Annotated in this window: 102 protein-coding genes and 3 pseudogenes (2 of these 105 cut by a window edge); 33 read left to right on the forward strand and 72 right to left on the reverse strand. The window is 62.7% G+C overall.

The window, feature by feature from the left end:
- The 3 genes in view from SS05631_RS25055 to SS05631_RS25065 are tightly spaced (each overlapping or abutting the next) and all read left to right on the forward strand, a layout consistent with a single transcriptional unit that may run on beyond the window.
- On the forward strand, positions 1-810 hold the 3' portion of the coding sequence (locus tag SS05631_RS25055; protein WP_037416319.1) for an ABC transporter permease. It extends 141 nt beyond the left edge of the window; 810 of the gene's 951 nt are visible here — the last part of the coding sequence; the start codon falls outside the window, past its left edge; its stop codon occupies positions 808-810.
- Complete coding sequence (locus tag SS05631_RS25060; RefSeq protein WP_037416316.1) at positions 807-1,676, forward strand: ABC transporter permease; 870 nt, start codon at positions 807-809, stop codon at positions 1,674-1,676. Before SS05631_RS25055 ends, SS05631_RS25060 begins: the two co-directional genes overlap by 4 nt.
- Positions 1,676-3,337 carry an ABC transporter ATP-binding protein gene (locus tag SS05631_RS25065; protein WP_037416313.1) on the forward strand — a complete coding sequence of 554 codons (1,662 nt, stop codon included), beginning with the start codon at positions 1,676-1,678 and terminating at the stop codon, positions 3,335-3,337. Before SS05631_RS25060 ends, SS05631_RS25065 begins: the two co-directional genes overlap by 1 nt.
- A gap of 200 nt (positions 3,338-3,537) precedes the next feature.
- On the opposite strand, the gene SS05631_RS25070 is transcribed toward SS05631_RS25065, so the two are convergent.
- Entirely contained in the window at positions 3,538-4,014 is a 477-nt protein-coding gene (locus tag SS05631_RS25070) for an Lrp/AsnC family transcriptional regulator (RefSeq protein ID WP_037416311.1), read from the reverse strand.
- 244 nt (positions 4,015-4,258) lie between these two features.
- On the opposite strand from SS05631_RS25070, the gene SS05631_RS25075 reads away from it, so the two are divergent.
- On the forward strand, positions 4,259-5,584 hold the full coding sequence (locus tag SS05631_RS25075; protein WP_037416308.1) for an FAD-binding oxidoreductase: 1,326 nt from the start codon (positions 4,259-4,261) through the stop codon (positions 5,582-5,584).
- 297 nt (positions 5,585-5,881) lie between these two features.
- Here SS05631_RS25075 and SS05631_RS25080 read toward each other — a convergent pair whose 3' ends face one another.
- The 3 genes from SS05631_RS25080 to SS05631_RS25090 all read right to left on the reverse strand — a co-directional run bounded on the left by SS05631_RS25080 (position 5,882) and on the right by SS05631_RS25090 (position 9,607).
- The gene (locus tag SS05631_RS25080) at positions 5,882-6,319 is read right to left on the reverse strand and encodes a hypothetical protein (protein WP_037416305.1); all 438 of its coding nucleotides are present in this window, start codon (positions 6,317-6,319) and stop codon (positions 5,882-5,884) included.
- A gap of 226 nt (positions 6,320-6,545) precedes the next feature.
- Positions 6,546-7,862: an HlyD family type I secretion periplasmic adaptor subunit gene (locus SS05631_RS25085; protein ID WP_037416302.1), complete on the reverse strand. Its 1,317-nt coding sequence runs from the start codon at positions 7,860-7,862 to the stop codon at positions 6,546-6,548.
- Positions 7,859-9,607: a type I secretion system permease/ATPase gene (locus SS05631_RS25090; RefSeq protein WP_162109088.1), complete on the reverse strand. Its 1,749-nt coding sequence runs from the start codon at positions 9,605-9,607 to the stop codon at positions 7,859-7,861. The genes SS05631_RS25085 and SS05631_RS25090 overlap by 4 nt, the downstream gene beginning before the upstream one ends.
- Positions 9,608-9,994: 387 nt before the next feature.
- Between SS05631_RS25090 and SS05631_RS25095 the strand changes: the two genes are divergently transcribed.
- Genes SS05631_RS25095 through SS05631_RS25110 form a run of 4 tightly spaced genes read left to right on the forward strand, consistent with a single transcriptional unit; the run spans position 9,995 to position 14,041 of the window.
- The gene (locus SS05631_RS25095; RefSeq protein WP_037416297.1) at positions 9,995-11,278 is read left to right on the forward strand and encodes a capsular polysaccharide biosynthesis protein; all 1,284 of its coding nucleotides are present in this window, start codon (positions 9,995-9,997) and stop codon (positions 11,276-11,278) included.
- A 4-nt stretch (positions 11,279-11,282) separates the two neighbouring features.
- Complete coding sequence (locus SS05631_RS25100) at positions 11,283-12,053, forward strand: ABC transporter permease (protein WP_037416294.1); 771 nt, start codon at positions 11,283-11,285, stop codon at positions 12,051-12,053.
- Positions 12,050-12,709: an ABC transporter ATP-binding protein gene (locus SS05631_RS25105; protein WP_037416292.1), complete on the forward strand. Its 660-nt coding sequence runs from the start codon at positions 12,050-12,052 to the stop codon at positions 12,707-12,709. Before SS05631_RS25100 ends, SS05631_RS25105 begins: the two co-directional genes overlap by 4 nt.
- The gene (locus tag SS05631_RS25110; protein WP_037416290.1) at positions 12,710-14,041 is read left to right on the forward strand and encodes an RkpR, polysaccharide export protein; all 1,332 of its coding nucleotides are present in this window, start codon (positions 12,710-12,712) and stop codon (positions 14,039-14,041) included.
- Positions 14,042-14,620: 579 nt separating this feature from the next.
- Here SS05631_RS25110 and pseI read toward each other — a convergent pair.
- The 11 genes from pseI to SS05631_RS25170 all read right to left on the reverse strand — a co-directional run bounded on the left by pseI (position 14,621) and on the right by SS05631_RS25170 (position 27,576).
- Positions 14,621-15,673, reverse strand: coding sequence for a pseudaminic acid synthase (pseI, locus tag SS05631_RS25120; RefSeq protein WP_095678089.1), 1,053 nt, complete (start codon positions 15,671-15,673; stop codon positions 14,621-14,623).
- A 1-nt stretch (position 15,674) separates the two neighbouring features.
- On the reverse strand, positions 15,675-16,232 hold the full coding sequence (pseH, locus tag SS05631_RS25125; RefSeq protein ID WP_037416281.1) for a UDP-4-amino-4,6-dideoxy-N-acetyl-beta-L-altrosamine N-acetyltransferase: 558 nt from the start codon (positions 16,230-16,232) through the stop codon (positions 15,675-15,677).
- 15 nt (positions 16,233-16,247) lie between these two features.
- Positions 16,248-17,381, reverse strand: coding sequence for a UDP-2,4-diacetamido-2,4,6-trideoxy-beta-L-altropyranose hydrolase (gene pseG, locus SS05631_RS25130; RefSeq protein ID WP_037416278.1), 1,134 nt, complete (start codon positions 17,379-17,381; stop codon positions 16,248-16,250).
- Positions 17,350-18,060, reverse strand: a complete 711-nt coding sequence (gene pseF / locus SS05631_RS25135) for a pseudaminic acid cytidylyltransferase (protein WP_037416275.1) — start codon at positions 18,058-18,060, stop codon at positions 17,350-17,352. Before pseF ends, pseG begins: the two co-directional genes overlap by 32 nt.
- A complete protein-coding gene (gene pseC, locus SS05631_RS25140) occupies positions 18,057-19,217 on the reverse strand; it encodes a UDP-4-amino-4,6-dideoxy-N-acetyl-beta-L-altrosamine transaminase (protein ID WP_037416272.1) in 1,161 nt (386 codons plus the stop codon). The genes pseF and pseC overlap by 4 nt, the downstream gene beginning before the upstream one ends.
- Before the next feature lie 3 nt (positions 19,218-19,220).
- On the reverse strand, positions 19,221-20,219 hold the full coding sequence (pseB, locus tag SS05631_RS25145; RefSeq protein WP_037416269.1) for a UDP-N-acetylglucosamine 4,6-dehydratase (inverting): 999 nt from the start codon (positions 20,217-20,219) through the stop codon (positions 19,221-19,223).
- A 406-nt stretch (positions 20,220-20,625) separates the two neighbouring features.
- Positions 20,626-24,750, reverse strand: a complete 4,125-nt coding sequence (locus SS05631_RS25150; RefSeq protein ID WP_245369172.1) for a lipopolysaccharide-processing protein — start codon at positions 24,748-24,750, stop codon at positions 20,626-20,628.
- A gap of 93 nt (positions 24,751-24,843) precedes the next feature.
- Positions 24,844-25,620 carry an ABC transporter permease gene (locus SS05631_RS25155; protein WP_037416337.1) on the reverse strand — a complete coding sequence of 259 codons (777 nt, stop codon included), beginning with the start codon at positions 25,618-25,620 and terminating at the stop codon, positions 24,844-24,846.
- Between the two features lie 308 nt (positions 25,621-25,928).
- Positions 25,929-26,459, reverse strand: a complete 531-nt coding sequence (locus SS05631_RS25160; protein ID WP_037416267.1) for a dihydrofolate reductase family protein — start codon at positions 26,457-26,459, stop codon at positions 25,929-25,931.
- 273 nt (positions 26,460-26,732) lie between these two features.
- Entirely contained in the window at positions 26,733-27,236 is a 504-nt protein-coding gene (locus SS05631_RS25165; protein WP_037416265.1) for an SRPBCC family protein, read from the reverse strand.
- Positions 27,220-27,576: a metalloregulator ArsR/SmtB family transcription factor gene (locus SS05631_RS25170; protein WP_037416262.1), complete on the reverse strand. Its 357-nt coding sequence runs from the start codon at positions 27,574-27,576 to the stop codon at positions 27,220-27,222. Before SS05631_RS25170 ends, SS05631_RS25165 begins: the two co-directional genes overlap by 17 nt.
- An 829-nt stretch (positions 27,577-28,405) precedes the next feature.
- Between SS05631_RS25170 and SS05631_RS25175 the strand changes: the two genes are divergently transcribed.
- From SS05631_RS25175 to SS05631_RS25195, 4 genes and pseudogenes are all read left to right on the forward strand, one after another.
- Positions 28,406-28,807 carry a cupin domain-containing protein gene (locus SS05631_RS25175; RefSeq protein ID WP_037416334.1) on the forward strand — a complete coding sequence of 134 codons (402 nt, stop codon included), beginning with the start codon at positions 28,406-28,408 and terminating at the stop codon, positions 28,805-28,807.
- Positions 28,808-28,852: 45 nt separating this feature from the next.
- Positions 28,853-30,171, forward strand: a pseudogene (locus SS05631_RS25180) (alpha/beta fold hydrolase).
- 95 nt (positions 30,172-30,266) lie between these two features.
- Entirely contained in the window at positions 30,267-31,004 is a 738-nt protein-coding gene (locus SS05631_RS25190; protein ID WP_037416258.1) for a response regulator, read from the forward strand.
- Positions 31,001-32,323, forward strand: a complete 1,323-nt coding sequence (locus SS05631_RS25195) for an ATP-binding protein (RefSeq protein ID WP_037416331.1) — start codon at positions 31,001-31,003, stop codon at positions 32,321-32,323. Before SS05631_RS25190 ends, SS05631_RS25195 begins: the two co-directional genes overlap by 4 nt.
- Before the next feature lie 75 nt (positions 32,324-32,398).
- Here the strand turns inward: SS05631_RS25195 and SS05631_RS25200 are convergent, their stop codons facing one another.
- The 9 genes from SS05631_RS25200 to SS05631_RS25235 all read right to left on the reverse strand — a co-directional run bounded on the left by SS05631_RS25200 (position 32,399) and on the right by SS05631_RS25235 (position 41,519).
- Complete coding sequence (locus SS05631_RS25200; RefSeq protein WP_037416255.1) at positions 32,399-33,064, reverse strand: VOC family protein; 666 nt, start codon at positions 33,062-33,064, stop codon at positions 32,399-32,401.
- 143 nt (positions 33,065-33,207) lie between these two features.
- Positions 33,208-33,624, reverse strand: a complete 417-nt coding sequence (locus SS05631_RS25205; protein WP_037416252.1) for an organic hydroperoxide resistance protein — start codon at positions 33,622-33,624, stop codon at positions 33,208-33,210.
- A gap of 359 nt (positions 33,625-33,983) precedes the next feature.
- Positions 33,984-35,030, reverse strand: a complete 1,047-nt coding sequence (locus SS05631_RS25210) for an alpha/beta hydrolase (RefSeq protein ID WP_037416248.1) — start codon at positions 35,028-35,030, stop codon at positions 33,984-33,986.
- A gap of 143 nt (positions 35,031-35,173) precedes the next feature.
- Entirely contained in the window at positions 35,174-36,118 is a 945-nt protein-coding gene (locus SS05631_RS25215) for a GlxA family transcriptional regulator (RefSeq protein WP_037416245.1), read from the reverse strand.
- 62 nt (positions 36,119-36,180) lie between these two features.
- The gene (locus SS05631_RS25220; RefSeq protein WP_037416242.1) at positions 36,181-37,725 is read right to left on the reverse strand and encodes an MFS transporter; all 1,545 of its coding nucleotides are present in this window, start codon (positions 37,723-37,725) and stop codon (positions 36,181-36,183) included.
- Between the two features lie 48 nt (positions 37,726-37,773).
- Complete coding sequence (locus tag SS05631_RS25225; RefSeq protein WP_037416239.1) at positions 37,774-38,577, reverse strand: SDR family oxidoreductase; 804 nt, start codon at positions 38,575-38,577, stop codon at positions 37,774-37,776.
- A 113-nt stretch (positions 38,578-38,690) separates the two neighbouring features.
- Positions 38,691-38,879, reverse strand: a complete 189-nt coding sequence (locus SS05631_RS31165) for a hypothetical protein (protein ID WP_157213157.1) — start codon at positions 38,877-38,879, stop codon at positions 38,691-38,693.
- Positions 38,880-38,912: 33 nt separating this feature from the next.
- A complete protein-coding gene (locus SS05631_RS25230; protein ID WP_037416236.1) occupies positions 38,913-40,673 on the reverse strand; it encodes a cytochrome c biogenesis protein DipZ in 1,761 nt (586 codons plus the stop codon).
- Positions 40,674-40,844: 171 nt separating this feature from the next.
- The gene (locus SS05631_RS25235) at positions 40,845-41,519 is read right to left on the reverse strand and encodes a type 1 glutamine amidotransferase domain-containing protein (RefSeq protein ID WP_037416233.1); all 675 of its coding nucleotides are present in this window, start codon (positions 41,517-41,519) and stop codon (positions 40,845-40,847) included.
- A 168-nt stretch (positions 41,520-41,687) separates the two neighbouring features.
- Between SS05631_RS25235 and SS05631_RS25240 the strand changes: the two are divergent.
- From SS05631_RS25240 to SS05631_RS25265, 6 genes and pseudogenes are all read left to right on the forward strand, one after another.
- A pseudogene (locus tag SS05631_RS25240) lies at positions 41,688-42,619 on the forward strand (LysR family transcriptional regulator).
- A 141-nt stretch (positions 42,620-42,760) separates the two neighbouring features.
- Positions 42,761-43,474, forward strand: a complete 714-nt coding sequence (locus SS05631_RS25245; protein ID WP_037416230.1) for an SDR family oxidoreductase — start codon at positions 42,761-42,763, stop codon at positions 43,472-43,474.
- Positions 43,475-43,549: 75 nt separating this feature from the next.
- Complete coding sequence (locus tag SS05631_RS25250) at positions 43,550-43,786, forward strand: 4-oxalocrotonate tautomerase family protein (RefSeq protein ID WP_037416227.1); 237 nt, start codon at positions 43,550-43,552, stop codon at positions 43,784-43,786.
- Positions 43,787-43,911: 125 nt separating this feature from the next.
- Positions 43,912-44,913 (forward strand): DMT family transporter, encoded by a 1,002-nt coding sequence (locus SS05631_RS25255; protein ID WP_037416223.1) that lies wholly within the window; start codon positions 43,912-43,914, stop codon positions 44,911-44,913.
- Between the two features lie 368 nt (positions 44,914-45,281).
- Positions 45,282-45,698, forward strand: a complete 417-nt coding sequence (locus tag SS05631_RS25260; RefSeq protein ID WP_037416220.1) for a cupin domain-containing protein — start codon at positions 45,282-45,284, stop codon at positions 45,696-45,698.
- Positions 45,699-45,725: 27 nt separating this feature from the next.
- A complete protein-coding gene (locus SS05631_RS25265) occupies positions 45,726-46,181 on the forward strand; it encodes a carboxymuconolactone decarboxylase family protein (protein ID WP_037416218.1) in 456 nt (151 codons plus the stop codon).
- 118 nt (positions 46,182-46,299) lie between these two features.
- Here SS05631_RS25265 and greA read toward each other — a convergent pair whose 3' ends face one another.
- Complete coding sequence (gene greA, locus SS05631_RS25270; protein WP_037416216.1) at positions 46,300-46,782, reverse strand: transcription elongation factor GreA; 483 nt, start codon at positions 46,780-46,782, stop codon at positions 46,300-46,302.
- A 240-nt stretch (positions 46,783-47,022) separates the two neighbouring features.
- Here greA and SS05631_RS25275 point away from each other — a divergent pair, with 240 nt between their 5' ends.
- Positions 47,023-47,751, forward strand: coding sequence for a hypothetical protein (locus SS05631_RS25275; protein ID WP_162109084.1), 729 nt, complete (start codon positions 47,023-47,025; stop codon positions 47,749-47,751).
- A gap of 325 nt (positions 47,752-48,076) precedes the next feature.
- Here SS05631_RS25275 and SS05631_RS25285 read toward each other — a convergent pair whose 3' ends face one another.
- From SS05631_RS25285 to SS05631_RS25345, 13 genes are all read right to left on the reverse strand, one after another.
- Entirely contained in the window at positions 48,077-48,607 is a 531-nt protein-coding gene (locus tag SS05631_RS25285) for an Rrf2 family transcriptional regulator (protein WP_037416213.1), read from the reverse strand.
- 197 nt (positions 48,608-48,804) lie between these two features.
- The gene (locus tag SS05631_RS25290) at positions 48,805-49,206 is read right to left on the reverse strand and encodes a hypothetical protein (protein WP_037416210.1); all 402 of its coding nucleotides are present in this window, start codon (positions 49,204-49,206) and stop codon (positions 48,805-48,807) included.
- A gap of 107 nt (positions 49,207-49,313) precedes the next feature.
- Positions 49,314-52,655 carry a M10 family metallopeptidase C-terminal domain-containing protein gene (locus tag SS05631_RS25295; protein WP_095678090.1) on the reverse strand — a complete coding sequence of 1,114 codons (3,342 nt, stop codon included), beginning with the start codon at positions 52,653-52,655 and terminating at the stop codon, positions 49,314-49,316.
- Positions 52,656-53,090: 435 nt separating this feature from the next.
- Positions 53,091-54,095 carry a N(2)-acetyl-L-2,4-diaminobutanoate deacetylase DoeB gene (gene doeB, locus SS05631_RS25300; RefSeq protein WP_037416194.1) on the reverse strand — a complete coding sequence of 335 codons (1,005 nt, stop codon included), beginning with the start codon at positions 54,093-54,095 and terminating at the stop codon, positions 53,091-53,093.
- 4 nt (positions 54,096-54,099) lie between these two features.
- Complete coding sequence (gene doeA / locus SS05631_RS25305) at positions 54,100-55,281, reverse strand: ectoine hydrolase DoeA (protein ID WP_037416191.1); 1,182 nt, start codon at positions 55,279-55,281, stop codon at positions 54,100-54,102.
- A gap of 33 nt (positions 55,282-55,314) precedes the next feature.
- Positions 55,315-56,304 (reverse strand): ectoine utilization protein EutC, encoded by a 990-nt coding sequence (eutC, locus tag SS05631_RS25310; protein ID WP_037416188.1) that lies wholly within the window; start codon positions 56,302-56,304, stop codon positions 55,315-55,317.
- Positions 56,301-57,308, reverse strand: coding sequence for a hydroxyectoine utilization dehydratase EutB (gene eutB, locus SS05631_RS25315; RefSeq protein WP_037416200.1), 1,008 nt, complete (start codon positions 57,306-57,308; stop codon positions 56,301-56,303). Before eutB ends, eutC begins: the two co-directional genes overlap by 4 nt.
- A complete protein-coding gene (gene eutA / locus SS05631_RS25320; RefSeq protein WP_037416185.1) occupies positions 57,305-58,090 on the reverse strand; it encodes an ectoine utilization protein EutA in 786 nt (261 codons plus the stop codon). Before eutA ends, eutB begins: the two co-directional genes overlap by 4 nt.
- Entirely contained in the window at positions 58,090-58,752 is a 663-nt protein-coding gene (ehuD, locus tag SS05631_RS25325; protein WP_037416182.1) for an ectoine/hydroxyectoine ABC transporter permease subunit EhuD, read from the reverse strand. Before ehuD ends, eutA begins: the two co-directional genes overlap by 1 nt.
- A gap of 2 nt (positions 58,753-58,754) precedes the next feature.
- Positions 58,755-59,414, reverse strand: a complete 660-nt coding sequence (gene ehuC, locus SS05631_RS25330) for an ectoine/hydroxyectoine ABC transporter permease subunit EhuC (RefSeq protein ID WP_037416179.1) — start codon at positions 59,412-59,414, stop codon at positions 58,755-58,757.
- A gap of 107 nt (positions 59,415-59,521) precedes the next feature.
- Positions 59,522-60,373, reverse strand: coding sequence for an ectoine/hydroxyectoine ABC transporter substrate-binding protein EhuB (gene ehuB, locus SS05631_RS25335; protein ID WP_037416176.1), 852 nt, complete (start codon positions 60,371-60,373; stop codon positions 59,522-59,524).
- Positions 60,374-60,434: 61 nt separating this feature from the next.
- The gene (gene ehuA, locus SS05631_RS25340) at positions 60,435-61,220 is read right to left on the reverse strand and encodes an ectoine/hydroxyectoine ABC transporter ATP-binding protein EhuA (RefSeq protein ID WP_037416173.1); all 786 of its coding nucleotides are present in this window, start codon (positions 61,218-61,220) and stop codon (positions 60,435-60,437) included.
- Between the two features lie 118 nt (positions 61,221-61,338).
- Positions 61,339-62,760: a PLP-dependent aminotransferase family protein gene (locus SS05631_RS25345; RefSeq protein ID WP_037416170.1), complete on the reverse strand. Its 1,422-nt coding sequence runs from the start codon at positions 62,758-62,760 to the stop codon at positions 61,339-61,341.
- 59 nt (positions 62,761-62,819) lie between these two features.
- Between SS05631_RS25345 and SS05631_RS25350 the strand changes: the two genes are divergently transcribed.
- Positions 62,820-63,314, forward strand: a complete 495-nt coding sequence (locus SS05631_RS25350; protein ID WP_037416167.1) for an Lrp/AsnC family transcriptional regulator — start codon at positions 62,820-62,822, stop codon at positions 63,312-63,314.
- Between the two features lie 63 nt (positions 63,315-63,377).
- Here the strand turns inward: SS05631_RS25350 and SS05631_RS25355 are convergent, their stop codons facing one another.
- The 3 genes from SS05631_RS25355 to SS05631_RS25365 all read right to left on the reverse strand — a co-directional run bounded on the left by SS05631_RS25355 (position 63,378) and on the right by SS05631_RS25365 (position 66,705).
- Positions 63,378-64,541: a Gfo/Idh/MocA family oxidoreductase gene (locus SS05631_RS25355; protein WP_037416164.1), complete on the reverse strand. Its 1,164-nt coding sequence runs from the start codon at positions 64,539-64,541 to the stop codon at positions 63,378-63,380.
- A gap of 295 nt (positions 64,542-64,836) precedes the next feature.
- Positions 64,837-65,760 carry a TIM barrel protein gene (locus SS05631_RS25360; protein WP_037416161.1) on the reverse strand — a complete coding sequence of 308 codons (924 nt, stop codon included), beginning with the start codon at positions 65,758-65,760 and terminating at the stop codon, positions 64,837-64,839.
- 30 nt (positions 65,761-65,790) lie between these two features.
- The gene (locus SS05631_RS25365; RefSeq protein WP_037416159.1) at positions 65,791-66,705 is read right to left on the reverse strand and encodes a sugar phosphate isomerase/epimerase; all 915 of its coding nucleotides are present in this window, start codon (positions 66,703-66,705) and stop codon (positions 65,791-65,793) included.
- A 120-nt stretch (positions 66,706-66,825) separates the two neighbouring features.
- Here SS05631_RS25365 and SS05631_RS25370 point away from each other — a divergent pair, with 120 nt between their 5' ends.
- Entirely contained in the window at positions 66,826-67,827 is a 1,002-nt protein-coding gene (locus SS05631_RS25370; RefSeq protein ID WP_037416156.1) for a LacI family DNA-binding transcriptional regulator, read from the forward strand.
- Between the two features lie 53 nt (positions 67,828-67,880).
- On the opposite strand, the gene SS05631_RS25375 is transcribed toward SS05631_RS25370, so the two are convergent.
- Together SS05631_RS25375 and SS05631_RS25380 are read right to left on the reverse strand one after the other, a co-directional pair.
- Positions 67,881-69,035, reverse strand: coding sequence for an acyltransferase (locus tag SS05631_RS25375; protein WP_037416154.1), 1,155 nt, complete (start codon positions 69,033-69,035; stop codon positions 67,881-67,883).
- A 158-nt stretch (positions 69,036-69,193) separates the two neighbouring features.
- Entirely contained in the window at positions 69,194-69,598 is a 405-nt protein-coding gene (locus tag SS05631_RS25380; RefSeq protein ID WP_095678091.1) for a DoxX family protein, read from the reverse strand.
- A gap of 151 nt (positions 69,599-69,749) precedes the next feature.
- Here SS05631_RS25380 and SS05631_RS25385 point away from each other — a divergent pair, with 151 nt between their 5' ends.
- Together SS05631_RS25385 and SS05631_RS25390 are read left to right on the forward strand one after the other, a co-directional pair.
- Positions 69,750-70,622, forward strand: coding sequence for a ferritin-like domain-containing protein (locus SS05631_RS25385; RefSeq protein ID WP_037416146.1), 873 nt, complete (start codon positions 69,750-69,752; stop codon positions 70,620-70,622).
- 306 nt (positions 70,623-70,928) lie between these two features.
- The gene (locus SS05631_RS25390) at positions 70,929-73,715 is read left to right on the forward strand and encodes a DNA translocase FtsK (protein ID WP_095678092.1); all 2,787 of its coding nucleotides are present in this window, start codon (positions 70,929-70,931) and stop codon (positions 73,713-73,715) included.
- 322 nt (positions 73,716-74,037) lie between these two features.
- Here SS05631_RS25390 and repB read toward each other — a convergent pair whose 3' ends face one another.
- The 16 genes and pseudogenes from repB to SS05631_RS25470 all read right to left on the reverse strand — a co-directional run bounded on the left by repB (position 74,038) and on the right by SS05631_RS25470 (position 90,627).
- Complete coding sequence (repB, locus tag SS05631_RS25395) at positions 74,038-75,096, reverse strand: plasmid partitioning protein RepB (protein ID WP_037416137.1); 1,059 nt, start codon at positions 75,094-75,096, stop codon at positions 74,038-74,040.
- Between the two features lie 3 nt (positions 75,097-75,099).
- Positions 75,100-76,380 (reverse strand): plasmid partitioning protein RepA, encoded by a 1,281-nt coding sequence (gene repA, locus SS05631_RS25400; RefSeq protein WP_095678093.1) that lies wholly within the window; start codon positions 76,378-76,380, stop codon positions 75,100-75,102.
- Positions 76,381-76,582: 202 nt separating this feature from the next.
- Positions 76,583-77,575, reverse strand: coding sequence for an ABC transporter permease (locus SS05631_RS25405; RefSeq protein ID WP_037416118.1), 993 nt, complete (start codon positions 77,573-77,575; stop codon positions 76,583-76,585).
- A complete protein-coding gene (locus tag SS05631_RS25410) occupies positions 77,572-78,552 on the reverse strand; it encodes an ABC transporter permease (protein WP_037416115.1) in 981 nt (326 codons plus the stop codon). The genes SS05631_RS25405 and SS05631_RS25410 overlap by 4 nt, the downstream gene beginning before the upstream one ends.
- Positions 78,549-80,093 (reverse strand): sugar ABC transporter ATP-binding protein, encoded by a 1,545-nt coding sequence (locus SS05631_RS25415; RefSeq protein WP_037416127.1) that lies wholly within the window; start codon positions 80,091-80,093, stop codon positions 78,549-78,551. Before SS05631_RS25415 ends, SS05631_RS25410 begins: the two co-directional genes overlap by 4 nt.
- Before the next feature lie 79 nt (positions 80,094-80,172).
- The gene (locus tag SS05631_RS25420) at positions 80,173-81,297 is read right to left on the reverse strand and encodes a sugar ABC transporter substrate-binding protein (RefSeq protein ID WP_037416124.1); all 1,125 of its coding nucleotides are present in this window, start codon (positions 81,295-81,297) and stop codon (positions 80,173-80,175) included.
- A gap of 359 nt (positions 81,298-81,656) precedes the next feature.
- The gene (locus SS05631_RS25425; RefSeq protein ID WP_037416112.1) at positions 81,657-82,049 is read right to left on the reverse strand and encodes a hypothetical protein; all 393 of its coding nucleotides are present in this window, start codon (positions 82,047-82,049) and stop codon (positions 81,657-81,659) included.
- A 236-nt stretch (positions 82,050-82,285) separates the two neighbouring features.
- A complete protein-coding gene (gene urtE / locus SS05631_RS25430) occupies positions 82,286-82,981 on the reverse strand; it encodes an urea ABC transporter ATP-binding subunit UrtE (RefSeq protein ID WP_037416108.1) in 696 nt (231 codons plus the stop codon).
- 17 nt (positions 82,982-82,998) lie between these two features.
- On the reverse strand, positions 82,999-83,751 hold the full coding sequence (gene urtD, locus SS05631_RS25435; protein WP_037416121.1) for an urea ABC transporter ATP-binding protein UrtD: 753 nt from the start codon (positions 83,749-83,751) through the stop codon (positions 82,999-83,001).
- A gap of 5 nt (positions 83,752-83,756) precedes the next feature.
- Complete coding sequence (gene urtC / locus SS05631_RS25440) at positions 83,757-84,920, reverse strand: urea ABC transporter permease subunit UrtC (protein WP_037416105.1); 1,164 nt, start codon at positions 84,918-84,920, stop codon at positions 83,757-83,759.
- Complete coding sequence (gene urtB, locus SS05631_RS25445; RefSeq protein ID WP_172900197.1) at positions 84,917-86,533, reverse strand: urea ABC transporter permease subunit UrtB; 1,617 nt, start codon at positions 86,531-86,533, stop codon at positions 84,917-84,919. The genes urtC and urtB overlap by 4 nt, the downstream gene beginning before the upstream one ends.
- 85 nt (positions 86,534-86,618) lie before the next feature.
- The gene (urtA, locus tag SS05631_RS25450; protein WP_037416090.1) at positions 86,619-87,911 is read right to left on the reverse strand and encodes an urea ABC transporter substrate-binding protein; all 1,293 of its coding nucleotides are present in this window, start codon (positions 87,909-87,911) and stop codon (positions 86,619-86,621) included.
- A gap of 147 nt (positions 87,912-88,058) precedes the next feature.
- Positions 88,059-88,595 (reverse strand): DoxX family membrane protein, encoded by a 537-nt coding sequence (locus SS05631_RS25455; RefSeq protein ID WP_244412117.1) that lies wholly within the window; start codon positions 88,593-88,595, stop codon positions 88,059-88,061.
- Positions 88,570-89,361, reverse strand: coding sequence for a DNA-binding domain-containing protein (locus tag SS05631_RS25460; RefSeq protein ID WP_037416087.1), 792 nt, complete (start codon positions 89,359-89,361; stop codon positions 88,570-88,572). The genes SS05631_RS25455 and SS05631_RS25460 overlap by 26 nt, the downstream gene beginning before the upstream one ends.
- Positions 89,348-90,271, reverse strand: a pseudogene (locus SS05631_RS25465) (DUF692 domain-containing protein). Before SS05631_RS25465 ends, SS05631_RS25460 begins: the two are co-directional and overlap by 14 nt.
- 32 nt (positions 90,272-90,303) lie before the next feature.
- Positions 90,304-90,627: a DUF2282 domain-containing protein gene (locus SS05631_RS25470; RefSeq protein WP_037416075.1), complete on the reverse strand. Its 324-nt coding sequence runs from the start codon at positions 90,625-90,627 to the stop codon at positions 90,304-90,306.
- Between the two features lie 248 nt (positions 90,628-90,875).
- Between SS05631_RS25470 and SS05631_RS25475 the strand changes: the two genes are divergently transcribed.
- Together SS05631_RS25475 and SS05631_RS25480 are read left to right on the forward strand one after the other, a co-directional pair.
- Positions 90,876-91,412 (forward strand): sigma-70 family RNA polymerase sigma factor, encoded by a 537-nt coding sequence (locus SS05631_RS25475; protein WP_037416072.1) that lies wholly within the window; start codon positions 90,876-90,878, stop codon positions 91,410-91,412.
- A 1-nt stretch (position 91,413) separates the two neighbouring features.
- On the forward strand, positions 91,414-92,046 hold the full coding sequence (locus SS05631_RS25480; RefSeq protein WP_037416069.1) for an NrsF family protein: 633 nt from the start codon (positions 91,414-91,416) through the stop codon (positions 92,044-92,046).
- A gap of 104 nt (positions 92,047-92,150) precedes the next feature.
- Here SS05631_RS25480 and SS05631_RS25485 read toward each other — a convergent pair whose 3' ends face one another.
- From SS05631_RS25485 to SS05631_RS25495, 3 genes are read right to left on the reverse strand one after another with little or no spacing between them, the layout of a single operon-like run.
- Complete coding sequence (locus SS05631_RS25485) at positions 92,151-92,840, reverse strand: MIP/aquaporin family protein (RefSeq protein WP_037416066.1); 690 nt, start codon at positions 92,838-92,840, stop codon at positions 92,151-92,153.
- Complete coding sequence (locus SS05631_RS25490) at positions 92,840-93,367, reverse strand: arsenate reductase ArsC (protein ID WP_037416063.1); 528 nt, start codon at positions 93,365-93,367, stop codon at positions 92,840-92,842. The genes SS05631_RS25485 and SS05631_RS25490 overlap by 1 nt, the downstream gene beginning before the upstream one ends.
- On the reverse strand, positions 93,364-93,720 hold the full coding sequence (locus tag SS05631_RS25495) for a metalloregulator ArsR/SmtB family transcription factor (RefSeq protein WP_037416059.1): 357 nt from the start codon (positions 93,718-93,720) through the stop codon (positions 93,364-93,366). The genes SS05631_RS25490 and SS05631_RS25495 overlap by 4 nt, the downstream gene beginning before the upstream one ends.
- A gap of 41 nt (positions 93,721-93,761) precedes the next feature.
- Here SS05631_RS25495 and SS05631_RS25500 point away from each other — a divergent pair, with 41 nt between their 5' ends.
- Complete coding sequence (locus SS05631_RS25500; RefSeq protein ID WP_037416056.1) at positions 93,762-94,286, forward strand: DUF6428 family protein; 525 nt, start codon at positions 93,762-93,764, stop codon at positions 94,284-94,286.
- 8 nt (positions 94,287-94,294) lie between these two features.
- On the opposite strand, the gene SS05631_RS25505 is transcribed toward SS05631_RS25500, so the two are convergent.
- Genes SS05631_RS25505 through SS05631_RS25515 form a run of 3 tightly spaced genes read right to left on the reverse strand, consistent with a single transcriptional unit; the run spans position 94,295 to position 95,573 of the window.
- On the reverse strand, positions 94,295-94,744 hold the full coding sequence (locus SS05631_RS25505; protein WP_037416053.1) for a GFA family protein: 450 nt from the start codon (positions 94,742-94,744) through the stop codon (positions 94,295-94,297).
- Positions 94,744-95,205, reverse strand: coding sequence for an SRPBCC domain-containing protein (locus tag SS05631_RS25510; RefSeq protein ID WP_037416050.1), 462 nt, complete (start codon positions 95,203-95,205; stop codon positions 94,744-94,746). The genes SS05631_RS25505 and SS05631_RS25510 overlap by 1 nt, the downstream gene beginning before the upstream one ends.
- A 29-nt stretch (positions 95,206-95,234) precedes the next feature.
- Positions 95,235-95,573, reverse strand: a complete 339-nt coding sequence (locus SS05631_RS25515) for a metalloregulator ArsR/SmtB family transcription factor (protein WP_037416049.1) — start codon at positions 95,571-95,573, stop codon at positions 95,235-95,237.
- A gap of 215 nt (positions 95,574-95,788) precedes the next feature.
- Between SS05631_RS25515 and SS05631_RS25520 the strand changes: the two genes are divergently transcribed.
- Together SS05631_RS25520 and SS05631_RS25525 are read left to right on the forward strand one after the other, a co-directional pair.
- Positions 95,789-99,166: an ATP-binding protein gene (locus SS05631_RS25520; protein ID WP_037416047.1), complete on the forward strand. Its 3,378-nt coding sequence runs from the start codon at positions 95,789-95,791 to the stop codon at positions 99,164-99,166.
- Complete coding sequence (locus SS05631_RS25525) at positions 99,159-100,082, forward strand: response regulator (protein WP_037416045.1); 924 nt, start codon at positions 99,159-99,161, stop codon at positions 100,080-100,082. Before SS05631_RS25520 ends, SS05631_RS25525 begins: the two co-directional genes overlap by 8 nt.
- 196 nt (positions 100,083-100,278) lie before the next feature.
- Here the strand turns inward: SS05631_RS25525 and SS05631_RS25530 are convergent, their stop codons facing one another.
- On the reverse strand, positions 100,279-101,607 hold the full coding sequence (locus SS05631_RS25530; RefSeq protein ID WP_095678095.1) for a dicarboxylate/amino acid:cation symporter: 1,329 nt from the start codon (positions 101,605-101,607) through the stop codon (positions 100,279-100,281).
- Positions 101,608-101,842: 235 nt separating this feature from the next.
- Here SS05631_RS25530 and SS05631_RS25535 point away from each other — a divergent pair, with 235 nt between their 5' ends.
- The 3 genes from SS05631_RS25535 to SS05631_RS25545 all read left to right on the forward strand — a co-directional run bounded on the left by SS05631_RS25535 (position 101,843) and on the right by SS05631_RS25545 (position 105,939).
- Positions 101,843-103,717: a sensor histidine kinase gene (locus SS05631_RS25535; protein WP_037416080.1), complete on the forward strand. Its 1,875-nt coding sequence runs from the start codon at positions 101,843-101,845 to the stop codon at positions 103,715-103,717.
- Positions 103,714-105,072, forward strand: coding sequence for a sigma-54 dependent transcriptional regulator (locus SS05631_RS25540; RefSeq protein WP_037416043.1), 1,359 nt, complete (start codon positions 103,714-103,716; stop codon positions 105,070-105,072). Before SS05631_RS25535 ends, SS05631_RS25540 begins: the two co-directional genes overlap by 4 nt.
- A 66-nt stretch (positions 105,073-105,138) precedes the next feature.
- Positions 105,139-105,939, forward strand: coding sequence for a potassium channel family protein (locus SS05631_RS25545; RefSeq protein WP_037416041.1), 801 nt, complete (start codon positions 105,139-105,141; stop codon positions 105,937-105,939).
- 4 nt (positions 105,940-105,943) lie between these two features.
- On the opposite strand, the gene SS05631_RS25550 is transcribed toward SS05631_RS25545, so the two are convergent.
- Positions 105,944-106,675: a GntR family transcriptional regulator gene (locus SS05631_RS25550; RefSeq protein ID WP_037416039.1), complete on the reverse strand. Its 732-nt coding sequence runs from the start codon at positions 106,673-106,675 to the stop codon at positions 105,944-105,946.
- A 210-nt stretch (positions 106,676-106,885) separates the two neighbouring features.
- Here SS05631_RS25550 and SS05631_RS25555 point away from each other — a divergent pair, with 210 nt between their 5' ends.
- Together SS05631_RS25555 and SS05631_RS25560 are read left to right on the forward strand one after the other, a co-directional pair.
- Entirely contained in the window at positions 106,886-107,899 is a 1,014-nt protein-coding gene (locus SS05631_RS25555; RefSeq protein ID WP_037416037.1) for an SIS domain-containing protein, read from the forward strand.
- 73 nt (positions 107,900-107,972) lie between these two features.
- Positions 107,973-108,785, forward strand: coding sequence for a PfkB family carbohydrate kinase (locus tag SS05631_RS25560; protein WP_037416035.1), 813 nt, complete (start codon positions 107,973-107,975; stop codon positions 108,783-108,785).
- Between the two features lie 45 nt (positions 108,786-108,830).
- Here the strand turns inward: SS05631_RS25560 and SS05631_RS25565 are convergent, their stop codons facing one another.
- From SS05631_RS25565 to oiaX, 5 genes are all read right to left on the reverse strand, one after another.
- On the reverse strand, positions 108,831-109,802 hold the full coding sequence (locus tag SS05631_RS25565; RefSeq protein ID WP_050988199.1) for an amino acid ABC transporter permease: 972 nt from the start codon (positions 109,800-109,802) through the stop codon (positions 108,831-108,833).
- Positions 109,803-109,819: 17 nt separating this feature from the next.
- Positions 109,820-111,100: an FAD-binding oxidoreductase gene (locus tag SS05631_RS25570; RefSeq protein ID WP_037416032.1), complete on the reverse strand. Its 1,281-nt coding sequence runs from the start codon at positions 111,098-111,100 to the stop codon at positions 109,820-109,822.
- Positions 111,101-111,166: 66 nt separating this feature from the next.
- Positions 111,167-111,994, reverse strand: coding sequence for a transporter substrate-binding domain-containing protein (locus tag SS05631_RS25575; RefSeq protein ID WP_037416031.1), 828 nt, complete (start codon positions 111,992-111,994; stop codon positions 111,167-111,169).
- A gap of 197 nt (positions 111,995-112,191) precedes the next feature.
- Positions 112,192-113,529: a four-carbon acid sugar kinase family protein gene (locus SS05631_RS25580; protein WP_095678096.1), complete on the reverse strand. Its 1,338-nt coding sequence runs from the start codon at positions 113,527-113,529 to the stop codon at positions 112,192-112,194.
- Positions 113,530-113,557: 28 nt separating this feature from the next.
- A protein-coding gene (oiaX, locus tag SS05631_RS25585; protein ID WP_037415972.1) for a 3-oxo-isoapionate-4-phosphate decarboxylase OiaX crosses the window boundary here: on the reverse strand, positions 113,558-114,444 show its 3' portion. The gene runs 370 nt beyond the window's last position; only the last 887 of its 1,257 coding nucleotides appear in the window; the start codon falls outside the window, past its right edge — the gene reads right to left on this strand; it ends in the stop codon at positions 113,558-113,560.

Below are 114,444 nucleotides of genomic sequence, written 5' to 3' on the forward strand. Positions count from 1 at the left end.
ACGCCGGAAGCCGTCGAGGGTCTGCGTAAGGCCATGCATCTCGACGAGCCGGCAATCCTCCGTTTCCTGCGCTGGATCGTCGGTCTCGTGCAGGGCGACCTTGGTACCTCCTATGCAAACGAGATGCCTGTCGCCGATTTGATCGGCGGGCGCTTCGTCAACACACTGAAGCTCGCGGGCGTCACCGCGCTCTTCTCCGTGCCGATCGCGCTGACGCTCGGCATAACAGCGGCGATGCTGCGCGGCTCGCTCTATGACCGCGCCGTTACCGTGCTAACCATCGGCGTGATCTCGGTGCCGGAATTCATGATAGCGACCTCCGCAGTGCTGGTCTTCGCCGTCTATCTGAAGTGGCTGCCGGCGCTCTCGGTTGCCAATGAAGTCACCTCATTCGCCGATCTCCTGCGCATCTATGCAATGCCGGTCATAACGCTGACCTTCGGTGTCTCGGCTCAGATGATCCGCATGACACGGGCAGCAGTGATCGAGACGCTCAACACGCCCTATGTCGAGATGGCGTTGCTCAAGGGCGCCTCGCGGCCGCGCATGGTTTTTCGCCACGCGCTGCCCAACGCTCTGGGCCCGATTGTCAATGCGGTTGCGCTTTCGCTCTCATACCTGCTCGGCGGCGTTATTATTGTCGAGACGATCTTCAACTATCCCGGTGTTGCCAAGCTGATGGTTGATGCCGTAGCCACCCGCGACCTGCCGCTCATCCAAAGCTGCGCGATGATCTTCTGTCTCGGCTACCTGCTGCTGACCACCACGGCCGACCTCATCGCCATCCTTTCCAATCCGAGGCTTCGATGACAATGACCACTTCGAGCACATCGACCAGCGCTATCCGGAAGTCCGGAAGCCGGCTTGGCTATCGTTTCAACCTCGTCGGCGTTATCGGCTTTTCGATCATCATCGCCTGGGCGCTCGTCGCGGTCTTCGCGCCGATGATCATCCCCTATCCTGTCGGCGAGATCGTCGATCTCGACTACTTCGGCCCGATGAGCCATGACTTCTGGCTCGGCTCCGACTATCTCGGTCGCGACATGCTCTCGCGAATCCTGATGGGCGCCCGCTACACGGTCGGCATCTCGCTTGCCGCGGTCACGATCGCCTGCTTCTCCGGCGTGGTGCTCGGCATGATCGCCGCGGTCGCCGGCGGCTGGCTCGACACAGTCTTGAGCCGCTTTCTCGACGCGCTCAACTCGATCCCGAGCAAGCTCTTCGGCCTCGTCGTCGTCGCCGCCGTCGGTTCCTCCATTCCGGTGCTGATCCTGACGTTGTCTGTAATCTACATCCCCGGCGCCTATCGCTTCGCCCGGGCCCTCGCCGTCAACATCAATGCGATGGATTTCATCACCGTCGCCCGGATCCGCGGCGAAAGCACCTGGTATCTGATCCGCTCCGAGATCCTGCCTAACATTGTCGGGCCGGTGCTTGCCGATCTCGGCCTCCGCTTCGTCTTCATCGTCCTGCTGCTCTCTGGTCTCTCCTTCCTCGGCCTTGGCGTCCAGCCGCCCTATGCCGACTGGGGCGCTCTCGTCCGGGAGAACATCGGGGGCCTTCCCTTCGGCGCGCCGGCGGTCATGTTCCCGTCGCTCGCCATCGCCACCCTGACGATCAGCGTCAACCTCCTCATCGACAACCTGCCGCAGAAGATCCGTGATCGGAGTGAATGATGGCTAATCTCGTGGAAATCCGTGACCTGAAGGTCGAAGCGACCACCGATTCCGGGCGCAAGGTCGAGATCATCAAGGGCGTCAGCATCGACATCGCCGACGGTGAGATCGTCGCGCTGATCGGCGAAAGCGGCTCGGGCAAGACGACGATCGCGCTGACGCTGATGGGCTACGCCCGTCCCGGCTGCCGCATTTCCGGCGGCAGCGTTTCCGTCGCCGGCAAGGACATGGTCCGGCTCAGCGAAACGGAGCGCGCCCGCATCCGCGGTACCGAGGTTGCCTATGTGCCGCAATCGGCCGCCGCCGCCTTCAACCCGGCCGCTACGATCATGGACCAGGTAATCGAGATCACCCGCATCCATCAGTTGATGTCGCCCGACGAGGCGCGTGCCAAGGCCGTCGCGCTCTTCCGTTCCCTGTCGCTGCCGGAGCCGGAGACGATCGGGAGCCGCTATCCGCATCAAGTTTCCGGCGGACAGTTGCAACGCCTTTCCGCCGCGATGGCGCTGATCGGCGACCCGAAGCTGGTGATCTTCGACGAGCCGACCACTGCGCTCGACGTAACGACCCAGATCGAAGTGCTGCGCGCCTTCAAGTCGGTCATGAAGGCCGGCGGCATTGCCGGCGTCTATGTCTCGCACGACCTTGCCGTCGTCGCCCAGATAGCCGATCGCATCGTCGTCTTAAAGGGCGGCGAAGTGCAGGAGGTCGGCACCACGCAAGAGATCCTCAGCGACGCCAAGCACCCCTATACGCGCGAGTTGCTCGACGCCTTCGAACCTCAGCCGCGCGCCGCCCCCGGTCCCGCCGCATCTGCCCCGGCCCCGCTTTTGCAGATCGACACGCTGGTCGCGGGCTACGGGCCGCGACAGGCGGACGGATTGCCGCTTGTGCGCGCCGTCAAGCAGGTCTCGCTGAAGGTCGAGAAGGGCCGCAATCTCGGCATCATCGGCGAATCCGGCTGCGGCAAGTCGACCCTTGCCCGTGCGATTGCCGGCATCCTGCCCGCGGTCTCGGGCAGCATCCAGTTCGAGGGGCGCGAACTTGGCCGCAGCGCCCGCGAGCGCTCACGCGAACAGCTGCGCGAGATGCAGATCGTCTTCCAATATGCCGACACCGCACTCAACCCAGCAAAGTCAGTCGAGGATATCCTCGACCGGCCGCTCGCCTTCTACCACGGCATGGGTCGCAGCGCCCGCAGCGCCCGCATCGATGAACTGCTCGACATGGTGCGTCTGCCGCGCAACCTGCGCCATCGCCGCCCCTCCGAGCTTTCCGGCGGCCAGAAGCAGCGCGTCAATTTCGCCCGGGCGCTCGCCGCCGAGCCGAAGCTGATCCTTTGCGACGAAATCACCTCCGCCCTCGATACGGTCGTCGCCGCCGCGGTCATCGACCTGCTCAAGGAACTGCAGCGCGAGCTCGGCCTCTCCTACGTCTTCATCAGCCACGACCTTTCGACGGTGCAGGCGATCTGCGACGAGGTGGTCGTCATGTATGCGGGCGAGAAGGTCGAGCAGCTCGCCTCGGCCGAGCTCGCGACCGGCGCGAAGCACCCCTATTCCAAGCTGCTCTTCGCCTCCGTGCCGAAACTCGACACCGGCTGGCTCGACGGTCTCGATCGGCGGCCGGAGCTGGCGCGGGCGCTCAGCAAGGCGGGGTAAAAAAATATCTGGTGGCAATGCGATTGGCCTGATCCGCCTGCGCGCACGGCGGGGAGAACGGACGAGCCGCGGGCTGCCAGTCCCGGCCTTGACGAGGGCTGCCGCTGCCATGCCTGGTAAGCCGCGGGTTCCGGTCTCCTCTCCCCGTCAAAGGGAGAGGGTTAGAGTCAGGGGCGAACACATGGATCGAGAGGCGCCACCTATACCTGAAACAGGCTGGTCAGCGGCATGTGCGATTTGACGATCGGCGACTTCAAGACGACATAGCTGAAATACTTGTCGATGCCGACATCCATGTCGATCAGCCGTTCCATGATCGTCTGGTATTCGACGATCCCGCCGGTGACGAACTTCAGGAGGTAGTCGTAACCGCCGGACACCAGGTGACACTCCACGACGGAGTCGACCTTCTCGACGGCGGCGAGAAAGCGGGCGAAGTCGATCTGGCGATGATTCTTCAGCGTCACCTCGGTGAAGACCGTCAGGGTCTGGCCGAGCTTGGCGATATTGATTTGCGCCGAATAGCCGACGATATAGCCTTCCGCCTGCAGCTTCTTCACCCGCATCAGGCAGGGGCTGGGCGAGAGATTGACGAGTTCGGCGAGCTCGACATTGGTGATGCGGCCGTTCTTCTGCAGTTCGTAGAGGATCTTGATGTCGATCCGGTCGAGTTTCATCGGCGCTCTCCAATTGGCCCGGGGGCCGCAATACGACTCGGACTGTCCAGCATCTTATGCGGCGTGTACTGACTGACAAGCTGAAAAGGCCTACCCTGCCCTGATAAGTTTAGGCAATCTCCACCAGAATAAGCATTGGCCCTGGGTCGAGCGAACGGAAGAATATGCTGTGAAGCGCCGATGTGCGGCAGTCTTGCAATCGCCGAAGCGCTAGAATGCCGTTCGGTTAGACCGGAGACCGCTGATGCCTGCCCCGCTTCTTCATATCGAAACCACGCCAGCGCTGCCGGCGAGCGCCGACGCCGTCGTCATTGGCGGCGGCATCGTCGGGGTTTTTGCCGCCTATCATCTGGCACGGCGCGGCCTCAAGGTCGCGCTCCTGGAAAAAGGCCTGGTCGGCGCCGAGCAATCCAGCCGCAATTGGGGCTGGTGCCGACAGCAGAACCGGGACGCGCGCGAGTTGCCGATGGCGACCAAGAGCCTGTCGCTCTGGGAGAGCTTCGCCGCGGAAACCGGCGAAGACACCGGCTTTCGCCGCTGCGGCCTGCTCTATCTCAGCAATGACGAAAGCGAGCTTGCCGGCTGGGCACGCTGGGGCGACTTTGCCCGCGGCGTCGGAGTGACGACCCACATGCTCGATCAAACGCAGGCGAGTGAAAAGGGTGCGGCGACCGGCCGCCGCTGGAAGGGAGGCGTCTTTTCGCCGAGCGACGGCACCGCCGATCCCTCGCGCGCCGCGCCGGTTGTCGCCCGCGCGGTCATGAAGCTCGGCGGAACCGTGCACCAGATGTGCGCGGCCCGCGGCATCGAGCTCGAGGGCGGACGGGTCAGCGGCGTCGTCACCGAAGCCGGCACGATCCGCACCCCAATCGCCGTGCTTTCCGGCGGCGCCTGGGCCTCCTCCTTCTGCCGGCAGCTCGGCATTCGCTTTCCGCAGGCCTCGATCCGCGCCTCGATCCTGTCCGTGGCGCCCGGTGCCGAGGACCTGCCGCCAGCGCTGCACACCGCCGCAGTCTCGGCGACGCGCCGTAGCGACGGCGGCTATACGCTGGCGATCAGCGGCCGCGCCCGGGTCGATCCGACCCCGCAGCAGATGCGCTTTGCCCGGCATTTCGTACCGATGTTCGCGCGACGCTGGCGCAGCCTCGCGCCCGGCGGCATCGAAGGCTGGAAATCCGGTCATGAGACGCTGTCGCGCTGGCGGCTCGACCGGCCGACGCCGATGGAGTTCAACCGCATCCTCGATCCTCGCCCGAATCAGGCGCAGATCCGGTTGACTTTGAAGCGGGCCCGGGCGCTCCTGCCGGCGCTCGAGAAGCGGCCGGTCAGCGCCGCCTGGGCCGGCTATATCGACAGCACCCCGGACGGGGTCCCGGCAATCGGCGAGATCGGCTCGCTCCCCGGCCTGGTGCTCGCCGCCGGCTTCAGCGGCCACGGCTTCGGCATCGGACCCGGCGCGGGCCACCTTGTCGCGGATATCGTCACGGGTGAGCCGCCGATCGTCGACCCGAAACCTTATCGACCCGACCGGCTGAACGGCTCGGCCTGGGGCAAGGTCGCCGATTTTTGACACGATTCTTGATGCGGGCAATGTGGCAACGCGGCTGTACAGGCCAGCGGCCCGCGAACGGGCGCGGGTGAAAGTGGAGTTTGCGGCCGGGTCGCGCACACTCCGCCGCTCCCGCGTCCCTTGCTCGAAGATGCAAGAGGCGGCGTAGCGGCGAAGTGCCTCCCCCGCTTTGGATCGCCAGTACCTTTGAGACGTTCACCAGGCGACGTTGCAGCGGACAAGCCGCAACACAACACACCCTCTCCGGCCGGCGTCGTCGGCCGCCATTCAAAGCCGTCGTGGCAAACGTCGCCTGCCTTAGCCGAAGAAAATCTGGCGCAAGCGGGCAAACAGGCCTGGCTGGTTTTCGACAAGCATCGCGCGAATGTGACGTGCCGCCGTCGACGCACTGACCGTGGCGCCGAAATGGCAATAGCAGATGACCTTGTGCAATTGCTCGTCACTCAATTCGAAGAACCGCTTCGCCTCGCCGTAGCTGTCATTGTCCAGGCCGGCGGTCCGCAGGACCGGGTCCTCGAATGCAACGGAGATCGGCGTGCCGTCGCCGCGCATCGTGGCGCGTACATGCGCCGGCTGATACTCGGTCTCGTGCAACGTCGAAAGCCGTCTGTGCGGGCTGCGTTCCAGGAGTTCCGCCCAGCGCTCCAGACGCTCGCTACGCGACAGGGTCCGGCGCGGAAGGTCCTGTTTGACCTCGGCGACACTTTGCAGGTCTTCGATTGCATGGTGCTTCATTGTGACCTCCTAATCAGACTTAGTTGGTCCCCCATTCCACCTCATACGCCTAATAAACGTGACTCCAACCGGCCGCGAAGTCCAATCACGAAAATGCCCCGCGAACACTTAACCAGCAAAAATTGAGGGATTTCGCACGCACCCGCGCCCCGACGCCGCCCTCTCACGGTGACGAGCCGGCGATGCGCGCATGCTCGGGCCCGCCGGCGCGTTTCTCCTAACCGTCTCAATCCTCGCGGAATGCGTGCCTCATCTGGTCGGTGAGCGGCTTCGCCAGATAGGAAATCACCGTGCGATCGGCGATCTTGATGAACACCTCGGCCGGCATGCCGGGATAGAGGGAGAGGCCCTTGAGCTTGGCAAGGCTCTCCGGCTTCGGGCGAATGCGCAGCGGATAGTAGGTGGCGCCGGTCCTCTCGTCGCTGACCATATCCGGGGCGACGGTCACCACCTCGGCCTCGACCTCCGGCGTCGTGCGCTGGTTGAAGGCGCTGAAGCGGATCTCGACCGGCTGGCCGACACGGATCTGGTCGATGTCGTGGGTCGCCACCCGCGCCTCGACGGTGAGTTCGTCGGCCTCCGGTACCACGAGCATCAGCGTCTCGCCGGGATTGACGACGCCGTTCACCGTATGGACGGCCAGCTGATAGACGCGGCCCGGCAGCGGCGCGGTGATGTCGAGCCGCCGCAACTGGTCCGTCGCGGCCGTGCGCCGCTCCTCATATTCGGCGATCTTCGCCTCGACATCGGTCAGCTCCTTGGAGATTTCCGTGCGCCGGTCCTCGTCCAGTTGCAGGACCTGCAGGTCGATCTCGCTGGATTTGCCGCGTGCCTGGGCACGCGAGGCGATATACCGGCCGCGGTCGCCCTCGAGCTCCGCCCGCTGGCGTTTCAGCGTCGTCACCCGTTGCATCGGCACCAGGCCCCGGCCATAGAGCGAATCGACGCCGGTCAGTTCCTCCGCGATCAGCGTCAAGGCGTCCTCGATCGCCTTCAGCTGCACGGTCAGGCCGTCGATCTCGTCGGCCAGCTGCGCCTTGCGCGACTGCAGCTGCCCCTTCATGCCGAGCAGCGCCGTGCGGCGGCTGGCGAAGAGCTTCTGCTCGCCATCGACGAGTTTTGCCGCCGCCGCGCTGGAGACGAAGTTCGCGAGGTCCTTGTCGATCTCGAACGACTCGGCGCCGATCCGCTCGGCCAGCAGCCGGGCGCGGCGCGCGTAAAGCTGCGCCAGCGTGCTTTCGACGATCGCAAGGTTCGCACGCACCGTGGTGCCGTCGAGCCGGATCAGCACCTGGCCGGCCTCGACGCGGTCGCCCTCCTTGACCTTGAGTTCGCCGACGATGCCACCGGTCAGATGCTGGACCTTCTTGACATTGTCGTCCACGACCACGACGCCGCCGGCGACGATCGCGCTCGACAGCTCCGTCGTCGCCGCCCAGCCGCCGACGCCGGCGACGAGGGCAAGCGCGAGGACCGAGACCCCGATCATGTGGCGAGAAAGCGAGCGGCGCGCATTGGGCGCCCGTTGCGTGCTTCCGCTCATTGCTTTGCCTCCTGGCCTTCCGCGACGATCTTCAGCGGGGACGGGCGTTCCGTCTGCTGCCCCCTCAACACTTTGCCGAGCACTTCCTCCTTCGGGCCGAATGCCTGCTGCCGCCCCTCGTTCATCATCAGTACGAGGTCGGTGCTCGCAAGCGCGCTCGGGCGGTGGGCAATCACCACGACGATGCCGCCGCGCCGCCGCACATTCATGATCGCCTCGCTCAGCGCCTGCTCGCCATCCGCATCTAGGTTCGAATTCGGCTCGTCGAGGACCACCAGGAAGGGATCGCCATAGAGCGCCCGGGCGAGCGCGATGCGCTGGCGCTGGCCGGCCGAGAGCGCCGTGCCGCTCTCGCCGATCTCGGTGTCGAAGCCGTTCGGAAGGCGAAGGATCAGCTCATGGACGCGCGCCGCCTTGGCAGCCGCGACGATCGCCTCGGAGGTCGCATCCGCGGCGAAGCGGCAGATGTTCTGCGCCACGGTTCCGGCGAAAAGCTCCACGTCCTGCGGCAGGTAGCCGATATGCCGTCCGAGCGCGTCGCCGTCCCATTGGTCGAGGGCCGCCCCATCCAGCCGCACCGAGCCGCGATAGGCCGGCCAGACGCCGATAAGGGCGCGCGCCAAGGACGACTTTCCCGATCCGCTCGGGCCGATGACGCCGAGAGCGCTGCCGGCCCGCACGGTGAAATTGATATCGGTGAAGATCAGCCGCTGCGCCGCCGGCGGCCCGCTCGCCAGCGCCTCGACACTCAGACGCTCGTGCGGCTTCGGCAGCGCCAGCGGGGTTTCGGCCTCCGGCAAGGCCTTCAACAGGTCCTTCAGGCGCTGCCAGCTCTGCCGCGCCTGAACGAGGCCGCGCCAGTTGCCGATGGCGAGCTCGACCGGGGCGAGCGCCCGGGCGGTGAGGATCGAGCCGGCGATGATGATGCCGGGCGAAGCCTGGCCCTCGATCACCAGCACGGCGCCCGCAGCCAGCACGCCCGACTGCAGCGCCATGCGGAAGACCTTGGAGAGCGCCCCATAGCCGTTGCCGATATCGGATGTGCGGCGGTTTTCCTCCCGGTATTCGGCGTTGCGGCGTTCCCAGAGCTCGGCAAGCCGGCCGGTCATGCCCATCGCCTGGACGACCTCGGCATTGCGCTGCGAGGCCTGGGCAAAGGCGCTGCGAAGGCCGCCCGCCTCGGATGCCTTCCTGGCAGGCGCTTGCGTGCCGCGATTGGTGAGATAGGTGAGAAGCGTCAGGATCAGCCCGCCGCCGATCGCCACGAAGCCGATGACCGGATGGAACAGGAAGCAGATGGCGACATAGAAGGGCAGCCAGGGAAGATCGAACAGCGCCGCCGGCCCGGCGCCCGAGAGGAACGAGCGAACCTGATCGAAGTCGCGCAGCGCCTGCAGCCCGTCTCCCTGCATCTTCAGCTTCAAGGGTGCCTTCACCACCGCCCGATAGATGCGGCCGCTCAAGCTCTCGTCGAGCGCGCCGGCGATGCGCACCAGCATCCGCCCGCGGATCAGCTCGAAGGCGCCCTGGAAGGCATAGAGCAAGAGGGCGAGCAGACAGAGCGCAATCAGCGAGGGAATGCTGCGACTGGGCAGAACCCGGTCATAGACCTCGAGCATGAAGAACGAGCCGGTGAGATAGAGGATATTGACGAGCGCACTGGCAATGCCGACGCCGACAAAGGCGGATCGGCACTCTCGCAGGGCGGAGGCGGGATCGACATTCCTGCCGCTCGATACTGTCAAAGGTTCAGGCACCGGCGAATTTCTCCAGGTCGGCATGGTCCGGCCGCAAGGGCGGCCTTTTGTTGAGGTCCCGGCACGGACGCGCCGAGAACGATTGTGTTCGTTCAGCTTGTTGCTCCGCACCTTAAATCACGTTGGCCTAATTTTTCAAAGTCCGCATGCAGAAGTTGTTACCGGGGTGACAGGGATTATACGGTCGGTTGTCGGTTGCCGATGGCGCGAGCGGACCTGCCCATTGGGATGCGGCGGCAGGCCGCGCCATTGCCGGCCCTCGGCGATGCGAACACGCCTCCGCTACCTGTCTCGCAAATTCGGCAGGATAGTGTTGCGAACCAGGAAGGAGAGCTTTATGTGCAGGGCGACGCGACTTGATCTCGGTGGAGAGTGGTGAGCAGAAAAGCTGCCCCTGAAATTTCTGGTGGCGCTTCTGTGAAGCGGCTGGCGACTTTTGCCGTCCATGTGACCGAATGGAAGAGGCCCTTTCTGGAGCGCTCGTTTCCCGACCGGCGATTTCACTTTCTGCCAAAAAACCTGAGTGACTCCGATTTCGACAGGACTTGGAAGCCTGGCATTCTCCTCGAGGCGCCATGCGAGTTCTTCGTCTGGGGCGCCGCCTTGCCACCGGCGCTGGCCGAAATCGCGACAAAGCAGAACATCCCTGTTTGCTTCGTAGAGGACGGCTTCCTTAGGTCAGTGCGGCCCAGCGCCAGCCGTACGCCTCCCCTGTCGCTAGCGCTCGACAGCAGGACGCCCTATTTCGATTGCGACCGGCCGTCCGATCTCGAAGTGCTGCTCTCAACCTATGACTTCGAGGCGGATGCGGCGCTGATGGAGCGGGCGCGCGCCGGCGCCGCGCTGCTCCTGGAGAGCGGCATCAGCAAATACAATGGCGGGCTGCAGCGGACGGCGGAAGAGATTTATGGACCAAAGACGCGCAAGCGCGTGCTGGTCGTCGGCCAGGTTGAGGACGATGCTTCGATCCGCTACGGCTGCCCAAGCCCGATGACCAACAACGATCTCGTGCGTCTTGCCGCGTCGGAGCAGCCGGAGGCTCAGGTCCTCTATAAGCCGCACCCGGACGTGTTGAGCCGGGTTCGTCCGGCCCGCTCCGACCCCGCCGAAGTCGCGCATCTCTGCGACGTGGTCACCGAGAGCTTGCCGCTGGCCGAGGCGCTGCGCACGGTCGATCATGTCTATACGATCACCTCGTTGGCCGGCTTCGAGGCACTCATGCGCGGCATCAAAGTGACGACGGCCGGCTCGCCCTTCTATGCCGGCTGGGGGCTGACGGACGACAGGCAGTCCAATCCGCGCCGCGGCAGGAGGCTTTCGCTGGAGGCGCTTTTCGCCGGCGCCTATCTCCTCTATCCTCGCTACTTCGATCCCGTCACCGGAGATGAGACATCATTCGAAGCGACCGTCGCCGCGATCAAGCGGCAACTCGACGAACCCGATCTCAGACACCCTTCCCGCCCGGCCTGGCGGCCGTGGGGCCCCTACGGCGTGCTCGGCTGGCGCCATCTGCTCACCGCGATCATGGCGCCGGCGATCCGCCATGCCGGCAACGACCGCGACGCCGAAGATTTCCAGGCCGACCCCATCCGCTTCTTCCGCAGCCTCTCCGACCGGCGGCTGCGGCTGATCGGCCGCATTCTCTATCCGTTCGGGTGAAGCCGTGAGCTATCTCTCCACCCATATCCGCGTCGTCGGTGCACTCCTCGTGCGGGAGATGGCGACGCGCTTCGGCTCGAAGCCCGGCGGCTATGTCTGGGCGCTGCTCGACCCGGCGGCCCATATCCTGCTGATGACCTTCATCTTTCGGGCGATCGCCCGGGCGCCGGCGCTCGGCACCAGCTTCGTGCTGTTCTTCGCCACCGGCTATATTGCTTTTCAGTTTTACCAGGCGATGACGAGCTACTTGAACAGCGCGGTCCGAGCCAACAAGGCGCTGCTCAGCTACCCCAATGTCGCTCCGATCGATACGATCGTGGCGCGCTTTATCCTTCAGGTCTGCACGACGACGCTGGTCGCCGTCATCGTCCTCGGAACCATCGTCGCGACCATGCGCGTTGACACGAATCTACACTGGCCGGCAATCTTGGAGGCAATCGCCATGGCCTGCCTTTTCGGCCTCGGCGTGGCGATGATCAATGCCGTGCTGTTTCTCAAATACCCCCTCTATGAGCAGGTCTTCAGCATCGTCAATCGGCCGCTCTTCCTGATTTCCGGCGTGTTCTTCCTGCCGGATTCAATCCCCGCGCCCTATCGTGATCTCGTGCTTATCAATCCGCTCGTCCACGTCATCATGGGGTTTCGAAAAGGCTTCTACCCCGAATACCGGGCCATAGGCCTTGACATGACTTATCTTTATGGAATCGCATTTCTGACATTGTTTGCCGGAATGCTGGTCTTCACCCTCTCCCGAAAAACGCTGAGAAACGAATGATCCGGTTCGAGCAGGCGACAAAATATGCCCGCACCAAGGGCATCAAGAAGCCGATCATCGAGGACGCCTCGCTTACCCTCAACCGGGGAAAAAGCGTCGGGCTGCTCGGCCGCAACGGCGCCGGCAAGTCGACACTGCTTCGGCTGATCGCCGGCGCGCTCAAACTCGACAAGGGCCGAATCATCCGCCGCGGCCAGATCTCCTGGCCGCTCGGCTTTTCCGGCAGCTTCCAGGGGACAATGACCGGCGAGCAGAATGTGCGTTTCGTGGCCCGCATCTATGGAGTCGATACGGAGGAGTTGATCGCCTATGTTGAGGACTTTGCCGAGCTCGGCCCCTTCTTCAAGGCGCCGGTCGGCACCTATTCCTCCGGCATGAAGGCGCGACTTGCCTTCGGCTTGAGCATGGGCGTCAATTTCGACTATTATCTTGTCGACGAAGTCACCGCGGTTGGTGACGCAAACTTTAAGAAAAAGTGTCAGACTGTGTTCGAGACCAAGCTTCAAGAATCCGATTTGATTATGGTCTCTCATAGCACCTCTACGATCCGCACCTATTGCGATTGCGGCGTGGTACTGGAAAAAGGCAAGCTGACTTATTATGACGATGTCGAGGACGCGCTGCGCGCGCACGACGAGAATATGAAGGGAAATTGAATGGCGGCTAGTAAAGACGCGGCAGCAAACAAGCCGGACCCCGCGCAGCCCGCCGATAAACCAGCCGCCCCCACACCAGCCGCCAAAGGCAAGGGCAAGGGCATCACCGTGTTGGAGGGGCTCCTCGGCAAGGAGAGTGCGCCCGTCATTCCGCTCCCAGGACGCAACAAACTGGACCCCGCCAAGAAGGCTGGCAAGAAATTCTGGTTGAAGAAACTTCGCTGGCGCCACGCCATCGTCGGCGCCTCCTTCCTTGGGCTCGTTGCCCTGCCGGCGACGCTTGCCTCTCTTTATATGGCCTTCATCGCCGCGGACCAGTATCACAGCACGACCTCCTTCGCCGTGCGCAGCATCGAGGGCGGAGGAGCGACCGATATCCTCGGCATGTTCACTCAGGCTTCCGGAAGCAGCACGGTCTCGGACAGCTATATCCTCATGGATTACATCCTCAGCGAGCGCATGACCGTGGATGTGGACCGCAAGTTCAAGCTGGAGGATGTCTACGCCACCCGCGGGCTCGATTATTTCTACGGCATCGGCTCCGGCCTGTCGATCGAGGACAAGCTCGCCTATTGGCGGGACATGGTGAACGTCAATTTCGACCACGCCTCCGGCATCATGCAGGTGGACGTCAAGGCTTTCGAGCCGAAGCAGGCGCGGGAGATCGCGCAATTCATCGTTGATCGGAGCGACAACCTCGTGAACAGCCTGTCGCTTTCGGCGCGCAACGACGTGCTGCGAGCTGCGCAGGACGAGGTGCTGGCGGGTGAAGCCCGGCTCTCAAAGGCACGCGCGGCGCTCCGCGTTTACCGCGACAAATCGCAGGAAATCAGCCCGGAAGAAGGGGCAAAGCTTGCCGTGCAACTGATCGGCGGTCTCGAGGCGGAACTGACAAAGGTCAATGCCGACCTCGCCGCAGCTAAGAGCCAGATGAGCGAGGATACACCCCGGATTCGTGTTCTGAAGACGCGCATCGAAAGTTTGGAACAGCAACTCGCGATAGAGCGTCAGCGGCTTGGGACCGGCGAGAAGGCCGCCGCAGATGACCCCACTGTACCGGATGTCGCCGGGCGCATCGCCGAGTTCGAGGAGTTGGAAACCGAACGCGAATTTGCAGAACGCGCCTATACGGCTGCCCTCGGCTCCCTTGAAAGGGCACGCATCGAGGCGAATAATCGCCAGCGTTATCTGGCGCTTTTCATTGAGCCAACTCTTTCTGAGCTGGCTCAATACCCGGCCCGATTGCTGAACTCGCTCCTCGTCCTTCTCGGGCTGCTCTTTGCCTGGGGGATCGGCGTGATGAGCTATTACAATATCCGCGATCGGGCCTAGCGCTCCCGAGAGCTATAGATATCGGACGGCGTTTTCGACCCTGACAACCTTTGCGAGCGCACCAGACCTCACTTCTTCAAAGGGAGTCTCTAGTCTTTGTGTGCATGCGCGTATTGCTCCCTTGCCGCCCAAATATCTCGACGCACGGCGTAGACTTCGTGATTGTCGTCAATAGGAAATACAACGCTCTTCCTAAACAGCCCTTGGATGTCTTCAGACCACATGTTGAAGTGCGGAACGCCCCGACGCATGAGCGAGAGGAGTGCTCTGCGCTCGGAATTCGTAAGATCCAAGTGTTGGACGGCTTCGATATCCTGCTGATCCACACTCTCTTGTCGTCGCCGCTCGGTATTCTGCTTCACGCCTGCCTTCGCCTTCACTGAGTGTCTCTGGTGTCGGTATTAGGCCGATCTAGCCCAAAAATTAGCTTTCGCCCGCTTTACCGACGCCCAATGGCAACCACAATACACGCCGCCCATACCCCGAAGCGGCAATTTCAGCAACGTGAGAACATTGGGAGCTGTGCGTCCCAGGCTGCCTTTGCGGGTATTTCAACCGAGGTCCGGCGTGTCACAAGACCTATAGGGTAACGGAATCCTTTGTCACTGGTGTATTGACTTCCACGTCTTTTCGCAACGCCTTGCCTAGAATCTGATCGAGGTACTTTGGTGCCAGTCCGAAGCCAGGCCTTACACTTCTAACGGAATCCGCCGTTACGATGTCACCAGCCTTAAGAGACTTAACGAAGTAGAGCGAACGCCGGAATTTCACGTTTCCTGTCTCGCTCGATTTGTGGCCGTAATCGACATTGCCAAGCGCTTCCCAAGCGGTCTTTGCATCGCGGCAAAGCGCTGCAAACTCGTGGGGCTCAAGGGAAAAGCTATCATCGGGCCCGCCCCCGCTTCTGTCGAGGGTAAAGTGCTTCTCGATCAACGAGCCACCCAGGGCAACGCTGGCAATGGCCGTTGTATTGTCAAGCGTGTGATCTGAAAGGCCGGTTGCCAATCCGAAGCGTTCTATCATGTCCGGGATCGTCCGCAGATTATAGTCGCTGGCTGGCGCAGGGTAGCCGCTCACGCAGTGAAGTATAGCCAGGTCCTTACATCCACCCTCGCGTGCAGCCTCGATCGCTTCCGCAATTTCCTCATCGTCTGCCATACCAGTTGAAATAATCATTGGCTTGCCGGTGCCAGCAGCATAACGGATCAGCGGAAGGTCCACTGCCTCGAAAGAAGCGATCTTGTAAGCTGGAGCATTCAGATCCTCCAGGAGATCGATCGCGGTGGCATCGAAGGGAGAACTGAAAATCGTGATACCAACCTTGCGGGCGTGGTCGAACAGGGGCGCGTGCCATTCCCATGGCATATAAGCCTCACTGTATAGTTGGTAGAGAGTCTTTCCGCCCCAAAGGCCACCCTCAATGCGAAAGTCTTGCGCATCACTGTCCAAAGTTATCGTGTCCGGCCGATATGTCTGAAGCTTTACGGCGTTTGCGCCCGCACGCTTCGCTTCATCGATCAGCGACAACGCGGTCGCGATCCGACCATTATGGTTGGCGGACATTTCGGCAATGACGTACGGGGGGGAATCTGGCCCAATCTGCCTTCCCGCAATGGTGAGATTTCTGCCCAATTTACTCTCCTCTAGATATCGGGATGCTAGCAAGCATGTCGTTGCGCTTATCTATCCACTCGCTCGCTAAGACGCCAAGTCTATGGATGTCGTAGAATGTCCCGTCGCGCTGATACTGCTGGCGAAGGATGCCCTCTTCCACGAAGCCAAATTTCTTATGAAGCCTGATGACAGTCGTGTTGAAGTCCAGAACTTCACAGGAAAGCTTATGCAGCTTTAGCTCAAAAAAGGCGTAGTCCAACGCGAGAAATTCCATTCGTGAACCGGTACCCCGCTCGGCATCCGGAGATGCATAAAACGCCCAACTTGCGTTCTCGTTTCCCTCATCTATGTTATTGAACGAAACCACGCCCATCGGCACGTTTTGATATTCGTAGATGAAGTATCTTTGGTTGTCCGCAGACTTAATTCTCGCCCACCAACGCTGGTGCTCTTCCTCCGAAATCTCATGGCATGTGTACATTTTGTCACGTACTGACGGAATATTGCGCCAGTTTCTCATCATGGGGAGATCATCATTAGTGGCCGCACGAAGACGGCCATATATACTGTTCGACATTACATGAACCTCGCACTAGACACGAAAATGAAGACGATCGGCGATCTGCCGCGCCACCAATGACCCTCCCTCCCCATTGCATATGGTCGCCGCTCGCTCCGACATAGTTCCAAGCGCCGTTTTGTTCCGCATAATGCTTTCAACAACGCCAACGAATGCCGAATCGAAATCAGTTCCGAGTTCTATTATCCTCGCCGCACCCTCGACAGCCAGTTTTTGCGCTACTTCGCGTTGATTTTCGGCGAGAACCATTAAGATCGTTGGTAGACCAACAGCACACCGCTCCCATGATGTGCTGCCCGCTGCACCAATGGCGAGATCGGCTTCTGACATCAAGCTCGCCATGTCGTCTACATTCGACATTACGCGTGTCTTCCACGGCAGTTGAGCAGCTTTTTCACGAACCGCGTCGGCCCAAGGAGCGTGCTGTCCCATCACAACGGTTATTTCAGTGTCGTTCGGTAGTGCACATCGTTCGAGGGCGTTTAGAACCCGTTCGGTAACATTTTCCTTGTCCACTCCCCCAAGAGTCACCATCAGCCGACGCGGAGCGGCTTCCTGGCGCCGAGCGAGGCTATAGGCACGCCTGCCCGCAAACTGGGGGCGGAGGAGTGCGAATTGTGGGCCTACGAGTATCTGGCAGTGCGACGGTACAAGTGTTTGATAATCGGTCGCAACTCGGCCGAGGCTCTGATCCAGCAGGAGATCACACTCATGCTCACGATCTGCTAGGTCGTCGAGGACCATGAGATATCTGCAAGACGAACGTACAAACCTCTCCCAGCGAATATCGAGCGCATAATGATCGACGATGAGGCAATCCACCGGAGCGTCATCTATAGCTGCGATAGTCTGTCTCGCATCCATCGGCCAATCGACGCCGAGCCAATGGGCATGCGTGAGATCTCGGTCGCCTTCTGTGGTCGCCTCCGCCTCCTGCGGAAGTTCCGTGACCGCATAGCCCCTCTGCCGAATGAGATCAATCAAATTGCCTTGATGAACACGACAAACAAAATGGCATTCACACCCGGCCTCAGCCAGCATGTCTGCGAGCGTAAGGCAACGCATGACGTGGCCGGTCCCGATGTCAATCGACGCATCGGTGCGAAAAAGGATCCTATGCCTGTGGGGAGGTGACATCAGATTCATGCAATGCCTTAAACATCAGTTCTGCTCGCAACCAGTCGTCCGGCGTGTCGATGTCCTGCACGCGATAACGGGGCAGGATCAAAGCGGTCGCGATGGAGGAGAATACTGGCTTGCCCAAAAGCCAGGCTTCCGATCGCCCCCAGTAAAACTGCCCAGCATCATGATAAACCTCATCGAGATCCTGCGAACGAGTGCTGAATTGCTGGGGCATGAGCATTTCAACGCGCCCCTCGGGCGTGAGCCTGATGGCGCGCTGTACCGGAAAAGCGTAACTGGTCGCCGAGAACACAAAATCCGCTCCGCGTTCCTCAAGCAGACCAAGTCCCCGAGCTATATCGCCCGCGCGCAGAAAGGGCGCAGTTGCATAAATGCAGCATACTCTTTCCGGCATCGCGCCATTTTCGGCCAACCAACGGATCGCATGGCGAATCACATCACCCGTCGTTGCGTAGTCATCAGACAATTCGGCGGGCCGGAGGAATGGAACGTCAGCCCCTGATTGCCGCGCAATCTCGGCGATTTCCTGGTCATCTGTGGACACGACGAGGCGATCAAAGCAACCGCTCCCGATTGCCGCATCGATCGACCAGGCGATCATCGGCTTTCCAGCGAACTGTTGGATGTTCTTACGAGGTATTCGTTTGCTTCCTCCTCGGGCCGGAATGACAGCCAAGTTCATCTCGTTAGTTCCACCGTCAGGGCAGCTATGACCTCGTCCTGCTGTGTTTCAGTCATTGTCGGGTATATCGGCAAGGTGATCGCCTCCTGATAATAACGCTCGGCTTCAGGAAAGTCGCCATCGCGGAACCCCATTCGCGAATAGTAAGGCTGCGTGTGAACCGGAATATAGTGCAGGTTCACTCCGATACCCCGCGCGCGTAGTCCCTCGAAAACTGCGCGGCGAGATTTTGACATCTTGGCGAGTTCGAGGCGGATGACGTAGAGATGCAATCCTGAATAGCTGTCGGGGTGCTGCCAGGGAGTGACCAGCGGGAGATCCGCCAACATCTCGTCGTACCGCCTTGCCAGTACGTGGCGCCTGGCGACATATTCGTCGAGCCGAGCCATCTGGCTTAGCCCCAAGGCGGCTTGGATGTCGGTCATGCGGTAGTTGTATCCAAGGTCCACCTGCTGGTAGTACCAAGGGCCGTCCGGTTCGCGCGTCATGACCGCTGGATCTCGTGTGATCCCGTGACTACGAAACAGTGCCATCTTATCCGCAAGCTCTTTGTTATTCGTCAGCGCAGCGCCCCCCTCTGCCGTCGTTACGATCTTCACCGGATGAAAGCTGAAAACGGTGACATCGCTGTAACGGCAGTTGCCGATCGGTTCACCCTGATATTTGCCGCCAATAGCGTGAGACGCATCCTCGATGATCCGGAATCCATATCGCTTTGCGAGATCATGGAACTCCGCCATGGCGCAAGGTTGACCAGTGAGGTGTACGAGAACGACGATCTTCGGAAGCACGCCATCTTCTGCCGCCGTCAACAGCTTGCGTTCCAGTTCCGCCGGGGAGAGATTATAGGTGCGCGGATCCACGTCCACGAAGTCTACCCTCGCTCCGCAATAAAGTGCGCAGTTGGCAGATGCGACAAAGGTAAGAGGGGTTGTCCACAACCAGTCGCCGGCGCCTAAACCCATCGCAAGACAGGCGATGTGAAGCGCCGACGTTGCACTGTTTGCCGCCAAGGCAAATTTAGCGCCGGTGTACTCTACAAGAGCCTCCTCGAAGCGAGGCACCATTGGCCCTTGCGTGAGAAAATCGGAGCGGAGCACTTCTGCAACCGCATCGATATCTGCCTGCGTAATGTCCTGGCGGCCGTAGGGGATCATTGCTTAGACGCTCCCAATCTTTTCGGCATTTGCGGCTATCCAGGACTGCAACTCTTCCGACGTCATCCATGCGGAATTGTTATCGCTCGTATAGCTGAACCCGGGAGGAACCTTCTTGCCATCCTTGATGCGCGCTTCCGATGATGTCCAGTTGTGGATTGCGGGAAGTATCTTGAAATGCTCTTCATACTCGTAGGTATGGAAGGCATCCTCTTCACCAATCATTTGTTCGTGAAGCTTTTCGCCGGGCCTGATCCCAACGAGTTCGAGCTTCGCTTCCGGGGAAATCGTACGAGCGAGGTCCGTAACCTTCATCGAGGGGATCTTTTTGACGTATATCTCCCCTCCCTCCATGTCATCAAAGGCATGCCACACAAGCTCAACACCCTGCTCGAGCGAGATCATGAAGCGTGTCATGCGCTCGTCTGTGATTGGCAAGACGCCCTTATCTTTGATCGACAGGAAGAACGGGATTACCGATCCGCGAGATCCCATAACGTTGCCGTATCGGACGACGGCGAACCGAGTATTATGTCCGCCAGCATAGGAGTTTCCGGCAACAAACAGCTTATCTGAGGCCAGCTTCGTCGCTCCATAGAGATTGATTGGACTGCTCGCCTTGTCAGTGGACAGGGCAACTACCCGTTTCACGTTCTTGTCGATGCAGGCATCGATGAGGTTCATCGCGCCATTGATGTTCGTCTTCACGCACTCAAATGGATTATATTCGGCAGTTGGCACAATCTTGGTCGCAGCCGCATGAACGACATAGTCCACTCCGTCCAAGGCTCGGTACAGGCGCTCACGGTCCCGAACATCACCTATGAAGAAGCGGACGCGCGGATCGCCTCCGTATTTCTTCGCCATTTCCCACTGCTTCATCTCGTCTCGAGAGTATATGATGATCTTTGCAGGGTTATACTTGGCGAGCGTCATTGGGACGAACGCATTTCCAAACGACCCTGTGCCGCCCGTAACAAGTATGGTGCTGCCAGAAATCATTTCCATCTCCTTTTATGATTTCACGAAGAATTTATTAGGAGACCTTCAAGACACAAGAATTACATCTCGCAAGCACCTAACAGCTTCTCACGTTTTAGTACGACAATAGTGAACCTGCCGAAAAGCCACTCGAGTTCACCGTCGAGCACCTCTGACTAGAGTCAGCGGCTCTGACGATCAAACTGATTTCTGTCATCTGTGGTCTGAGCTTCATTCGGCTGGCCACTGGCTTGGATATTTCATCTATCCCACGGCGTTCAAAGAACCCTGGCGGAATCTCGGGGCCCTAGTTACTAAGAGTGTCCACTTGTGACAAGCAAACAGGTCAAAAAAGATGCAATGCCGCCTCGGAAACTAGGGTGGTCACCGCACGGGATTTTCCGCAGATAGACTCTCCTGGCAGAACTTAGGCGAAGAACTTGTCAGCCAGTCGGCTGATATGCGGATCGCCGTCCCTCAGGAACTTTTCGACCTCATCCATGTGCCAGAACGGTACCCCGACCGGGTCGTTTGTGACGGGACGATGGGAATAAGTGAAAGGCACACAGACTTCTTCCGTCCCCATGTACTTCAGCAGCAGCGCTGCGCGCTCCATCTTCTGTCGGTCGGGCCGCTCCCATTCATCCGCGCAAATGATCCTTTCGTAGTCGCTTCTCGACTCCGGATAGATCAGCTCGATCGGGTAATCATGCTTGCCGAAGTGGCTGGCCATGACCACGGGAACACCCTGCGCGCATAGCTCCAGTGAAGAGGTGCCATTCCACAAGACCGCCAAGTCGAGATATTTGATGAGATCCTGGTTGTTAAAGCCGGTGTGCGGAAGGATCAGGACATTTTCGGGAATGTCCATGTCCCCGATGAGATCCAGCCAGTATTCATTCAAGTCGCGCGCGATCTCGGGTCGCAGCTCGTGAGGGTGCGGCTTCAGGACAATCAGGTTTGACGTCGATCCGGCAGTTGCCACCGTATGACGAAGCCAATCGGCAATGTTCTCGTGCCCTGGCCCACCATCGAACGGAACAGCCATGTCGCAAAGGATCTTGCCGTAGACGCCGATGACCTTGCGGCCCGCCTGCTTTGCCCGGATCAATGTCTCCTCGTACTGGGTGTGAGACGTGTTGCCTTCGAGCCGACCGACGCGGTTGTGGTTGAGGACTCGATCGATGTCTTCCTTGTACCGCTCGTAAAGCCCGTCCCGCTTCAACCATTCCTCGAAGCGATCGGGCCGTGCCAGGAAGGGAAGCCGGTACAGAGGATGCTTCGTCAGGTTGTCAAGGCTAACCGTTGTCGCAACCTTGCTCTTGAGATTGCTGTAATAGTTCTCGTAGGCCGGTCCCATGTGAATGAAACCGACGTCATACTTCGACGCCTTCTCGAGGGCGAAAGACCGATATACGGAAAACGGAGCGGAATGCGATCCAGCATTTATGAACCGCACCGGCATGCCGCGCTTCATCACTTCTCTCTCGATCGATTTGCAAGCTGTCAGGGCCTTGTCGCACCGCACCAAATAGTAACGGAACCATCGGAAAATCCACGGATCATTTATGTTGAAGTTGAACGCACGAAATTTCTGCGTCATTATTTCGAATATAGCTTGATAGTAATTGATACCATCCGCAATTACCTCACGTCCGGCCCAATTAATTGTCCACTCGTTGGTAAGGCTTCCGAATAAACTGCGATCCGTGTGAATAACCCTATCGATCATTCCGGCGTGCTTGTCGATCCATGCGATGCCTGTCGGCTCATTCCTGAGCATCCCTTCATCCAGCTGAACTACAGCGTACCCCTGACGCTTGAGCTCCAGAAGAACGGGAACCACCATGGATATTGTGTTCAGGCAGCCAAATGACCCGAGAAAGACCACTCCTCTCGGCAGCTTAGGCTGAGCTACAGCATCCAAAATTTTGGATGCTTGAGACAGAAAATCCACACGAGCAAGCTCTTCCCGGATTGCCGCCGACTCCCTCCTTGCAGGGCCATCCCCCGCAGCAGCTGCAGCTGCAGCGGCGTGGTTCAGCCAGGCTGAAGCCTTATCCAACTCCCCACTGTTCGCATAGATGGTAGCGAGCTTTCGCCGGTAACTGTTCTTCTTGTATTTCGTCAAAAGAGACCGAGCAACAGTAGCCGCGGACGAGTATCGCCGTTCATAGGTACAACAATTCGAAAGTAGATGAAGAAAAAACTCTTCTGGAATCTTATCTTTTTGACTGGCGAGAAAGGATCTAGCGCCCTTATAATTGCGAGCCCTGACTAACATGTTGAAATAATCGCTTACCGTCTTTTTGTAGTGCGACATTTCTCCCTTCGCAACAGCCGAAGTATCATCAAGGGTGATCCTTTTATAGGCGCCTATACCTCGTTTGTCATCAACAGTCATAGCCATTTGGAAGAGCTGCATCCCGACAGTCTTCGGGACACTCTCGCTACGACTTTGATAGAACGATGTGACTTTAGCCTCGGCGCTCCTATAGATTTCGACAGCGAGTTGCCGCTTGGGCTGAACAATTAGCTCGGGCCGCTTTGAAGGCTTGAAAAGCGACGCAACGATGACCTGAGACAATTTGGCTAGCCCAAGGACATCATCGGCATTGAGGCTACCGAGGAGGTCGTATGAGAGCTGGTGCATCTCTTCAAGCATTCGATGATGTGAGAGGTGATCAAAAATCTTCGACAATACGGCGAAAAACTGAGGGTCGTGGCGCAACCAGTGAAGATTGTCGTCGAAGAAATGCCACAGAGGTTTGCCGTCGACCGGCTTTCGTCCGAATCTCCCTTGCTCAGACCGAACCATCTCGCAGGCTTCGAGGAGAAGCAGGAAATCGCTGCTAGAGACAGTCTCCGACAAAATCTCCGCTTTTCGGTTCAGCACCTGCTCGGCATCGTCGAACTTGCCGATCCGCGTCAGGCATGACACCAGATCAGCGGCGTCTTCCAATGCGAAATTCTGCGGAGCGATATCTTTCAATCGCTCGATCGCTTCCGAAGGCTCGTCCGATTGAGCGATGTTCCTGAGCGTCCAGAAGACGCCGCGGTTGTCTCCCCCTTCAAGAGCACGCTGTACGAGGTAATCCGCGACCTTCCCGCTATCGACGTCCGGTCCGGCCAGCAGGTCGAGCAAACCACTTTGACCCTCGGAGAAAAACGCGGTCTCGTTCTGGAGATAGGGATTCTTCTGGAGCGCATCGACGAGCCGGGTGCAGAGATCGGCGTCGATCGCGTGATGTTCGAAATGACTGGCTATCTGCTCGGCAAGTGCGCGGGGGGTGCCGTACTTCTCCAGCACCAGCGCCAGGATTGCATGCTCAAGCTCGGCAGCCGCTCCGCGACTTCCCACGCAATAGGCTGGATAAAGAATGTACGCGGCTGCGAACACTTCCTGCAGCGTCCGCTTCGCCGTGCGCCGCTCGCTCTTATGCCGGTCGTCGGTGAGCCCCCATCCGGCATAGAACGGCTCCCCAAAAACGCTGACCTTCTTGCCTCGTAGTACGCTCTCGAAGCCCATCAAGGACGTGAGCGTGTAGACATGATCGACAGCGTTCAACAGTTCTTGGAAATCATAGTCGCCAGATATGATCGTAGCGATATCGGCAATTTCCCTAGGATCAGAGATTGCATCCCTGTGCCCCCCCAGGACATCCCGGTGGGGTTTGTAGATAACCTCCGCATCCTCATTTTCCGAATGCGCGATGCGGACCAAATCATTGTTCGAATACTTTACCTTGGCCCCATATTTGATCGATGCATCGGACTCCACCTGACCAATGACCAATACCCTGCGCCTTCGCGACGGATGCAACTCCTTCAACTTGACGTTCTGGCTGACATTGTACTTCGTCAGGTTATAGTGGCGGATCAAGCTCATGCACTTGTCGGCGCGCCTCAGGAGGTCTCCTTGCTTCGAGGCGTCGAAGCCCTCGATCAGGCGCTCAAGGTCGGACGGACGGGATCTGTCGAAATAAATTCCAGTCTTGTCGATCGCGCAGGAAAGCGGATCGATGTGCGCCGCTCCCAGCCCAACCGAGCGAAGGAACCCGTCCTCGATCCTCCATATCGGAATGGAATGGCGTTCGGCATAGGCGACCGCGCCCTTTTTGCCCTGCATGCCCCAGAAAGCGATCAGGCTGGGCGGGTGCTTCTTGAACCCGGCGTGCTGAATGCGCCACGGGGTATTCTTACGCGCGAATGCGACCCGGTAATCTGCGAAGAATTTTGCCGCCACCTCCCTCTTCCACGGGGAGAAGCCAAACAACACCGCTATAGGCTTGTCAGCCCCTGCTTCGAGCCATGCTTCGCCAACTACGTCAAACGCTTCTAAGCCTGCAACTTTTATTTCTGAAACGACCGCTTTTGACTTAGTCCGCTTGCCGGCACTGGCTACAGGCAAGCCCAACCTCTTCATCACATAATTGACGTGTTTAGCTCCCACGCGGCGATATGCCTGTTGGATAGCTTGTCCGAGTTTGTTGCGTTGCAGTAAGTCGCGCACTTCTTCACCACTTTTGGGTACAAGCATGAACTTGTACAACCTATACTCGTTAAACCGCAGCCTCTGTACCGCCTCAGATCGCTCAAAAAGTCAAGACAAAATGAGTAACACTGGACCACAATACCGGGCCCATCAAGGGCGCTCCTCCCGGATCTCCCGCGCCGAAACCATTAGCAACGCTAGGCCAAGAAAGACGCATGCGAGCGCGATGTCGAGGACGTAGCCCCTGTCGAGTCCGTCGGCTCGATATTCGGGATAGATAGCACCCCGAAACCACATAATGATGTGCGCGAGCGGATTGTAGAGAACGAAATCGCGGATCGGGCCAGGCATATTTTCTGGCAAGAAGAAGACGCCCGAGATGAGGAAGAGGGGCCGATTGATGATGCCGAAGATCTTATCGTAGAGCGAGAAGCGGGCGAACATCACGATATTGACCGTGCCGATGCCCAACCCCAGGACCGCGGCAGCACCGGCGGCCTCGACCATGCCGGCTAGATTCATATGCTGGCTGACGCCGCCGAGTTCGACGATCAGGAAGAGGATGAGCACCGACACGAGTGCGTCCGTCATCAGTTGCAGGATGAAACGCGAGACGATCGCGTCGAAGGGCGAGACGACCGGATAGGAGAGCAGCGCCTTGTTCGCCTTCATCGTGCCGGCCATGAAGGAGGACATGCGCTGGTAGAAGGTGAAGGGCAGGTAGCCGCTTGCGAAGAACAGCGGAAAGCTCAGGCCCAGAGCCGGCATGCGGGCGAAGGCCTGGAAGATCAAGGTCATCATCGCGACATGGGCGACCGGATCGAAGACGGCCCAGAGATAGCCGCCCGGCTTCGAGCCGTAGCGTGTCGACATTTCGCGCACGATGAGGGCGGCCGTCACTCTGATGTGCTGTTCGATAAGCTTCACGTCTGGTCCCGGCGGATTGTCGTTCATGCGATGCGATGAGGCGAGCGGTGATTTTTCCCGCTGCCGCCGGCATATTCCACAATCCGCGCTTGCTGGCAAATTTTGGGCAAGTGTCGCGCGCAGACGCGGCGCCGCTGAAACCCTGTGACAAGCACGGGGATAATGCCGGCCGATCCTTGGCCCGGCCCCGGCAGCTTGTCTCCAGAGGAATTCAACGTCGCCAACCGGCGCTCGACGTCTGCTCATTACAGCTTCAACCCAAAGCGCACCTGACGCGTCGGTGCGGTCCGCGGCGCGAACTGCGTGAATCAGGCAGGAACGTATGTCAGCCTGATCACGTCCTCGCCAACCGGATCATTGGCCACAAGGCGGAGCGGCGGCCGGGGGCCGGCGAAGAATGGCGTGCCGCGGCCAAGAACGACAGGGTGGATGTAGAGGCGATATTCGTCAACAAGACCCAGGTCGGTCAGGCTTCGCGCCAGGCCCGGTCCGGCAACGGCAATCTCCCCCGGAAGCCGCGCCTTCAGCCCACGGATCACCGTCTCGATGTCATCCGCGACCAGCGTGGTGTTGGGGCCGACCGACTTCAGCGAGCGCGAAACGACCCACTTCGGTTGGCGCCGCCACGCCGCGGCGAACGCGTGCTCCTCCGCATTCCACTCAGGACGATCTTCGTCCCAATAGCGCATGATCTCGTACATCCGGCGACCGTACACACTGCCGGTCAGGTCGCGCACGTGGTCTATCCAGTGACGAAAGAGCGCGGGGCCAGGTGCAAATTCCTGGTGGTCGACGTAGCCGTCCAGCGATTGGTTCATTCCAAAGACAAGCTTCGCCATGCTCCAAAATCTCCAACCCGAGTTCTTCAGAATAGCTTGAGCCGGCGTTCCTTGTAAGTGCGGTTGCGGCACGGGCTGCGTGCGGCTTGAACGCGATGAACCTCTAAAGTGAACCCAAAGCCTGAGTTCATCGGGCAACTCTCCGGTTTTCGAAGCCTCGGCGCGGCTCGACGAAAGCAATCCTACTTCCTCTTCCCCGAGCGCCTGGATAACCACGGATATCCAAGTGCCGAGCCGCTCCCGTTCCCTCCAGGCGAGTTTCCCCGACCCGCGCTACTCGCCTGTGCTGGAAAGCAACTCGTCGAGCTGCTCCAACTGCTCCGGCAATGCGGCCGCCGAACCCTGTAGTGCTTCCTCAAGCGCCTCCTTGGACGGATAGACTTCGTGGAAATTCAGTAGTGTCCTCCCGCCTTGGGCCTCGAAGGTCACGGTCGTGATCGCGCCCTCTTCGTCCTCGTCGTTGGTCCAGACGATGCGCTCGTTCGGCACCACCAAGAGATACGTGCCATAGAAGACCATGGTGTCCGAACCGCCGGCGCCGAATTCCAGGCGATATTTGCCGCCGGTACGGACGTCCATATCGCACGATACGAGCGAAACGCCGGATAGCGATTTTGGCACCCACCAGCGCTGGAACAGCTCGGGCTGGCTCCACGCCCTGTAAACCGTGCTCGGCGGCGCGTTGAACGTCCGGGTTACGACGAGTTCGCGATCCCCTCTGCGCTCGACTGACGTGCGGTTCTGCGCACCACCTGCACTGTCAACTTGCTCCGTCATCGCTTCCCTCCTGTTTCATTTCGCTGATGATTTCATCCAAAACTTCGAAGCGGGCCTCGAAGAGCTTGCGATGCGCCTCGATCCACTCGGCCTCCGCCTTGAGGCCTCGTTTCCCAAGCTTGCAGGTTCTCACCCGTCCGACCTTCTGCGTGACGACGAGCCCCGCCCGCTCGAGAACCTGGACGTGCTTCTTCATGCCGGTCAGCGTCATCTGGAACTTATCCGCGAGACTGGTGATCGACGCGTCCCCTCGCCCAAGCTGATCGATGATTCCGCGGCGGGTCGCATCGGAAAGCGCCGCAAATGAGAGATCGAGGGGAGGACTTGAATACTGAACCATCTAGTTCAGTGTATAACCTGGTCGCAGGAAGCGCAAGCGTCCCGAACTTTCCATGCCGTAGACCGGTCATCCGAGGTCATGCACCGCGGCGGCGGCAGCAAAAAATCGTCTGCTGCGGGGTCAAAAGCGGCCCTTATGGCCGCTGGTGAACGAACGTAGTCCGCCGGGTGCCGGCGCAAAATCGGTCGCTCACTCAATTTCGCCGAATGACCGCAATTGACGCTAAGCCGACGTACCTTGGTGGGGTGTTCGCGCATCTTTCCACACCCCATGTCTAGCTCGATTGATTGGCTTTAGCCCGCGTCGCCCATCGTGAGAGGATCGCCGTGGCAAAGATGGGCTGACTGCGATGACGACTTGCAGCGTTTGTTCAGGTTACTGAAACCGATGGCTCAGGCTGGGGATCGTCGTCAAAACCCGCACGAGCCCGCAAAGCGGCAGGCACGACGACTAGATCGCCGGCCAGCAAGGCCGTGACGAGGAATGAATTGCTGGCTCTCGTTCCGGCAATGTGTGTCAGCGCCTGGGGGCTCAACGCCTATTTCGCGATCACCGGGTGGTGCTGTTGGGCGCGGCGATCATTTCGGCGATCATCATCGTAAGGGCATGAAAAGCCATCGTCGCCATCGCGGGGTTCTCGAGCTCCGGCAGGAACGCGGTGTCCCGCACTCGCCAGCCCCACCCCGCGCGAATTCGCCCCCGCTGCTTCCGCGACACATGTCGTTACAAAAGTCCTGCCCAGCAGACACATGGTCAATACACCCGGACGTTCAAATGGCGACCTGGCTTCGAAAACGAGCCTCGACCCAATATGCGAAAGGACGACCATATGAAAACGTCTCGGATCATCGCGGCTGCGCTGCTGATCGTTGGAAGCGGATTGGCGCTGCAGGCGGCCAAGGCGCAGCAAGCGGGAATTCAGCGTACCGATCTCGTGCAGCACGACCTCGATACGCCTGGCCGGGAGGCCGTCCAGGTGCGGGTCGATTTCGAACAGGATGCCGTCTCCGTCAAGCACTCCCATCCGGGCGAAGAGATAGCCTATGTCCTCGAGGGCTCGTTGGAATATCAGCTCGAGGGGAGAGCACCGGTCATCCTTCATGCCGGGGAAGCATTGTTCATCCCGGCCGGAGTGGCGCATGTGGCGAAGAATGTCGGCAGCGGCAAGGCATCGGAACTTGCGACATATGTTGTCAAGAAAGGCACGCCGCTGGTCGTTCCGGTCAAGTGAGCGTTCGACATGGATATTGAGAACCACCTGGAAGGAAGTGCGAAGATGACCGCACAGGAATCGACCGGAGCGTCCGCGCTGTCCCGCCGGGCTCTGCTCTTGAACGGAGCTGTGGCGGCAGCCTTTGCGACGTTTCGCCCTGCGCCTGCCCTCGCCCAAGCGGTTGCGCCGGCGACCGTAGAGGCCGATGCCATTCGCCCTTTCCATGCCGATGTGCCGGCGGCAGCGCTCGTCGACCTCCGCCAGCGCCTTGCCGCCACACGCTGGCCCGACCCGGGACGGTCGACGACCGCTCCCAGGGCGTTCAGCTTGCGAAGCTTCAGTCACTTGTCCGCTACTGGGAGACTCACTACGACTGGCGTAAAGCCGAAGCGAAGCTGAATGGCTTGCCACAATTTCTGACGAGTATCGACCGTCTCGACATCCACTTCATCCATGTCCGCTCCCGTCATGCAGACGCATTGCCGCTCATCATGACCCACGGCTGGCCCGGTTCGGTCTTCGAATTGCTGAAAGTCATCGGTCCGCTGACCGATCCGACGGCGCATGGAGGGACCGCGCAGGACGCCTTTCATCTCGTGCTTCCGTCCGTTCCCGGCTTCGGCTTTTCCGAAAAACCGGAAGGCACCGGCTGGAACCCGGACCGCATCGGCCGCGCCTGGGACGTTCTCATGAGACGCCTTGGGTACCAGGACTACGTGGCACAGGGCGGCGATTGGGGTGCCATCATTTCTGATGCGATGGGCCGCCAGGCTCCTCCGGGTTTGCGCGGCATCCACGTCAACAGGATCGAGCGCTCTACCACCCTCCCGCAGGAAGTCGCCAAGGCATTGAAAAGCGGTGATCCTGCACCGGCGGATTTGAGCGCCGAGGAGCGGGCGGTGTTTGACGAGGCCAGGGAGTTCCTCGGCAAAGGCTTTGGCTATGCGGCCATTATGGGGACGCGTCCGCAAACCGTCGGTTACGGCCTTGCCGACTCACCTGTCGGATTGGCAGCGTGGATCTATGACAAGCTCGCCGATTGGGTGTTCACCCGGGGCGAACCGGAACGCGCGTTGAGTCGCGACGAAATTCTCGACAACATCACGCTCTACTGGCTGACGAACACCGGGACCTCGAGCGGCCGGATATATTGGGAGAACAGCGCGGGCACTGCCAAGTTGGTCCCTATCGCGATCCCGGCGGCGGTGACGATTTTCCCCGGAGAGGTGTACAGGCCGCCGAAGAGCTGGGCGGAACGCGCCTACGGCAACCTGATTTACTACAATCGCGTGGACAGGGGCGGCCATTTCGCCGCCTGGGAGGAGCCGGACTTGTTCAGCGCCGAGCTGCGCGCCGCATTCCGGCCGCTGCGTCGACTCTAGCCTTCAGTCGACACAGGCGCACGAGCCGGTGAATACTGCTACCACGGCGTTTTCATTTTGATAAGTAATGGCAGTCGAACGGTGGAGATCGCGCCATGGAGCACATCGATCATATCTTGGTCGTTGATGACGATCGGGAAATCCGGGAGCTTGTGTCGAGCTACCTGAAGAAGAACGGTCTGCGCGTAACCGCCGTCGCCGACGGGCGGCAGATGCGCACGTTCCTCGAGGCCAACACGGTCGATCTTATCATTCTCGACCTGATGATGCCTGGCGACGATGGCCTCGTTCTGAGCCGCGAGCTGCGCGTCGGCAGACACAAGGCGACACCGATTGTCATGTTGACTGCGCGCTCCGACGAGATGGACCGTATCATCGGCCTGGAAATGGGCGCCGACGACTATCTCGCCAAGCCGTTTTCTGCGCGCGAGTTGCTCGCCCGCATCAAGGCGGTCCTGAGGCGCGCACGCATGTTGCCGCCCAATCTGCAGATCTCGGAAGCCGGCCAACTGCTGCGTTTCGGTCGATGGAAGCTCGACACGACGGCAAGGCATCTCGTCGATGCGGAGGGTACGGTGATTGCGCTCAGTGGAGCCGAGTATCGGCTGCTGCGCGTCTTCGTCGACCATCCGCAGCGCGTCCTCAACCGCGATCAGCTCCTCAATCTGACGCAAGGACGCGATGCCGAACTCTTCGACCGTTCCATCGATCTCCTGGTCAGCCGGGTCCGCCAACGCCTTGGCGACGATGCCCGCGAGCCGACCTATATCAAGACGGTCCGCAGCGAAGGCTATGTGTTCTCGATGCCGGTCGAAATCGTGGAACCGCGCTGATGGCGACGGCCGCCTTAAAAGGAATTCGCCTATGGCCGCGCACACTCAGGGCGCGACTGTTCATTATCCTTCTTGCCGGTCTGGCGATCGCTCACGCCATGTCATTTGCGGTGCTGTTTTCCGAGCGCTATGTCGCCGCGAGGTCGGTGATGTTCAATACGCTCGAGAACGACGTCGCGACAGCGATCGCCATTCTAGACCGGCTGCCTGCGGCCGAACGCGGCGCCTGGCTCGATCAACTTGCTCGCGGCTCCTACCGGTTCCTTCTGGGGCCAGGCATGCCCGGCAATCCAGTGCTTGAGCCGAACGACGCCGAAGTCGCCTCCAAGATCCAGGCTGCAATCGGCACGAAATACCCGATCGAAGTTCAGTCGATTCCCGGCGCAGCCCGCCGTCTCCAGGCGCATCTTCGCTTGAGCGACGGCGAACCCCTGACGATCGACGTCACGCCAAGGGGCGTCATGCCCGTAGCCGACTGGCTGCCTTACGTGCTCGTTGCGCAGCTTTCCCTTTTGGTGTTGTGCAGCTGGATCGCGATGCGCCAGGCCATCCGGCCTCTGGCCAATCTGGCGAAGGCCGCCGACACGCTGGACCCGAACAGCAAAACGCCGCGTCTCAGCGAGACCGGACCAACGGAAGTGGCCTACGCGGCGACCGCCTTCAATTCGATGCGGGATCGCATCGCGCAGTATCTGGAAGAGCGCGTGCAGATCCTTGCTGCGATCTCGCACGATCTACAGACCCCGATCACCCGCATGAAGCTGCGCGCCGAAATGGCCGATGAATCCGCCGAGCGGGACAAGCTGCTCCAGGACCTTGGCGAAGTCGAGCGCCTCGTCAAGGAAGGGGTTGCCTATGCACGCAGCGCCCACGGCACGGAGGAAAGAGCCTCACGCATCGATCTCGCCTCGTTCATCGAGAGCCTCGCATATGATTACCAGGATACCGGCAAGGCCGTTACCATCGGCGAATTGAGCCACGGCGCGATTGCGACCCGGTCGCACGCGCTAAGGCGAATTCTCACCAACCTGATCGACAATGCGCTCAAATTCGCCGGCAGTGCGGAAATCGAGGCTCAGCGCCAGGACGGCACCGTCTTTATAAGAGTGCTCGATCGCGGTCCCGGCATTCCGGAGGACCAGTTGGAAGCCGTCCTGAACCCTTTCTTCCGTCTGGAGCAGTCGCGCAACCGCGACACGGGGGGGACTGGCCTCGGTCTTGCGATCGCCGATCAGCTCGCGACCGCGATTGGTGCTGCGCTCACCTTGCGCAACCGCGACGGCGGAGGACTGGTGGCGGAAATCAGTCTCCGACAGTAGAATCCTCGGCCCCCGTGGCAACACACCAGGGCGGCCTCAGCGCCCTGATGTGGCCCATTCCATGCAGCAGCCCATTCACGCGGGCTGCGGTTCGCCCGTCTGCTCCCGAACGATGTACTCGGCGTACCAGATCGGCCAATCCTCGTCGCGGTGACCGAGCTGCTTCTCGTATTCGCCGTGGGCGGCCTCTGCGCGCCGGAAAGCGCTTGCCAGATCCGCGGCGGAGGCGAATGTCGTGGTGCTCGCGTCGATCCGCCCGGGCAACCGTGTGGTGACCTCCTGGAACAGCCAGCCGTTGCCGTCCGGATCGCGGAACGAGGCATAAGAGCGGTAGCTGCGGCGCTCGGGATCCGCGCCTGCTACCCTGTGCCGCCCAAACAGATACGGCTCGTCGTTGCCCGTCTGCACGTCGCCGGCATGAAACACTTCGCTGATATCGACGCCGCGGCGACGCAAGTCCTCGCGGGCGGCCTTAATGTCGGAAACGATGAGGTACAGCCCCTGGGCGGAGCCCGGTCGCGCGTCAGTGACATTCTTTCCGAAGATGACCGAGGCGCCGGATCCGGGCGGTGTGAACTGGATCACCCGGTAGCCGTCATCCCCGGCAAAATCAGCATCGAGGCGCCAGCCGAGGCCCGCGTAGAATGCCTTTGCGCGATCGACGTCCGACACGGGGACGACGATGACCTCGAGCTTCATGTCGATCGACTGCGTTGTTTGACTGTTGATTGCAGTGCTCATGGTTTTCTCCTTGTGTTTGGGTGTGGCGCAGTGCGCCGGTGCAAATGCGCACGCGGCGACCTGAGCGCGGTCTGACCGAGCGCGGGAATACCGGGCGATGCCCCCGACCGAAACTCGTCCGGTCGGGAGCATCTCCTTCAAGATCAGACGATGTTGATCGCGACGTCGATGTTGCCACGCGTCGCCTTGGAGTAAGGGCAGGTCTGATGCGCCCTTTCCACCAGCGCCTGTGCCGTGTCACGGTCGATGCCCGGCAGGCTGACATTGAGCCGGGCCTGCAGCGAATAGGCGCCTGCGCCGTGGCGAAGATCCACTTCCGCATCGACCGCCAGATCGGCCGGAAGCGTTACCTTCTGCTCGCTGGCCGCCTTGCCGATCGCTCCGATGAAGCAGGCCGACCAGCCGGCCGCAAAAAGCTGCTCCGGATTGGTCCCCGGCCGCGAACTCCCGGGTGAGGAAAGCTTGATGTCGAGGCGCCCGTCAGAGCTGCGGGATGCGCCGTCGCGGCCACCGGTGGTGCGCGTCTCGCCCGTGTAGAGTACCTTCTCGATCTCGGTCATGGTGTCCTTCCTTCGACAGAGTTGATGACGCCGAGCCAAATTGGCTTGTCCGACTGTCGAGGCACACATGCCGCTCCGCACGTGTATGGAATGTTTCGTCACCGGGCGAAAAAGTAAGCGAATGCCGGCAAAATGCGGAACAGAAACACTGCGATACGAAAGCGCTGTCAGAGGCAACGCGTAAAAGGGTGAAGCCATTCGACCTTGTCGCCCGAAGGTGCGCCACGGTTGAACGCGAGATGGATGAAGACAATACCCAAAGCGCGTCGCGCATTCGTGAATGCGGACGCGCTTTAAAAAGTCTACAGCGATCTCGGAGCGTCCAAAAGGATGCGACCGTGCTGCGGCGTTAAAAGTGATCAGAAACGATTGACGTCGAAGACGGCCTGTGCAAAGGCCTGAGGAGCTTCCTGCGGCAGGTTGTGACCGATGCCGCCTGTGATCAGCCTATGTTCATATTTGCCGGAGAATTTTTTCGCGTAGGCCGCCGGCTCGGGATGCGGAGCGCCGTTGGCATCTCCCTCCAGCGTGATCGTCGGCACACCGATCGTGGGGAATTTGGCGAGTTTTTCTTCCAGGTCGTCATATTTCGGCTCGCCGTCGGCCAGGCTGATCCGCCAGCGGTAGTTATGGATCGTGATATCGACATGATCCGGGTTCTCGAAAGCCGCCGCGCTGCGGTTGAAGGTGGCGTCGTCGAGATTCCATTTCGGCGAGGCCAGTTGCCAGATAAGTCTCGCAAATTCGTTTCGGTTCCGCTCGTAGCCGGCGCGCCCGCGGTCGGTGGCAAAGTAGAACTGGTACCACCAGGCATGCTCGGCGCCGGGCGGCAGCGGCATCTTGTTGGCTTCACGGCTGCCGATCAGGTAGCCGCTCACGGACACAAGGGCCTTGCACCGCTCCGGCCAGAGAGCGGCGATGATGTTGGCGCTCCGCGCGCCCCAGTCGCATCCGCCGATGACCGCCCTTTCGATCCCAAGCGCGTCCATCAAGGCGACGATGTCGGCGGCGATTGCCGCCTGCTGACCGTTGCGCGGCGTCTCCGGTGAAAGAAAGCGCGTCGTTCCATAGCCGCGCAGATAGGGAACGATCACCCGGTAGCCGGACTCCGCCAGCAAGGGCGCCACATCAACATAGGTGTGGATGTCATAGGGCCAGCCATGCAGAAGGATAACCACAGGCGCGTCGCTCGCGCCGAGTTCGGCGTAACCAACATTAAGAACGCCCGCATCGATCTGCTTCAGCGAGGCAAAGGACGTGTTCGTCCCTGGCGTGATCGCCCGAATGCCGGCCTCAGCCGTAGATTTTGCGGCGGCCACGCCGGTGATGTTCAATTGCGCGGCGGCAAGTGTCAACGCCGCCGCTCCGATGAACCGCCGTCTCTGCAGATTGATTTCCCCTGTCATCGATCTTCTCCGAACTGTGTGAACTACAGTTGCGGAATGCGATTTCCATGTATCTGCGTTGTGACTTCGCGAGACCGCGATTGAAAGCTCATGTACGCACCCGCGCCTGGACACAGTGCGTTACAATTCCACTAGTGGCGGCACTATGCGGATGCGCTATCGCGCGCATTTCGCCGGATCGTCTGCGGTGGCTGCCCGAGCGTTCGAAGAAAGGCGCGGCGCATGCGATCGGGATCGGCAAAACCTGTCTCGACTGCGATCACGTCCATGGAGTGGCGGCCCTGCTCCATCAACAGCCGGGCCGCTTCGACGCGGAGGTTCTCCACTGCCTTGGCGGGCGACTGTCCCGTCTCTGCCCGAAATGCCCGGCTGAACTGGCGCGGGCTCAGCCCCGCCGCATCCGCTAGCTCTTCTACCGACAACACGCCGCGCAGATTCGCCTTGGCGTAGTCGATCGACTTCTGGATCCGGTCGGACTTCGGCTCGAGCTCAAGCAAGGCCGAAAACTGCGATTGCCCGCCGGCGCGCCGGTGATAGACGACAAGCTTGCGGGCGACGTTGCGCGCAATCTCCTGGCCATGGTCCTTCTCGATCATCGCAAGCGCAAGATCGATGCTCGCCGTCATCCCTGCCGACGTCCACACGCTTCCGTCGACGATGAAGATGCGATCGTCCTCGACCTTGACGTCCGGAAAACGCTCCTGGAGCTGGCGCGCGAAGGCCCAATGCGTGGTCGCGCGGCGTCCATCGAGCAGACCGGCTTCAGCAAGCACGAAGGCGCCGGTGCAGGGCGCCGCCACCCGGCGCGACGTTTCAAGCGCTTGACGCGCAAATGCGATCAGCTCCGGAGTCATGGGCTCGATCGTCACGCCGGCGCCGAACATCACGGTGTCAAAAGGTCTGTCGTCGAAGGCCCTCGTGAGGACACCGAAGCCGGCGGACGACTTGACCTCGCCGCCCGCCTCTGAGAGCAGCTCTATCTCATATGCCGGCTCCCCAAGCGCCGAGTTCGCCATCTCGAAGGCGGTTACCGCCGCGAAACCCATGAGCTGGAATCTTGGAAAAACGACAAAGCCGATCCTATGCATGGGCAAGTTCCTTACTGGAATTTTCCGCGATTACGATATTTCCGCTGGAGACAAACTGCCACTCAGTCTCGAGCGGCTTCCCGCTGAGAAATCCTGACCGGACGCAGCAATGGCGGCGAACGGCCGATAGCCACAACTGCGACTAGGCCGAGCACCAACATGAGCCCGATAACGACAAAGCCGTCGCCGAATGCGAGCGCCCAGGCCTGCCGCCGAACCGCCGAGCCAATCTCCACTACAGCCCTCACCGTGGCGCCGGCGTCACCCGCAACCTGCCCCGCAACAGCGCCGGCGAGGCCGTAAATCCGCTCGGCCTCGGCGAGTGCGTCCGAATGGTACTTCTGACGCTCAGCAACGAAGCTGGAGAGAACCCCGACGCCGAGCGTCGTTCCCGCCAGATTGCTGATATTGAATGTCAGCGACGCTGTCGGAAGGTCCGCGGGCTTCAAACTGCCGGTGCCGACGATCATGGCGGGCGTCAACAGCAACAATTGACCGGCCGAATACAGGGCAAGCCCATAGCGGAAATGTTCTCCCGCGGGCGTCGTGGTTTCGCTGCCCATGAGCATGGTTCCCAACACCAGGAGGACAACGCCGGTTCCCATCGCGATGCGCAGATCACAGAGATGCAGGAACCACCATACCAGCGGGAGAGCGAGCAATTGGGCAGCCGCGGCCCAAAGCATGAGCTCCGAGATATCGAGCGGCGCGTGGCCTTCTACGGTCGCGAGCAATTGCGGCACTAGATACGAGCTTACGGCGAAACCGGCGCGTAGCAGGAAATTCAACCCAATCGGAAGGCCAAACCTCCGTGTGAGGAGGATCCGGGGCGCCACGAGCGGCAGCGCTGACAAGCGTGACACGATAATGAAGCCCGCCCACGCGGCAGCGGACAAGCCGGCGCCCCAGACGATCATCTCGCTCGCAAACCAGAAGCGGCGCGCTCCTTGGTTGAGGACGAGCATCAGGCTCGCAAGGGCGAGCGACAACAGGACGATGGACGTCCAATCGCCCTTGAGCGCCGACCAGTTCAGGGCCTTGTGCGGAACCCAAAAGCGGGCGGCAAGAGCCAGAGCCGCGCCGATCGCTGCCTGAACGGCGAAAAGCGCGCGCCAGCCGAAACTGTCGGAGACATAACCGGCAATGGCGGCCCCTGCGGTCCCGGAAAAGAGGAGGGCAAATGCGAGTATGACCACCGTATAGGCGAGACGCGGTCCGCCGGCCACCATGAAGACGGCGACGAACGCCGCCGGGCCGAACCCGCCGGCGGCAAAGCCTTGCAGTGAACGGGATGCAATCATGACGCCAAGGTCGCTCGTCATGGCACCGGCGAGCGCCGCGGCCGCAAACAAGATGGAGCTTGCGACCAAGTAGCGCCCTATGCTCAGGACTCCGATTAACAGGCCCGAGGTGACTATGCCGACGCAACTTCCCATCGTATAGGCGGTCAGTATCCAGGAGCCCTCGCCCGCGCTGGACAAGAGCCCGTTCTGGATGTCGGCGATGTTTGCCGAGGCAAATTGGGCCGACAGGTTCACCAGGAAGGCGCCGGCAAGCCCGGTCGCGAGGAACAGCAGATTTTCACGTGTCAGAGTGGGCGTGCTCATTTGAACCATCCTCGGCGGTAAAATTGTTGCCGGTGTTGGCGATTTGCTTCAGCCGGCCGCATTGAGGTAGCGAGCCGCCGGCGCCCGGAGGGAAAGGTTCGGCATGAGTTTCTGCCGCGCCGCCTCATAGAGTTCCCAATCGGCAACGTTCGGTAGCGCCGGAATGGTGACCTGTTCGCCGAGATCGAAGCCGGCGAGAGCGGCATCCACCATCTCTTCGGCGGGCATGACGATCTCGCTCGGGACATGTTCCAGAGGAGTCCCCGCAGTGCCCCAGAAGTCGGTGGCCGTCGCACCCGGGAGGACCGCTTGAACGCGGATGTTCTTCTCGGAAAGTTCCTTTTGAAGCGATTGGGTAAAGGCGAGCACAAAGGCCTTGCTGCCTCCGTAGACGCCGTTCAGCAGCTCCGGCGCGATGCCGACGATCGAAGCGATGTTGATGATCGCACCCGTACCACGGGCGACAAAGCGGGGAACCGCCGCATAGGTCAGCCGCGTCAGAGCGTTGACGTTCAGCATGATCATCTCCTCCATCTTGTCGATATCGGAATCGAGCAGTGGGGCAGTCGCACCGACGCCTGCATTATTGACCAGCAAGGTAATGCTGGCATCCGTCTGAAGTACCTGCTCGAGGCGGCCGAGATCGTGCTTGTTGCCTAGATCTGCCGCAACGACCTCGATGGCACGGCCGGTCTCATCGGTCAGGCGCTTCGCGAGATCGTTGAGCCGGGACTGGTTGCGGGCGACGAGGATCAGGTCATATCCCCTGCGCGCCAAGCGATCGGCATAGATCGCTCCGATGCCGGAGGACGCGCCGGTAATCAAAGCGGTACCTTTCGAGTGCTGGGTCATGCGAGGCTCCATTGATTTAAGATTGGAGCCTCGATGGTAGGGCGAAAGCGCCATGTCTCAAATGTCTTATTTCCGTCGATTTAGGACATGCTCGTTGGGATCGGCGGGTACCCTCATTTAAACGCGCCATTCAGCGCAACCGGAGTGTCGCGGCTTGACTTCGCCTGCATCGGGCCTTGCTCAGACGACGTTGCCCCGCCGACGAGCGCCGCGATCGCCGATGCCTCTCGTCGATCGGTATCCCATGCACAGGGCGCAGCCGCGAGTGCCATGATGCCAACGACCAGGACAAAAACACGCACTTGAACTCTCCTCTCTGACGACGAGTCGAACGCTCATCCGAATGTGAAAACAAAGACTTCGACGCCGGGATCAAGGAAGCGGATCTCGAATGTCCGCTCACGCACTTCTCCTGACTGGCGCACGAGCTGATAGAGGCGCGTCTCACGCACCGTTCCGTTGCCCTCCGGGTCGATGTCCGAACCGTGATCCGCCCCCGGTGCAGTTCCGTCAACGAGCACCTGGAAGCGCACCTTCCTGCCGTTCACCCCTGGGCCGAGGACGAGGTGCAGGTCGCGCGCGCTGAACCTATAGGTGACCGCTCCTCCGGCGCGATTGAGGCTCGCCTGCTCGGCGCCGACGGTCCAGTTGCCGGCAAGGCCCCACTGATTGAGGCGCGGCTTTCCGATCGTATAGTCGCGTGGCTCATCGGCCGCGACGCCCTCGTACGACGCGAAGTTCGCAGCACGGCGATAGCCGACATAGTCTTCGCCGGACTGGAGATTGGCGAAATCGGGGGCGGCTTCGGCGCCCTTTCCCTCGGGCTTCACAAGAGTTCCTTCACCAGCGCGGCTACCCGCCGCCTCCGCCAGCAGGTCCTGGATGACGCGTTCCGACTGTGCGTAGTCACCCTCGCCGAAGTGGTGGTGCCTGACCCTTCCCTCGGCATCGATGAAGTAATGCGCGGGCCAGTAGCTGTTGGCGAAGGCGCGCCAGATCGCGAAGTCGTTGTCGACCGCGACAGGATAACCGATGTTAAAATCGCTGACTGCCCGCTTGACGTTGTCGATGCGCCGCTCGAAGGCGAATTCGGGCGCATGCACGCCGATGACCACCAGGCCCTGATCCAGGTACTTCTCCGCCCAGGCGCGAACATAGGGGATTGTCCGAATGCAGTTGATGCAGGAGTAGGTCCAGAAATCGACGAGCACCACCTTGCCGCGAAGCTCCTCCACCGTCAGCGGCTTGGAATTCAACCACTCCACGGCGCCGTCCAGGGGTGGAAAAATGCCCTCCACCGGCAGATTGCTTCGATAGTGCCGGACCTGACCGTTCGCGGCCGGTGCGGCACGATAGCTGGCCGCCGTTTTAGGAAGTTCGCGGTGCAGGCGATCGAGGAGCGATTGCTCGATGCTCGTGGTGCCCGCAAAGGAGAGGCGCGCCAAGAGCCCCGTATCCAGGCCGAGCGCAATTGCCGCGACGCCCGCCAGCACGGCGATGCCGAGGCCGTGCCGGAGACGCTCGCCGAAACCGAGCGACCGCTTCATGGCCGCAAACACCCTTCCACCGGCGAGCAGGGCCAGCGCCAGCGAGGTGGCCGCGCCGGCGGCATAGGCCGCCAGCAAAAGCGTCGTGCCCACATTGGCGCCATGGAGGGCAGCGCCGGTCAGCACCAGCCCGAGGACCGGACCGGCGCAGGGCGCCCAGAGAAGTCCGGTCGCGACACCAAGGAGCAACGATGCTCCGACACTCGCCTTCTGTCCGGCTGCCCGATGTGAGAGGCGGTTGCCGATGGCGACCAGTGGGCGGGTGACTACGGCCCCAACCTGCGGCGAGAGCAGCATGACGCCGAAAACCGCAAGCACTGCAATTGCCGCATATCGGCCGGCCTCATTCGCCTGGACCACCCAGTCACCGCCGATGGCGGCCAGCGTCGCGACCCCCGCAAATGTCACGACCTTGCCGATGAGCATCGGGAGAATGCTCGTCGCGAATGGCCGACCGGCTCGTGAAAACACGAAAGGCAACACCGGAAGAATGCAGGGGCTGACAATGGTCAGCACACCTGCGAGATAGGAAATCGTGAAAAGGATCATCGTCGTCCCTCTGCGAGAAGACCAACGCCTTTTTGGGCGCGGGCCGCGTTGTCACGCGCTGCAGAGGATCAGCGTGAAGTATCCGGCTTGTGTCTTCTCGCTAACGGATCTGTATCAAAGTGCATGAGGCCCTTGGAGCCCTTATGGAAAGCCGGCGAGCGAGCCGCTCCGTTATTGAAGTAGCTTCAGCAGTTCCTTCGCCGCCGAGGTGGACGAAGACGGGTTCTGTCCGGTTATCAACCGACCGTCGACGACCGTGAAATCGGCCCAATCGGCAGCCTTTTCAAAGCGGCCGCCGAGACGCTTCAGTTCGTCTTCGACGAGGAACGGCACGACCTCGGTCAGTTGCACCGCCTCCTCCTCGGAATTGGTGAAGCCGGTGACGCGCTTTCCCTTGACGATGGGCTCTCCCTGATAGGTGACCTGTCGCAGGACTGCCGGGCCGTGGCAGACGGCCGCGACCGGCTTGCCGGCATGGTAGAAATTCTCGATCAGGGCAATCGAGTTCCTGTCGTCGGCAAGGTCCCACAACGGGCCGTGACCTCCCGGATAGAAGATCGCGTCGAAGCCGTCCGCACTCATGTCGGAAAGCTTGGAGGTATGCGCCAGTGCCCTCTGGCCCGCGAGGTCCGTCTTAAAGCGCTTCATCGCTTCGGTCTGGTTGCCCGGCTCGTCGCTCTTCGGGTCGATCGGCGGTTGACCACCCTTCGGTGACGCAAGCGTGACCTCCGCTCCGGCATCCGTGAATGCGTAATAGGGCGCTGCGAACTCCTCGAGCCAGAAGCCCGTCGGCTTGCCGGTGTCCCCGAGTTGGTCATGCGAGGTCAGAACCATCAGAATTTTCATCGCCATGCTCCTTCTGTTGAGGCGTGTCCAAACGCGGGTGCGCCGAGGCATGTGGGGCCTGCGCCCGATCATCCGCCGCTTCGGCTCGGCGCGATTATTTACCTGGTGCCGTTTTCGGGTGAATACTCGCTTTCTGGCAGTCACTATCCCGAAGGACGGCAGAAAAACATGGACCGTATCGATGCAATGAAAGTGTTCGTAACGGCGATAGACGAAGGCAGTCTCGCCGGTGCCGCCCGGCGGCTGAAGCGCTCGCCGACTGCGGTCAGTCGGGCGCTGAGTTTACTTGAGGCGCATGTCGGCGTCGAGCTATTGCACCGGACCACCCGTACGCTGAAACTCAGCGAAGCCGGCCAGCGCTATGCCGTGGCCTGTCGGCGGGTGCTGGTCGACCTCGAGGAGGCCGACATGCTTGCCGGCGGTGAGCGCGCGGCTCCACGCGGGAAATTGACGATTTCAGCGCCGCCGATTCTCGGGGAAGAACTGCTTCGGCCCGTACTCGACGATTTCCTCGATCTCTATCCGGCCGTTTCGGCCCAACTCCTCCTGCTCGATCGCTTCGCCAACCTGGTCGATGAAGGCATCGACCTTGCTCTGCGCATCGGGCAATTGGCGGACTCATCCCTCATCTCCACCCGGCTTGGTGGCGACGTGAGACGTGTCGTCGTCGCCTCCCCTCGCTATCTTGCCAATCACCCGCGTATCGACGAACCAGCCGATCTCGCAAAGCATCAGATCGTCGCCTTCACCAATTTTGGTCTGGACTCCTGGAGCTTTACCCCGGCGCAGGGGTCGTCTATCCCAAGACGGTTCAATTCTCGCCGCGATGCACCGTCAACAGCGTACGCGCTGCGACGGCTTCTGCAGTTGCGGGCCACGGCGTCACCAGGCTCTATTCCTATCATGTCGCCGAATATGTGCGGGACGGTCGCCTGAAGATCGTACTGCCCGATGCCGAGCACCCGCCCCTGCCGGCGCATCTGCTCTCACCGCCTGGGCGCATGTCGGTCCCGAAGGTCCGCGCCTTCGTCGACTTCGCCGCGCCACGCCTGCGCGCCGAATTTCTGCGCCTGGCGACGGAGGCCGGTATACTCGGTTGATCATGCCGATCTTCGGTTGAGTGTCTGCCAATCTCCGGCAATTCTCCCGCAGAGTGAATGGCTCTACTTTCGACTGCACCAACGCCAAGGGCGGAGGCGGACGCAGCAAGCGGCCGCTGCAATCGAAAAGGGACCACTGCCATGAGCACTGAACAGAAGGTCGTCATCGTCACCGGCGCGTCGCAGGGAATCGGCGCCGGATTGGTTCGCGCCTATCGCGACCGGAATTACCGCATCGTCGCCACGTCCCGGTCGGTCAAGCCGAGCGCGGACCTGAACATGCACACGGTGCCCGGCGATATCAGCGAGCCGGAGACCGCAGAGCGGGTCGTGCGGGAAGCGCTCGAGCGCTTTGGCCGCATCGATTCGCTCGTCAACAATGCCGGTGTTTTCCTTGCCAAGCCTTTCGTCGAAATGACACAGGAAGACTACGAGCACAATATCGGCGTTAATGTCGCTGGCTTCTTCCACATCACCCAGCGCGCCGCCGCGCAGATGCTGAAGCAGGGCTCGGGCCATATAGTCAGCATCACCACGAGCCTCGTTGATCAACCGATCGTCGGCGTCCCCTCTGCACTCGCCTCGCTGACCAAGGGCGGTCTGAACGCAGTGACCCGGTCGCTCGCGATGGAGTTCTCGAAAAGCGGCATTCGTGTCAACGCGGTCTCCCCGGGGATCATCAAAACACCGATGCATCCGGTCGAGACGCACTCGGCTTTTGCCGGACTGCACCCAGTCGGTCGAATGGGTGACATTCGCGACATCGTCGATGCCGTCCTCTACCTGGAGACCGCCAGCTTCGTCACCGGCGAGATCCTACACGTCGACGGCGGCCAGAACGCCGGACGCTGGTAGCCAAACGAGTGCGCCGCGCCGCAGCGGCGCGGGCGCCTGAGACCCCCAGGCAATTTCTCGCAAAAGGAGGCTGCAATGCCCATCGTCACCGTACAGGTCACCCGAGAAGGGACCACACCCGACCGCAACTCGGTCACTTCTGAGGAAAAGGCCGCGATCATCAAAGGTGTCAGCGAGGTGCTCCTCAACGTCCTGAACAAGCCGCTTGAATCGACCTACGTCGTGATCGAGGAGGTCGATCTCGACAACTGGGGCTGGGGCGGCCTCCCGACGGAGCAGTACCGTCGAATACGCGCCACGGCACGATCCTGAAGCGATCAACTGTCAGGTCCCCGCCCGCAACGATCGTCGCTGAAACCATCTCCGCAACGGAGCGAACGAACAGCCGGCCGGACCTCGTCCTGCCGACAACGAAGCCATGGCTGGAAGGAAAAGAAATGGACAAGAGATTCTACATCGGCGTTTTCGCCGCACTCTTCGCGGCCTTTGCTTTTTCGCTCAATTTCGTCGTGCCATTCATCATCGGTGACTACTCCACCTTTGATTTTGCCCTTGTCCGCCACGTCGTTTCGGCCCTGGTCGGCCTTTGCATCCTGTTTTCGGCAAGAGGGGCGTTGCGGCATCTTACGCTTCGCAACTGGCTTTCGACGACCTGGCTCGCCTTCATCGGCTATGTCGGCTATTTCCTGACGGTGACCGGATCCGCCATCTTTGCCGGTCCGGTGATTGCTCCCGCCTTTCTCGGACTGGTCCCGATCGTTCTGGCAGTCATCGGCAACCAGCGGCAGAGATCCCTGCCCTGGCGATTCCTGATGATGCCGCTCATGCTGGTGCTGATCGGCCTTGTTCTCGTCAATGGCACGGTATTTACGGCCGAAGGATTGAGCTCCGTCCGCTCGCTGTGGATCGGCATTCCGCTGGCACTCGCGGCCGTGGCCCTGTGGGTCTGGTTCGCGATTGCCAACGAAGCTGCAATCGCCGCCCGACCCGACATGCCCGCAGCCGCGTGGTCGGCGCTCACACTGGTCGGCGGAGGCGTGTTGATGCTGGTCCTTTACCCGATCGGTGCAGCGATGGACCTCTTCCAGCTTCCCAAGCTCGGTTTCGGGTGGAACGCTGCCGGCTCGCTCTATCTTTGGGGCACATCCCTCGCGCTGCTGGCCACGGTCGGCGGAGTGTGGGCGTGGAATGTCGCCTCACGGAACTTGCCCGTCGCACTGACCGCGCAATTGATCGTGGCGGAAACCGCCTTCGGCGTCATTGGCGGACTCATCGTTCATGCGCGGTGGCCAACTGCAATGGAATGCGCCGGGGTCGCCATCCTGATCGCCGGGGTTGTCCTGTCGATCCGGGCTTTCCATGTAAAGGAGCGTCGATCGGGCAAACCTCCATCGCATGACTCCTGCGTTTCACCGCGGGGCCTGCCCGCAGCGTCCTAATTAGAAACGGCTTGCCCTACGCTCGGGAACTATTGCGCCCGAGCGCGGCGGCCACGTCGCGGCCTTCGTGCCGCCAGCCATTGCCCTCAGCAATGTCTGTCGCCGGGCGTTCCCGTACAAAGCCGCCCGCCGATTTCCCCGCGCGCCGCAGCGATGCACGCATTCTGCAGCGAATCATACGCGGGGACGTTCTGCAGCTCCCGTCTCCTGGGTGTTGACAATGCGTCTCCCAAAACCGGCCGCAATTTCCGTTGCCGATAAACTACGATCATATTAATCGTAGTTAACGCGACACACAAACGATCGTCGCGGAACTGGTCTTCCTTTTGGAGACAACGAGCTGAAACGCCATAAGGAGAAATGCCGACATGAATGCACGATCCATCATCGGCGCAGCCGGCGCCGCCCTCGCCATCGTCACTGCCATGCCCGTCGCAGCGCACGATCCCGGCGATGTGGTTACCCCCCATTTCGAGCGGGCCATACCCAACATTCCCGGCAAGACGCTGACGGCGCTGATTGTCGACTATCCGCCGGGCGGTGTCTCGGCCGCGCACAGGCACGCAAAATCGTCTTTCATCTTCGCCTACGTCCTCTCGGGAGAAATCGAGTCGAAGGTGAATGACGGTCCGACGCAGACCTATCGGGCCGGCGAGAGCTGGCACGAGCCACCAGCGTCCGACCATTTCGTCAGCCGCAATGCGAGCAAGACCAAGCCCGCAAAACTACTCGCCGTATTCGTCGCCGATAGCGACGAAAGGGCCCTGACCACACCCATCGAGTAGTGGAGCGACCTTTCAAGGAGCAAGCAAATGAGCAAGCGTCTCGACTACAACCAGATCGCACCGGCCGGCGTCAAAGCCTTGGGCAACGTCTACGGCTACGTCATGCAGAGCAGCCTTCCTGCGGTGCTGGTCGATCTCGTCTATCTGCGTATCTCGCAGATCAACAACTGCGCCTACTGTCTCGACATGCACACCCGCGACCTTATGAAGAAGGGGCAGACGATCGAGAAGATCGCACTGGTGCAGGCATGGCCGGAGGCCGGCAATCTCTTCGACGAGCGTGAGCGGGCCGCCCTCGCCTGGGCCGAAACCGTGACGCGCGTCGCCGAGACCGGCGTGCCGGACAAGGCCTACGAGGCCGCGCGTGCTTTCTTCGACGAGCGCGAACTCGTCGACCTGACGATCGCGATCGGCCTGATGAACAGCTACAACCGCATGGCGATCAGTTTCCGCAACACGCCACTGGCTGCGCTCGATAAATAAGGTGGCAGTGCGATAGCGGGCGCGTGGGTCTCGCGCGTCCGCAAATTTTCCCGCGTTGGGTACGATCAGAATTCTCTGGAGCTGTTCTGAACCTGGAGCGCTACGCGAGGCCAACAGCCTAGGAGATGGCGATAATCTCGAGCTCCTGATCGCCCACACTCACGACATCTCCGACGGCCCTGCCCATCAGCATCCTTGCGACCGGCGATACGTAGGAAATCGATCCGGCCTTGGGGTCCGCTTCGTCCTCTCCCACGATGCGATATTTCTGCACCCGTCCATCGTCGCGGCTGAAAGTGACCGTGCTCCCGAAGGCGACGGTATCGGTTGAGGTCGGATCCGGGACAAGCTGAGCCGTGCGAAGTCTCTCGGCAAAGTAGCGCAGGTCCCGCAAGGGGCTTGCCGCGTGCCGGCGCCTTTCATTCACGTCTTCGATCGTGCTCGTGGCATCATGGGCCTCGCGAGCGAGCTGGAGCGACACCTCCAGCGCCTTCAGACCCGCTTCCGTGACAAGGTTCGGGTGAGGTGAAACTGGACGGTCGGGCAGCAATGTTTCCGACGCAGTTTCGGCACTTTCTTCCTTGGTGAAGGCAACACTCAATCTCAGTCTCCGTTTAGACGCGGGGCGCTGATGGCCCGTCCGCCCCGACGCCGCGCGAGCCGATACTGCGCCGACCTGAAGTCAAACTCGGAACCTGCGTTCGGGGCGCCCGCGATCGTCGCTCCCTCGCCTGACAGAGCGACAGCCGAAGCGTGGCGCCTTCAATGATGGTATATAGAACATAGGGCCGGGGCTGAAGCGTCAAGTAATCATCATCACTCCCAATCGAGGAGGAGGTCGATGCGTGGCAAATTGCACCCGCTGCTTGAAGAGGCTCTGGAAGCGCATGGTGGGCACGCCCGTTGGCGCGCGTTCAGGGGGATCGCCTCGACCATACGGACCGGTGGAAAGCTATGGGAGCTGAAAGGCGCTCCTTTGCTTCCCGTGCCGCGGCGGGCAACAAGCGAGTTCCGTCGCCAGTGGACTCGCGTTACGCCCTTCGGCGAACCCGATTGGACGATGACCTGGACTCCCGAGCATGTGGAGATCACCGCCGGAGACGGCTCGGTTATCGCCCATCGGGAGAACGGACGTGAGGCGTTCGATCGCAGCTTCAAGGGACAGTGGGACCCGCTGAACCTCGCCTACTTCAACGGCTACGCCATGTGGACGTATCACGCGGCGCCGTTCGTTTTCGGCGAGCCCGGCTACGAAGCGCGCGACGTTGCCCCGATCGACAATGAAGGCGTGAAACTTCGCGGCGTCGCCGTGCGGTTCCCCGAGGGCGTTCACAGCCATACGCGGGAACAGCGCTTCTACTTCGATCCCCAAGGGCTGCTCCGCCGTCACGACTATACGGTCGATGTCTGGGCGGACACGCCGGCGGCGCATTTCATATCTGATTACGTTGACGTTGACGGGCTGAAATACCCGACCCGCCGCAGCGTGTTCACAATCAAGCCGGATGGCGCTCTCGACCGCGATTTCACCGCCGTCACGATCGAGCTGTCGGACTACGCGCTGTTCTGAGCTGCCGCGGTTACGGCTATGCGCGTCCGTGCGGACGCGACACTTGGAGGAAGATCGAGAGCGCGCGATGCGGGCGCCGTTCGCGATGCCTCCATCGATCACGCGATCCAGGATCACGAGCCTGACTTGGAAACTGTCGACCCGGTTCGCCCGAGACTCGTGAACCGGAGACGGTCGGCGTAACGGGCTAAGGATGCGCGGAACACTGCGAAGAGCGAGCTTCATGCGGTGGTGCGCGCTTCGGGCGGCCCGGGAGCACGAGCATTGGGACGGCTTGATGCGCAAAAGCTGTACCGCGGGTTCGCTCCCTTGCCGCTAAAATCCATCAGGATGCCCGCGCACGGCGCCCACGCCTCGGAGTACGTGCGGCCAGCCATTCCTTTACGTGGCCGGCGTGTTCCTGGGGTGCCTTCGCCTCTACCCGGCCCTTGATGCTCGCCAGCGTATGCGCCGCCAGCGCCTCTCTTGTCCGCTTCTCGGCCTCGATCATGACCGCGTGGATGGCGCAGACGCCATCCACCGCCCAAGCGGGGGTGCGGTCGCCGAAAAGCGCGCATTGAGCGCGTATCTCCCTGCATTCGAAGAGTGCCTTGCGTCCATCGACAGCTTCGACGACATCAAGCGCGGTGATTTCCGTCGCGGGGCGCGCCAGCGCAAAACCGCCGCCAATCCCCTCGCGTGCGACGACGATGCCGGCCTTTTGAAGCTTGGTGAAAAGCTTCGCCACGAAATCAGCAGGAACCTTCTGCAGCTCGGCAAGATCGCGCGCGCTTGCGGGCTGCCCCAACTCCTCCGCATCGGCGAGGAAAAGAAGACAGTGAAGAGCGTATTCAACGCCTGCGCTGACATGAGCCATGGAATACTCAAAACCCAGACTAATATTGTCGGAGATACCACCGAAGGCGCGCCTTCGCAATCCCTGTTCCGTCTTCAGATTGACGAGACGTTTCCGAAAGCGGCCGGAACTATCGTTGCCCGACTACTCTCCGTGGCAGCAAATAGATCGCGCCCTGGCCGTTGAAAATGCCCAGTTCGCCTCTAACGTTAGGCCACTCAATACATAACCGTATTGAGCATGACGCTGATAGGCGCCCCCTTATTGAACTGTGCGCTGCCGCGCGCCAGCAGCCAGCCGTCCGCACGTTCCAGGCGCGCAACGATCCGCAGCGTTGATGAAGCCGTCGAGCCTGCGGGCGGGGACAAGGAAAAGGTGATCGTCTTCGTCCCGCCGTCGCTTCTGATGCGCGTCTGCGCGGCGCGGCGTCGCGCAGTGTCCTGAATGGCAGGGTCCTCGAGATAAATCTCAAGATGACCTTCCGGGATAGCAGCGCCGCTCTCGAAGGTGACTGTGCCGCGAATATCCGTCGGTTGCGCGGCGACGGGCACGGCGACCGCGGCGAAAGCCGCAGCTCCGACGGTCATCAACACTGTGCGGCGGCCGGTCGGGCGCTTCATCACACACTCTCTCCATGGTCGCCCCGCTTAGATCCGTGCGATAGCAACATTGCAGCGACGCTGGTCTTTTGGAAGGGGCGCCTGAAAGCGCCCCTCCCGCGGTCGAGTTAGACGATAACGAAGTCGTTCGCCGAAAGATTCAGATTTCTGCTCAATTGCGCATATTGAATGGCTGCGACCTCTCCGGCGCCATCGGCGTCATAGGACAGGATGCCGCTGTCGGTATCGTAGATGATGCGGTCGTCGGCGTCATGAGCGACGCCCGCCGCACTCCCGTGGAATGCGCCGAGCGCGAGAGCGCCGTCGCCACCCACGCTCTCGAAGACGAGGTTGTCCAGCAGGATCGTATCGTCGATCACCCTGAAGTCCCTGATCCAGTCGACATTGCCGTTCCCAAGCTCGGTTGAGAAGCGGAATGTATCCTCTCCCTCGCCGCCGGTGAGCGTGTCGGCCGCCAGACCTCCATCCAGCAGATCGCTGCCAGCGCCACCATCGAGCCTGTCGGATCCCGCAACGCCCGGCTGGGGCGGCGCAGGGGGGAATTCGACCGAAACGTTCAGTTCATAGGTCGAGCCTGCAGGCACGGCTTCCGCCCAGCCATCGCCCGGCGCCGTCGGCGACCAGCTGCCCTCCAGTATGTAATAGGTCCCCGTCTCCTGAGCGACGAATACCAGGCTTGAATCCCGGTTGCTTGCAGAGCCGGGGTCGCCGCCGCCATCATCGTTCTGAGCGACGATGTTGCCGGAGCTGTCGAGCAGCCTGACCCAGCTGTCATGGACATTCGGGTCGGCAATGCCGTCGATGTCGATCGTGATGACCGTACCGGCAGCCAGTTCGATCTTGTAGTATCCGCCCTGGCCGTTTCCGGTGGCGTTGACGGTCGTGTGAAGGACCGTCGTCGAATCGAAGATGTCGGGGTCGGCGGTCAGCGAGAAATTGTTGGAGATGTCGAAGGAGGCTGCGATCGAGTTGTTCGTCGCGTCCGGTCCGAGCGTCGCATAGCCGGTTCCGATGCCCGGGCGTGGCGGCGCGTCGCCCTGATAGGCGAAATCGCCGAGCAGCGTGTCATCGCCGTGGCCGCCGTCGATCCCGTCGTTGCCGCCCTGGCCGGTCAACACATTGGCTGCGTTGTCGCCGGCGAGGCGGTCGTTGAAGCCCGACCCCGCGAGATTTTCGATGGAGACATAGATATCTCCGCCGGACCTGCCACCCGTGAGGCTAAGCCGGACACCGCTCATTGCCTCGGCATAGTCTGCGGTGTCGCTGCCGGCACCGCCGTTCAACCGGTCGGCGCCGCCGCCGCCGGTCAGCGTGTCGTCGCCTGTGCCGCCGGAGAGCTCGTTGGCGAACGCATTGCCGATCAGATGGTCATCGAAGGATGAACCGACGGCGTTCTCGAACCCCTCGAGGATATCGTGCCGGATCGCTGCGCCCCGGCCGACGATCTGCACCGGACCGTCACCGTCGCCGCCATTGGCCGTGCCGTTCTTGAGATCGATCGTCACACCGTCGGAGCTGCCGGCGTAGACCACCGTGTCGATACCCGAACCGCCGTCCAGATAGTCCTGTCCGGCGCCGCCGATGAGCGTGTCGTTGCCGCCTTCTCCATAGAGGATGTCGCCATCATCGCCGCCATCCAGGATGTCATTGCCGTCGCCACCGTTGAAATAGTCACCGCCGCCCTGACCCCAGAAGTGGTTTGCGGCGGCCGTGCCGATGAAGCGGTCGATGCGGTCGTCGGAACCGATCAGGTTTTCGATGCTGTAGAAAGTGTCACCCGAGGCGGTGCCGCCGCTGGCGACATTGGTGGCAAGGTTGACGAGCAGCTGGAAAGGGCTCTCCTTGCTGAAATCGACCGTGTCGACCCCCGCGCCGCCCCTGAATATATCGATGCCGTCCTGGCCGCTCAGCGTATCGTCGCCCTCGCCGCCGTCGAGAATGTCGTTGCCCTGGCCTCCAAGAATGGTGTCGTTGCCGCCGCCGCCGTAGAGCGTGTCGTTGCCGTCGTCGCTTTCGGTCTGGTCTTCGAGGTCCTCCACATCGATCGTGTTGTTGATGTCGCGGCTGGCAAGCGAGTCGCGGCCGCCGATGATCAGGTCGTCACCGCCCTGGCCGAAGATCGTGTCGTCGCCGGCGCCGCCGTCAAGAGTATCGTTTGCATTGGTGCCGAAGATGATGCTCGCCATCGTGCTGTCGCCGATGCTGGGCGGGGTCTCGCCGCCGCCCCCGCCGGGTTGGATCGTCGACTCGTCGGCATAGATGATGTTTTCGACGTGGGCGATTTTCCTGATCTTCAAGTGCCTGGACAGGAGAATGACCGTGTCGTTGCCGCCGTTCGCCTCCTCGCGAACGATGTCCTGCCATGAATCGATGAAATAGATGTCGTCGCCGCCATTGCCAGCCATGCGGTCGCCGCCGGCGCGGCCGTCGAGCGTGTTGGCGCCGTCATTGCCGATCAGGATGTCCTTAAACCTGCTGCCGATGCCATTCTCGACGTAATAGTCGGTTTGATCGGCGTTGTGTCCGGCGAAGATCGACACATTGTTGCTATGACCGTTGACGCTGGAGAACTGTCCGGCGCGCAGGTCGAGGATCGTGCCCGCCGTCGAGCCGGAGAAATCGATCGTGTCGGTCCCGCCGGTATCATGGATCGCAAAGCCGATGTCATGCTGCATGCCCGACGAGGTCAGCTGGTAGCCATATTGCGTGCTGCCGAAGCCGTAGACATTGTCCCCGGTGTTGAGCTCGATCTGCTGATAGGTGCGCACGCCATTTTGGTCGACGGTCGAGAAAAAGCGACGAATGACGGCCTCGATGTCGGCGATCAGCGGCGTCGACGCCGACCAGCGGCTGGTTTCGCCGACATCGATCCCATCGAAATAGGACATGACGCTGTATTGCTGGCGGTCATAGGTCCAGGTCGCATTGTTCAGATAGTTGATCTGCACGCCGCCGGGACCGCTGTAATTGTAGAGCCCCGGATGGTTCAGGCCGAATTCATGGCCGAATTCATGAATGAAGGAATCGAAGACATAACCGCCGATGTCGGTCTTGTTGGGTTCCGTGTCATGGAAGCGCTGGCCGATGCTGACATAGCGATCGCTCGAATAGGCGCTGCCATCGTCCTCCTCGCCGAGTTCCGGGCTGACGACCTCCATCCAGTCCGTGGTGCTGTCGAACGGCGCGTCGTCGACGATCTCGAATTTCAAAGGGGTGACAGCCGCCCACATCTCCAAGGCGCCGATCGCGGCGGCCTTGTATTCCGGATGGTCGTTGAGCTCGAAAACGTTGATCCTCAGCGTTCCCGCCGCAATCTCCGGCGTCAGGCTGCGGGGCAATGCCCCAAGATAATCGAGAAAAGACTCGTAATCCTCGCTCTTGCCATAAGGGTTGTCAGGCGTCTGATCGTTGACCCACCATTCGTCGCTCGTCTCACTTGGATTGGGCATCGTGAGGTTCCCTCTCTGACGATTATGCGCAGTTACGGCTGTACCGTTCTGCAGCTAGCCAATTTTCCATCACACGCGTGGCGTGCGCCTGCCTGCCAGCCCCGTCACCCGGCGCGAATAATGTTATTGCAGCCTTTGATTTGTCACCCCCATAAAGACGGGGGTAATGTCACATTAGAAGTTGCAGCCACAGCAAGCGTCCCGGAGCGGCAAACGAGCTGCGAAACCATTGCTCCGACCGACCAGCTCTGAGTCGCCGCCGGTTGCTTTCAGTGTCGAGGAGGCGGGGAACCTCACCGGTGTAACGCTTCATCCTGGAATTTTGGGCTGTTCGGCTGGCTTGCCGAAATTCTCCCGGTAAGCGCGCGGCGTCAGGCCGAACCGGGTCGGTAGAAAGCGCAGGCTGGCTGACGCGGCGGTCAGCGACGATCTCGTCTAAATCGCCACGGCCAACACCGCGCAGCAGTCGCCGGCCTTGATCAGTCCGGGAAAGTGGCGGGCGACCAGCATCCCGGCCATCTTGGCCCGAACATCGATCGGCTCGGCGCCGGTGCGCCCAGTCGGATGAATCCGCGCGATGACGGAGCCGGATTCGACGGCCTCACCGAGATCGACAAGGAACTCGACGAGCCCGCAATCTTCGGCAAAGGCGAAGCAATCGTCGCTCGGCATGTCCAGCCACTGCGTCGGTTGGGCATCGATCTCGCCCTTGATGATGCCGGCGTGGCGCAGCACATTCATCGCGCCACGTTTAGCGATAGCAGCACTTTTCGCCGTCGCCGAGCCGCCGCCACCGAGTTCCGTAGTGATGAAGATCTTGCCCATCTCCTCGGCCGCCGTGTCGTACATGCCGACCGCGTCGATCTCGAGCATCTTCATGGAAAACGGCGCGCCGAAGGCTTTGACGAAGTCGAAGGCGCTCGCTTCCTGCTCCTTGTCGGGAAGGATGTGAGCGGCGCAGAAGGGCAAAAAGTCGAGCGTCTTGCCCCCGGAATGGAAGTCGAGCACGATGTCTGCCAGCGGCAGAAGAGCGCGCTGGAAATAGTCGGCGATCTTCTCGGTCACCGTCCCGTCCGGCCGGCCCGGGAAACTGCGGTTCATATTGCCCCTGTCGATCGGCGAGGTCCGCGTCGCAGCCTGAAACGCGGGATAATTCATCGCCGGGACGATGATCACCCGGCCCTGAACTTCGGCGGCATCGAGCCTCCGCGCCAGATCCAAGAGCGCGATCGGGCCTTCATATTCGTCGCCGTGATTGCCGCCGGTGAAGAGGGCCGTCGGCCCTATCCCGTTCTTGATGACGGTGATCGGGATCATCACCGAGCCCCAGGCCGAATCGTCGCGGCTATAGGGCAGGCGCAGGAATCCGTGCTGGACGCCGTCGGCGTCGAAGTCGACCGTGGCGCTGATCGGCGACGGCCGCAAATGCTGCTCCCTCATGTCCTCAGTCCTTGACCATCAGCTTGCGCGGCACGGAGGCGAGGCATTCGACGCCGCTTTCGGTGATCAGAATGCTCTCTGTGGTCTCGAAGCCCATGTCCTCGAGCCAGAGACCGGTCATGAAGTGGAAGGTCATGCCCGGCTTCAGCTCCGTCTTGTCGCCCGGACGCAGGCTCATGGTGCGCTCGCCCCAGTCCGGCGGATAGGAAAGACCGATCGGATAGCCGGTGCGGTTGTCCTTCACGATCCCGTATTTCTTGAGCACGGCGAAGAAGGCGTTGGCGATGTCCTCGCAGGTGTTGCCCGGCTTGGCGACCGCGAGCCCCGCCTCCATGCCCTCGAGCGTCGCCTTCTCGGCGTCGAGGAAGGCCTGGGTCGGCTTGCCGAGAAACACCGTGCGCGACAGCGGCAGGTGATAGCGGTGGTAGCAGCCGGCGATCTCGAAAAAGGTCCCCTCGCCCCGCTTCATCGGCCGGTCGTCCCAGGTGAGATGCGGCGCGGAGGCTTCGACGCCCGAGGGAAGCAGCGGCACGATCGCCGGATAGTCGCCGCCGATGCCGTCGACGCCGCGGGTGCCGGCGTCGTAAATTTCCGCGACCAGATCGCATTTGCGCATGCCGACCTCGATCTTGTCGAAGATGCGCGCGTGCATCGCTTCGACGATCCGGGCGGCGTTGCGCATGTACTTGATTTCCGTCTCGCTCTTGACGGCGCGCTGCCAGTTGACGAGCGCCGTCGCGTCGACGTAGCGGGCATTCGGCAGATGCTTCTGCAGCGAAGCGAAGGCTGCCGCCGAGAACCAGTAATTGTCCATCTCGACGCCGATCCGGAGCGACCCCCAGCCGCGATCGGCGAGGATGCCGGAGAGGTAATCCATCGGGTGGCGCTCGGTCGACTGCACGTAGTGGTCGGGATAGCCGATGATGTTCTCGTGGTTGAGATAGGCGGTCAGCTTGGCGCCGTTGGCGTCCTGGCCGCGGCCGAACCAGATCGGCTCTCCTAAAGGCGGCACGATCACCGCCTGATGCACATAGAAGGACCAGCCGTCATAGCCTGTGAGCCATGCCATGTTGGACGGGTCGCTGACGATCAGGAGCTCGATGCCCTTGGCTTCCATCGCCTGGCGGGTCTTTCTGAGCCGCGCTTCATATTCCCCAAGGGAGAATTTGAGGTTGGGTTGGGTCATGTCTCTTCCCTCGTTTTGCCGGAAATGCCGGCGTCAACTCTCGAACGTCGTTCCTGCGTTCGCGGCATTCGCCCGCGCGAAGGCGAGCGTGGCGATGGCGGTGTCCTGGATGCCGGTACCGGTCAGGTCGGCGATGGTGATCTCGTTCGCGCTCGTGCGTCCCGCCCTCAGACCGGCGATCACCTGGCCGAGCTCGGCGAACTCGGCATCCGGTGCCACGACGCCAGCAGCAACCGCGTGGTGCAGTTCACCGAGACGGCGCGTCTGCTTCAGGCTGTCGGCGACATAGGTGGCGCGGGCGATCGCCCGCGGATCAAGCTCGTTCTTGTGCTCGGCATCGGAGCCCATGACGGTGACATGCTGACCCGGCTCAAGCCAGCCGGCCATGAAGATCGGCTTCTCCGACGGGGTGGTGGTGACGACGATATCGGCGCCCGCGACGGCTGCCTCCGGCTCGATTGAGGCCTTGATTGGAAAGCCGAGCTTTCCGGCCAGTACGATCGCAACCGCTTCGGCCTTCGCCGCATCGCGGGCCCAGAGCCGCGCCTCGCGGATCGGGCGGACGAGGGTCAGCGCTTCAAGCTGCAGCCTGGCCTGCATGCCCGCACCGAAGATCGCGGCAACGGATGCACCTTCCCGCGACAAGTGCTTAGCCGCGATGGCACCAGCGGCAGCCGTGCGGACGTCCGTCAAGTATCCATTGTCGAGCAACAAGGCCTGCACCAGCCCGGTGCGGCTCGAAAGCAGCACCATCATGCCGTTGGTGCTCGGCAGGCCGATCTTCGGATTGTCGAAGAAGCCGGGGCTGATCTTGATGGCGAAACCGTCGAGGCCGGACACATAGGCCGTCTTGACGTCGACCTCGCCGCGATGCTCAGGAATGTCGAGCCTCAGGATCGGCGGCATCGCCACCGCCCTGGTGGCGAGCGCATGGAAGGCATTCTCGACGCAGGCGACCGCTTCGCGATCGAGCGGCACGATGCGACGCAGCTCCGCCTCGGTGAGAATCGTCATCCTCGTCATGCCGCTGCCTCCTTGCGAAACGGATCCGTTTCGCCGTTCATCACGCTGAGATGCAGGCCCATATCGACATTGCGGCCGGAGAGAATGACTGCGATCGGACCGACGATCGTCTTGATCTTGCCGGCGAGAAGCGCCGCGATCCCGACCGCCCCGGCTCCCTCGACGATCTCGCGCTCCTCGGCATAGGCGTGGCGCATGCCGGCGGCGATTTCCGCCTCTGTCACAAGGATGATGTCGTCGAGGAGCTCCCGGCACATGCTAAATGTCACGCGATTGTCGAGCCCGATGCCGCCGCCAAGCGAATCGGCAAGGCTCGGCTGTTCCTCGACGAGCACGGGGGTGCCGGCGGCGAGGCTCGTCTTCATCGCGGCGCCGCGCTCCATGGTCAGCCCGATCACCCGCGTCGCCGGCCTGCGCGCCTTGACGGCTGCGGCCAACCCGGCCGCCAGCCCGCCACCCGAAACCGGCACCAGCACAACGGCGACCTCTGGCATCTGGTCGACGATTTCGAGCCCGAGCGTCCCCTGCCCTGCGACGACTGCCGGATGGTCGAAGGGCGGCACCATCACGAGACCTTTTTCCGCGATCAGCCGCTCGACCTCTTGCTGCGCCTCGTCCTGCGACCTGCCGACAATCCGGACATCCGCGCCAAGACGCCTGATTTCGGAGACCTTGTTTTCCGGCACGAGGTGCGACATGCAGATCGTCGCGAGCGAACCTTCCGCCTTTGCCGCATAGGCGAGTGCTCGGCCATGATTACCGGTCGAGGCCGCGACGACGCCGCGCGCACGCTCCGCGGCGGTGAGTGAAAGCACCGCATTGGTCGCGCCGCGCAGCTTGAAGCTGCCGGTCGTCTGATGATGCTCGAGCTTGAGGCCGACAGACACGCCGCAGAGCCGGCTCAGCGATGCCGAGGCAACCAGCGGCGTCGTCAGCACGCGTCCGGAAAAACGCCGCGCCGCGGCTTCGATATCCTCGATCGTCACGGGGAGAGACGCGTTCACGGCCATTCCCCCTTAAGTGGCAGCGCCATCAGTCGCCCGAGCCGCGGCCGAGCCTCCTGGTCGCTGCAGAGGCGCAGGCAGGCCCAGGCTGTAGCGTAATTGCTGCTGACGACCGGCTTGCCGATCGCCTCCTCGATTTCATCGATCACGCCGGCGGCGCGAACGGCGGTGCAGGAGATGAAGAGGGCATCGGATTCCGGGGCCATGGCCTCCTTCGCAAACGCGACGATCTCCGAAGGCGCGATCCGCGCCATTTCCCGGTCGTCGGAAAGCCCCAGGCAGGTGAAGCGGTCGATCTCGAAGCCGAAGGCCGCAAAATAATCCGCCATCGGCCGGCTGGTCTCGACCGTATAGGGGGTGAGCACGGAAATTCGCGTCGCGCCGAGCGTCCGCAAGCCTTCGACCGCCGCCGCCGTCGGCGTCACTACGGCAGCCCCGGGCTTGGCGGCCTTGACCGCTGCAGCGATCTCCTTATCGCCAATGACGACGGATGCCGAAGTGCAGGAATACATCACGACGTCGAGCGCCTCGTCGGGCAGGATCAGGCCTGCCGCCGCCGTCAGCGACGGCTGCATCGCCCGCAGGTTCTCCGGCGTCACCGGATTGGCATAAGGAATGCGCGTGACATAAACGCCGATCCGGTCCGAGGCCACCAGCCGATGAAAGTCCGCTTCGGTGGTGTGATCGGTGGCAAGGATGATGAGGCCGATGCGCTTTTCCAGCGGCCGGTCGTCGAGGCGCGGTGCGCGCGCTGCCAAAGAAAGAGCGACAGGCGTTTCCATCAGCGTTCGTCCACCCGTGCGTAGCGCTCTTCTAGCCAGCGCAGGAAGAAGACCGAGATGAGGCTCATGATCAGGAAGAAGACGCCGACCAGCGTCATCGGCTCGATATAGCGATAATTGCTGTTGGCGATGCTTTTCGCCTGGTTCATCAGTTCCAGCACCGTGATTGCCGAAAGCAGCGGCGTCTCCTTGAACATGGCGATCAGGTAATTGGCGAGCGCCGGGATCATCGGCGGGATCGCCTGCGGCAGGATCACGTGGACCCAGGTCTGGCGGGCGGTGAGGTTCGTCACCTTGGCGGCTTCCCACTGGCCGCGCGGCACGTTCTCGATGCCGGCCCGGTAGACCTCGGCGGCGTAGGTGCCGTAATGGATGCCGAGACCGATGACGCCGGCGAGCAGCGCCGGCAGTCGGATGCCGATATCCGGCAGCACGTAGAAGATGAAATAGAGCTGCACCAGCAAAGGCGTGCCGCGGATGAACTCCACCGCGAAGCTCGTGGTGCGCGCGATCGGCGCCGTCGCCACCATGCGCAGGATCGCGAAGACGAGGCCGACCACGGCGGCGACCGCCGCACCGAGAATGGTGGCGAGAATGGTGATCTGCAGCCCCTCGATGAGGGTCGGCATGATTTGGCGGACGAATTCCCAATCCCATTCCATGGTCAGGCCCTCACGCCGTCGAGGCCACGCGTCACCCGGCGCTCCAGCCAGCGCATGCCGAGCGAGATCAACCACGCCATGACGAAGTAGAGCACCAGGATCGTCGCGAAGGGGATCAGCGTGCTGCCCGTCTGCGCGCGCACCACCTGGGCCTGGAAGGTCATGTCGGTGAGCGAGATCAGCGAGACGACCGCCGTCCCCTTGAGGAGCTCGATCGCATTGTTGCCGAAGGTCGGCAGCATCAGCGGCAGCGCCTGCGGCAGGATGATGTGGCGCATCGCCTGGTAACGCGAGAGGTTGAGCGCGGTGCAGGCTTCGCGCTGCTCGCGGCCGATCGCTTTTACGGCACCGCGCACCACTTCCGCGCCATAGGCGCCGACATTCAGGCCCAGCGCCAGCACGCCGGCTTGCAGCGGCGTCAGCGTGATGCCGGCAAAGGGCAGCACGAAATAGACCCAGAAGAGCTGGACGAAGATCGATGTGCCGCGGAAGAACTCGATATAGGTCGTGGCAAGCGCGCGCACCACCATGAACCGGCTGACGCGCCCGAGCCCCGCCGCAAAGGCGACCACGACGGCCAGCGCCGAGCCCATCAGGGTGAGCTGGACGGTCACCCAGGCGCCTTCAAGGATCAATCCGATATAGCCGGACCAGTCGATCATCGTTCAATTGTTCCAGTCAGAGTGCGGCTCGGTTCGACGGGGCCTTCCATGCCGCCTTCCCCCGGTGTCGCTCCGGTGAAAAGGCGGCGGGAAGCCCCAGCCCAGGCTTATTGCGCGGCGCAGAGTTTCTCGCGCGTCGTCGACATCGCCGCCTTGGCCGAGAAGCCATAGGGCTCGATGATCTTGGCGAACTCGCCGGATTCCTTCATCTTGGCGAGTTCGACATCGAAGGCATCGCGCAACGCCTCGTCGCCCTTCCTGAAGGCGGCGCCGTCGCAATAGACCGGGGCGCCTTCGACCGGCGCGACCACTTCGATATTGGGGTCGTTGGCCTTCGAGACGAGGTCGTTGATCGAAAGCACCGGCAGCGAGTAGACGTCGATGCGGCCGTCCTGCAGCATCTTCATGCCGCTCTGGCCGTCCGGCACGACGATAACGCGGTCACGCGGCACGCCGGCTTCGAGCGCCAGCTTCTCTTCCGTGCCGCCGCCCGGCGCACCGATCTTCGCATCCGGATTGTCGGCGATGTCCTTGTAGCTCTTCAATTTGAGCGGATTGCCCTTCTTCAGCGCGAAGGCCTCGGCGTCGCAGAGGATCGGCTGCGAATAGGCGACCGCGGCGCAGCGCTCCGGCTTCATGAAAAGCCCGGCGGTGATCGCGTCGTGACGGCCCGCCTGCAGGCCGGGGATCATCGCGCCATATTCGGAGATCGAGGCGACGATTTCCGGCACGCCGAGCCGCTTGAAGATCTCGCGGGCCACATCCGGCGCGGCACCGGAGACCTTGCCGTCGGCGCCGACGGCGGTAAAGGGCGGCTCGTTGGCGATGGCGACACGCGCGAAGCCCTGTTCCTTCAGTTCCTCGAGCTTGTTCTCATCCGCCGCGACGGGCGTCGCTGCGGCAATTGCCATCAACGCCGTCGCACCTGCCGCCATTGCCATCAAAGCTTTCAGTGTCATCGTTCCCAACTCCTCTGTTGTTCTCTTCACGTTGTTGCTTGAGGCAATGTCGGCCCAGAGCTCAGACGCGGTGCCCTGCCGCTATGATCTTGCGCAGGAAGGTCTGCGTGCGTTCCTGTTTCGGGTGCCGGAAGATGTCTTCGGGCCTCCCCTCCTCGACAATCTTGCCGCGGTCGAAGAAGAGCACCCGATCGGCGAAATCATGGGCAAAGCCCATTTCGTGGGTGACGAGCAGCATCGTCATGTCCGTTTCGGCCGCCAGCTTGCGCATGACGTTCAGGACTTCCTCGACGAGCTCGGGATCGAGCGCGGAGGTCACCTCGTCGAACAGCATGATCTTCGGCGACAGCGCCAGCGCCCGGGCGATCGCGACGCGCTGCTTCTGGCCGCCGGAGAGCTGGGCCGGCATGCTCTTCGCCTTGTCGGCGAGCCCGACCATGTCAAGAAGCTCCATCGCCCGCTTTTCCGCCGCCGCACGCGGAACGCCCTTTGTCAGCATCGGCGCCAATGTGACGTTGTCGAGCACGCATTTATGGGGAAACAGGTTGAAGTGCTGGAAGACCATGCCGATCTTCTCGCGCATCTTATGGAGATGCCGCTCGTCGGCCGGAACGAGACTGCCCGCCTTCTTCATGTGATAGAGCTGCTCGCCGTCAACCTGAATAAAGCCGTCGCTGATCGTTTCCAGCGTCATCAGGATGCGCAGGATCGTCGTCTTGCCCGAACCGGACGGGCCGATGAGGGCGAGCTTCTCGCCCGGCATTACCTCCATCGACAGACCATCGAGCACGGTCAGCGGACCGTAGCTCTTGACGATGTTGTCGATGCGGATGATCGGCTCGGGCATTCGCGTCTCTCCCTTTGAGAGCGGTAATGTCCTAACGATGATCCGGTTCCGAAATCATGTCAATGTGAATAATAATCTCATGACAATTATTCGACGATGAGCAAGTTTTGCATCCACATCAGATCGCGAGCAGCAATGCCTCCGGGTCGCCAAGCGCCAGCGAGGCGACGATGCCTAGCCCGGTTTTGAGCTCCTGTTCGCTGGTCGAGCCGAGCGAGATGCGCACGGCCGGGCGCCAGCCGCTGTCGGCGGTGCGGAAGGACGCGCCCGGCGCGATCGCCACACCGCGCAGGCGCGCCTGGGAGACGAAGGCCTCCTCCGCGTGGCCCTCGGGGAGCGGCAGCCAGACATGCAGGCTCTGCGGATGGCTGCGGTGGGGAAGTCGGCCGAACGTCTCGGTGGCGATGGCGTGGCGGGCGGCGAGAGCCCGGCGCTGCCAATTGACGAGGTCGATCGCCGTGCCGTCGCTCACCCAACGGGTGGCGATCTCGGCGATCGACGGCGTCGCCATCCAGTTCGAGACCAGATGCCGATTGGCGACCGCCGCGACGTAGCGGTCCGGCGCCACCAGATAGCCGATCCTGAGGCCCGGCACGGTGATCTTGGTGAAGCTCGTCACGTAAAGGGTGCGTTCCGGCGCCAGCGCCGCCACCGGCGGCAGACGCTCCTCGACCAGTGGCCCAAGAATATCGTTTTCGATGATGGCGATGTCGTGCCGGCGCGCCACTTCCGCGAGCGCGGCTCGGCGCTCGCGGCTCATCAAGGTCGCCGTCGGATTGATCACTGAGGGCTGTAGGAAGATCGCGCGGATGACCCCCTTGCGACAGGCTTCGTCGAGCGCTTCCGGCACCATCCCGTCGTCATCGATCGCGATGCCCTGGAGATGAATGCCGAGATAGGTCGACAGCGGCACCAGCGTGTGATGGCTGATCGCCTCCGTCGCGATGGTCGAACCGGGCGGAGCGACGCTCATCAAAGCGACGGTCATGGCGGAGGTCGCGCCGTTGGTGAGGCTGATATTGAGCGGCGAAACGTCGAGCCCGCAGCGCGAAAGCCATTCCGCCGCAATTGTGCGGTGGCGCGGGAACACCATGTTCGGCCGGAAGGACAGCGCCGAGCTTGCCGGCAGGTTCTCGGCAAGCCACGCGAAGGCCTGTCGCATCTTTTCGAGATGTATCTGCTCGCAGACCGGCTTCAGGATCGAAAGGTCGATCAGTTCGCCGAGCCGCTCCGGCAGATAGGGCGGATCCGGCTCGCGCGGTCGCGTCTGAACGAAGCTGCCGCGCCCGACCTCGCCCGAAATCAGCCCGCGCCGGATGAGCTCGTTATAGGCCCGGCTCACCGTCTGCACCGACAGCTTCAAATCGTCGGCAAGCTTGCGATGCGTCGGCAGCCGCGTGCCGTTCTGCAACCGCCCCTCCTCGATCGCACGGGCAATTTGATCGGCCAGCGAGAGATAGGCCGGGCGGCGCAGAAGCGTTGTGTCGGGCATCCAATTTGTCATGATTTGAACTGTGATTAAAATCAGCTCAATTGACAATGCAAAAGTGAGAACCCAATGTCTTTTCCCGGATTTCGACTTCAGGAGGGGCGCCCCGCATGAAACTTGACGCGATCGATCTGCGCATCCTCGAGGCGATCCAGGCCGACGGGCGCATCACCAAGCTGGCGCTCGCCGAAAAGGCGGGGCTTTCGCCGACGCCGTGCTGGATGCGGCTCAGAAAACTGGAAAAGGCCGGCATCGTCGCCGGCTACCATGCGCGCGTGGCGCTGCGACGGGTGGCTCCGGTCGCAAGTGTGATGATGGAGGTGACCCTTGCCAATCACCGGCAGGCGGATTTCGACCGGTTTGAGCGCGCCATCGCCGTAATTCCCGAGATCGTCGCCTGCTGGTCGGTCGGCGGCGGGGTGGATTATATCCTCAAGGTGGTGACGGCCGACATCGACGCCTATCAGCGGCTGGTCGACGAGTTGCTCGGCCGCGAACTCGGCATCGATCGCTATTTCACCTACATCGTCACCAAGACCGTCAAGGAAGAAACCGTCCTGCCGCTCGGTGCGTTGTTGCCACAGGCTTCGGCGGGGCAAGTCTAGAGGCGGTGTCTTGAAACCGAACGGTAGGAAAGGACGAGCGGAGGGATGGAAAGCCGTAACTCTCTACTCGTACTCCAACCAAACCCCGCCGGCATCGGCCGAACGGACGCAGTTCTCGACCCACCGCACGCCTTCCAAGCCGGCATCGATACCCGGGAAGGCCAGGTCTTCGATACCCTCGGGCGCAAGGCCACGATTGCCAGTAATGGCGAGAGCGAAGCGGCGGTAGAGATTGGCCCAGGCCTCGAACAGCCCCTCTGGATGGCCGCCGCCGATGCGGTCGTCGAGCCGGGCTTGCGGGTAGAGATAGTCCATGCCGCGTTCCAGGATGCGGACCGGCTCGCCCTGGATCTCGTAGGAAAGCTGGTTCGGCCGCTCGTCCCACCATTCGATGCTCGCCTTCGAGCCGACGATCCGGACCTTCTGGCCGTGCATCGAGCCGGCATTGACGGCGCTCGACCAGACATTGGCGACGGCGCCGTTGTCGTATTCCATCAGGGTTATGGCATTATCCTCGAGCGGCGCGCGGCTCTTGACGAAGCTCTGGCGCACGCACATCAGCCGCCTGATCTTCAGGTGCGGCAGGATTACCTCCGAAATATAGAGCGGGTGGGTGCCGACGTCGCCGAGCACATAGCTGGGGCCGGCGAACTTCGGATCGACCCGCCAGCGTGTCGACGGGTTCTGCTCCTCGACGGCGGCGCTGTGGAAGCCATGGGCAAATTGCAGGTTGACGATCCGGATCTCGCCGAGGTCGCCGTTCCTCACCATGGCGCGGGCCTGCTCGATCATCTGGTGACCGGCATAGCCATAGGTGACGCCGACGGTCAGCCCGCCCGCTTCGGCGAGCGACTTGAGCTCCTTCGCTTCCACGACCGTGAAGCAGAGCGGCTTTTCGCAGATGACGTTGAGGCCGTGTTCGAGCGCCGCCCTACAGGTCGAGAAATGGGTGTTGTTCGGCGTGGCGATCGAGACCGCTTCGATCCCGTCGGCGCGCCTCGCCTCCTCGGCGAACATCGTCTCGTAGTCCGGATAGCTACGGGCCTCGTCGAGCCCGAGATCCACCCCGAAGGCGCGGCCGCGTTCCGGGTCAATGTCGAAGGCGCCGGCCACCAGTTCGAACGTGTCGTCGCGGAGCGCGGCCGAGCGATGGATGTAGCCGATCTGGCTGCCGCGTCCGCCGCCGACCATGCCCCAGCGGATCGGGTTTTTCTTCGTCTCTGGCATTATTCTGTCCCTCAAGTGTTTGGTGTCGCTTTCCGCTGGTGTCCGTTTCACCCCCTCTGCCCTGCCGGGCATCTCCCCCGCAAGGGTGGAGATCGGCAAGACGCGGGCTCCCCAATCCGTCTTTTCGATAGCGTTCATCTCGGTGCGGGAGGCAGCCGGCACCGCAAAAATACGGCGCCCAATCTGCAATGGCGGCCACCGGCGAAGGCATCAACACTGGCCGATCTCTACCCTTGCGGGGGAGATGCCCGGCAGGGCAGTGGGGGCTGCGACACGTACCAGACCTCAATCACCTCTAAAATCCGACCGAGCGCAGATAGTCGCGGCTTTCCCGCACATCCGCGAGGCTGCCGGCGACGCTTAAAGGGTCGCGCTCCTGCTCGACGGTGATAAAGCCGTGATAGCCTATCTCCTCGAGAGCCTGCTTGACCGGCCGATAGTCGATGACGCCGCGGCCGATCGGGCACATCACCCCTTGGGCGCAGGCCTCGAAGAACCTGATTTCCTGCCCAAGCACGCGGCGGAAGACCGTCTCGTCGATGTCCTTGAAGTGGACGTAGTCTAGCCGGTCGGCGTAGCGCTTCAGTGTCTCGACCGGATCCATGCCGGCGTAATAGCTGTGGCCGGTGTCGACGCAGAAGCCGGCAAGCTCCGCCGGCACGTCGCGAGCGATCCGCTCGATCTCGTCGGCGAATTCGATATAGCCGCCGGCATGCGGATGGATGACGGCGCGCACGCCGTATTTGCTCCTCGCAAGCTCGGCGATCGTCTTGATGGTGGCGACCATGCCGCGCCACGCCCCGTCGGAGAGCCGAGGCGCCCGGTCGGCATGGCCGGCGGCAAAATCGCGTTCGTCGTGGCCCCAGTCCATGACCGTCAGGTATGGCGTCCTGAAACGTTGGCCGAGGAGCTGTTCGGGCTGCGGCAGCCGGGTGATGACGGCGCAGATCTCGTCGGTCTGACGCAACAGATTCTCGCGGTTTTCGGCCGAGACAAGATCGTCGAAGATCGTTCCGGCGACGATGAAGAGGTTGCGGTCGGCGAGCGCCTTGGCGACCCGTTCGGAGTCGAGGGGCACGTAGCCATAGGGGCCGAGTTCGAGACCGCCATAGCCGGCGGCGGCCGCCTCGTCGAAGACGCGTTCCCAGGCGGGCAGGTTCGGGTTCTTGACGTCGTCTACGCCCCAGCAGCAGGGGGCGGTCGCGATGGTGATGGTCACGAATGTTGTCCTCGTTGTATAAGCTGGCACTTACGCATCCTTGCCCGGCCAGTATTTGTCGACGTATTTCTGGATCTCCGCACGCATGAAGCGACCCGACTCGTCAGCGCGGTCTTCCCAGCCGAAAACGCAGGCGGTGACGATGCCGTCGAAGCCGACCGAGGCGAGCGAGGAGAAGAAGACGTCCCAGTTGATCTCGCCCTGATACATGTCCATGTGCTGGTGGATCGTCACCGGGGCGCCCGGCGGGTTGATGATGTAGCGAAGCCCCGAGGACGCCTTGTGGTTATAGGTGTCGGCGACATGGACATGGGCGATCAGAGGCCCGGCATCGCGGATCATCTTCGCCATGTCATCGCCGAAGTAGAAGGTGTGCGGGGCGCAGTAGAGGAACTTGACGTTCTTCGAGCCGATCGCCTTCAGCATGTCGATCGCCGGATGCAAGGTCTCGCACCAGTCTTCCGGGTGCGGCTCCATGTTGAGCGTCACGCCTTCCTTCTCGAAGACCGGCACCAGCTCCTCCATCGAACGCCACCAGGCGGCTTCGCTGTGCTCGTGCGTGTGTATTCCGCCGCAGCAGTTGGAGCGATGGCTACGGTCGGGCGACGGGCCACGGCCGAACTCGGAATTCATCGTGTCGCAGCCCATCTCGACGGCGACCTCGATCGCTTGCTTCCAATAGCGCACCGCCGCCTGGCGCTCGTCCTCATGCGGGCTCGCCCAGCGATACATCGGCAGGATCGAGGCGAGCTTGACGCCGTGATCCTTCAGCGCTGCCTTGAACTCGGCGATCCGTTCCTTGTGGGCGCGCGGCCGCACCCACCAGGGGATGAAATCCTCGCGCGGCGACAGCTCGATATGGTCGTAGCCAAGCTCCGCCGCCTTGCGGCACAGATCATTGAGGCCAAGATGGCGATGCATGTAGGGGTCGAGTGCGATCTTCATGGGTGCTCCTCCTGATGCGCGAAGGATACCGAGCACCACCGCTGCCCGCTAAATCTTCCTTGATCAAATTTGATCAATCCTGGATGCTGAACGGGAGGGAATTTCCCGGGAGAAAGCGCATTGACGAAAGTGACCTTGAAGGATGTGGCGCAGGAGGCGGGCGTCGGCACCGCGACCGTCGAGCGTGTCGTCAACGGCCGCGGCGGCGTCAGGCCTGAAACGATCGAGCGGGTGTTCCTCGCGGTCCGAAAGCTCGACTACCGGCATAGGCTGCCGGAGGCGCATCGGGGGCTGATCCGGATCGAAGTCATTCTGGTCCGGCCCGAGACGAGCTTCTACTCGCGCATGAATCAGGCCTTTGAGCGGATCGCCGCCCTGCTCGACAAGAGCGTCACCGTTCACCGCACCTTCGCGCGCGAGAATGATCCGGTCGAATTCGCCCACCACATCGCCAATCCGGGGGTCCGCCGCTCGGCGCTCATCGTCGTGGCGCCGGACCATCCGAGCGTGGTGAAAAGCCTGAGGACGGCGGCGCGCCATGGCACGCCGGTGGTGCAGATCATGACACGACCAGCGCCGGAACTCCCCTATGTCGGCATCGACAATTATGCGGCGGGGCGGACGGCCGCCTATTACATGTCGAGGATGCTTGCCGGACGGTCAGGGTCCTTCGTGGCGCTCTGCCACAGCGGCGCATACGAGAACCACAAGGAACGCATCCGCGGCTTCTCCGCCTATCTCACCAACCATCCTGGCGACCACCTCTTCCGGCAGGTGATGTTCGATTGCGACGACGACCTCAACTCGATGGAGCTGCTGCGCGGGGCACTGTGCGACGATTCGGGGATCATCGGCCTCTACACCGCCGGCGGCGACAACCGCTCCGTCGCCGCGGTGCTGAAGGAGCATGCGTCGCGCCGCGTTTTCTGGGTCGGTCACGAGCTCTCCGACCAGTCGCGCGGCGCTCTCCGCGACGGCGTCATGTCGATCGTCCTCGACCAGGCTCCGGAGATCCAGGCGCGCCGCGCAATCGACCTGACATTGCGGTCGCTTGGACTGATCGACGTCGAGGTGAGCCCCGAGCCGGTGCGGTTTCTGACGATCACGCCGGAGAACGTCTGACGGATTGCGGGCGAGCCAAGTGGGGTGCCAGACGTGGATTCCGCCAATCTCTCTCACGCCCGAACCGGCTGCGGTCTTCTCCGATTGATCAGGCGCTTGGCGAGTTTTTGCCCCGGTCGTTCAATGGCAAGGAATGTCGCGCAGGCAGCCGCATAGACCAAAGGCACAAGGATCAGGGTGACGGCCGCAAAGCGCGCGGCCGGCGAGATCATTTCGCCGAAAGTGCCAATGAAATAGGCGGCGATCGGCTGCAGAAAAATGAGGTGCCAGAGATAGGCCCCGAACGACAGCTCTCCCAGCCAGTGGAAGAACCTGTTTCCGAGGGACGACGACACGGCGCGAAGCCTTTTGCCCAACGCCTCGCCGGCCAGGCGGTGATGGAGCAGGGCGAAAAACACCCCGACAAGCGCGACCCGCATCAGCATTTTCGTCGCCGTCATGTCGCCGCCGATCGGCAGCAGCACGAGTGCCAGGGCGACGGCGCCGTAGAGGAAAGCCTTGGACCTCTCCGCGTCAAGGCCGAGCGCCAAGAGCATTCCGCAAAGGAAGACATGCATCTTCAACGGCAGGAAGGCGGGCATCGGGAAATGCACCCCCAACAGACCGGCCGTCGAGACGATCGCGACGGCGATAGCGGCGGTGACGAGCGCGCCCCTCAGCCAGCCGCATCTCTTCAGCAGAAGCATGACGAAGGGAAAGGCGGCGTAGAACTGCATTTCAAGGCCGATGCTCCAGTCGGGCAGCGGCGTCCTGTAGGCATAATCTGGGGAGAGGCCGAACAGAAAGCTCAAATGCATCAGCCCGTTCGTCAGACCGTTGTCGAGGTAGCGCGCCGGCGACTGCGGCGCCTTGTCTAGGAAGCCGTCGATGATCATCCTCGATTCGAACAGCCAGGGACCGAGCGCAAAAGCCACGGCCAGAAGAAGATAGTAAAGCGGCGCAATTCTCAGGAAGCGGCGGATCCAGAAGCTCGCCCAGGTCGAGGTCAGTTCCCACGGCTCTTTTGCGGCCCGCAGCTGATAGTGAAATACCATCAGGAAGCCGGAAAGCATGATGAAGAGATCGACGCCGAGATCGGGCTCCGACAGAACAGGCAGGCGCCAGCCCGTGAGCAACAGCGCATGGCCGACCATCACCCAGAGGGATGCCAAGCCTCGCAGTCCGTCCAGGCAATCGATACGGGTCTCGCGGAGGGTATAGCCGGCCATCAGTACACTTCGTCCTTGTTTGCAACCAAAGGTTACTGCAGCGCGCTATGTTGCGACGCACAAGGGCATGCCTAGAGGCGGACTAAGGCGATACTAAGTAAAGATTGAGGCCGCCCCGTCGCCGGGGCGACGACGAGAAGCGCGTCGGATCCTTCCGATCAGGTGCGGCCGGCCCTTGCGTCAAGGCTGAACCCGCCCGCGCCGAATGCGGCGACCTGCAGAAAACCGCCGACAATCGCGATATTCTTCATGAAGTGGATCAGCTGGTTCTGATCGTCGAATTCCATATGAAAACCGAGCGCAGAGGCGAGCGTGAAGACGGCCAGGACCAATGCTGCCAGCCTCGTCTGATAACCCAGGACGAGCAGGATGCCGCCGCCGAGTTCGACGACGAGCGCGCCGGCATAGGCGACGGCTGGAAGCGGCAGGTTGGCCGCCGATATATAGGCGATGGTGCCGGAGGGATCGGCCAGTTTCTCTATGCCGGAAACGACGAAAATGACGGCGAGGAACAGGCGGCCAACAAAGGCAAGCGAACTCTGAAGTGCGGCATTGTTGCTCATGTCAGTTCCTTTCCCAGCAATGGCGGCCGCCATATTACACGGATGAGGAGTTCGGGCCCGGAACTTTTCGCGCTTGATGCTGTTGGACCCTGATTGGCCCGCCTGATCCAGGGTGCCAAAAACTGACGCCGGGCGGGCTTCGGAGGAAGCCATGATCCGCGCATTACCCCCACTCTATCTGCCGCGCCGCCGCCTGTTGCAATTGGGACTTGGAGCAACGCTCGCCTCGACCGCTGGCTTCGCCCGCGTTTCGCGCGCGGATGAACCAGCTGAACCGATGGACGAGGATGTCTTCCAGTTCGCGCTGAACCTCGAATACATGGAGGCCGAGTATTACCTGCGCGGCACGACCGGCAAAGGGATCGACGATGCCGACGCGGGTGCCGACGCTGGGCCGGTGACCGGCGGCAAGCAGGTTTCGTTCGAGACGCCCGCGATCAGCGAGTTCATGAGCGAGGTGGCGGAAAACGAACTTGCTCACGTCCGGTTCTATCGCAAGACCCTTGGCGCCGATGCCGTGTCGCGGCCGGCCATCGATTTCGATGCCGGCTTCGCCGCCGTCGCGAAGGCCGCGGGCCTCGGGGAGAATTTCGATCCCTTCGGCAACGAGATGAACTTTGTGCTCGGCGGTATGCTGTTCGAGGATGTCGGCGTGACCGCCTATGCCGGCGCCGCGACGGTCCTGAAGAACGAGGAGTTTCTCGCCGCCGCCGCCGGGATCCTCGCCGTCGAGGCCTATCACATGGGCATGGCCCGCTCGACGCTCTATCGGATGGGCGAGGAGGCCTGGAAGGCCGCCGCCGCGGTTTCCGATGCCCGCGACAAGATCGATGGATCGGACGACAAGGACCAGCCGCTCCAGATGGACGGCAAGGCGAACATCGTTCCCTCGACGCCGGATGCAATTGCTTTTACCCGAACGCCGCAGGAAGTCCTGCGCATCGTCTATCTTACCGATCAGGAGGGCGCCACCAAAGGTGGCTTTTACCCGAACGGCATGAATGGAACGATCACCAGCACCTGAACGGATCGCCAGGGCCGGCACGGCGCGGCTTCGTTTTTCCCGCCTGGTCCGGCCTCGCCGGCTTTGCCACACACGGCAGCAATTCTCCCCGTCTGAAACAGAAATTGAACGGCGTTACCCTGCAGTGCGGTGTCCGTGTCGAAGGCCTGGAAATCCTCGAAAGAGCGGCCGGAAAGACGCGTCGAAAGTGCGCTCGTGTGGGCAGCGAGATACCATCCGGCGGCGCCGTTGGAAGGGAGTTGTTAACCTTCATTTCCTATTCGCTAGGGACAGCCCTTTCGATGATGAAATTTCGAGTTTCAGGCCATGCGTATTCCCCGGACAAATTTCTCGACGGCAGCTTTGCATGATGCACATGAGGCGGATGGTTTCGAGCATCCGCATCCGGGAGCACCGGACGTTTCGCATGCCCAGACAACCCTCGCCTCGCCGCAGGATCATCTGTTCGAGGCGCCGGAAGCGCCCCGCCGGGGTACGGGTCATCCGGGCGACGATATGGGCTATGCCGGGCGCGCCGCGCGCCTCTACGGCCACGGCTCGCCCTATGCGCCGGCCCAGGTCACCGCCTGGACGCGCGATCCGCTGCCGACCCTTGCCGAGATCACCGGCCAGTCGGACGGACCGAGCTGGGAGAGCCATTTCTTCCTGTCGCCCAATGTCCGCTTCACCCGCACGCCCGAACGCGAATTCATGAAGCGCCGCGCGCCCGCGGCCGATGAGGGCGAGGTAGAGGTCGAGGCGATTGCCGCCGAGGTGGTCGAAGCAGAGATCGTCGCCGAAACGGGGCCCGTCGACGCAGTCCCCGCTGCTGTCGAACCCCAAACGCCGGCCCATAGCCCCTCCGAACTCCTGCGGGTGCTGATGCAGCAGCTTCCCTCCTGGCGTCCCGCACAGTCGCGCGATGCTGCCACCGCAGAACCGGCGCTCAATGCGGCACCGATCGTGAAAGGGGAGGTGCCGGAGGTGGAAGAAGCGGGCGGAACACTGGCGCCGGCGGTCCATGCAGCGGACGTCGCCGAGATGATCCCGGCCGGCCGCGAACCCGCATCAGATTCGGCCGCCAGGGTTGTGACCGGTGAAAGAGAAGCCCGTCTCTCCTACCTCTCCGATCACGCGTTCTTCGAATTCATGCCGCTCGAAATGGCGGCTGCCATGCAGGTCGCCGCCGAACCGGTGGAGGAACCGGCAATGGTGCCTCAGCAGATTGCGGCGGCACCGACGCCTGTCGCCGCGCCGGTGGAAATCCAGCCGCAGCCGCCAACGGCGATCACCTCGATGTTCCGGGTGGTCGAATGCCGCCCGGCGACGACAGTTATCGCCGCGCCGGTTCCCGTACCGCCCCCAAGCGCCCCCGATAAGCCTGAAGCCGTGGCCGTGGCGGCCGCGCCGGCGCTGGTCGAGCCTGTCGTCAAAGCCGAGGAAAAGACGCCGGTTTCCAACGTTCCGGTCACCAAGGCGGCGATCACCATGCCGGCCGTGGTGCAGCGTTCCGCTTCACCCTTTCCGCCGATCGGCGGCAGCGAGCGCCAGCAGGCTGACGCCGCCTACGAGTTTCCGGCCAAGGAGCTGCTGCAGGAGCCGCCGCAGGGCCAGGGCTTCTTCATGACGCAGGAGCAGCTCGAGCAGAATGCCGGGCTTCTCGAAAGCGTTCTCGAGGATTTCGGCGTCAAGGGCGAGATCATCCATGTCCGTCCGGGCCCCGTCGTCACCCTCTACGAATTCGAGCCGGCGCCCGGCGTCAAGTCCTCGCGCGTCATCGGCCTTGCCGATGATATCGCTCGGTCGATGTCGGCGCTTTCGGCCCGCGTCGCAGTGGTGCCCGGCCGCAACGTCATCGGCATCGAACTGCCGAACGCGACGCGCGAGACGGTTTATTTCCGCGAGCTGATCGAATCCAATGATTTCCAAAGGACCGGCTGCAAGCTGGCGCTCTGCCTCGGCAAGACGATCGGCGGCGAGCCGGTGATCGCCGAACTCGCGAAGATGCCGCATCTGCTCGTCGCCGGCACCACCGGCTCGGGCAAATCGGTGGCGATCAACACGATGATCCTGTCGCTGCTCTACCGGCTGAAGCCGGAGGAATGCCGGCTGATCATGGTCGACCCGAAGATGCTCGAACTCTCCGTCTATGACGGCATCCCGCATCTTCTCACGCCGGTCGTCACCGATCCGAAGAAGGCGGTGATGGCGCTCAAATGGGCGGTGCGCGAGATGGAAGACCGCTATCGCAAGATGTCGCGGCTCGGCGTCCGCAACATCGACGGCTACAACCAGCGCGCCGCCGCCGCCCGAGAGAAGGGCGAGCCGATCCTGGCAACCGTGCAGACCGGCTTCGAGAAGGGCACCGGCGAGCCGCTCTTCGAGCAGCAGGAGATGGATCTGGCGCCGATGCCCTATATCGTCGTCATCGTCGACGAGATGGCCGACCTGATGATGGTCGCCGGCAAGGAGATCGAAGGGGCGATCCAGCGCCTCGCCCAGATGGCGCGCGCCGCCGGCATCCACCTGATCATGGCGACGCAGCGCCCGTCGGTCGACGTCATCACCGGCACGATCAAGGCGAACTTCCCGACCCGCATCTCCTTCCAGGTGACCTCGAAGATCGACAGCCGCACCATCCTCGGCGAGCAGGGTGCCGAGCAGCTGCTGGGCCAGGGCGACATGCTGCACATGGCCGGCGGCGGCCGCATCGCCCGCGTTCATGGCCCCTTCGTCTCCGACCTCGAGGTCGAGCATGTGGTGGCGCATCTGAAAACGCAGGGGCGCCCGGAATATCTGGAGACCGTGACGGCGGACGAGGAGGAAGAGGAGCCGGAAGAAGATCAGGGCGCCGTTTTCGACAAGAGCGCGATTGCTGCGGAAGACGGCAACGAGCTCTACGAGCAGGCGGTGAAAGTGGTGCTGCGCGACAAGAAATGCTCGACCTCCTATATCCAGCGCCGGCTCGGCATCGGCTACAACCGCGCTGCTTCCCTCGTCGAACGAATGGAGAAGGAAGGCCTCGTCGGCCCGGCCAATCATGTCGGCAAGCGCGAGATCATCCATGGCAACCGCGACCACGCGGCCAAGGCGGACGACGCCGAGATGGAGTGAGCGAAGGGCGAGCAGGGAACAGATGCGCGCGACGTCGGCAGCCACCAACCCCCTCTGGCCCGGCGGCCCTCTCCCCCACAAGTCCCCACAAGTGGGCCACAAGAGAGAGAGAGAGAGAGAGAGAGAGAGAGAGAGAGAGAGAGAGAGAGAGAGAGAGAGAGAGAGAGAGAGAGACTTTGCACTTGCAGCACCGGTCGCTTGCACCTTGAAGCTGGTGTGACGGTGAAGACGCCAAAGAAGGTGCAGCCCGGCTAGCACCTCTCCCCTGTGGCCCCTGTGGCACCTCCTGGGGAGGTTCTGCGGCCGCGCGCCGAAACAAGGACTACGGCTTCTGGTTCTTCACGAATGTCGCATGCCATTTCGCCAGCATCGACACTGCCTCCTTGAGGAAAGCCGGGTGGGTGCCTGGAAGAAACTCGATCTTCGGCGCTTTCCCGTCGAGCCTCAGCCGCGCGAAGACCCGACCCGCCTCGTCCTTCAGTTCCTCCGGCTTTTCCGGTTCCGGCTTGTCGCTCTGAGACAGGCGGTTGAAGAGGAATTGGAAGCGCTGGTCCGTATCGGCGCTACGGAAGCGCGGCGCGCCTATCTCCTCTTCTGCCAGCTCCCTCGCCTCGTTGTTTTCCAGCAAGGTGCCGATCGCCATCCAGCGCTCGCGACCGGCCTTCGGCGCCGGGCCGATGGCACGGGCGAGTGCGTGGGGCACGCTGTCGGCGACTTGCAGCAGGCGCGACAATTCGCTTTTCTGCACGGCAAGCGCGTCGCCGATCACCTTGCGGTCGAAGCCGCGGGCGGCAAGTGCGGCGGCAAAAAGCGCCCGCTCGATGAAGGAGAGGTTGCGTCGCTCGGCATTCTCCTTGCCTTGGGCCAGCACCAGCTCGTCATCCGTCAGCGGCCGGACGATCGCCCTCACCTGCAGTTCGAGCCGGCGCACGGCCTTCAGGCGGCGGTGGCCGTAGGCGGTCTGGTAGTAGCCCTGCTTTTCCGGATGCGGGCGCACGAGGATCGGCGATTGCTGGCCGTTCTCGCGAATGCTTTCGACGAGCGCGAGGAAATCCGGGTCGTCGACCTCGCCGTCAGTCATCCGGTCCTCGATGAAGGAGGCCTCGACAAGCGCCGGATCGAGCGCGACGACGCGCTCGCCCTGGGTCAGGGCCTCGCGGAGCACCCGCGCCTCTTCCGCCTCGCGGGTGATGCTGCCGAGCGAAAGGCCCATGGCCTTGACGGCGCCGGACGCGGCGCGCGGGGCGGCGGGCTGGGTGTTGACAGGTGTCAACTCACTCGGCCCGGCCGGCGGCTGGTCGGTCGGGGGCTGCGGAGCGGCAGCGGGCGCACCGCCCATGAACAGCGCCCGCAATTCGTTCTTCCGGTTGTTGCCAGCCATGACTTAGCGCCCCCAGGCCGCGTGAATGAGAGCCTCGATCTCGCCGTTGACGGCGTTCAGCGACTCGATCGCCCGGTCATAGGTGGCGCGGGTGAAGTTCTCGCGGCCGACCTCGTAGAGCGTCTGCTTGGTCAATCCCGCATCCGAGATCGCCGTCGACTTCACCATCGCCGAGGTCAGCACCCGGTCACCGAAGAGCGAGCGCATAAAGCCGACGATCTGTGCCTGCGGCCCGTCATTTGGCTCGAAGCGGGTGACGAGATAGCGCAGGAAGTCGAAATTGAGCTCCCCGCCCGCCTCGCGCACGACGCTCAAGAGATCGGAGGTCATGTAGAGGAACTGGTTCATCGAGGCGACGTCGAGCATCTGCGGATGCACGGTGACGATGACCGAGGTCGAGGCGCAGAGCGCCGAGAGCGTCAGATAGCCGAGCTGCGGCGGGCAGTCGATGACGACGACGTCGTAGTCATCGGCGACGCTGGCGAGTGCCGCCTGCACGCGAGCGAAGAACAGCGGCCCGGCATCGGCGCCGTTCTGCCGCGCACTCAACGCCTGCGGCGTCGTGTGCTCAAATTCCTGTAGTTCGAGATTGCCCGGCACCAGGTCGAGGCCGTCGAAATAGGTCTTGCGGATGATCTCTTTCAGCGGCCGCGCCTCGGCGTCATAGCGGATCGAGCCATAGAGGGTGTCGTTGCCGGTGAGATCGAGCTCCGGCTGATAGCCGAACAGCGCCGAAAGCGAGGCCTGCGGGTCGAGATCCACCGCCAGCACCCGATGGCCAGTCAAGGCCAGATATTGCGCCAGATGGACGGACGAGGTCGTCTTGCCGGAGCCGCCCTTGAAATTGGTGACGGAGATGACCTGCAGATGCTCGCCGCGCGTTTCGTCGCGCCAGTTCACATAGGCACGCGCCTTGGCGGCATTGCCCTTGGCGAGCGCCTGTTCGGCGAGGTGGCGGCGCAGCGCATTGATGTCGGCAAGCGAATAGGAGCGCCGTCCGCCGATTCCGGTATCGGGCTGCGGCCCCTCGCCGGCAAGCGACAATTGCCGGAGATAGCCGTCGGAGACGCCGATCAGCTTGGCGGCCTCGCCGGAGGTGAAGCTCCGGAGCGTCTTCATCGCTGTCGGCGCGAACAGCCGGTCGCGCATCGCCTTCAGCTGCTCGGAAAGCGCCCGCGCATCAGCCGCGATCGCCTCGTCCGCCGGCCTGCGAGATCCGGTGCCGGCGGCCGCCGCCTTGCCCACTGCGCTTGCGGCGTCCACGGCCGATCCTGTCATGTCCATCGTGACAACCCCTCGTGCTTATTCACCATCCCGCGGCGGACGAAAAAATGGCAACGGCCATCCGTTCGCCGGCCGCACAGATGCGCCCGCCGCACTCCCTAACAGAGCAATCGCTGAACTACGCTGAAATATGGAATATGCGATCTATTCCGTTACAGGAATGATTCATCTGCTGATTCGCGTCAAGCCATTTCTCCCGCCCTCAGCGGCTCGGAGGCGCGCGGCCGTAAAGCAACAGCATGACGATGATGACGATGCCGTAGACGATCTGGCGGCCCGCTTCCGGCATCTGCATGACCGAGAGGATGGATTGCAGCAGCGTGATCAGGATGACGCCGGCGACCGTGCCGAAATAGGAGCCGCGGCCGCCGAGAATCGAGGTGCCGCCGAGCACGACTGCGGCGATCGACGGCAGCAGATAGGCGTCGCCCATCGCCTGCGCCGCCTTCGAGGCATAGCCTGCAAGCAGCACGCCGCCGTAGGCGCTCAAGCCACCGGAGACGACGAAGGCGATCATCACGACGCGACGCGTGCCGACGCCGGAGAGGAAGGCGGCGCGCTCGCTGTTGCCGATGCCGTAGACGGCGCGGCCAAAGGCCGTGCGGGTGAGCAGGAACACCATCGCCGCACTGACGGCGATCCAGACGAGGATGGCGTTCGGAACGCCCGGCACGAGGGCGCCTGTGGCAAGCCAGCGGATGGCATGCGGGGCCGAATCCTGCGGCGAGAAGCCGCCGGTATAGACGACCATCAGCCCCTGAGCCACGACATTCGAGGCGAGCGTCACGATCATCGAAGGAATACGCAGAAAGGCGACGCCGATGCCGTTCAGGAGGCCGAAGGCCATGCCGGAGAGGACCCCCACCGGGATGGCGATAAAGGCGCCTGCAGATCCGAATCCGGCCGCGGCGCAGGCCATCATCGCGCCCATCGTCATCACCCAGGGCACCGAAAGGTCAATATGGCCGAGCAGGATGACGACCATCATTCCGGCGGCCACCACGCCGAGGAAAGACGCGACCTTGAGCTGCTGCAGCAGGTAATCGGGCGAGAGGAAATTGCTTGAATAGAGGCTGCCGATAAGAAGAAGCAGCAGAATGCAGCTGAAAGCGGTGACGACGGCCGGATCTGCGCGGCGGAGGAAGCCCGGCAGGCGTGCCCTGACGGACAAGCGGCTTTCGGACGTCTCGCTCATTGGAACCAGTCCAGACGGTTTCGCACGCGCAGCAGCGCCAGCGACCCGAGGCTGACGGCGATCATCAGCACGATGCCCTGGAGGAGCGGCTGCCAGAGCGGCTCGACATCGAAGGCAAACAGCATGTCGCCGGTGGTGCGCGCGGCAAAGGCGCCGAAGATCGCCCCGACGGCGCTGCCGCGGCCGCCATAGAGCGACACGCCGCCGAGCACGACGGCGGCAATCGACCAGAGCGTATAGGCGCTGCCGCTCGCATAGGCCGCCTCGCCGGTATAGGTGAAGAAGGTGAGAAACAATCCGCCCATTCCGGCGAGCAGCCCTCCCAGCAGGTAGGCCGCGAACTTGCCGCGCCGGATCGGCACACCAGACATGAAGGCGGCCGGCTCGGAAGAACCCGCCGCATAGGCGGCCCGCCCGGCGACCGATCGTCGAAACGGCAGCCAGACGAGCAGGACGACGGCGGCTAGCGCCACGAGGCTCGACGGAACGACGCCGAAGAGGCGGCCGGTCAGCGCGTCGGCGAGATCCTCGTTGACGGAGCCGCCGGGAAAGGGCCGGAGTAACAACGCCAGGCCGAAATAGACGGCACCTGTCGCGATGGTCGCGACGATCGGCTGCAGGCGGCCGTAGATCACCAGCAGGCCGTTGATCGCGCCGCAGAGCGTTCCGGTCGCCAGCACGGCGACCACGCCAAGGCTCGTCGGCACGGCGCCGCCGACGACGATCCAGGAGGCCAGACAATTGGTGAGCACCAGGATCATGCCGACCGAAAGGTCGATCCCGGCGGTGATCACCACCAGCGCCTGGGCCATGGCGACGAAGGCGAGCAGCACGCCCTTGTTGGCGGCCGTGTGCACGACATTGGCGGTGAAGCCGGCCGGATGGTTGGCGACATAGACGGCGAACATCACCAGGAAGATTGCCAGCCCCGTCAGCGTGCCGCGCTGTTCGTTCAGCCAGTAGCGCCATTCGCTCATGCGGCCGTTCCCTCCTGCCCTGTCTCGACGTTGAGGGCGCTGGCGATCAATGCCCGCTCGCTGATCGCGCCGCCCTGAAGTTCGCGGACGATGCGACCGTCAAAGAGGACCAGGACCCGGTCGCAGCAGCCGATCAACTCGTCATAGTCGGTCGAATAGAAGACAATCGCCGCACCGGCCTCCGCCAGCCGCCGCAGCAATTGGTAAAGCTCCTGCTTGGTGCCGACATCGATGCCGCGCGTCGGATCGTTGAGCAATATGATCCGCGGTTTGCGCATCAGCCATTTGGCGATGACCACCTTTTGCTGGTTACCGCCCGAAAGCGTGCCGACGGGCACGTCGAGGCCGGCGGTCTTGATTTCCAGCAGCCGCACCATGTCGTCGATCGACTGCTCCTCCTTCGTCCGGTCGATGACTCCGCCGCGCGAGACCCGGTCGAGGGCGGCGAAGGAGAGATTTTCCCGGACCGTCATCGGCAGCATCAAGCCTTCGGTCTTGCGGTCCTCCGGGATGAGCGCCATGGAGAGCGGCGCTTTTCGCGCCGCTGCCGGCCCGCTAATCGAAACCGGCGATCCGTCGACGAGCACCGAGCCGGTCGTGCCGCGCAATACGCCGAAGAGCGCCAGGAGAAGCAGCCGCTGACCCTGGCCCTCGAGACCGCCGAGGCCCACGACCTCTCCCTCGCCCACCGAAAAGGAGATTTCGCGCAGCCGATCGCTCCAGCCGAGATCGCGGCATTCGAGCACGGGCGCTCTCGCCGGCCTCGCTACCGCGTGGCGCGGCGGAAAGACGTTGCTGTATTCGCGGCCGATCATCATCTCGACGATCTCGCTATTGCTGCGGCTGCCGGCGGCAAAGCTCGCGACATTGCGACCATTGCGAAAAACCGTGCAGGTATCGGCGAGTTCGGCGATCTCATGCATGCGATGCGAGATGTAGAGCAGCGCCAGACCATCTTCCCGCAGCCGTTTCAGCACCGCAAAGACCTTGGCGACGTCGCCGGCAGTCAGCGCCGAGGTCGCCTCGTCGAGGATCAGCGCGCGCGGCTTCGAGGCGAGCGCCTTGGCGATCTCGACCATCTGCCGGCGCGACAGAGGCAAATCCCTCACGGCGGCGCGCGGGTGGATATCCTCAGCTCCGGCCCGGGCGAGCGCTTCCTCGGCGAGCGTCCGCTGGGCGCGCCGGTCGATCATGCCGAAACGGCGGGGCGGATTGGCAAGGGCGATATTGTCGGCGACGCTCAGGTCCGGGATCAGCGACAGTTCCTGAAAGACGCAGGCAATGCCTGCCGCCGCGGCCTCGGCCGGTGATCGAAAGGCAACCTCGCGGCCGTCGAGCAGGAGACGTCCTTCGTCCGGCGCGACCACGCCGGCCATGATCTTGATCAGCGTCGACTTGCCGGCGCCGTTCTCGCCGAGGATCGCATGAATTCGGCCCGGCACCACTTCGAGCCGGGCCTTCTCCAATGCGCGGACACCGCCATAGCGCTTCGATACACCTTCCATCTGGAAGAGCGGCGGCGGTGTCTCGGCTGCGGTCATGAGGCGCCTCGGATCAGGGTTCGTCACGGGCATGCCGCGCACGCGAGGCGCGCGACATTTTCAGTGCTTGAGGAAGAACCTACTGGTTCTCCTTGGTCTGACCCATGATCTCCTGGGCCGTGAAGTTGATGCCGCAGGTGGGGAAAGCATTGCCGACGAAGAAGTTATCCGACTGGTCGGGATAGAAGTCCTGACCTTCCTTGAAGTTCGGATCCTCGACGATCGCCAGCGGCAGCTTGATCGATTGCGGCACCACTTGGCCCTCGAGCGCTGCGATCGCCGTCTTGATGGCGACCGCGACCTGCGCCGGACCGGTGCCCGCCGACGAGCATTTCAGGCCCTCGCCGGCATGCTTGGCGCAGAACTTGCGGAAGCCGTTCTCCGTCTCGCCGCCGAAGGGCACGAAGGGATGCCCGGCATCGATCATCGCCTGCACGACGCCGGTATCGCCGCCCTGCGCGGTGATCCCGTCGAATTTCTTGTGCACGGCGATCGCATCCGCCGTGGCCTTCTGGGCGGTCGGGTCGTCCCACTTGCCGATCACCTCGACGACGTCCCATTTCTTGCCGGTCGCCGCGAAGGTTTCATGAATGCCGTTGTGGCGGTCGGTGTCGACGGACGTGCCGGCGACGCCACGCACCTCGAGGATCTTGCCGCCCTCCGGAAGATGCTTGGCGAGCCAATTGGCCCAGAGCACGCCAAGACCCTTCTGGTCGACATTGACGTTGATCGCATCCTCGGTATCGAGAATGTTGTCGAAGGCGACGAGGACGATGCCGGCTTCCTTGGCGCGCTTGATGACCGGGCCGAAGGCAGTCGGGTTCTGGGCGTTGACGATGATCGCGTCATAGCCGGAATCGATAAAGTTGTTGATCGCCGAGATCTGCGCCGGCACGTCCTCGCCGGTCGAGACGACCTTGAACTCCTTGAGCTTCGCCGCGACATCCGGCTGCGCGGCATAGGCCTTGGCCGTCTGGATCATCTGGATGCGCCAGGTGTTGGCAATGAAGCCGTTGGCGAGCGCGATACGATAGGGACCGTCCTTCTTAGGGAACTTGAAGAATTTGGTTTCGGCCGTCCACGGCACGAAGCAATCCGGTTCGGCCGCGGGACCGCTGACGATTTCAGGTTCTGCGGCGGCGGTGGTCGATAGAAGTGCGAATGCAGCGGCCGTGAGAATGCCGCTGACAAATGATGTGGTCATCGAATTCCCTCCCATTAACAGGCGGGACTGGGCATCGAGCGAGCGGGCGCCGCCATCGATGTTCGCCGCAGACATGTCTGCGGCCTGGAGCAGTGACCGTTGAACGCAGTCGAAATTGCTCCAGAACACAACGAAGCTCACTTCCGGTTTCGGTCACCCGATCCCAAGTGCTTCAGAGGCCGATCCGGCACGACTTGTCGATACGCGAGTCCAGTGACGCCAGACAGGCTCCTCCCGAGGCGTCCGAACGAAATGGTAGCGTTACCAATATCCTGTGTAAAGCGGCGGCTTCGACAAGGCCGGAGGGGCTGCCTGCGAAACAGCGCTGCCGTCGGCAACGCCGCTTCGAAGGTGTCGGTTCAACCCTGTTGGCTGGGGCGCAGGGGCTGGTTGAAACGGTCGGCGAAGGCCTCGATCGAGCCGCGGCCGAAGCGTCTGACGCGTCGCTTGACGAGGACGGACATGACGCGGGCGGCGGTCGAGATGGTCATCTCGTCGAGCGGGCCCGAACCGCTCCAGGGCTTCGTCAGCCGGTCGGTGACGATGCCCAGCATGTTGGCGGGCATGATGTCGGTGCAGGGTTTCATCCAATCGAATACGGCGCTGATCGGCACCACCTTGCCTTCAAAGGCAACGATCGGTTCGGGCATGTCTTCGTCCCAATCGTCATAGGCTTCGAGCGCATCCCTGAAGAGGGTCTGCAGCGTGATTGGGGCATGCCCTTCGTAAAGGGCGGGCAGGAAATTCGTCATTAGGGTCTCCTCCGAGTGGTTAGGCCGGAAACGCGAAATGGCCAATTCTGTCAGCGGTAACGGTTTGTGATGCTCCTTCATAAAGCGTGCGGCGGCAGTATGGTTCAAAGCACAGGAGCGCGCAAACACAATCGATTAAAATGGTGGGATTTCTGACGCAATCCCAACACTCGATATCGTCAACGCAGACTCAAGTTGCTGATTTGCCGGGGGGAATTTGCGCCTGTGGAAAACAGCTAAACCGTCAGATGCCGACGCGCTTCCGGCGTGTCCAGCGTCTCCGCCGGCCCCTCATGAACGAATGCGCCGCGATCCATGATGTAGACCTGGTCCGCAAGCTCGCGGCAGAAATCGAGATACTGCTCGACGAGCAGGATGGCCATGCCGGTCGAATCCCTCAGATAACGGATCGCCCGGCCGATGTCCTTGATGATCGACGGCTGGATGCCCTCGGTCGGCTCGTCGAGCACGAGGATCTTGGGTCGGGTGACAAGCGCCCGGGCGATGGCGAGCTGTTGCTGCTGGCCGCCGGAAAGATCGCCGCCGCGCCGGCCGAGCATGGTCTGCAGAACCGGAAAGAGGCTGAAGATGTCTTCCGGGATCGAGCGCTCGGCCCGCTTCAGCGGCGCATAGCCTGTCTCGAGATTCTCCTTAACCGTCAGCAGCGGAAAGATCTCGCGGCCCTGCGGCACGTAGCCGATCCCCTGCTTCGCCCGCCGGAACGGCGCCAGTCCATCGAGCGCCGTGCCGTTGAAGGCGATTGCCCCGGAACTCACGGGATGCTGGCCGGTAATTGCCCGCAAGAGGGTGGACTTGCCGACGCCATTGCGGCCGAGCACGCAGGTGATCTTGCCCATCTCGGCCTTGAACGAGATATTGCGAAGCGCCTGGGCAGCGCCGTAGTGCAGATTGACGTTGTCGACGCTCAACATGGTTTGCCCCTCACGCGCTACCGGCCGAGATAGTTCTCGATCACCTTCGGATCGTTGCTGACGAAATCGATCGAGCCTTCCGCCAGCACCGAACCTTCGGCGAGACAGGTGACCTTGACGCCGAGCTCGCGGATGAAACCCATGTCGTGCTCGACGACGACGACCGAGCGGGTCTTGGCAATCTCCTTAAGGAGGATCGCCGTTTCCGCGGTCTCCGCATCCGTCATGCCGGCGACCGGCTCGTCGACGAGCAGCAATTCCGGCTCCTGGGCGAGCAGCATGCCGATTTCCAACCATTGCTTCTGGCCGTGCGACAAGTTGGCGGCGAGATCGTCGCGGCGCGCCGTCAGCCGCACCGTCTCAAGAATCTCCTCGATGCGCGCCTTGTCCTCGCGCGTCAGCCGGTAGAACAGCGTCGCGAAGACGCCGCGGCTGCGGTTGAGCGCCAGTTCGAGATTATCCCAGACCGTGTGGCTCTCGAAGACTGTCGGCTTCTGGAACTTCCGGCCGATGCCGAGCTGGGCGATCTCCGCCTCATCCCTTCTGGTGAGATCGATGTCGCCCTTGAAGAACACCTCGCCCTCGTTGGGCCGCGTCTTGCCGGTAATGATGTCCATCATCGTCGTCTTGCCGGCGCCGTTGGGCCCGATGATGGCACGCAGTTCCCCCGGCTCGATGATGAAGGAGAGCGAATTCAGCGCCTTGAAGCCGTCGAAGGAGACGGAGACGCCGTCGAGATAGAGCAGGCTTTTCGGTTTCTTCTCGGTCATGGCGATCACTCCGCGGCCATCGGTTCGGCGTCGGGCAAGCCGGTCCCGTTCTCGGATCGGCTGGCGGCACGATAGGCGCGGCGCCGGGCTAGATAGTGCTGGGCCGTGCCGACGACGCCCTTCGGCAGGAACAGCGTGACGAGGACGAAGAGCCCGCCGAGCGCAAAGAGCCAGAATTCCGGGAAGGCGGCGGTGAAGATACTCTTGCCGCCGTTGACGAGGATGGCGCCGATGATTGGCCCGATGAGCGTGCCGCGGCCGCCGACCGCCGTCCAGATGACCACCTCGATCGAGTTGCCCGGCTCGAACTCGCCCGGATTGATGATGCCAACCTGCGGCACGTAGAGGGCGCCGGCGACACCCGCCATCATCGCCGAGACGGTGAAGGCGAAAAGCTTCATGTGCTCGACCCGGTAGCCAAGGAAGCGGGTGCGGCTTTCGGCATCGCGCAGCGCCACCAGCACCTTGCCAAATTTCGAGCGCACGATACCCGAGGTCACGACCAGCGAGAGGGCGAGCGCCAGTGCCGAGGCCGCAAAGAGCGCGGCCCGCGTACCGTCCGCCTGGATGTTGAAGCCGAGTATGTCCTTGAAATCGGTCAGCCCGTTATTGCCGCCGAAGCCCATGTCGTTGCGGAAGAAGGCGAGCAGCAGCGCATAGGTCATCGCCTGAGTGATGATCGACAGATAGACGCCGTTGACGCGCGAGCGGAAGGCGAACCAACCGAAGACGAAGGCCAGCAGCCCCGGCACGAGGACGACCATCAGGGCCGCGAACCAGAACATGTCGAAGCCGTGCCAGAACCAGGGCAGTTCCTTCCAGTTGAGAAACACCATGAAATCCGGAAGCAGCGGGTTGCCGTAGGAGCCGCGCGCACCGATCTGGCGCATCAGATACATGCCGATCGCATAGCCGCCGAGCGCGAAGAAGGCGGCATGCCCGAGCGAAAGAATGCCACAGAAGCCCCAGACGAGATCGAGCGCCAGGGCGAGCAGCGCATAGGTCAGGTACTTGCCGAACAGCGAGACCAGATAGGTCGGCACGTGCAATGGATGGTCCGGCGCAGTCAGGAGGTTGAGCGCCGGCACGAGCGCCGCGAGCGCGAGCAGGAGTGCCACGGCGACGACGATCGTTCGATCCAGCGATTTGATGAGAAACGAGGTGATCATGCTTCCACCGCCCGGCCCTTGAGTGCGAACAGCCCGCGCGGCCGCTTCTGAATGAAGAGAATGATCAGCACGAGCACGAGGATCTTGCCGAGCACGGCGCCGGCATAGGGCTCCAGGAACTTGTTGAGGATGCCGAGCGAGAAGGCCCCGACGAGCGTGCCCCAGAGATTGCCGACCCCGCCGAAGACCACGACCATGAAGCTGTCGATGATGTAGCCCTGGCCGAGATTCGGCGAGACGTTGTCGATCTGCGAGAGTGCCACGCCCGCCATGCCGGCAATGCCAGAGCCGAGCGCGAAGGTCAGCGCATCCACCCAGGGCGTGCGGATGCCCATGGAGGAGGCCATGCGGCGGTTCTGCGTCACCGCCCGCATCTGCAGGCCCATCGGCGTCTTCTTCAGGAGGAAGAGCAGCGCGGCAAAGACGGCGAGTGCGAAGAGAATGATCCAGAGGCGGTTCCAGGTGATCGTCAACCCGCCGAGCTCGAAGGCGCCGGACATCCAGGAGGGGTTGCCGACCTCGCGATTGGTCGGGCCGAAGATCGTGCGGACCGACTGCTGTAGGATCAGCGATATGCCCCAGGTGGCAAGCAGCGTCTCGAGCGGCCGGCCGTAGAGAAAGCGGATGACGCCGCGTTCCATCGCCAGGCCGACGGCGCCGGTGACCAGGAAGGCGAGCGGCAGGGCGATCGCCAGCGACCAGTCGAAGAGACCCGGATAGGAATTGCGCAGGACCTCCTGCACCAGGAAGGTCGTGTAGGCGCCGAGCATCACCATCTCGCCATGCGCCATGTTGATGATGCCCATGACGCCGAAGGTGATCGCCAGGCCGATCGCCGCGAGCAGCAGCACAGAGCCGAGCGACAGGCCGTACCAGACGTTCTGGCCGGCCGCCCAGAGCGCCTGTGTCTGCTCGATGCTGGCGAGCGCCGCTTCGATTTCAGGCTTCAGCGTCTCGTCGGCCGCGCCGAGCGCCGATGAGAGAATGGGAAGCGCCTCACGGCCGCCCTTTTCCCTGAGCAGCCGCACCGCCTCCTTCTTCTCCGCGACGGGTCGGTCGGACATCAACAGCGTCGTGGCGCGCGCCTGTTCGAGCAGTGCGCGAACCTCCGCATCCTTCTCGGCGGCGAGCGCGCTCTCGACGGCACCGAGCGCATCGGCGTTCGGAGACTGCAGCACGGATTGCGCGGCCCTGAGGCGTGCGGTCCGGTCGGGACTCAAGAGTGTCAGGCTGCCGAGCGCGGTTCGCACGGCGCGGCGCACGCCGTTGTTGACCTTGACCTTGGAAAGCGCCGCCTTTGGCGCCTCGCCGGCGCTTTCGCCGGTGACCGGGTCGGTCAGCGTCAGCGTCGAACCGCTCTCCTTCGTCAGGAACACCTGGCCGTCGGCCTTGCGGGCGTAGAGATTGCCTTCGCCGAGCGCCTCGAGGATGGGCACGACATTGGGATCCCCGGTCTTTGCGAGGGCTGCGATGTGCTCGTCCATGTCGGAGAGTTTCGCCTCGCCGAGCGCGTTCACCATATCGCGCAGTCCCTCCTCCGCCCGAAGCCCCAGCGTCGGGAGCGCGTTGAAGAGAACCAGGGTAAAAAGCACGGTTTGAAGGATGCGGTACATTCGCCCCTCGCTTGGCATCTGCAGCAAATCCTCCGCCCGAACGGGTGTTCGGACGGAGGGAGTTTCGAGCTATCGCGTCACGAAATCACGAACCCTTGCCGCCGCACTTGCCCGTGGCGACGTTGAAGTTGCCGCAGGACATCGGCGCCCGCCAATCGGAGATCAGATCCTTGGAATCCGGCAGGTAATCCGACCACTCGTCGCCGACCACCAGGCCGGGCGTTTCCCAGACTGTCTCGAATTGGCCGTCCGACTGGATCTCGCCGATCAGCACCGGCTTGGTGATGTGGTGGTTCGGCATCATCGTCGAATAGCCGCCCGAGAGGTTCGGCACCGAGACGCCAATCATCGCGTCGAGCACCGCGTCGGTGTCGGTGGTGCCGGCTTTTTCGACGGCCTTCAGCCACATGTTGAAGCCGATATAATGGGCCTCCATCGGGTCGTTGGTGACCCGCTTGTCGTTCTTGGTATAGGCCTTCCAGGTCTTGATGAATTCGGCATTGGCCGGATTGTCGACCGACTGGAAATAGTTCCAGGCAGCGAGATGGCCGACAAGCGGGCCTGTGTCGAGGCCGGCAAGCTCTTCCTCGCCAACGGAGAAGGCGACGACCGGGATGTCCTCGGCCTTGACGCCCTGGTTGGCGAGTTCCTTGTAGAAGGGCACGTTGGCGTCGCCGTTGATCGTCGAGACGACGGCGGTCTTCTTGCCGGCCGCGCCGAACTTCTTGATGTCGGAGACGATCGTCTGCCAGTCGGAGTGACCGAAAGGCGTGTAGTTGATCATGATGTCCTCGGGCTTGACGCCCTTGGAAATGAGGTAGGCCTCGAGGATCTTGTTCGTCGTGCGCGGATAGACGTAGTCCGTGCCGGCAAGCACCCAGCGCTCGACCTCCTCGTTCTCCATCAGATAGTCGACCGCGGGGATCGCTTGCTGGTTCGGGGCCGCACCGGTGTAGAAGACGTTGCGCTGGCTTTCCTCGCCCTCGTACTGAACCGGGTAGAAGAGGATCGAGTTCAGCTCTTCAAAGACCGGCAGCACGGATTTGCGCGACACGGAGGTCCAGCAGCCGAAGACGGCCGAGACCTTGTCGACCGAGATCAGTTCACGCGCCTTTTCGGCAAAGAGCGGCCAGTCGGAGGCCGGGTCGACGACGACCGCCTCGAGCTTCTTGCCGAGCAGGCCGCCCTTCTTGTTCTGCTCGTCGATCAGCATCAGCATGGCATCCTTCAGCGTCGTCTCGGAGATCGCCATGGTGCCGGAAAGCGAATGAAGAATGCCGACCTTGATCGTGTCGTCGGCGGCAAAGGCGCCGTTGAACGCGGTCGTCGAAAGAACGGCAGCGAGAAATGCGCCGGTGACGCGTGCCCTGTAAGTCATCTGGTTGAACCCCTCTAGCTCTGGTCGCCGCAACGGAGTGTTGGTTCTCCTTGGCCGTTGCTTGATGGATATTCCGCCAGGCCCACCGCACTGCACATACGACATTCTACGTAGGCGAATGGGGGAAGAAGGAAGTTCGATCGGATCTCACGCCTTCGCCGAGTCCGGATCGAGCCACCGGTCGATCGACAGCTTGCCCGGCCCGGCCTTGAGGATGGCCAATGCCAGCGCCGCCCAGGTCAGATGAATGGGCCATCCGTCCGGTACGGTCAGTTGAATGACGATCGTCATCGCCAGCAGCGCCAGCGCGGCAAGACGCGTCGCCAGTCCCAGGACAAGAAGGACGGGAAACAGGACTTCCGCCGATGCGGCAGCGAAAGCCGTCACCGCCGGTGCCGGAAAGCCATAGGGGCCGCCCGGCAGGTGCAATCGGAACTCCGACGTAAAGAGCAGCAGCGCGACATCGTTCAATTGCAGGAAGCCGTCCCACTTGCCGATACCCGAGCGCCAGAAGGGGACGGCGAGTCCTAGGCGCAGCAGAAGCTGGGCAAGCCATGCCGGCGCCAAGGCGGCGATCAGGCCATCGACCCGGCCGAACCAGCCTGCCCTCCCGGTGGCCGCGTGCCTCTTGAAGAAATTCCGCACCGACGTGACCATCTCATCCTCCCTGGCGAATGCCCGCAAAGGCACCGCCCTCCAGCATCGTCGCGATCGCCGCTGCCAAATCGAAGTCCGGGCAGCACATGGTCGCCGCCGCGGCGGCGCTCACAAGCGGCTCGCCGGCCATCAGCCTGCCCAGAAAAACATCGTCGCCCGGCGCGAGGCGGCGAACCTCGACCTCGAACAGCGGCCTTGTCACCAGCGCGCTTTCGGCGGCCGTCGTTTCGATGCGCCCGACAGCACCGCTCGCCCGATTGACCGAGAAGGTCGTCACCGCCGGATAGGCGGAGCGAAGAATGTGGCTCGCCGGATGCTGCTCGAAGACGAGTTCGCCGAGCCGTTCCGGTGGGACCACGGCGAGCTCATCCGGGCGGAGCACTGCCGCGTCGGCCGCATGATAGGCATCGAGCCAGGCGCGCTCGATGCGTGCGACGTCGGCGAGCCATGGCATGGATCTCGCATGTTCGTAGCGCTCGATGAAATCGGGGAAATCCCGGCCGTACTCGAAGAGGAGCGGCGACGTCGGCGGGGTTTCACGGACGTGGAAGCGGGCCATCGCTCGAAAGAATGTTTCGCCGGTGATGCGCTTCGTCGCCGGAAAGACCGCGGCAAGCGATTCGATAAGGCTGACGGTCACATTGTTGCGATAGACAGCGAAGCGCTTGCCGACGGCCTTGCCGTTCGGGCCGGCGACAAGCGCGGGCGTCGCGCGGCCGGGATCGAGCAGTCCGGGCACGAAACCCTCCGGATAGTCGAGCCCGCCGGCCGAACTTTCCCTAAGCGCGCGCATGCATCTTTTCCCGTGGCAGTGCGACCGCGTGGCGATCGAGAATCACCTGGGCCGCCATCGCTTCGGCTTTGAGAACCGGCCAGTCGGGTATGGCGCTGTCCCATTCGACGAGCGTCGGGATCGGACCGCGCCGGCCAATGACGATTTCGAAAAGCTTCCAAACGGCATGGGCCACCGGTCCGTCATGGCTGTCGATCAGCAGCCGGTCGCCTTCGTCGTCGCGCTGCTCCGCATGGCCGGCCAGATGGATCTCGCCGACATGCTCGAGCGGGTAGTCCGAGAGATATTCGAGAGCGGAAAAGGCGTGGTTGGTGGCCGAGACGAAGACGTTGTTGACGTCGAGCAGCAGGCCGCAACCGGTGCGTTTGACGAGTTCCCGGATGAATGTGGTCTCGCTCATCGTCGATTCCTTGAACAGCAGGTACGTCGACGGGTTCTCCAGGAGCAGCGGTCGTCGGATCGCCTCCTGCACCTCGTCGATATGTTCGGCGACGCGCTGCAAGGTGGCTTCGGTATAGGGCAGCGGCAGAAGGTCGTTGTAATAGGTCGTGCTGTGTGTCGACCAGGCCAGGTGCTAGGAGACCAGCGACGGCTCGTAGCGTTCGACGAGGCTTGCGAAGCGGCCGACGTGGTCCTTGTCGAGCGGCTGCGGCCCGCCGATCGACATGCAGACGCCATGGAGGGAGACCGGGTAATCCTCGCGTATCCGCGACAGCGCCGCGTGCGGCGGCCCGCCCAGCCCCATGTAGTTTTCCGCGTGGACCTCGAAGAAGCCGCCCTGCCGATCCAGAAGAATGGACGGCAGGTGCTGGTGCTTGAAGCTGGTCCCGGCCAGCCCGGCGATCGTATGCACCGGAAAGCAGAGAGCCTGCGGCGCACCGCGATCTGCTGGAATTGTCGATACAGGCATAGTCGCCTCCACCTTCCGGCCGCTTGGTCGGCTTACGAGGGAATGTCGCGGGTGAGCGGCTCGGGCGAACCTTTCCTGCCGCCCGGGAGTTCCATCGTCGTGCAGGTGCCGCCGTCGACGAATTTCCAGGCATTGCCCTGATAGTCGACCGTCGACGTGGCCTGGCAGGTCGTACCCGGACCGGCGGCGCAATCGTTCTGCCCCTTGAGCGCGACGCCGAAGCATTTCTCCTTGCCGGCATCCATCGCCGCCTTGACCTGTTCCTGTGAAAGCGGCGCGGCCATCGCAAGCGACGACACCGCGGCTGCCACGGCACCTGCCAATACGGCCACATTGATCGTGGATTTGGAAGTCATGACATCTCTCCATTTGAGGGTCCCGTGCGGCCTCCGTTTCCAGGGCCACACAGAGCCTCGTTCGCCGAAAACGGGGATATGTTACATTTGCCGCCTACACGCTTTCGTGAGTGCGATGGACGCCGGACTCACGAGGATTTTGGATTGACTGGATCCGCAATCAGAACAGTGATCGGCACAACGCCGACAGAATCGCGAGCGGACCTGTAACAATCGGCGAAAACCGGCGAATGGGGAGGAAGCGCAGGGTGGACGGCGCAAGCGACCGAGATCTCGCACGGCTCTTCCGCACTGCGCTTGAAGGCGACGAGCGGGCCTATGGCGACTTCCTGCACGAAGCGGCGCGTCTTGTCCGGGCCTGGGCACGGCGGCGAACGGGGTTCGCCGGCCTCGATCCGGAAGACATCGTTCAGGAGACGTTGCTGGCGATCCATGTGAAGCGCCACACCTGGAGAAGCGATGGTCCGGTGGCGCCATGGCTCTATGCGATCGCCAAGCACAAGCTTGTCGATGTGATGCGCAGGCAGGGCCGCCATCCGCGGATCGACATCAGCGAGGTGGAAGGCCGGCTCGCAGCCGAAGAGGCGGAAACAGCCAGGGATTGGGAGATCGGCCGCGCACTGGAGACGTTGACGCCGGGCCAGCGCTCGGTGGTGACCGCGATATCGGTCGAGGGGCGCACGATCGCCGAGGCGGCCAGAATCCTCGAGATGAATGAAACCGCAGTTCGCGTGGCATTACACCGTGGCCTTGCCGCGATAGCCAGGCGATTTGGAAGAGATTGACATGGAAACAGATGACCTCATCAGGGCCTTGGCGGCAGACACGCGACGAGGCCGCATATCGATGGCCGGTGCCTGGTCGGCGGCCGGCGCCGCCGCCGTCGCGCTGGCGGCCATCGTCTTCTTCGGCGTGCTCGGCGCGCGGTCGGACATCGCCGCCGCTGCTGAAACCTTCCGCTTCCTCTTCAAATTCGTGGTGACCGTGGCGCTCGCCGCCAGCGCCTTCGGTCTCCTTAAAATGCTGTCGCGGCCGGATGCAGAGCCGCACCGAACCGGCCTCGCCGTCGCACCGATGCTGCTGGCCGCCGGGATTGTAGCGGAACTTGCCGTCTCGCCGCTGGGCACTTGGTCCGCCAGGCTCGTCGGCACGAACAGTCTCGTCTGTCTCACCTTCATCCCGCTGATCGGGATAGGGCCGCTTGCGCTGCTGCTATTGGCGCTGCGCCATGGCGCTCCGTCTCACCCCATGCTCGCGGGCGCAATGGCCGGGCTTGCGGCCGGCGGCATCGCCGCGACCTTCTATGCCGCCCATTGCACGGATGATTCACCGCTCTTCGTGGCGACATGGTATACCATCGCGATTGCCATGCTCACGCTCGCCGGCGCGCTCGCGGCGCCCCGTATCGCCCGCTGGTAATGACCTCCCAAGCGAACATCGGGTTTAGCGGATACGCCTCTGCCCTCATCCCTCTGCTCGCCAAAGAATGAGGATTCAAGGAGAGGAGAGCCACGCTGATCATATCAGGCCGCGCGCTTCCCGGCTCGTGCAATACTTGGCTGCAGCAGCCATGTCATCAGCAAGAGCGCGGAAATCGCACCGATCAACTCGGCCGCGATAAAGCCGGGAAGATCGGCGGGGCGAATGCCGGAGAACGTGTCGGTCAGCGATCGGGCGACTGCCACGGCTGGGTTGGCAAACGAGGTGGAAGCGGTGAACCAATAGGCGGCGGTGATATAAAGGCCGACCAGCCAGGGTACGGATTTCTGCTCGAAGCGGATGCCGGCGAGGATGGTCGCGACGAGGCCGAAAGTCGCCACCCATTCAGCGAGCCATTGCGCTTGCCCGGTGCGCATCTTCGTCGACCATTCGAGGATCGGATGATCGAACATCAGATGCGCAACGATTGTGCCGATGATGCCGCCGGTGACCTGGGCAAAGACGTAACCGGCGAGATCGCGTCGCGGCAGGGAGCGCGACAGTACAAAGATCAGCGATACGGCGGGGTTGAAATGCGCCCCGGAGATCGGCCCGAGGATGGTGATCAGCACCACCAGGATTGCGCCGGTAGCGAGCGTGTTTGCGAGCAAGGCGAGCGCCGTATCCGCTGTCAGCGACGCGGCCATGATGCCCGAGCCGACGACGGTTCCGACAAGCAGTGCCGTGCCTAGTCCTTCCGCGACGAGGCGGCGGGAGAGATCGTACGACGACATCAGCGCGCCTCGGGCCGGGACGTGGAGCCTTCGAGCCGGCCGATTTCGTGGAGCTTCGTCTCAAGCGCGAGCTTGTCGATCGAGGCGAACGGCAGGGCTGCGAAGACCGATATACGGTTCTTGAGGTATTTCGCTGCAAGCGCAAAGGCGCGGCCCTTCTCCACATCCGAACCCTCGACGGCGGCGGGATCCTGGATGCCCCAATGCGCGGTTGCCGGATGGCCGATCCAGACCGGACAAGCCTCGCCGGCAGCATCGTCGCAGACGGTGAAGATGAAGTCCATCTGCGGAGCGCTTGGCCCGCCAAAGGCGTCCCAGCTCTTCGACGAGAACCCGGTGGTGCGATAGCCGAGCGCCTCGAGCGTCTTCAGCGCCCAGGGGTTGACCTCACCCTTCGGCTGGCTTCCGGCCGAGAAGGCGCGGAAGCGCCCTTTCCCCTCCGCCTCGAGTATGGCTTCCGCCATGATCGAGCGCGCGGAATTGCCGGTGCAAAGAAAGAGGACGTTGTAGACCCGATCGTCGTTCATTGACATTTCCCCTCTACGGTTGGCGCACAGCAGGCCGCGATCGCGGCGGCCGGTGCGCAGATTTCAGGATGGCCGCCACAGCAGTCTTCCATCAGGAAGCGAACGAGGCTGCCGAGCGCATCATAATTGGCCGAGTAGATGATCGACCGCGACTCGCGCTGCTGGGTGATCAACCCCGCCCGTTCCAGTTCCTTGAGGTGGAACGAAACATTGGAGGGCGAGACTTCAACCTTCTCGGCAATTGCGCCCGCCGGCATGCCGTTGGGACCTGCAATGACCAACATGCGGACGATCTGCAGGCGCGTTTCCTGGGAAAGCGCGCCGAACGAGGCGAGCGCTTGACGTTCATTCATATTTCAATAATCCTTGAATCGTTGAAATAGGAATAACGCAGATGATTACGCTCGACAACTCGGAAATTCCGCGTGACGAAATCTCCCTCGGACTTCTGCTTGAAACACTTGCCGAAGCCAGCGACCTGCCGCTCGTCTTTCACTACGAAGGGCGGCCGATCAAAACCGGATACCACGTGACGGAGGTCAAGGCGGGACAGTTCGCGGCGCTCGACTGCGGCGCCAATCCGGAATCCTGGACCGAAATCTTTGTGCAGCTCTGGGATATGGCCGGAGCCGAATGCGCACATATGCCGGCCGGCAAATTCTCTGCAATCCTCCGCAAGGTGTCGGACCACGTGGAGCTTGATGGATCGGCAAAGCTCACCTTCGAGGTCAGCGACGGCGTGCGGCCGATGCAGCTCTATCGTGCGTCGCTCCCGCGCCTGCGCGACAACGCAATGCATGTGCAACTCGTTCCCAGGCCGGCGAGCTGCAAGCCGCGGGATCGATGGCTCGCCGAGGAGAAGCGCACGTCGGCTGCCTGTTGCGGCCCCGCCACATCGACGAGCGCCTGCTGCCCGTGATCGGCAGGTCACAAATACCCGGTCACCGCCGGTGCCCGGTCCCAGGCATCGTGCCGACCATCCTCGTAGACGATCGGCGCATTCGCCAGCTCCTCGTCGGTCGCATCGTCGAGGCAGGCGATGTTCACCGCATGAAACGGTCCGCCCAGCATCTCAAAATCGGCGCTGGCAAAGGGACGGACGCCGCAATGCTTGCAAAAGACATGGCGGATCGAGCGCTCGCCGAAGCGGTATTCGGCGAGTGCCTCCTCACCGGAAAGCAGGGAGAAATCCTCAGGCGTCACGAAAATTTTCCAGAAGCGCGCCTTGAGGCAAGAGGAGCAGTTGCAGCGGAAAGTCGTCGTCCACCAGACGCCCGGCCGCGACGGCTCCGATCGCTCGCCTTCCGGCGCAAGGTCGAGATTTGCGGAAAAGCGAACCGCCCGGCAATGGCAGCTGCCGTGGTAGGCCTTCTTCATTACACAGCCTCCTTCCAGGCAACGACATAGGCATCGAGACGATCCATGCATTCGCCCCAACCTTCCGCGTGCGAATCGCGGCTCTCGACTGTCGCGAAGGGCGCTTGTTGGAAAGTGAGCCTTGTGCCGCCCGCCACCTCCTCGAAGGTGACGGTGATCAGTGTATCGATCGCGTCCTCTTCTTCCCAGGTGAACGTAAAGACGAGGCGGCTCGGCGGCACGATTTCGCGATAGGTGCCCTGGGCCCAGTAGTCCTGCCCTTCGGCCGAGCGGATGCAGCTGCGCCAGGCGCCGCCCTCACGGAAATCGGCCGTCATGCTTGGCACCGTGAAGTCCTTCGGTCCCCACCAGCGCGCGAGGTGCTCTGGCGTGGTCCAGACTTTGAAGACGATGTCGCGAGGCGCGGCAAGGACGCGCGTGATGGTGAGGGCGATCTCCTCCTTGAGAGATGGAGCATTCATTGGCTTCTCCCTTCTCAGACAGGTTCGGTTCAATTCTGATCCGACTTGTCGTTGCGCTGCAGTTCATCAAGATAGCTGTCGAGCCGGTCGAAACTGGCCTCCCAGAACGGGCGATAGCGCCCGACCCAATCGGCAATCTCCTTCAGCGGCTCCGCCTGCAGCCGGCAAGGCCGCCACTGCGCGTTGCGGCCGCGCGCGATGAGGCCGGCGCGCTCCAGAACCTTCAGGTGCTTGGAGACGGCCGGCAGGCTCATGTCGAACGGGGCAGCCAGCTCGTTCACAGTCGCCTCGCCCGAGGCAAGACGGGTGATAATGGCCCGACGGGTCGGGTCGGCCAAGGCCGACAGCGTGGTGCTCAACTGATCCATGCCGAATTTAACCTATAAGCTAATTAACTTCTTGGTTTAATACAGGAGAGAGGACGCTCCTGTCAAGCCGATTGCCCGTGCTCCGCCGCGACTACGAGCGACTGACCGTTTCAAGCTTGCTTTCCCGCTCGTTGCATTGCATAAATTTCATGCGTCGCCATAGCTTGCCGGGAAAATAGGCAGAGACCGGCGGAATACCCTAACGACGAGGCAACATGGCGGCACGCCAGCGCATCATTCCCGTTCGGCGAGAATACAATCGCTGGGTCGCCAACCAGACGCTGGAAGACTATGCGCTGCGCTTCACGGCGAAGAGCGCGCGGCGCTTTTCCTCAGAACGTATCTCGCAGACGGCGATCGGCGCGATCTCCTTCCTGGCGCTGGAAGCAATCGGCGGCGCCATCACCATGTCCTACGGCACCACCAATGCGATCATCGCGATCCTCGTGGCGAGCGTCATGATCCTCGTCGTCGGGCTGCCGATCAGCCGCTATGCGATCCGCCACGGCGTCGACATCGACCTTCTGACACGCGGCGCGAGCTTCGGCTATATCGGCTCGACGATCACTTCGCTGATCTATGCGAGCTTCACCTTCATCCTCTTCGCGATCGAAGCGTCGATCATGTCCGGGGCCCTCGAGCTGGCGCTCGGCATACCGCTCTGGATCGGCTACATCGTAAGCGCCGTCATGGTGATCCCGCTCGTCACTCACGGCGTGCGGCTGATCAGCAAATTCCAGCTCCTGACCCAGCCCTTCTGGATCGTGCTCAACATCGTGCCCTTCGCCTTCATCGCTTTTGCCGACTGGCAGAAGGTGGGCCTGTGGCTCTCCTATGCCGGCATCCAGCACGCCTCCGGCCCAGCCGGCACCGTCGCGCCCTTCGATCTCGCGGAGTTCGGCGCCGCATCGGCCGTGATCTTCGCGCTGATGGCGCAGATCGGGGAGCAGGTCGACTTCCTGCGCTTCCTGCCTCCGGACGGCCAGAGGAAGCTGCACCACCGCATCGCCGTCTTCCTCGCCGGTTCCGGCTGGGTGATCGTCGGCGCACCGAAGCTCTTGGCCGGCTCTTTCCTCGTCGTGCTGGCGCTGAGCGCCGGCGTGCCCTCGACCCGCGCCGCCGATCCGGCGCAGATGTATTACACCGCCTTCGGCTACATCGTCCCCTCTGAGACGGCCGCGCTCATACTGATGGTCGCCTTCGTCGTCGTCTCCCAGCTGAAGATCAATGTGATGAATGCCTATGCGGGGTCGCTTGCCTGGTCGAACTTCTTTTCGCGATTGACCCACAGCCATCCGGGCCGCGTCATCTGGCTGGTCTTCAACGTGGCGATCGCGCTGCTCCTGATGGAGCTCGGCATCTACCGGCTGCTCGAGGAGACGCTCGGCATCTTCTCGGTCATCGCCATGGCCTGGCTCTCGACGATCTCTGCCGATCTCTTCGTCAACAAGCCGCTCGGCCTCTCGCCGCCTGGCATCGAATTCAAGCGCGCCCATCTCTACGACGTCAATCCTGTCGGCCTCGGCACCATGAGCGTCTCGGCGCTTCTGGCGCTCGCCGCACATTTCGGCGTCATGGGTGACATCGCCGCCTCGCTGGCGCCCTATATCGCCCTCGTCACCGCCTTTATCGTCTCGCCGCTCCTTGCCTGGTGGACAGAGGGAAAGTTCTATCTCGCCCGCAAGCCGCGCAAGAGCTGGATAAGCGAAAGCGAGATCACCTGTTCGATCTGCGAGCATCCGTTCGAGCCCGAAGACATGGCCTGGTGCCCGGCCTATGCCGCGCCGATCTGCTCGCTCTGCTGCTCACTCGACAGCCGCTGCCACGACATGTGCAAGCCGAAGGCGCGGTTAAATGCCCAAATCACCGCGGTGGCCAAGGCCGTGCTGCCGGAGACGGTCGTCGCAAAGCTCGCCACGAGGCTGGGGCGCTACGCGATTTCGGCGGTGATCTCGATCTCCGGCATCGGGGTTATCCTGGCGATGATTGCCCACCAGACGACCGCCGCCTCGCCGGAGACCGCCGCGGTCGTCGAACGCACGATCGCCATCGTCTTCTTCGTCTTCGCCATCCTCGCCGGCGTCGTCTCCTGGTTCTATGTGCTCGCCCATGACAGCCGCGTCGTGGCCGAGGAGGAATCCTCCCGCCAGAACACCCTGCTTTTGAAGGAGATCGCCGCCCACAAGAAGACCGACGCGGCGCTGCAGAATGCCAAGGAAGCGGCCGAATCCGCCAACCGCGCCAAGAGCCGGTATGTCGTGGGCTTAAGTCACGAGCTGCGCACGCCGCTCAACGCCGTGCTCGGCTATGCGCAGATCCTCGAGCGCGATGAGACGATCCCGCAATCGCGGCAGGGCGCAATCAAGGTGATCAAGCGCAGCGCCGATCATCTTTCCGGCCTGATCGACGGGCTGCTCGACATTTCCAAGATCGAGGCCGGCAAGCTGCAGGTCTATTCGAACGAGATCAACGTTCACGATTTCCTCGACCAGATCGTCGACATGTTCCGCCCGCAGGCGCAGGCCAAGGGCATCGGCTTCGAGCACAACCGGAGCCCTACGCTGCCGCAATATGTGAAGACCGACGAGAAGCGGCTCAGGCAGATCCTCGTCAACCTACTGTCGAACGCGGTGAAATTCACCGATCAGGGCCAAATCCGCTTCGACATCGTCTATCGCAGCCAGGTGGCGACCTTCACCATCGAAGACAGCGGCCGCGGCATCAGTGACAAGGACCTGCCCAAGATCTTCGATCCCTTCCAGCGAGGCGACGCCGAGTATCGCATGCCGGGGCTCGGTCTTGGCTTGACGATCACCCGCCTGCTGACCCAGACGCTCGGCGGCGAGATCTCGGTGACGAGCGAGAAGGACAAGGGCACCGCCTTCAAGGTGCGGCTGATGCTTTCGGCCGTCGACCGTCCGGTGGCGCTCATCGACCCGGTGCGCAGGATCAGGTCCTACAGGGGCGCGCACCGCACCATCCTCGTCGTCGACGATAATGCCGACCACCGCGAACTGATGCGCGAGGTACTCGCTCCGCTCGACTTCACCGTTCTCTCGGCGGCGAGCGGCGCCGACTGCCTGGCGCTCATCGAGGGGACGCGGCCGGACCTCTTCCTGATCGATATCTCGATGCCCGGCATGAACGGCTGGGAACTGGTGACAAAGCTCCGCGAGGGCGGCCAGACGGCGCCGGCGATCATGCTGTCTGCCAATATCGGCGACGGCTCGGCGGCCGGCGCCATCGGCCACAACGACACGCTCGCCAAACCTTTCGGCGTGCGCCAGCTCACCGACAAGCTGGCGATCCATCTCGGCCTCGAATGGATCCACGAGGGCGACGTCAAAGATGCGCCCGCCAACGGCAAAGCCACTGTCACCAGCCCCGGCGAGCAGCATGTGAGGGAATTGATAGCGCTCGGCGAAATCGGCTACGTGAGAGGTATAGAGGCGAAACTGACGGAGATTGCCCTGAACCCCGAGAACAAGCCCTTTGCCGAGGCGGCCACTGCCTATGTCCGGGCCTTCGACCTTGGCGGCTACGATGCCTTTCTGAAACGGCTGCTTCCCGAGGAGGCGAACGCCCGTGCCTGAAACCGCCAACCCGCGCGACATCGTGCTGCTCGTCGACGATTCTCCCGAGGCGCTCGGCTTCCTCACCGAGGCGCTGGAACAGTCCGGCTTTTCCGTGCTGATCGCCACCTCCGGCCATGCGGCGCTCAACATCGCCGACCGCATCACGCCCGACCTCATCCTGCTCGACGCGGTGATGCCCGGCATGGACGGCTTCGACACCTGTACGCGATTGAAGGCCAATGCCTCGGTCGCCCAGGTGCCGGTCGTCTTCATGACGGGGCTGACGGAGACGGAACATGTGGTGCGGGCACTAGAGGCCGGCGGCGTCGACTACCTGACGAAGCCGATCAACATCGACGAGCTGCGTGCCCGCATCCGCGTCCACCTTTCCAATGCCCGCTCGGCCCAGAGCGCCCGCGTCGCACTCGATGCCGCCGGCCGGCACCTGCTGGCCGTGCGCGGCGATGGCACCGTGCGCTGGTCGACGCCGCAGGCGACCCGCCTCGTCAACGCCGCCACCGGCAGCGATGAAGGCCTTGCGGTGGTGGCCGCCCGCATCGCCGTCTGGATGCGGGAGCGGGAGAAGCAGGGGAGCGACAAGCAGGGCAGCCTGACGCTGCACCAGGCCGGCCAGACGGGGCTGCAGATTTCCTATCTCGGCGCCATTGGCGCCAACGAATTTCTCTTCCGCCTGACCGCCGAGAACGGCGTCAGCGACGACGAGACGCTGCGCCAGCATTTCCATCTCACTCAGCGCGAGTCCGAGGTTCTGCTCTGGATCGCCAAGGGCAAATCCAACCGCGACATCGGCGAGATCCTGGGCTTAAGCGCCCGCACCGTCACCAAGCACCTCGAACAGATCTATGTGAAGCTCGGCGTCGAGAACCGCGCTTCGGCGGCGGTCAAGGCGACGCAGGTGCTGCACGGGATTTAGTTTTCACCACACGCAGTGGCTCAGATAGGCTCGCGGCGTATGCGGACGCGACACCCCCCTCTGGCCTGCCGGCAACAGGGGCGTGTCGCCTTATGTTGCAACTGTCGCCATACCCCTCGCGCCCAAAAAAAGGACGCGGCCTGGAAAACCAGACCGCGCCAGTTTGCACTCATCGTGCGTTGCCCTGGGAGGCAAGTTATTCGGCGGGCTGAACCGCGACCGCCGGGATAGTCTCGACCGGCTGGTTGCCGCCAAGCGCCGCCGAGAGCTGCGCCTGGTCCAGTTCGCCTTCCCACTTCGCCACCACCAGCGTCGCAACCGCATTGCCGACGAAGTTGGTGAGTGCCCGGCACTCGGACATGAAGCGGTCGATGCCGAGGATCAGCGCCATGCCGGCGACCGGCACGGAGGGGACGACCGAGAGCGTCGCGGCGAGCGTGATGAAGCCGGCGCCGGTGATGCCTGCCGCACCCTTCGAGCTCAACATGGCGACGAGCAGCAGCAGGATCTCGTCGCCATACGAGAGCGGCGTGTCGGTCGCCTGGGCGATGAACAGCGCCGCCAGCGTCATGTAGATATTCGTGCCGTCGAGATTGAAGGAATAACCGGTCGGAATGACGAGGCCGACGACCGAGCGCTTGCAACCGGCCTTTTCCATCTTGTTCATCAGGCCCGGCAGTGCGGCTTCCGAGGAAGACGTTCCGAGCACCAGCAGAAGTTCCTCCTTGATGTAGCGGATCAGCGCCACGATCGAGAAGCCGTTGTAGCGGGCCACCGCGCCAAGCACGACGAAGACGAACAGGAAGGAGGTCAGGTAGAAGGTGCCGATGAGCATGGCGAGGTTGGCGATCGAGGCGACGCCGTATTTGCCGATGGTGAACGCCATCGCGCCGAAGGCGCCGATCGGAGCGGCCTTCATCAGGATCGCCACCAGCCGGAAGATCGGCAGCGTCAGCGCCTGCAGGAAGTCGACGACCGGCTCGGCCTTCTTGCCGACCATGGCGAGCGAGAGGCCGAAGAGCACCGAGATGAACAGCACCTGCAGGATGTCGCCCTCGGCAAAGGCGCCGACCAGCGTCGTCGGGATGATGTTCATCAGGAAGCCGGTGATCGACTGCTCATGCGCCTTCGCCGCATAGGAGGCGACCGCCTTCGCGTCGAGCGAGGCCGGGTCGATATGCATGCCCGCACCCGGCTGCACGACATTGGCGACGATGAGGCCGACGACGAGCGCAAGCGTGGAGAAGGTCAGGAAGTAGATCATTGCCTTGCCGGCGACGCGGCCGACCTTGGCGAGATCGGTCATCCCCGCAATGCCGGTCGCGACAGTCAGGAAGATCACCGGCGCGATGATCATTTTAACGAGCTTGATGAAGGCGTCGCCGAGCGGCTTCAGCTCAGTGCCGAGCTCGGGATAGAAATGGCCGAGCAGGATGCCCGCGGCGATCGCCGCCAGAACCTGGACATAGAGATGGCGGTAAAAGGGTGTCTTGTCGCGGACCTCCGCGGAATGCTCGATGATCATGTGATATCCTCCACTTGGGACGCGCCCAGTCCGGCAACGCGCCGGGCCTCCCGGGCCACTCTTCCGAAGATCGACAGCAGCGGCTGCCTTGTGGAGCTTGTTTGCAACGGGCGTGCCAGATTGTTGCCGGCTCTGCACAGGCTTGAAACACTTGATGTTTTCTGGAGAGAGTGAAGAACGGGCAATCGGCCTGTGCGGATTTCCGCACAAACCGGCTGGCACGCCGGGCGAAAACATGCACAATGCCGCCATGACCAAATACCCGTCAGGCACGGACGATCTGGGCGCGCTCCGCCGCCGGTCGCGGCAGTCGTGGCTGCTGTTTGCGGCCGTGGCGCTCATGCTTCTGGTCGCTGGTCTCCACCTTGCCGGGGCATATGGGCGATTGCAGGCGCTCGTTGACCTTGCCGAACAGAGCCGGCTCGACGCCAGCCTGAAAGTCTCGCTGTTAAGGGCGGTGGTCGAGCGGCAGCGGGCCCTGCCGCTCGTTCTTTCCGACGATACCGCCATTCGCCAGGCGCTCGCCTCGCCGAGCCCGCAGTCGCTGGAGCCGATCAATCGCAAGCTCGAAAGCCTTGCGGCAAGCGCCGAGGCGGCCGTCGTCTATCTGATCGGCCGCGACGGCGTCGCCGTCGCCGCCAGCAACTGGCGGGAACCGACGAGCTTCGTCGGCAACGACTATGCCTTCCGCGACTATTTCCGCCTGGCGATGCGCGACGGCAAGGGCGAGCATTTCGCCATGGGGACGGTGAGCCGGCGGCCCGGCCTCTATATATCGCGGCGTGTCGACGGGCCGGACGGGCCGCTCGGCGTGATCGTCGCCAAGCTCGAGTTCGACGGCGTCGAGGCCGATTGGCGGGTGACGGACAAGCCGACCTATGTCACCGACCGGCGCGGCATCGTGCTGATCACCAGCCTGCCCTCCTGGCGCTTCATGACGACGCGGCCGATCCCCGACGACCGGCTTGCCGACATCCGCGAAAGCCTGCAGTTCGGCGACGCGCCGCTACTGCCGCTGCCTTTTCATCGGATAGAGGACCAGCCGGACGGCTCTTCGACGCTGGAGGCGCTGCTGCCCGGCGACGGCACCGAAGCCTTCCTGCGCGTCGAGACGCCGGTGCCATCCACCGCCTGGCGGCTCGAGCAACTGTCGCCGGTAAAGGTGGCGCTGGCGGCCGGGGCGCGGGAGATGCGGCTCCTCATGCTTGCCGCATTGGTGCCGCTCCTGGCGCTGGCCGCATTTCTGCTGCGGCGGCGGCAGGTGGTGGCGATGCGATCGGCCACGGAGCGGCTGGCGCGCACCGAGCTGGAAGAAAAGGTCGAGGCGCGCACACGTGACCTCAGCAGGGCCCGCGACCGCCTTGAAACCGAGATCGCCGACCACCGGCAGACGGCCGAGAAGCTGCAGGCGGTCCAGCAGGATCTGGTGCAGGCCAACCGGCTGGCGATCCTCGGACAAGTCGCCGCCGGCGTCGCCCACGAAATCAACCAGCCGGTTGCGACCATCCGCGCCTATGCCGACAATGCCCGCACCTTCCTCGACCACGGCCAGAGCGCGATCGCCTCCGAGAACATGGAGAGCATCGCCGAGCTTACCGAACGCGTCGGCGCGATCACCGACGAGTTGCGGCGCTTCGCCCGCAAGGGCCATTTCGCGGCCGAGCCGACGGAGATGAAGGATGTCGTCGAGGGCGCGCTTCTGCTCTTACGCAGCCGCTTTGCCGGCCGGATGGACGCGATCCGCATCGAGCTGCCGCCGGACGGCCTGAAGGCGCTCGGCAATCGCATCCGCCTGGAACAGGTGCTGATCAACCTGCTGCAGAACGCGCTGGAAGCGATCGGCGATCGCGACGACGCACTGATCCGGGTGCGCTGCGAGGAGACGGCCGGCGGCATCGCGCTCACCGTCGCCGACAACGGACCGGGCGTCCCCGCCGACATCCTGGACGAGCTGTTCACCCCTTTCAACACCTCGAAGGAGGAAGGGCTCGGCCTTGGTCTCGCGATCTCCAAAGAGATCGTGAACGACTATGGCGGCACGATCGAGGTCGACAGCAGCCCGTCCGGAACGACATTCACCGTGCAACTGAAGGAGGCCGACGCGCCATGAACCGCGCACCCTCTGTATTCCTGGTCGATGACGATCGCGACCTGCGCAAGGCGATGCAGCAGACCCTGGAACTTGCCGGCTTCGCTGTATCGCCCTTCCCCAGCGCGGCCGAGGCGCTCGCAAAACTCGACCCCGGTTTCGAGGGCGTCGTCGTCAGCGATATTCGCATGCCGGGCATGGACGGGCTCGCATTCTTCCGGCGGATCGCCGAGCTCGACGCCGATCTTCCGGTGATCCTGGTCACTGGCCATGGCGACATACCGATGGCGGTCCAGGCCATCCAGGACGGAGTCTATGATTTCATCGCCAAGCCCTTTGCAGCCGACCGGCTCGTGCAGAGCGCCCGGCGGGCTGAAGAGAAGCGCCGCCTGGTGATGGAGAACCGCGCCCTTCGCCGGGCAGCGGAAGCGGCGTCGGAAAGCCTGCCGCTGATCGGCCAGACGCCGGTGATGGAACGGCTGCGCCAGACGCTGAGGCATATCGCCGACACGGATGTCGACGTGCTGGTCGCCGGCGAGACCGGCAGCGGCAAGGAGGTCGTCGCGACGCTTCTGCACCAGTGGAGCCGGCGCCGGAGCGGCAATTTCGTCGCGCTGAATTGCGGCGCGCTGCCCGAAACGGTGATCGAAAGCGAGCTTTTCGGCCACGAGCCCGGCGCCTTCACCGGCGCCGTCAAAAAGCGCATCGGCCGGATCGAGCATGCGAGCGGCGGCACGCTGTTCCTCGACGAGATCGAGGCGATGCCGCCGGCAACCCAGGTCAAGATGCTGCGCGTGCTCGAAGCTCGCGAGATCACGCCGCTCGGCACCAATATTGTTCGCCCGGTCGATATCCGCGTCGTCGCGGCGGCCAAGATCGACCTCGGCGACCCGGCCGAACGCGGCGAATTCCGCGAGGATCTCTACTACCGCCTGAACGTCGTGACGCTGTCGATTCCGCCGCTGCGCGAACGCCGCGAGGACATCCCGCTGCTCTTCTCGCATTTCCTGAAACGCGCCTCGGAGCGTTTCGGACGGGAGGTGCCGGAGATCTCCGCTATGGTTCGCGACCATCTGATGACGCATGCCTGGCCGGGCAATGTGCGCGAACTCTCGCATTTTGCCGAACGTGTGGCACTCGGGGTCGAGGCCAATCCCGGCAAGTCCGCCGCCCCGCCGGTGCCGAGCAACGGCACCCTGCCCGAGCGGCTGGAGCGCTACGAGGCCGATATTTTGAAAGAGGCGCTAACCGCCCATCGCGGCGATGTCAGGGAAACCCTGCAGGCGCTCGGCATCCCGCGCAAGACCTTTTACGACAAGCTGCAGCGCCACGGGATCAACCGGGCGGACTATGGGCGTGGTGCCGAGGAATCCTGAGATCGACCAGGGCATGCGCGGACCGCAAGTGCTTGACGGCGAACGTCGCGAGCCTATCTCCAGCCCATGGATATGACCGAGCGCAGGCGATCCGCCTCCACCAATGTCCGATCGTTTCGGATCGCATTGCAGCGCATTGAACGCGGCCGCGATCCGTCGGCGCTGCGGTGGCAAGCGCTTCTCGCTTTCATCGATCTCAGCATCCTCGCCTTCTTCATCTTGGGCCCCTATCTCCGGGAAGGCCCCACCTATCTCATCATCGACTACACGATCGCCGCCTGGATCGGCGCCGAACTGCTGGCGCGCGCGCTTTCGGCTCCGTCGCTGCGTGTCTTTCTCAGAAGGCCGATGACCTGGATCGACCTGGTCATCCTCGCCACCCTTCTGTTCCCGGACCTCCTGTTCAATTTCGCATTCCTGAGAGCCATGCGGATCTGGGCGATCGGGAGAAGCCCGCTGCTGCGCGAAGGCTTGCGGCGCATCGGCGGCGCGCATCTTCAGGACGTGGTGCGCGCCTGCCTGAACTTTCTCGTCTTCCTGTTCATGATGACGGGCTTCGTCTACACCACCTTCTTCTACGCGCAGGAGGGCGGCGAAGGCTTCGTCGACGCGCTCTACTTCACCGTCGCGACGGTCACCACCACCGGCTTTGGCGACATTACGCTGCCCGGCACATTGGGCAAGCTCACCTCCGTCGTGACGATGATCATCGGCATCTCGCTCTTCGTCCGGCTCGCCCAGGCGGTGGTTCGGCCGCACAAGGTGAACTTCACTTGCCCGCAATGCGGGCTGCAGCGGCACGACCTCGACGCCGTGCATTGCAAGGCCTGCGGCCACCTGCTCAATATCCCCGACGAGGGTGATTGAGCGCCTATTTGCGCGCGAAGCTGAAGGTGAAATGGCTGCCGCGGTGATAGTCGATGGCGTGGATGACGGGCGCGCCGGCCGTGCTGAAGCAGGTCTCGCGAATGAGCAGCGCCGGCCCGAAGTCCCTGAGATCGTGCCGTTCGATCACCTCCGCAGGCAGCATCACCGCGGAGACGGTCGCCGACGACATGCGCGGCCGGTGCCGGTAGCGATCGAGCAGGTCGAGCAGCGAGCCGGTCCAGTCGATGTCGTAGAGACGGTTCGGGATGATGCCGCGCGGGATGTAATCGACGCAATAGAGGATCGGTTCGTCCTTCTGCAGCCGCAGCCTTTCGAGGCGGACGACGCGCTCACCCTCACCCAGCTTCAGCTGTTTCGCGATCAGCGCGTCGGGGATTTCTTCGGCGATCGAAAGCACCTTGTTGAGGGTCTGATAACCGTAGTGCCGCGTCATGTCGGTGACGCTCTCGAATACCGTGATCGGCCTGTCCACCTGGACGGCCGACATGGCCGAAACGAACCGGCCGCGCCCATGCTCCACATAGATGACCCCATCCTGTTCGAGCAGTTTCAGGGCTTCCCGCAGCGCCGGCCGCGAGATCTTGAAGCGCTGCGTCAGCTGCGCCTCGGTCGGCAATTTGTCGCCGGGCTTCAGCGCCTCGTCGCGGATCAAATCGGCGATGCGGTCGCGAAGCTGGATCACCAATGTGCGCGTATCGCGAAGCGGCTCGTCCAATTCTCTCTCCAAAGCGCCATAGACCAGACCTTTCTTGTCTGACAAATTCGGTGTGGTCAAGGTCAAGCGATCGCAAACAGAAAGGGTGGCGCCAGCCAGGACGATCCGCTTTGCTCAGTCAAGCCAGCCCACTTGACACAAGCTCCCGATGTTGTCAGTTGTCTTACAACAATAAACGCGCTGCCATTGTTGTTATATCGAGAGAGAACCATGCTGAATTTCGACGAACAGAGATTTCTTCGCATCCAGTCCGGCGCCGCCGCCCTCGGGCCGCGCCTCGACGCGGTCATCGGGTCCTGCCTCAACAAGGGCGCCGAGAATATCTTCTTTCTGGGTACCGGCGGCGCAGCCATCTTGATGCAGCCGGCGGTGCAATTGCTACAGCGAAAATCGCGCTTCCCGGTCTTCAGCGATCTTGCCGCAGAGTTGGTGGTCACCGGCTCGGCCAACCTGACGAAAAAATCGATCGTCGTGATCCCCTCGCTCTCCGGCACGACCAAGGAAAGCGTGGCGCTGCTCGCCAAGGTAAAGGAGACCGGCGCCACGGTGTTGACGCTCGTCGGCCACGAGGAGACGCCGCTCGGCAAAGGCGGCGACCATGCCTTCGTCAATTTCGCCGAGGACGACACGTCCTGCGAATCCTTCTATCTGCAATCGCTCTTCATTGCGCTTTCGATCCTGCGCCACCGCGGCGAGATCGACAATTACGATGAGATCGTCGCGGAACTGCAACAACTCCCGCAGTTGCTCCTCGGGGTGAAGCGCAGCTACGAGGACATGGCGGAGGCCTTTGCCAGGATCCTCGCCGGCTCGGACTATCACATCGTCACCGGCGCGGGGAACGTCTGGCCCGAGGCCTTCTATTACGGCATGTGCATCCTCGAAGAGATGCAGTGGATCCGCACCCGTCCGGTGCATGCCTCGGACTTCTTCCATGGCACACTGGAACTCGTCGAGAAGGGCGTCAGCGTCATTCTCTTCAAGGGCGAGGACAGCCTGCGGCCGCTCGCCGACCGCGTCGAGAAATTCGCGCCGGGCTACACCGACAAGCTGACGGTACTCGATACGGCGCAATTCGACCTGCCCGGCATTTCGCCGGAGGTGCGCGGTCTCGTCTCGCCGATCGTCCTTGCCACGGTGCTCGAACGGATCAGCGCCCATCTCGAAGTCCTGCGCAACCATCCGCTGACCACGCGGCGCTACTACAAACGCGTTGCCTATTGAGCGGGCAAGCGGCACGAGGGGTCGCGCCTGCAACAGTACTCGCACGCCCCTTGCGTGAATCTTAGGGACAGTCATGACCTCCTTCCGCCTTGCCGCCGTCGGCGACAACTGCATCGATCGGTTTCGTCCGCCGCTGTCCCGGTCCTATGTCGGCGGCAATGCGGTCAATGTTGCCGTGCAGCTCGCGCGGCTCGGTCATCAGTCCTTCTATTTCGGCGCCGTCGGCCGTGATGGCGACGGCGCAAAGGTGCGCCGCCTGCTCGAGGAACATGCGGTAAGGCTGGATCACCTGCAGGAACGCGACGGCAACACCGCCTATACGGATATCGACGTGACGCCGGCCGGCGACCGGATCTTCGTTCACGAGGACTTCGGGGTCTGCGCCGGCTATCGGCCGGATCCGGCCGAGCTGGAAATCCTGAAGACCATGGATCATGTCCATATCGGCTGGCTTGACGATGGCGGCGCGCTGCGCCGCGCGCTCTCGGCGAGAGGTGTCAGCGTCTCGCAGGACGTCTCCGTCAACGCCGCGGCCGCTGACCTCGGAGTCGCGGGGCTGTCGATCGCCTTCGGCTCGGCCGGCGAGAACGACGCCGCGGCCGAGCGCCTCGCCGCCGATTTCCTGGCACGCGGTGCCCGCCTCGCCGTGGTGACGCGCGGTAGTCGCGGCTCGCTTGCGAGCGACGGCAGGGAGCAAGCCACGGCCGGCATCCGTCCCGTCGAGGTCGTCGATACGACGGGCGCCGGCGACAGTTTCATCGCCGGCTTCATCGCGGCCCGGATGGAAGGCCGGTCGCTTGCGGAATGCCTGCAGGCCGGACGCGATCTCGCCTCCCTCACCTGCGCCCATATCGGCGGCTTCCCGCAGGCGCCGCAGCCGCTCTGAGTTTCAAGCCTCGCCTAAACGCGTTTCGAGCGGCGCGCAGTCGCATCAGCGAACATCGAAGCGGCCGAACCGGGCTTCGATGCGGGATTGGAGATATTCCAGGCAGACCGAGAGAAGCCAGTAGATCATCGAGGCGGTGATCAGCATCTCGATATGACGGAACTCCGTCTGTCCCTGGGTGCGGGCAAGATACATCAGCTCCCAGACCCCGACGACCGATACGAGCGAGGAATCCTTCAGCATGGCGATGAATTGGTTGCCGGTCGGCGGGATGATGACGCGCATTGCCTGCGGCAGGATCACCAGCCCCATGGTCTGGGCGGGACTGAGCCCCAGCGCCGTCGCGCCCTCGGTCTGGCCGCGCGGGATGCTCTCGATGCCGGCCCGGAAAATCTCGGTCATATAGGCGCCGTAGCAGAGCGAAAGGGCGAGAATACCGGCAGGCACCGCACTGATGACGTAGCCGACCTGAGGCAGGCCGAGATAGATGATATAGATCTGCATTAACAGCGGCAGGCCGCGAAACAGCGAGGTATAGAAGGTCGCAAAACCGTAGATGACGCCATTCTTCGACAGTTTCGCTATCGCCCCGGCCAGCGCGATGACGGTGGCGACGGCGATCGAGATCACCGATATGTAGAGCGTCGTGACGACGCCCTGCGAGACCAGGAAGCCGATCTTCTTGGCGATGAAGGCGAAGGACAGGTCGAAAGAATAGAAGAACAGCATCAGCAGCGCGAAGAGCTCAAGCCAGACCCCAACCACCTGCCAGTGGCGCGGCAGCTGGCGCAGCGCCTTCCAGTTCACTGCCGCCGTGAGGGCAATCATCGATGCGCTGAGGAATTGCCCGAGCGCGGGATGGGCGGCGAGCCAGTCGGAAGCGGCCGGCAGCAGATGCCCGATCCAGGTCGGACTGATGCCGAGGCCGTAGATGCCGAGCGTGACGAGCGCCAGCATCAACAGAAGGCCGGTGCGCCGCGCCGCGTCCGGGTAAGTCAGTACCAAGCGACCAATCATCGAAACCTCTCCGGCGTTCAGGCAGCGCGCTCGCGCCACCAGTCCTGGGCCTGCAATTTCCAGTAGGTGAGCTGCGCCACGGCAAGGCCGGCATAGCCGCCGGCCCAGACGAGCCCGAAGGACTTGAAGAGCTTGTAACGGTCGGACTGGCCGAGGATCGCCTCCGCAACGAGCTTCCCGCCGATCGCCGTCGTGTTGAGTCCGTGGCCGCCGAAGGCGGTGCAGTGCCATACGCCCGGCTGCATCTCGCCGATCTGTGGCATCAGATGGCGGGCATAGGACATGAGGCCGGACCAGGCGAGCTCGGTCTTCAGTTCTTTCAGTTGCGGATAGGTTCCGACCATCTCGCATCGCAACTCCCGGGCGAGCGCCGCCGGCGAAGCCGCCCTTGTGGTGATCCGTCCGCCCCACAACAGCCGCTTGCCGCCGTCGACCAGCCGGTAATAGTCGCCGGCCCGGCGGTTGTCGCCGACCGCGTCGTCGGTGGCGATCGCCGTGCGGATGAGCTCCGGCGCTTCCTCGCTCAGCATCACATAGGTGGCGATCGGCAGGAAGGCGCGTTTCAGCGGGCCATGCAGCCGACCGCTATAGCCTCCGGTGGTGAAGACGACCTGACGGGCCTTGACCTTGCCGCGAATCGTCTGGACGGTTTTCTCGGCCGCGCCGAGAGCCGTCGCTATTGCGGCCGACCGCTCGTAGATCCGCCCGCCGAGACGCTCGACCTCGTCCGCGATGCCGCGGAGATAGTTCAACGGGTGCATGTGAAAGGCGCGGCCGTCCCTGAGGCCGTGGAAGTAGCGCTTCGACTTCAGGACCGAACGCACCTGGTCGGTGTCGAGATAGTCGAGCGCGTAGCCATAGGCGCGCTTCATCTTGTCCGCATGCGCTTTCAGGCTCATGCCATCGTCATAGCGCAGCACGCTGACGAGGCCAGGCTGCGGACGGGCGCCGTCGATCTTCAGCTGCTCGATCGTCTCCCGGACGAAATCGACCCCCTCGATCGACAGGTGATGCAACTGCCGGGCTGCTTCGGCTCCTGCCCGCCTGGCGATCTCGGCGCTGCCGGTGGCAAAACCCGGGCTGACGAAGCCGCCGTTTCGGCCTGAGGCGCCGAAGCCGATGCATTCGGCCTCGAGCACGATCACCGATTGGCCGGCGCGAGCGAGTTGCAGCGCCGTTGTCAGACCAGCAAGGCCACCGCCGATGATGACGGCGTCGCATTCCACCGCTTCGGACAGAACTGGTCTGACCTTCGCATCGGTCATCGTCTTTCGGTAATAGGTATCGGGATAGGACATGGTCACCCGCGGATCGCTCACATGGACAGGGCTGCGGGCGGTTTGGCCGCCGCCCGCAGATAAGGATCAGTCGGCGCTATAGTCCTTGCCGTACCATTTGGTGGTGAGCGTTGCGAGCGTGCCATCCTTCTTCATCTCGGCGAGGATCTCACCGATCTTCCTGGTCCAGTCCGGATCGACCTTCTCGGCAATCACCACCAGCGGTTCCCTGAAGGCGTATTCGCCATCGAGAACGCGAAGCGGATAGCCGTTCTTGATGGCGTTCATGGCGGTCTGTTCCGGCGCGATGACGGCGTCGAGCCGCACGCCGTTGCCGAGGCGCAGATCGTCGAAGGGCAGCATGGAATCGGCAAAGGTGCGGATCTCGCCGGGCTCGAGCTTGTACTCGACCGGCGGAAGACCGGGTGCGTCGATCTCGAGCTGACGGCGAATGAAGTCCTCGGATGTCGTCGCGGTCTCGACGCCGATGATTTTGCCGTTCAGATCGGCGACGGACTTCGCCGGACTGTCCTTGTGGAGAACATAGACATAGGGGCTGTAGTAATAGATGCCGGCGAAGTCGATCACCTGGGCGCGCGCCTTGGTCGGGGTGACGGAACCGACGCCGAGATCGTAGCGACCCTGCCAGCGGCCGCCGGTCAGCGTTGCCCAGTCGGGCGTCTCGAAGCTGATTTCGACGCCGAGCCGCTTGGCGATCTCCTTCGAAACGTCGATGTCGAAGCCGACCATCTCGTTATTGTCGTCGAGATAGCTCTGGGGTGGCCAGCCGCTGTTGGTGGCAACGACCATGGCCTTCTTGTCCATGACCCGGTCGAGCGTTTCGCCCGCCTCGGCGGTGGTCACGAAGGCCCATGCGGCAGCGCCGATGGCGAGCTTGGCAAACAGTTTTCTCACGCAATCCTCCTGTTCAAATCGATCAGTCGAAAGTTCCCGTTTATGTAAGATGTCTGACAACTGAATTTGCAGGAGCCAGAGATCGGCTGTCAAGGCCGAATGGCTGCCTCTACTCATGAAACGAAGTGATGAGACCATGCGTATTGGTGATGGCAGGACGGGGATGCGCGGCAGACGCCTGTGCCTGAAAGTGGCCCTTACGACGCTGGCCGCCCGTCCCGGATCATCGCGAAATAGTCGTCCAGGCCCACCTGGCCGCCTTTCAGCGCCACCTCAATGTCGTCGATCGACAGGTCGCCGCTGTGGGCGGTGCAGAGCGGCGAACCGGGCGACTGCGGCAGCGGCAGGCGCAAGGTCAGCGCGTCCACCGAAAGCTGGCCCAGCGCGTGGCTCGAGGTGTCGCCGCCGGCGATGACGGCGCGGCGAAGGCCCGCCCGTTTCACCAGTTCCTTGAGGAGCAGGCCGAGCCGCTCGCCGATCCGGTGGCGCGAGCCGTCCTCCAGGCCGATGGCATTGCCGCGATCACTCGAAGGCCCGAGCGCCGTGTAGAATATAACACTCCGCCCCTCCTGCAGAACCCTCAGGCCGCGCGCTATCGCCTCCTCGAGCGCAGCGCCGCTGTCGGCCGCGGCCAGCACGAGCGGATCGACGCCGATGCCGTCAAACCCGTTCTGAAGAGCATGGCGGATCTGGCGCTCGGTGGTCGGCGAGACGCTGCCGGAGACCACGGCAATCCGGTCGACGGGACCGGGAGCCGTGAAGACCGGCGCTTCGCCGATGAGCCCCAGCCTCTGCCACTCGCGGACGAGCGCATATTCCACACCCGAGGAGCCGCAGGCGAACTGGCCGCCGGCACAGCGCTTGCGCCAGAGCTGCCGCCCGACGGCGGCCTGGCTCTCGGCGCCCGCGACATCGAGGAGGACGATGTCGTTTCCCTCGGCAAAGGCGAAATCCGCGGCGGCGTCGGCGTTGGAGGAGGCGAGCTGGGCGATGTCGACCAGCCCCGTCTTCAGCGACGTCTGGCGGGAGAGGTGCAGGCGGATGTCTGCCTCGTCCATGGGCGTCACCGGATGCCGGCTCATCACCGGGTGACGGTCGATACGATAGGTCTCGCCGCGAAAGGCGGCAAAGAGATTGCCGAAGCTCGTGTAGCGACGGATCTCAGGAGCGCCGAGCACCAGCGGCACCGGCGCCTTGCCGAAAATTTCGCGGCCGATCTCGATCGCCTTGCCGATATTGCCGACCGCCGGGCTGGAATCGAAGGTCGAGCAGACCTTGTAATGGGCGATCTGCGCCTGAAGCGACTTCAGCCAGGCGAAGGCCGAGGGGATATGCTCTGCCATCCAATCCGGTGTCTGGCTGCGGCTTGTGCCGGCAAGGCCGAAGGCGCGGCAATGGGCGAAACGTTCGAAGAGCGCCGCCTCCGGGATTTTGAGAAACAGCGCCGTTTCCACCCCATGCGAGGAGAGCGCCTCCATGACGTCGGTGGAGCCGGTCAGGTCGTCGCCGTAATAGCTCAGCAATGGTCTTTGCATGCGCGGCCTTCCGTGGATCGTAGATGTATCAGGCGCCCTTGCCACCGGCGAATTTTTCAACCGACCGGGCGAGTTCCGGATGGTCTTTGGCATAGTCCGCAAGCGAAATGCCCGCGACCGCCGCCTCCCAGGCCTGGCGAACCGCCCTGACGCCGGCGCCGGCGCCGCCCGGATGGCTGACGATGCCGCCGCCGCAGAGATAAAGCAGATCGGTGGAGCCGCCGGTGCGGGCATAGGTCTCGGGGGCCTGGCCGCCCCACTGGCCGGAGCCGACGACCGGCAACGGGCAATCCCGCCCGGAAAAGAGCGGCGTGCTGACCGCCTTGAACGATTTGACGAAGCTCTCGTCCGGCTCCCAATATTTGACCCGGATGCCGTTGATCTGGAACTGGTCGACGCCGATCAGCCGCCAGAACTGCTGCCAGACGGAGAATTCCATGCCGAGGCCGCCATGGCGGGTGAGAATATCCCAGCCGTTCCGGTGCGCATGCAGAACGATCCCCGAGCGCTTGCGCAGAAACGCGACGCCACCCATGCCGATTGAATTGATGTTGACGACGCCGGCATTGCCGCCCGCCTGAACGACGAGGTCGTGATTGCGCATCATCTCGTCCGGATCGGCGTGCGAGATGCCGAAGGCGTACATCACCTTCTTGCCGGTCTTCTGCTCGTGGTCGAGAATCCGCGGCATGATCGCGGCGACCCGCTCCTTCAGCGGCGAATAGGCCGGGCTCATCAGCTTCTCGTCGTCCTTGACGAAATCGACGCCGGAGGACACGAGGTCGCCCACCAGCTCCGCCGTCTCCTCCGGCCTGAGACCCAAGGCGGGCTTGACGATGGTGCCGATGATCGGGCGCTTGTCAACGCCGGTCAGCCGGCGGCTGCCGGCGACGCCGAACTGCGGCCCGGGATGGG

The organism is Sinorhizobium sp. CCBAU 05631, assembly GCF_002288505.1.
Lineage (GTDB): Bacteria > Pseudomonadota > Alphaproteobacteria > Rhizobiales > Rhizobiaceae > Sinorhizobium > Sinorhizobium fredii_C.

Excerpts from the sequence above, each read along its gene's own strand:
- SS05631_RS25390 (WP_095678092.1), top strand. The coding sequence starts at position 70,929 with ATGCGTATTCCCCGGACAAATTTCTCGACGGCAGCTTTGCATGATGCA.
- SS05631_RS25225 (WP_037416239.1), bottom strand. The coding sequence starts at position 38,577 with ATGACCCAGCACTCGAAAGGTACCGCTTTGATTACCGGCGCGTCCTCC.
- SS05631_RS25080 (WP_037416305.1), bottom strand. The coding sequence starts at position 6,319 with ATGAAGCACCATGCAATCGAAGACCTGCAAAGTGTCGCCGAGGTCAAA.
- SS05631_RS25060 (WP_037416316.1), top strand. The coding sequence starts at position 807 with ATGACAATGACCACTTCGAGCACATCGACCAGCGCTATCCGGAAGTCC.
- ehuB (WP_037416176.1), bottom strand. The coding sequence starts at position 60,373 with ATGACACTGAAAGCTTTGATGGCAATGGCGGCAGGTGCGACGGCGTTG.
- pseC (WP_037416272.1), bottom strand. The coding sequence starts at position 19,217 with ATGATCCCCTACGGCCGCCAGGACATTACGCAGGCAGATATCGATGCG.
- SS05631_RS25070 (WP_037416311.1), bottom strand. The coding sequence starts at position 4,014 with ATGAAACTCGACCGGATCGACATCAAGATCCTCTACGAACTGCAGAAG.
- SS05631_RS25495 (WP_037416059.1), bottom strand. The coding sequence starts at position 93,720 with ATGAATGAACGTCAAGCGCTCGCCTCGTTCGGCGCGCTTTCCCAGGAA.
- SS05631_RS25105 (WP_037416292.1), top strand. The coding sequence starts at position 12,050 with ATGATCCGGTTCGAGCAGGCGACAAAATATGCCCGCACCAAGGGCATC.
- SS05631_RS25110 (WP_037416290.1), top strand. The coding sequence starts at position 12,710 with ATGGCGGCTAGTAAAGACGCGGCAGCAAACAAGCCGGACCCCGCGCAG.
- SS05631_RS25415 (WP_037416127.1), bottom strand. The coding sequence starts at position 80,093 with ATGACCGCAGCCGAGACACCGCCGCCGCTCTTCCAGATGGAAGGTGTA.
- SS05631_RS25485 (WP_037416066.1), bottom strand. The coding sequence starts at position 92,840 with ATGTCGTCGTACGATCTCTCCCGCCGCCTCGTCGCGGAAGGACTAGGC.
- repA (WP_095678093.1), bottom strand. The coding sequence starts at position 76,380 with ATGGACATGACAGGATCGGCCGTGGACGCCGCAAGCGCAGTGGGCAAG.
- repB (WP_037416137.1), bottom strand. The coding sequence starts at position 75,096 with ATGGCTGGCAACAACCGGAAGAACGAATTGCGGGCGCTGTTCATGGGC.
- SS05631_RS25250 (WP_037416227.1), top strand. The coding sequence starts at position 43,550 with ATGCCCATCGTCACCGTACAGGTCACCCGAGAAGGGACCACACCCGAC.
- SS05631_RS25425 (WP_037416112.1), bottom strand. The coding sequence starts at position 82,049 with ATGACGAATTTCCTGCCCGCCCTTTACGAAGGGCATGCCCCAATCACG.
- SS05631_RS25075 (WP_037416308.1), top strand. The coding sequence starts at position 4,259 with ATGCCTGCCCCGCTTCTTCATATCGAAACCACGCCAGCGCTGCCGGCG.
- SS05631_RS25515 (WP_037416049.1), bottom strand. The coding sequence starts at position 95,573 with ATGGATCAGTTGAGCACCACGCTGTCGGCCTTGGCCGACCCGACCCGT.
- SS05631_RS25545 (WP_037416041.1), top strand. The coding sequence starts at position 105,139 with ATGGATATGACCGAGCGCAGGCGATCCGCCTCCACCAATGTCCGATCG.
- urtC (WP_037416105.1), bottom strand. The coding sequence starts at position 84,920 with ATGATCACCTCGTTTCTCATCAAATCGCTGGATCGAACGATCGTCGTC.
- urtB (WP_172900197.1), bottom strand. The coding sequence starts at position 86,533 with ATGTACCGCATCCTTCAAACCGTGCTTTTTACCCTGGTTCTCTTCAAC.
- SS05631_RS25275 (WP_162109084.1), top strand. The coding sequence starts at position 47,023 with ATGCGTGGCAAATTGCACCCGCTGCTTGAAGAGGCTCTGGAAGCGCAT.
- urtA (WP_037416090.1), bottom strand. The coding sequence starts at position 87,911 with ATGACTTACAGGGCACGCGTCACCGGCGCATTTCTCGCTGCCGTTCTT.
- SS05631_RS25245 (WP_037416230.1), top strand. The coding sequence starts at position 42,761 with ATGAGCACTGAACAGAAGGTCGTCATCGTCACCGGCGCGTCGCAGGGA.
- SS05631_RS25380 (WP_095678091.1), bottom strand. The coding sequence starts at position 69,598 with ATGAGCAACAATGCCGCACTTCAGAGTTCGCTTGCCTTTGTTGGCCGC.
- SS05631_RS25480 (WP_037416069.1), top strand. The coding sequence starts at position 91,414 with ATGGAAACAGATGACCTCATCAGGGCCTTGGCGGCAGACACGCGACGA.
- SS05631_RS25540 (WP_037416043.1), top strand. The coding sequence starts at position 103,714 with ATGAACCGCGCACCCTCTGTATTCCTGGTCGATGACGATCGCGACCTG.
- SS05631_RS25420 (WP_037416124.1), bottom strand. The coding sequence starts at position 81,297 with ATGACCACATCATTTGTCAGCGGCATTCTCACGGCCGCTGCATTCGCA.
- SS05631_RS25520 (WP_037416047.1), top strand. The coding sequence starts at position 95,789 with ATGGCGGCACGCCAGCGCATCATTCCCGTTCGGCGAGAATACAATCGC.
- eutA (WP_037416185.1), bottom strand. The coding sequence starts at position 58,090 with ATGGAAACGCCTGTCGCTCTTTCTTTGGCAGCGCGCGCACCGCGCCTC.
- SS05631_RS25260 (WP_037416220.1), top strand. The coding sequence starts at position 45,282 with ATGAATGCACGATCCATCATCGGCGCAGCCGGCGCCGCCCTCGCCATC.
- SS05631_RS25500 (WP_037416056.1), top strand. The coding sequence starts at position 93,762 with ATGATTACGCTCGACAACTCGGAAATTCCGCGTGACGAAATCTCCCTC.
- SS05631_RS25570 (WP_037416032.1), bottom strand. The coding sequence starts at position 111,100 with ATGTCCTATCCCGATACCTATTACCGAAAGACGATGACCGATGCGAAG.
- SS05631_RS25355 (WP_037416164.1), bottom strand. The coding sequence starts at position 64,541 with ATGCCAGAGACGAAGAAAAACCCGATCCGCTGGGGCATGGTCGGCGGC.
- SS05631_RS25535 (WP_037416080.1), top strand. The coding sequence starts at position 101,843 with ATGCACAATGCCGCCATGACCAAATACCCGTCAGGCACGGACGATCTG.
- SS05631_RS25265 (WP_037416218.1), top strand. The coding sequence starts at position 45,726 with ATGAGCAAGCGTCTCGACTACAACCAGATCGCACCGGCCGGCGTCAAA.
- SS05631_RS25510 (WP_037416050.1), bottom strand. The coding sequence starts at position 95,205 with ATGAATGCTCCATCTCTCAAGGAGGAGATCGCCCTCACCATCACGCGC.
- SS05631_RS25385 (WP_037416146.1), top strand. The coding sequence starts at position 69,750 with ATGATCCGCGCATTACCCCCACTCTATCTGCCGCGCCGCCGCCTGTTG.
- SS05631_RS25230 (WP_037416236.1), bottom strand. The coding sequence starts at position 40,673 with ATGATCCTTTTCACGATTTCCTATCTCGCAGGTGTGCTGACCATTGTC.
- ehuC (WP_037416179.1), bottom strand. The coding sequence starts at position 59,414 with ATGATCGACTGGTCCGGCTATATCGGATTGATCCTTGAAGGCGCCTGG.
- SS05631_RS25405 (WP_037416118.1), bottom strand. The coding sequence starts at position 77,575 with ATGAGCGAGACGTCCGAAAGCCGCTTGTCCGTCAGGGCACGCCTGCCG.
- SS05631_RS25170 (WP_037416262.1), bottom strand. The coding sequence starts at position 27,576 with ATGGTTCAGTATTCAAGTCCTCCCCTCGATCTCTCATTTGCGGCGCTT.
- SS05631_RS25295 (WP_095678090.1), bottom strand. The coding sequence starts at position 52,655 with ATGCCCAATCCAAGTGAGACGAGCGACGAATGGTGGGTCAACGATCAG.
- SS05631_RS25505 (WP_037416053.1), bottom strand. The coding sequence starts at position 94,744 with ATGAAGAAGGCCTACCACGGCAGCTGCCATTGCCGGGCGGTTCGCTTT.
- SS05631_RS25530 (WP_095678095.1), bottom strand. The coding sequence starts at position 101,607 with ATGATCATCGAGCATTCCGCGGAGGTCCGCGACAAGACACCCTTTTAC.
- eutC (WP_037416188.1), bottom strand. The coding sequence starts at position 56,304 with ATGACGAGGATGACGATTCTCACCGAGGCGGAGCTGCGTCGCATCGTG.
- SS05631_RS25350 (WP_037416167.1), top strand. The coding sequence starts at position 62,820 with ATGAAACTTGACGCGATCGATCTGCGCATCCTCGAGGCGATCCAGGCC.
- doeA (WP_037416191.1), bottom strand. The coding sequence starts at position 55,281 with ATGACCCAACCCAACCTCAAATTCTCCCTTGGGGAATATGAAGCGCGG.
- pseF (WP_037416275.1), bottom strand. The coding sequence starts at position 18,060 with ATGAACTTGGCTGTCATTCCGGCCCGAGGAGGAAGCAAACGAATACCT.
- SS05631_RS25165 (WP_037416265.1), bottom strand. The coding sequence starts at position 27,236 with ATGACGGAGCAAGTTGACAGTGCAGGTGGTGCGCAGAACCGCACGTCA.
- SS05631_RS25410 (WP_037416115.1), bottom strand. The coding sequence starts at position 78,552 with ATGAGCGAATGGCGCTACTGGCTGAACGAACAGCGCGGCACGCTGACG.
- SS05631_RS25375 (WP_037416154.1), bottom strand. The coding sequence starts at position 69,035 with ATGGCCGGCTATACCCTCCGCGAGACCCGTATCGATTGCCTGGACGGA.
- SS05631_RS25175 (WP_037416334.1), top strand. The coding sequence starts at position 28,406 with ATGAAAACGTCTCGGATCATCGCGGCTGCGCTGCTGATCGTTGGAAGC.
- SS05631_RS25200 (WP_037416255.1), bottom strand. The coding sequence starts at position 33,064 with ATGAGCACTGCAATCAACAGTCAAACAACGCAGTCGATCGACATGAAG.
- pseG (WP_037416278.1), bottom strand. The coding sequence starts at position 17,381 with ATGAATCTGATGTCACCTCCCCACAGGCATAGGATCCTTTTTCGCACC.
- SS05631_RS25190 (WP_037416258.1), top strand. The coding sequence starts at position 30,267 with ATGGAGCACATCGATCATATCTTGGTCGTTGATGACGATCGGGAAATC.
- SS05631_RS25460 (WP_037416087.1), bottom strand. The coding sequence starts at position 89,361 with ATGCGCGCGCTTAGGGAAAGTTCGGCCGGCGGGCTCGACTATCCGGAG.
- pseH (WP_037416281.1), bottom strand. The coding sequence starts at position 16,232 with ATGTCGAACAGTATATATGGCCGTCTTCGTGCGGCCACTAATGATGAT.
- SS05631_RS25490 (WP_037416063.1), bottom strand. The coding sequence starts at position 93,367 with ATGAACGACGATCGGGTCTACAACGTCCTCTTTCTTTGCACCGGCAAT.
- SS05631_RS25065 (WP_037416313.1), top strand. The coding sequence starts at position 1,676 with ATGGCTAATCTCGTGGAAATCCGTGACCTGAAGGTCGAAGCGACCACC.
- doeB (WP_037416194.1), bottom strand. The coding sequence starts at position 54,095 with ATGAGGGAGCAGCATTTGCGGCCGTCGCCGATCAGCGCCACGGTCGAC.
- SS05631_RS25160 (WP_037416267.1), bottom strand. The coding sequence starts at position 26,459 with ATGGCGAAGCTTGTCTTTGGAATGAACCAATCGCTGGACGGCTACGTC.
- SS05631_RS25215 (WP_037416245.1), bottom strand. The coding sequence starts at position 36,118 with ATGCATAGGATCGGCTTTGTCGTTTTTCCAAGATTCCAGCTCATGGGT.
- SS05631_RS25470 (WP_037416075.1), bottom strand. The coding sequence starts at position 90,627 with ATGACTTCCAAATCCACGATCAATGTGGCCGTATTGGCAGGTGCCGTG.
- SS05631_RS25085 (WP_037416302.1), bottom strand. The coding sequence starts at position 7,862 with ATGAGCGGAAGCACGCAACGGGCGCCCAATGCGCGCCGCTCGCTTTCT.
- SS05631_RS25255 (WP_037416223.1), top strand. The coding sequence starts at position 43,912 with ATGGACAAGAGATTCTACATCGGCGTTTTCGCCGCACTCTTCGCGGCC.
- ehuD (WP_037416182.1), bottom strand. The coding sequence starts at position 58,752 with ATGGAATGGGATTGGGAATTCGTCCGCCAAATCATGCCGACCCTCATC.
- SS05631_RS25210 (WP_037416248.1), bottom strand. The coding sequence starts at position 35,030 with ATGACAGGGGAAATCAATCTGCAGAGACGGCGGTTCATCGGAGCGGCG.
- SS05631_RS25205 (WP_037416252.1), bottom strand. The coding sequence starts at position 33,624 with ATGACCGAGATCGAGAAGGTACTCTACACGGGCGAGACGCGCACCACC.
- SS05631_RS25555 (WP_037416037.1), top strand. The coding sequence starts at position 106,886 with ATGCTGAATTTCGACGAACAGAGATTTCTTCGCATCCAGTCCGGCGCC.
- urtD (WP_037416121.1), bottom strand. The coding sequence starts at position 83,751 with ATGACCGAGAAGAAACCGAAAAGCCTGCTCTATCTCGACGGCGTCTCC.
- SS05631_RS25365 (WP_037416159.1), bottom strand. The coding sequence starts at position 66,705 with ATGAAGATCGCACTCGACCCCTACATGCATCGCCATCTTGGCCTCAAT.
- SS05631_RS25565 (WP_050988199.1), bottom strand. The coding sequence starts at position 109,802 with ATGATTGGTCGCTTGGTACTGACTTACCCGGACGCGGCGCGGCGCACC.
- SS05631_RS25290 (WP_037416210.1), bottom strand. The coding sequence starts at position 49,206 with ATGAAGCGCCCGACCGGCCGCCGCACAGTGTTGATGACCGTCGGAGCT.
- ehuA (WP_037416173.1), bottom strand. The coding sequence starts at position 61,220 with ATGCCCGAGCCGATCATCCGCATCGACAACATCGTCAAGAGCTACGGT.
- SS05631_RS25285 (WP_037416213.1), bottom strand. The coding sequence starts at position 48,607 with ATGGCTCATGTCAGCGCAGGCGTTGAATACGCTCTTCACTGTCTTCTT.
- pseB (WP_037416269.1), bottom strand. The coding sequence starts at position 20,219 with ATGATTTCTGGCAGCACCATACTTGTTACGGGCGGCACAGGGTCGTTT.
- urtE (WP_037416108.1), bottom strand. The coding sequence starts at position 82,981 with ATGTTGAGCGTCGACAACGTCAATCTGCACTACGGCGCTGCCCAGGCG.
- SS05631_RS25560 (WP_037416035.1), top strand. The coding sequence starts at position 107,973 with ATGACCTCCTTCCGCCTTGCCGCCGTCGGCGACAACTGCATCGATCGG.
- SS05631_RS25220 (WP_037416242.1), bottom strand. The coding sequence starts at position 37,725 with ATGAGCACGCCCACTCTGACACGTGAAAATCTGCTGTTCCTCGCGACC.
- SS05631_RS25580 (WP_095678096.1), bottom strand. The coding sequence starts at position 113,529 with ATGCAAAGACCATTGCTGAGCTATTACGGCGACGACCTGACCGGCTCC.
- SS05631_RS25235 (WP_037416233.1), bottom strand. The coding sequence starts at position 41,519 with ATGAAAATTCTGATGGTTCTGACCTCGCATGACCAACTCGGGGACACC.